Consider the following 114,623-nt stretch of genomic DNA (forward strand, 5'->3'; position numbering starts at 1 on the left):
CACCGGCCCACGGCCCTGGTCCCTCTGCGGCAATTCAACTTGTCCACTGGCTGGCGTGCAGCGTCCATTCAGGCATACACCGCGCCGAAGCGGTTGCCGAGCAACTCCGGCAAGCTGATCTGTTCCTGCCGGATGAAGCCGCGTGCGGGCAAGCGGCCTGCGCGGAACAGGTCCAGCGCCGCACAGAGGCCGGCGGCCGTGCTGGCCTGGATGGCGCTTTCGCGCCGGCCTGCACGCTCTTGCGCGACAATCTTGCGGGTGAAGACTTCCTGCATCAGCTTGCCCTCGCGCAGTCCGCTCACGGTGACGAACACCAGCACCACGTCCTGCAAGGTGGCCGGCACGCTCTTGCGCAGGATGTCCTTGAGCAAGCCCGGATCATGCCGCAGCCCGAGATCGCCCAGCAGGAATTTCATGCGCTGCTGGTGGCCGGGGTAGCGCACCGACTTGTAGTCGAGATTGCGCACCTTGCCGGCCAGGGTCTCACACAGGCTGCCCAGGCCGCCCGAGGTATTGAAGGCTTCGTACTCCACCCCTTCCAGCGAAAAGTGTTCGAGGTCGGCCAGGGGATCGACCATGACCCGCTCGCCGTCGCGCAAGGCTTCGCAGGGATGGCAGTACTCGTTGATGAGGCCGTCCACGCTCCAGGTCAGGTTGTATTTCAATTCGTTGGTCGGATACTGCGGCAGCGCACCGACGCGCATCTTGATCTCGTGCACTTCTTCAAAGCCGGCTGCCAGATGGTGCGCGGCAATCCCGATGAAGCCCGGGGCCAGCCCGCATTGCGGCATGAAGGCGCAGGGCGCATCCTCGGCCAGCGCTGCGATGGCACGGGTTGCCTGCACATCCTCGGTGAGGTCGAAGTAGTGGGTGCCGGTCTGGCGCGCGACCGTGGCCACGCTCGTGGCCATGTGATAGGGCAGGGCATTGATGACCACGTCGGCGCGCTGCAGCAGGGCCGCCAAGGCCTGTGGATCGGACGAGTCGACCACGGCCTTTTCGGCATGCACGCCCGCGATGGCCTGCAGGGCCGCCGCATCGCGGTCAGCGATGGTGACGCTGTAGTCGCGGCCCTCGCCGCATTGCGCCAGCAGGCGGGCGATGGTCTGGCCGATGTGGCCGCAGCCGAGGAGGACGGTACGCATGAGGGGCTCCTGAATGAAGGTGGATACGATGATTCATTCTAGGAAGCCGCCGTGACGGAAACCATTGCCAGATCGTCAGAAAGTAGCGCAGGTTTCGTCACTTTGTAGTGCGATTTCGTCATTTTGCAGCATGAGTCATGCAATCCGGCGAAATCCATGCGCGTTTCAGCGCGTCCTGGCCGCATCCCCACGGTCGATCTTGCGGGCCAGCACCACCGAGGTGGTGGTCTTGAGCACGCCCTCCATCTCGCCGATCTGGTCCAGGATCTTGTCCAGTTGCTCGGGCGTGTTCACGCGCAGCCAGGCCACGTAATCGTATTCGCCGCTGACTGCGCAGAGCTGGTGGACTTCCGGGATGCGGCTAAAGCGGCGGATGACGTCGCGTCCGGCGCGCGGCTGCACGGTCACGCCCACGTAGGCCTGCAGGCTGGCGTCGACCACGTCGCGCCCGAGCTTGAGCGTATAGCCGCCGATGATGCCGGTCTGTTCCAGCCGCTCGATGCGGGCTACCACGGTGGTGCGCGCCACACCGAGGCGGCGGGCGATTTCGGCCACCGGTTCGCGGGCGTTGAGCTGCAGGATGGAAAGCAGTTGACGGTCGATGTCGTCGAGTTGGTCCAGCCTGGTCATCCCGGTTCTCCTGGTCGATGCTACACAATGACGAAACAACGCTACATTTCGTCAGTGTAGACCAGCAGGCGCGCAGTGGCGGGAAGCGGCCAAGAAACGCCGCTCCCGGGTCGAATCATTCCGAGGCGGGCTTGCCCTTGGCCGGTTTGGGATAGACCTTCAGCACATCGATGGGCTGGGCGTACGGGGAACTCCAGGTCTGCTCATGCAAGGCCGCCACGCGCTGTGCCATGGCGGCGTCGTGCAGCACCACTTCGAGGTTGCGCGAGTTGTCCAGGTAGCCGCCGGCCCAGTTGCTGGTGCCGACCCAGGCCACCTTGCCATCGATGCTCATGGCCTTGGTGTGGATCACCCGGGCGAAGGGGATGAAACCGCTGCTGGCCTGCGGCAGGGTCACGATACGGATCTCCACGTTGGGCAGCAGCGCCAGGCTTTGCAGGTAGCGGATGGCCGGTGCCTCGGTGTTCCAGTTGGAGACCATCAGCTTGATCTTCACGCCCCGCGTGGCCGCTGCGCGCAGGGCATCATCGATGACGGCGTAATAGGGGCGGGTATGGTTGGGGCCGTAGGAAAGCGGCGCGTAGTCCAGCAACTGCACCCGCACTTCCTGTTGTGCCGCCCCGATCAGGCGTACCAGCTCGCTTTGCGAATCGCCCACGCCGGGCGGGTTGTAGGCATTCGGGCTGGCCACCAGGTAATTGCCGCGCGCCACATCGGCCGGGACCACGCTGCGGTTGGTCATGACCGGGGTTTGCCCGGCGGCGATGGCCGCCTGCGCCGCCCAGTCGATCTCGAAGATAGCCTGCACCTGCGCCGCCACGGCCGGATCGGTGATCTTCAATCCGGTTTCATGGATGTGCGAGAACGAGCGCCAGTCGAAGTTCTGGCTGCCCACATAGGCGCTGCGGCCATCGACGGCGAAATACTTGGCGTGGATGATGCCGTTGCCGGTCATGCGGGAATAATCGATCTGGCGGAACTCCAGGTTGGGGATGCGCTTGAGCTTCTCGATGGTGGCCGGGACCGAGGCGAACTCGCCCTTCTTTTCCATCAGGAAGCGGATCTTCACACCGCGCCGTCCGGCGGCCTCCAGGTGCGCCATGATGTCGTCCAGCGCCTCGCCGTCCTGCCCGGCTACGTAGAACTGGCCGAACACGATCTCGCGCTGTGCACTGTCGAACATCTCCTTCCACACCACGGCCGCATCGCGCAGGTCGGGCGTGGCCAGCGCGGTCTCGCGCGGGACGGTATGGACCAGCTCGAAGCCCGGGATGGCGAATTCGGCCCGGACCGGTGTGGCCAGCGAAACAACCAGCCCGAAGGCGGCGGCGAGACGAAGCAGGAGACGGCGTGGTGCGAGGATCATGATGTCGGCAAGGGAGAAGTCAGTGTTGCGCTCAGGCGATGTGCAGCTTGCCCTGCGGTTGCGGGCTGTGTTGCGGCTGCTGGTTCAGGCGGCCGACGCAGGCGCGCAGCATCAGGACCTTCAGGTGATCGTTGATGCGCTCGATGCGTTCCTGGAACAGGTTGAAGAAGAACATGCCGACCACCGCAATGCCGATGCCCAGTGCCGTCGCATAGAGCGCCGTGCCGATGCCCTGCGATACCTGGCCCGGATCGGATACGCCCGAGACCGCCAGTGCCTTGAAGGTATCGATGATGCCCAGGATCGTGCCCAGCAAGCCCAGCAGGGGCGCGGCCGTCACGATGGTATCGAGGATCCACAGGCGCTGCTGCACTTCGCCGCGTTTGGCAATGTAGACCGACTCGCTGAAATCTTCCAGGTCCTTCTCGGTATGCAGGTGATGCTTCTCGGCCAGGATGTCCGACACCAGTGCCAGCGGCAGGCTGGGGCGGGAAGTCAGCTCGGCCGGCAGTTCCTCGAGGTGCTGCACCGCGTGCGTCATGGCGCGCTCCAGGCCGGTGGCCTGGCGCATGGTGTAGCCGAAGAACAGGCCGCGTTCGGCGATGACGAAAATGGCCAGCGCCGCGCAGGCGTACATCAGGTAGAAGGCCAGTTCGTGGAGTAATTGCATGTTCATGCTTGCCTCTCTTGCAGTGAGGGGCGGCCCGTGTTGCTGGTGTGCAGGTGCGGGCCGCCCGGTTCAGGCCGCGATCAGAAATCCGCGGTCAGGGTGACGGTGAAGGTGCGCGGGGCACCGATGTAGAGCGAAGGATCGGTGCCAGGGATGCCGTTGACCGCCACTGCGTTGGTGGTGAACTGGCTGCCGCTGCCGCCGTTGAGGTTGAGGTACTGCTTGTCGAACAGGTTGTAGACGTTCAGGCGCACCGTCGGCTTCTTCAACCAGGTGGTGGACGCGAAGGTCATGCCGGCACCGGCGTTGAAGAGGGTGTAGCCACCCAGTGCATCGTCGTTGACCAGCGTGGTGTAGCGGCGACCGGTGTACTTGGCCTGGCCGAACACGTACCAGCCATCCTGCTGGTATTGCAGCGACAGGCCCGACAGCCAGTTCGGCGTATCCGGGAACTCGCGGCCGGAGGTCGGCAGGAACTGGGTCGAGCCGTTGCGCAGGTCCTGCTTCATCTTGCTCTTGATGTAGGACAGCGAACCGTACATCGACAGGTTGCGCGTGAAGGCGTAGCCGGTTTCCAGTTCCAGGCCGTGCGAGCTGGCGTCGCCGACGTTGTAGTCGGTCTTGTTGTTGGTGCTCGGGTTGTAGGCGCTGGCGATGCGGTTGTGATAATCGATGTAGAACAGCGAACCGGAGGCCATCCACTTCTCGGTGTTGTAGCGGTAGCCGAGGTCGTAGTTCCAGGAGGTTTCCTTGTCCACCGGCACTTCGCGCTGGGTGGCACCGACCAGCTGGCCGTTGACGATGGTGCCGCCCGAGAGCAGGCCGAAGTAGGAGAAGTTGCCCGGTGCCTTGAAGTTCTTGGCGGCGTTGAAGAACACCGACTGCTTCTCATCGAGCTGGAAGCGCACGCCCAGGCTGGGCAGGAAGTCGGCGTAGTTCTTCTTGACCTTGTAGAAACCGGCGCTGGAATAGCTGTTGGTGCCGCTGGTGGAGCCGGTGCTCGGGTAGTTGGTGAAGTCGCGGTCGATGGAGGAGTAGCGGCCGCCGACTTGCACGTTGAGCTTGTCGTTCATCATGCTGATGCTGTCCTGCAGGAAGATCGACTGCGCCGTGCTGACGGTCATGGTGTCGCGGTATTGCAGGAAGGAGCCATCGGCATTGCGCAGCCACAGGTCGGAGCTGTCCTGCCACAGGTCGGCGATGTTGCCGTTGTTGTCCACGCGGCTGAAGGGACCGGTTTGCTGGTGGCGTGCGCGCTCGACCCAGTAGCCGGCCAGGATGCGGTGGTTGTCCAGCTGCTGGTTGAACTTGAAGGTCACGCCCGGACGATAGGTGCGGGTGCGGCTGCCTTCGTAGGCGTAGACGGTATCGAGACGGTCGCCGTCGCCGTTGATGTCGCGTGCGCCGCCACCGAGCTGGCTGGCACCGGACACGCCGCCCTCACGCACGGTCTGCAGCTGGTTGCCGCCGGTGCCGAAGCCGTACCAGAAATAGGGATCGACATCCAGGCTGGAAGTCGGGCTCAGCTGGAAGTGCGCATTGATGGTGCCCAGCCAGTTCTCGAAGGGATTGAGGTTGTAGGCGTAGTAGGCGTTGTTGGCGATGTTGGCCGCCACGTTGGGCGCATAGGTGGTGTCGTTCTGGGCGGTACCGGCCACCGCAGGCTGGTGCTGCGGCACGGTGCTGCCGAAGTCGGCATTGCGGCCCAGCTGGGCGATCTGGGTCTTGGTCAGCGACCGGTAGTTGTTGTTGAGCTGGCGGTTGTAGAGCAGGTTGGCATTGATGAAGCTGCCCTGGCCCAGGTCGAAGTTGGTGCCGATGTCGACGTGATCCTTGATGGCGCCGCCCGGACCCTTGAACTTGTCGGCGGTGCTCTTCGAGTACGAGATGAAGAACTTGAATTTGTTGTCCAGCAGCTTGCCCGAATCGAAGCGCACATAGCGCTTCCACAGGCTGTTGGAGCCGAAGGCATTGGTCACGCGGATACGCTGCTGGTCTTCCGGTGCGCAGAAGGTCATGCCGATGTTGCCGCCGGTGGCGCCCACGTGCGGGGCTTCGGTATCGGTCGAGCCCTGGGTCACGAAGACGTTGCACAGGTTGTCGGGCTCGGTGTACTCCTGCGGATACACCGCGAAGTTGCCGGAGTCGTTGACCGGTGCGCCGTTGATGGTGAAGCCCAGCTGGTCGCTGTTGAAGCCGCGCACGCGGATGTTGCCGCCGAACAGGCCCGAGCCGTCGTTGTCGTAGGTGTTCACGCCCGGCAGCAGGTTGATCATCTGGTAGGGCGTGCCGGTGGGCGATTGCTTCTCGATGTAGTCACGGTTGACCGAGCTGCGCGCCTTGGGCGAATCCTCGGCCTGGATCAGGCCGGTGGCCGCGGCAGTACCGGCACTGGCGCTGCCGCCGCCCTGCACGGTCACGGTGCCGATGTCGGTGGTGGTTTGGGCAAAGGCAAAGGCCGGCGCGCCTGCCATGAAGAGCCCGGATATCAGCAAGGACAGCCGGGTGAGTTTGCATTGCATGTCGTGTTCCCCTGGGTTTGTTGGACTGCTGTTGAAATTGTGGCGGCCGGTGTGCGGCCCCGGTACGTTGCAGGGCGCCGCGTCAGACGGGAATGAATTCCAGGTCGGCGGTGAACCGGTGCGTGCTCTCGCCCTTGTAGCTCTCTTCCGGGAAGGGCGCGAAGGCGGCGCGGTTGATGGTCTTGCGGGCGGCATCATCGAGCAGCATGGAGTTCGATGAACTCTCGATGCCGCTGTCGACCACGCTGCCATCGCGCTTCAGCACGAACCACACGCGCACCTTGCCTTGCGGGCGCAAGGTGCTGGCCTCGCGTCCGGTCGGATAGCGCTTGATGCTGTTGAGATGCGCGCGCAGCTGGCCCACGTAGGTCTGTTCGATGTTGGCGGTGTTGGCCGGTGGCGGCGACGGTGGCGCTACCGGTGCGGATTGCACCGGAGGGGTGGCCGGGGCGCTGGGTTGCGGCGGCGTGGCTGGCAGGATCGGTGCGTTTGCCGAGGGCGGGGCCGGGTCAACCGGTGCTGGCGCCTGCTTGACCGGGGCCGGCTTGGCCACGGGCTTGGGCGCTTCCTGTTTCTTCGGCGGCTCTACGGGTTTGGGTTGCGGTTCCACTTGCGGCTTGGGCTGCGGTGGTGGTGGTGGTGGCACTTCCATCAGCGAGATCTGGACCGGCTGCGGGTCTTCCTTGCGCTGCAATTCGGTGGCCTTTTGCACGCCGGCCAGGATCAGCACGGCCAGCACCACCAGCGAGGGCAGCGTGGCCAGCGGTTCGCGCAAACGGAAGAGGGCGGGAGCGTTCATCATCACTGCTTGCGGGTGGCAATCGAGATGGAGTCGAAGCCGCCCTTCTTGAGCGTATCCATCACGTCGACCAGGCGCTGCACTTCCACGCCACGGTCACTGTTGATGATGAGGTTGAGTTTTTCGCCTTCCTTGCGCAGCTTGTCCAGGCGCGCGGTGAGCGCGTCCAGGGTGGTGTTCTCGCCATCGACCTGGATCACGTCGTCCTTGGCGACGGTGATGACGGCCTTGGTCTGGGGCTTCAGGTCCTGTGCGGTGGAGGAGCTGGGCAGCTGGGTTTTCAGGCCCAGGGCCGGAATCACGTTCAGGCTGATCAGCACGAAGAAGACCAGCAGGAACATCATCACGTCGATCATCGGGATGATCTCGACGCGGGCCTTTCGTTTCTTGGGTTCGTCCCAACTGCGCATGCCAACCTCCTCGAAGCTTCGTTATACGATTTGTAGCGCTATAGTTTTTATAGCGATGCGCAGCGTAGCGAGGAAATATGTCGGGCGTATTACACCATGCAGGTTGGTGTTAACCGGCGTGAAGAAAATGTTGCTTCAAGTGACCCGTAAGCCGGTCTCTGTCGCAGGAGCTGACGCCTGTCGGCGACAGCATGCGCCCTGCGATCAGCGGCGCGGCAGCGGCATGCGGGGTAGCAGCGACAGCAGCAGCTTGCACAGGTAGACCACGATCAGCGAGCCCGAGAGGTCGCCGATGGACATGACGATGAGGCCGCTCCAGAAATCCGGATAGACCCCGCGCATGACGAACCAGATCAGCTGGAACAGTGGATTGGAAAGCGCATAGAGCAGGATGCAGGCCATGAGCCGGGTGGTGTTGAGGTTGGCCAGGTTGCGCCCCAGGTCCATGCCGGAGAGGGTGAGGCGGTAGGCCAGGTAGGGTGCCCCGGCCGAGATCAGGCAATAGCCGGCGGCGGCGATGAGGTCATGCGGGAACAGCTGGTAAGTGGCCGCCGTGGCCAGCGAGCCGACCAGCAGCCCCACGCAGCCGGCCTCGGCAAAGAGCAGGGTGCAGATCAGGCGCACCCCGGCCGGCAGGTAGATCCAGGCGATGCCCTCGGTGAACTGGGTGCGACGGAACAGCCATTCATTGATGGAATAGAACAGGAAATAGCACAGCGCCGTGCCGGCGATGGCGGCCAGGTGGGTGCGCAGGACGGCAGGGTGGTCGGATGAGGCTGGCATGGCGGGGCGGCTGGGACATGCGGAACGGCGCGTATGTTACCCAATGCGGCGGTGCGCCGCACTTCAACAATTTTCAGCAGTGTGGCGCGCAAGCCTCGCCAATCGGCGCGCAAACGGTCGCGCCGGCGGCATTGCTGCCGGTCAAGGCGGTAAAGATTGCACTTTCAGCCGGGCCCGGCGTATGATTCGCTATCAATTCTGGAACAATGTCGCGCGCGCGTGTTACGCGCAGTACGTACCTGGCAGGTTCCGGACTTGCACCACAACAACCAACACCATCGCCATATGGGTAAAAACAAGCGGCCGGCGGATATCTACCTGAGATTTCTGCAACTGGCCGAAGCACTGCGGGGATTGCCGTCACTGGCCACGCTGGATCCGCTCGAAGACCGGATCCTGGCCTTCATCGCCCGCGCCGGCCAGGACCAGCAGCGGCTATCGGTGCGCGACCTGATGGCGCAAAGCGAATTCGGTTCGCCCGCGATGCTGCATGCACGCCTCAAATCCATGCGCGAGAAGGGCTGGATCGTGCTGGCCGATACCGAGGATCCGCGCCGCAAGCAGGTCGAACTGAGCCAGGCTGCCTGGCTGCATTTCGACAAGCTCTCCAAGTGCCTGGTCCAGGCCACGCGCGACAAGTAATCCCTCACGCCCCCTCGCTGTCATCCTGCGGAAACACCGGCCCGCTACCCTGCTCGGCCTTTGCCCCTCGCTCCGGACGGTTACGATGCGACTGCCTTCCCGTTTTCCTTCCTGCTTTTCCCTGCTGCTGGGGCTTTGGCTGGCGCTGCCAGCTTCGCCGGCCCAGGCCGCCGATCCCCACAAGCTGTGGGAAATCACCAGCCAGCAATGCGTGCCCGGCATGCAGGCTACCGGCCGTCCGCAACCTTGCGTGATGGTCGACCTGGCCCGTGGCTTCGTGGTCCTCAAGGACATCGTCGGCCCGGCGCAATACCTGCTCATGCCGACCCGGCGGCTCACCGGCATTGAAAGTCCCGCTTTGCTGGAGCCGGATGCACCCAACTACTGGGCCCATGCCTGGGAACAGCGGGGGCGTGTGGCGCAGGCCCTGGGCCGTCCGCTCACCGATGAACAGCTGGGCGTTGAAATCAATTCGGCAGCCGGCCGTTCGCAATTGCACCTGCATCTGCACATCGACTGCATGCGCCGCGATGTGGCGGCCAGCCTGGCCGATCACCGGGGTGACCCCTTGCAGCAATGGCTGCCGTGGTATTTCGAAGGGCATCGCTACTGGGTCATGCGCCTGCCTGCCGATGCCCTGGCACGGCACGATCCCTTCAAGCTCGCCGCTGCCCGCAGTGCCTATGCGGCCGACAACATGGCCTCGCAGTCACTGCTGCTGACCGGCGCGCGGTTTGCTGATGGCAGCACCGGCTTCTTCCTGGTCAACATGCCGGTCAATTTCGACCGCGAGGAGCAGGGCAGTGCCGAGGTGCTTATGGATCACGACTGCCGCTGGTAGGCCTGCGCCATCACTGGGCAAATTCGCGCACCAGCGTATCGAACACCAGCCGCAGGCGCGGCGGTACCGGGCCGCGCTGCGGGCGGTAGAGGTACATGTCCCAGGGATCGGGTTCGTGGTCGGTCATGACTGGCACAAGGCGCCCGGCCGCGATGTCGTCCTCGCACAGGAAACCGGCAATCTGGCCGATGGCCACGCCGCTTCTGACCAACAGATATTCACCCTCGGAATCATCGCAGAGAAAGCGTGCGTGATCGGCCATCCACTGCTGCTCCTGCGCGAACAGCCAGGGCCAGGGCCGGCCCGTGCCCCGGTCCAGCATGGCCGTGCAGGGCAGGGCGCGCAGGGCCTCGGTATCCTCCGGGATGCCATGGCGGCGCAGGAAGCGCGGCGTGGCCACCACATGAAAACGCACCTTGCCCAGGCGCCGCACCACGAAGCGGTTATCCGGCACGGTGCCCACGCGGATGCCGATGTCGATCTTCTCTCCCACCACGTCGGCGCGCTGATCGGTCAGGCGCAGGTCGAAACGCAAGCCGGGATGGGCCTGCGCCAATCGTTCGACGATGGGCAGCAAGCGGCTGCGTCCCAGCGCCGACGGTGCGGCCAGGCGCACCAGTCCGCTCATCTCGTCGGCCGGGCTGGCGGCCTCCGTCTCGAAGAGCCCATCCAGGTCGCGCAAGCTGGCCCGGGCGCGTTCGGCAAGCGCTTCGCCGAAGCTGGTGATGCGCACCTGCCGCGTATTGCGATGGAACAGCATCTCGCCTTGCAGGCGCTCCAGTTCCTGGATGGCACGGGTGACCGCCTGCGGTGAAATGCCGAGCCGGATGGCGGCGTCCTTGAAGCTGCCGGTATCGGCGGCAGCGCAGAAGATGCGCAGCATCTCCAGTCGGTTGAGCATGATGATTCCTGAAAATGGAATTCTGTAATCTTATCATTTCCATTGTTTGGCATAGTGGCGCCACCCATAATCCTTCCATCGACATGCAGCAACGGCAAGCCAACCCCCATCACTGGAAAGGAATTCATCATGAGCAACAACATCAAGGATAAAGTCGTCGTCATCACCGGTGCCAGCAGCGGCCTGGGCGAAACCACCGCACGCCATCTGGCTGCCCTCGGCGCCAAGCTGGTACTGGGTGCACGCCGCACCGAACGTCTGGAAAAACTGGTGGCCGAGATCACCGCCGCCGGTGGCCAGGCCATCGCCGTGACCACTGACGTGGCGCGCCGCGACGACGTGGAGGCCCTGGTCGCCAAGGGCGAGCAACACTTCGGCCGCATCGACGTGCTGGTCAACAACGCCGGCATCATGCCGCTGGCCCCGATGGCCAAGCTCAAGGTCGAGGAATGGGACCGCATGATCGACGTCAACGTCAAGGGCGTGCTCTACGGTGTGGCCGCCGCGCTGCCGCGCTTTGCCGCGCAGGGCTCGGGCCATTTCATCAACGTGTCCTCGGTGGCCGGCATCAAGGTCTTCGCCGGCATGGGTACGGTCTACAGCGCCACCAAGTTCGCGGTGCGTGCCCTCACCGAAGGGCTGCGCACCGAAGCACCGGACGGTGTGCGCACCACCATCATCTCCCCGGGGGCGGTGGATTCGGAGCTGAAGACCCACAGCAGCGACCAGGAAACCTCGGAAGCCCTGCTGGCCTGGTATGAGGCCAACCAGATTCCGTCCGATTCGGTGGCGCGCGCCATTGCCTATGCCATCGAGCAGCCGGCCAATGTGGATATCAGCGAGGTGGTGCTGCGCCCGGTGGCCCAGGAGTTTTAAGTTTTCCACAGCCGTTTTCAGCCAGTGCCATGGAGCGGCACCGCCGGGCAGCCTTGCCTGGCGGTGCCGTTTTTCGTTGGCTTGTCATCCTGCCATTGCCGAGTCGGCAATGATTTCGCGGCGGCATGTTGTTTGCTTCAAACGCCGCCATGACGCCGTGCAGACAAGCACGGTGGTTTTCTATATGATTGCCGACCCAAAAAAGAAGGAGTGATCGATGGCGAACGCGTGCGGTGTGGATTTCGGCACCTCCAATTCCACGGTCGGCTGGCTGCGTCCGCAGGCCGGGGATTCCCTGCTGCTGCCGCTGGAAGACGGCAAGGCCACGCTGCCTTCGGTGGTGTTCTTCAATGCCGACGAGAACAGCTTCAGCTATGGCCGCGCCGGCCTGGGCGAATACCTGGCCGGCTACGAAGGCCGCCTGATGCGCTCGCTGAAGAGCTTGCTCGGTTCCGGCGCCATCGATGGCCAGACGGAAGTGGGCGGCCGGGCGCTGCCCTATCGTGGCCTGCTTTCGCAGTTCATCGGTGAGCTCAAGCAGCGCGCCGAACGCGCTGCCGGTACCTCTTTTTCCAAGGTGGTGCTGGGCCGTCCGGTGCACTTCGTCGATGAGGATGCGGCCGCTGACCAGCTGGCCCAGGACACGCTGGAACAGATTGCGCGCGATGTCGGTTTCAAGGACATCGCCTTCCAGTTCGAACCGATTGCCGCCGCCTTCGATTACGAGTCGCGCATCGACAAGGAAGAATTGGTACTCATTGTCGACATCGGCGGTGGTACCTCCGACTTCTCGCTGGTACGCCTCTCGCCCGAGCGCGCTGCGCGCAGTGAGCGGCGCGAGGACATCCTGGCCAATGGCGGCGTGCATATCGGTGGCACCGACTTCGACAAGTATTTCAGCCTGGCCTGCGTGATGCCGCTGCTGGGCCTGGGCGGCCGCCTGCAGGGCAATGCCGAGATTCCCTCCAGCTATTATTTCAACCTGGCCACCTGGCACACCATCAACCAGCTCTACACCCGCAAGGCCTGGCAGCAGCTGCAGGACGTGGCGCGCGAAGTGGCCGACCGCGAGCGTTTCGCGCGCCTGCTCGATGTGGTCGAGCAGCGCTGCGGCCACTGGCTGGCGCTGCAGGTGGAGGCGGGCAAGATCGCGCTCTCCAGTGCCGAGCAGACCCTGCTGGACCTGGACCGCCTGCGCCAGCCCGAGCAGTTGCCGCTCTTGCGCAGCGATTTCAACGGTGCCGTCGACCACCTGGTGCAATCGGTGGAGCAGACCGTGCTGGCCCTGTTGCCGCAGGCCGGCCTGCGCGCCGACGATATCGACAGCGTGTTCTTCACCGGCGGCTCCAGCGGCGTGCGCCTGCTGCGTGAACGCATCAGTGCGCTGGCCCCGCAGGCGCGGCATGTGGAAGGCGACCTGTTCGGCAGCATTGGCAGCGGCCTGGCCATCGACGCTGCGCGCAAGTTCAGCTGACGCCGCAGGAGCGCCTGGCTGCTATACAATGCGGCCACCCGGTCGGGATTGCGTGGGTGTGCGGCGATATGAAGCTGTTCGCCCGCCACGGCGTCACGACCGCCCGCATCGAACTGCATTGCGGACCTGCCCCGCACCGACATGAAACCTTCTGCCGAATCCTTCGTGCGCCGCGTGCGCAGCAAACTCGACGAACTTTCCAGTACCGAACGCCAGCTGGCCGACTTCCTGCTGGAGTTTCCGGGCGAGCTGGCCAGCTATGCCGGCAATGAGCTGGCGCAACTGGCGGGGGTATCGCCGTCGACCGTGAGCCGCTTCATCCGCCGCGTCGGTTACGAGAGCTACGAGGAAGCACGCCGCCACGTGCGCGAGGAACAGGAAACCGGCTCCCCGCTGTTCCATGCCAGCAGCCCCGCTGCAGCGCGCCAGGTCCGTTCGGTGGCGGCGCACTTCCAGCAATCCCAGCAGAATTTGGCGGCGACCTTCGAGCGCCTCTCCGACGCCACCCTGGCCGAGATCGCCCGCGCCATCGTCAGTGCGCCCCAGGTGCTGATCTTCGGCAGCCGCAGCAGCCAGGCCTTTGCCCTCTACCTGCGCTGGCAGATCATCCAGGTCTTGCCGCGCGTGAGCTGCCTGCCGGGGCCGGGCGAGACCCTCGCCGAATATACCGCCGGTCTGTCCGAGCGCGATTGCGTGATCGTCTTCGGCACGCGCCGCCAGACCGGGCAGATGGAACGCTTGCTGGAGGCGGCCACGCGCGCGGGATCCTATCTGCTCTACATCAGCGACCAGGCCTCGGCCGACTATGCGCCGGCCACCTGGTCGCTGCAGGCATATTGCCGCGGTCCCGGCTCGCTGGACAATCACGTCGGCGTGATGGCGCTGTGTGATCTGTTGTCTACCCTGGTGATTGAAGCCAGCGGTGCGGCCGGCCGCAAGCGGCTGGCGGCGGTCGAGCAGGAGCACGAGGAGCTGGGCGACTTCGATTGAGTTGCTGCGGTGGAATGTTGGAGAATTGCCTTCTTTCTACATTGAAATCCTGATTTCAGAATCTCCCCTTTTTTGACTCACGATTTTCATGCGTGCTGCCCCTTGGCAGTGCGCTGACCGCGCTGCATGCCCTCTTGCGGCGCATGCCGGGCTCTTCCGGCAGGTCATTTCGTCCTGAAATCCAGATTTCATACGGGACCGATGGCTGGCACGCAGGTTGCTAGTGCTGCTGCAGGAATGAAATTCAAATTTCAATTATCAATATAAATTGAAATCATACTTTCATTTCTGGGCATGCTGGACTACAGTAGTTTCACGGCCGCAAGGTCAGGTCGCCGTGGTCTCACAGCCTCGCATCATCCGATGCACACACCGAGCAGCACTCATTGGACCTTCCAACGCAAGAGGAGCAGACCATGGCCGGACCCACACTTTCATCGCCCGACCTGCCGCACTCGCCGCGCGTGGCCGAACTGGACGGCGCGCTGGACAAGATCGGGGTGACCCGTTCGCATCACACCATCATTTTCCTGATCCTGATCGGCTGTCTGTTCGACAGCTTCGAACAGAACGCCATTGGCCTGGTCGGCCCGCTGCTCAAGCAGCAGTGGGGCCTGACGGCGACCGACATCGGCCTGCTCAATACGGTCACCTTCGCCAGCGCCGCCATCGGCCGCATCGTCTCCGGCCTGGTAGCCGACCGCTATGGCCGGCGCGTCATGCTGAGCCTGGACCTGCTGCTCTTTACGCTGGGGGCCGGCATCTGCGCGCTGGCGCCGGACCTGACCGTCATGGCCGTGGGCCGTGCCATCGTCGGTTTCGGTCTCGGTGGCGAGATCGCCATTGCCGTCACCATGCTGGCCGAATTCTGTTCCAGCAAGTTTCGCGGCACCGCCGTGGGCCTGGTCAATGTGGGTGCGGGCGGCATGGGCAATTTCCTGGCGCCGGCCTTCGGCCTGCTGGTGTTTACGCTGTTCCCGGGTGAGAACAGCTGGCGCTGGCTGTTCTTCTGCCTGATGCTGCCGGCGCTGCTGGGGGCCTTCTATCGCCGCTACATTCCGGAGACGCCGCGTTTCCTGCTCTCCCGCCACAAGATCGCCGAGGCCAACGAGGTCCTGGCGCGGCTGGCCAGCGGCAAGCTCTCCGGCCCGGCACCCCAAGGCCGGGACTGGATCAGCGACGATGGCAGCCGCCAGCAGGCCGCCCCGGCCAAGGTGCGCTCCATGGAAATCTTCCAGGGCGCGCTGGCGCGCCGCACGCTGCCGCTGTGCATCGCCATCTGGATGACCTACGGCGCGCAGATCTCGGTGCTCACGCTCATGCCGACCATCCTGGTGAGCCTGGGCTACACCATCTCCAAAAGCCTGCTGTTCACCATGGTCATGCAGAGCGGCAGCCTGCTGGGGGCGATTGCTGCCTCGGTATTCGGATTCCATCTGCCGCGCAAGCGCGTGCTGACCGTCGGTGCAATCTGTGCCTGCCTGCCTGGCGGCATTGGCCATCGGCTTCCTGGCCAAGAGCATCGTGCTGATCCTGGCGGCGGGTGCGGTGTTCCAGTTCTTCGTGCTGCTGCTCAACACCACCATCTGGATCTTCGCGCCGGAGCTGTATCCGACCCGCGTGCGCGCCTTCGGCACCGCCTTCATCCTCGCCACCGGCACGGCGGCCGGTGCCCTGATGCCGCTGGTGGCCGGACGCCTGTTCGATGCCTTCGGCCTGGCCGGCGTGTTTGGCATGATCGCCGTCATGTACGGCATCTTCACCGTGGCCATCCGCACCGTGCCCGAGACCTATGGCAAGTCGCCCGATGCACCGCTGCAGGAGACGGCGCCGGACGCCGTGGTGCAGGCGGTCGCTGCGCGTAGTTGATGTTCTTTTTCATGAGTCTGGCATGCCGCATATCCTGTTGATCAATCCCAATTCCTCCCAGGCCACCACCGAGATGATGGTGGCCATTGCCCGCAGCACGCTGCCAGCGGGATACGCGCTCAGCGGCGTGAGCGCGCGGGAGGGGCCGGGGATGATCGTCAATGCCGTGGAACTGGCCGCAGCGGGAGCGGAGGTCGAGCGCAACTGGCGAGAAGGCGGACGGCACAGCGTGGGCGCCATCATCAGCGCCTTCGGCGACCCCGGCATCGAGCGCCTGCGTGCGCTCGATGGCCGCCCCGTCGCCGGGCTGTGTGAAGCGTCGATGCTGGAGGCTGCCGAGGGCGGGCGCCGCTTCGGTGTGGCCACCGTCACGCCGGAGCTGGCTGACGTGATTGGTGAAAAGGCGCAGCAGGCGGGAGTCGCCGGGCGCTATACCGGCATCCGCCTGACCGCCGGTGATCCGCGCGTGCTGGCGGCCGACCCGCAGGCGCTGGAAGAGGCGCTGGCAGAAGCCGTGCGCGCCTGCGTGGAGCGCGATGGTGCCGAGGCGGTGGTCATTGGCGGCGGCCCCCTGGGGCAGGCGGCCTTGGCACTGGCGCAGCGTTTCCCGGTACCGGTGATTGCACCGATTCCTGCCGCCGTTCGCTACCTGCTCAAGGCCTTGCAAGCGCTGGAAGCAGCGGCCTGAGGGGCCATTGCTTCACAACATCGCCAGCGGCTGCTTGCGCCGTGGCGGTGGAAAGGCGGCATCCAGTTCGGTGAGGTCATTTTCGTTCAGGTGCAGGTCCAGGCAGGCGCGGTTGGCTTGGACGTGCGCGACATCGGCGGCCTTGGGAATAGCGATCACCCCCGGACGCCGCAACACCCACGCCAGCGCCACCTGCGCCGGTGTCACGCCGTGGCGCTGCGCGATGGCCTTCAGGGCCGGCTGCTTGAGGATGCGCCCCTGCTCGATGGGCGAATAGGCCATCACGGCGATATCGCTTTGCGTTGCCTGCGGCAGCAGGTCATATTCGATCCCCCGGCGCGAGAGGTTGTAGAGCACCTGGTTGCACAGCACCTGTTCGCCACCGGGCGCTTCGGCCAGTTCGTCCATGTCATCGGTATCGAGATTGCTCACCCCCCATCCGCCAATTTTTCCTTGCGCCATCAGCGTCTCCATACCCGCGATGGTGGCCGCCAGCGGATGCGATCCGCGCCAGTGCAGCAGGTAGAGGTCCAGGTGGTCGGTGCCCAGGCGCTTGAGGCTGGCCTCGCAGGCGGCGATGGTGCCGCGCTCGCTGGCATTGTGCGGCAACACCTTGCTGACCAGGTAGACCTGTTCGCGGCGGCCGGCGATGGCGCGGCCGACGATGCGCTCGGATTGGCCATCGGCATACATTTCTGCGGTATCGATCAGGGTCATGCCCAGGTCGATGCTGGCCTGCAGGGCGCGGACCTCGGCACCGGCTGCTGCGGCCGACTCGCCCATGTTCCAGGTGCCCTGGCCCAGGGCCGGGACTTGCGCGCCATTGCGCAGGGTGATCAGTGGGATGGGCTGCATGGAGGCTCCTTCATCAGTGGCGGAAGATCATTAGAACCCATTTTGCGCATCGATTCATGGCGCCCGCCTTGTTTGCCGTCTGTTCGGCAATGCCGTGCGGCAACATCCGGCGGCCGCGCCGATTGTAGGCACAGGCAACTGGTGGCATGATCGCAGCCAATCAAAAAGGGAATCGGGGGAAGTCCATGTTGCGTCGTTTGCGTTCCGTCTTCACCAAGTACTGGGCGCGCTGGCTGCTGGCGTTGTTGCTCATCGGGCTGGCCGAGGCGGTGGTGGTGGGGCTGCTGCCCAATCGCGTGGTCGAGCGTATGGACCTGTTCTTCTATGACTTGCGCATGCGCGTGGCCAAGCCGGCGCTGGATCCGCGCATCGTCATCGTCGACATCGATGAACGCAGCATCAACGAGCTGGGCCGCTGGCCCTGGAGCCGCGACCTGGTGGCCAAGCTGGTGGAGCAGATGACGCAGGCCTATCAGGCGCAGTCGGTCGGTTTCGACGTGGTCTTCGCCGAGCCCGACACCACCTCCGGCTATGGCCGCCTGGAAGACCTGGCGCGCGGGCCTTTGAAGGACGTGCCGCAACTGGCGCAGCAATTGCGCCTGCTCAAGCCGCAGATGGATTACGACGCACGCCTGGCCGCCGCCCTGCAGGGACAGCCGGTGGTGATGGGTTACGCCTTCTCCAACGAGACGGGTGCCGTGGTCAAGGGCCAGTTGCCGCCGCCGGCCTTCAGCGTGGCCGCGCTGGGCGGGCGCAATGTGCAGGTGGTGCGCTGGCGCGCTTATGGCGCCAACCTGCCGCAGCTGCAAGCGGCGGCGCGCGCCGGTGGGTTCTTCAATCCGGTTCCTGATGACGACGGCCTCATTCGCACGGTCTCGCTCTTGGCGCGGCATGGCGACGACTTCTACGAATCGCTGGCCCTGGCTACGGCCCGCGTGGCCGTCGATGGCAAGCGCATCAAGCCGGTCTTCCTGACCAGCGCCGATGGTCTGCTGGGGAGCCAGAAGGAAAACTACGATGCGCTGGCCGCCATCGCCGTGGAGGCGCGTCCGCAGCCGCTGATCATTCCGGTGGAGCGCGGGCTGACCACGCTGGTGACCTATCGCGGACGCGGCGGACCGCAGGGCGGTGCCTACCGCTATGTCCCGGCGGTGGACGTGATCCGTGGCACCTATCCGCACGACCAGCTCGATGGCCGCATCATGCTGGTCGGGACCACCGTGCCGGGCCTGAACGACCTGCGGGCCACGCCCGTGAGCCCCGTCTATCCGGGGGTGGAGATCCATGCCAACCTGATCGCCTCCATCATCGATGACGATTTCAAGACCCGGCCCGATTTCGCGGTCGGCTATGACGGCCTGCAGGTGGCGCTGGCCGGCCTGCTGCTGGGCCTGCTGCTGCCCGCGCTGGGGCCGCTGGTCTCGGTGCTGCTCTCGCTGGGCACGGCGGCGGCCTTGGGCGGACTCAACTACTGGCTCTATGACAGTGCCGGCCTGGTGCTGCCGCTGGCGTCCTCGCTGCTGCTGGTGGCGCTGCTGTTCATCAGCAACCTGGCGTGGGGCTACCTGTTCGAATATCGCAACCGCAAGGCCATCGTCAACCTCTTCGGCGAATACGTGGCGCCGGAACTGGTGGCCGAAATGGCGGCCAATCCGGCCAGCTACAACATGGAAGGCGAGATCCGCGACCTGACCGTGATGTTCTCCGACGTGCGCGGGTTCACCACCATCTCGGAGAGCCTGCAGCCCAACGAGCTGCGCGAATACATCAACGTGTACCTGACGGCCATGTCCGAAGACATCCGCGGCAATCGCGGCACGCTCGACAAGTACATCGGTGACGCCGTAATGGCCTTCTGGGGCGCCCCGCTGGATGTGCCCGATCATGCCGCCCGGGCAGTCGCCACGGCATTGAAGATGCAGCAGACCACGCTGCTGCTCAACGAGGAATTCACGCGCCGCAACTGGCCGCCGCTGAAGATCGGCATCGGCTTGAACAGCGGCCAGATGCGCGTGGGCGACATGGGCTCGCGCATCCGCCGCGCTTATACGGTGATGGGCGATGCGGTCAATTTGTCCTCGCGCCTGGAGTCGATCACCAAGGTCTATGGGGTAGGCGTGCTGGTCGGTGATGCCACCCGCCAGGCGGCGCCGCAGTTTGCCTACCGCGAGCTGGACCGGGTGCGGGTCAAGGGCAAGAACGAACCGGTCCCTATCTTTGAACCGCTGGCCCTGGAAGGCGAACTCGATGCCGCGCTGCGCGCCGAAGTGGAGCAATGGCATGCGGCGCTGGCACTGGTGCGTGCGCAACGCTGGGATGAGGCGCAAGCGGCGATCCTGCAATTGCAGGCTGCGCAGGCGCGTGGACTGTATGCACTTTACCTGGAGCGCATTGCCCATTATCGCCAGGCACCGCCACCGGCCGATTGGGATGGCGTGACGACTTTCGAGACCAAATAAATGGACTTGGTCAGTCCGCCGCATTTTCCTAGGGGAAATCAGCGCGGTCTGATCGCCGTGAGACGCGTTTTGCACAAACGTTCTCATCCGCTGACATTCCACGAAAATCTTTGCATGTCGAAACCGCAAATCATTTCCGAGTGGCAACCAAGTGCTGTGCAATCAGCCGCAAACGCCCGCTGGAAGCGGTTTTTCAGCGATTCTTGTCGACGAGGTCAGGACTAGTCAGTATACTTTGCAAGTATCAAGAGTGATGTTGCCTGGCAAGGCGGCGTCGCCGCCGGACGCGATTGATCCCTCCTTCAAGAAGTGGAATATCGGTGTCCGGACGTATCTGCTTCAGGGGTTCCTTTTCGTCTTGTTGTTCGCTTACGTGGTCCGGGTACTTGCGTGCCGGCCACGCATTGCGTCTGCGCGATCCATGTGCTGACGTCAGTGCAGGCGGCTGGCCGGATGGGAGGGTGGCAGTGACAGCGTGGCTTGCCGCCGCGCTGCGCAACAAGAAAACTGGGAGGGCTCGCCGGGGGGCGGGTCACAGAGACAATGAAACGATGCTTTGGGCATTCTCTGATGGGGATGGCGCTGCTGGGCAGCGCCGTCGCCGCGTGGGCGCAGCCGCAGCCGGCACCACAGGCTTCCGCCGCCGTGGCGGCGGGCAGCGCGCCAGTCCGCAACGACGAACGATTCGACATCACGCGCTTCGCCGTGGAGGGCAACACCTTGCTGTCCCAGGCCAGGGTCGACGAAGCGGTCACGCCTTTCCGCGGCCCCGGCCGCGTCTATGGCGACATCCAGCAGGCGCTGGAAGCCCTGGAGAATGCCTATCGCAGTGCCGGGTATACCGCCGTGCAGGTCAGCGTGCCGGAGCAGGAGCTGACGGGCGGCGTAGTGCGCCTGCAGGTGGTCGAGACGGTGGTGGGCAAGGTGGTGGTGAGCGACAACCGCCATTTCAGCGAGCAGAATATCCGCGCCAGCATTCCTCAGCTGGTGGAGGGCAGTGCCCCCAACCTGCGGCGCATTTCCGAATCGGTGCAACTGGCCAACGACAATCCGGCCAAGCAGGTCAACGTCACGCTCACCGCGTCCGAATCCACCAACCAGATCGATGCGGCCATCACGGTCAAGGATGACAATCCCCTGCGCGTGATGCTCAACGTCGACAACAGCGGCAACCGTGACACCGGGCAATGGCGTACCGGCGTGGCTGTGCAGCACTCCAACCTGTTCAACCGCGACCATGTGGCCACGGTGGCCTACACCACATCGCCCGACAGTCCCTCTGGTGCCAAGGTCGACCTGTATTCGCTGGGCTATCGTCTGCCCATGTATGGCCTGGGCGACAGCCTCGATTTCATCTACGGCAAATCCAACGTCACCTCGGGCCAGACGCTGGCGGTCAACTCCACGCTCAACATCACCGGCCGCGGCGAAATCTATGCGCTGCGCTGGAACCATTACTTTGCCCGCAGCGGCGAGTGGAGCAGCAAGCTGGTCTTCGGTGCCGACTACAAGAAGGTCGATTCCAGCTGCAGCATCAATGGCGGACTTCTCAATGGCGCCTCGCTCAATACCTGCCTGCCGTATTCCACATTGCCGCTGTCGGTGAGCTACAGCGCGCAGCAACAGGGCGTGGGACAGGTGCTGGACTACAACCTTGGCATCGCCCGCAACATGGCTACCGGCGAGCCGCGCCGCAACGACGCGCTGCAGGTGACGGACCGCTATTCGCTCTTCACCGGTGCGCGCCAGTCGATGGACAATTTCATCATCGTGCGGGGCGGTGCAAGCTGGTTCAAGGTCTTCCAGAATGACTGGCAGGTACGCCTGGCCAGCAGCTTGCAGGTCTCTCCCCATGCGCTGCCGCCGGTGGAACAGTTCGGTCTGGCCGGTGCCAATACCGTGCGCGGCTTCACTGAGCGCGCGGTGGCAGCCGACAGCGGTGCGGTGCTCAATGCCGAACTCTATACCCCGGATCTGCTGGCCAAGAGCGAGGCACGCGGCAACCTGCGTCTGCTCGGCTTTGTCGATGCCGCGCGCGGTGCCAACAACAACGTAACCGCGGCTTCGACGGTGCCGTCGACGCTCACGCTGGCCAGCTTCGGCGCGGGGTTGCGCTATACGTTGGGGCGTGACTTCACCTTGCGCCTGGATGTGGCGCGGGTTCTGCTCAACGGCCATTCCGTCACCGAACAGCGGGGCGATCTCAATGCCCACCTGAGTGCCATCCTGGGGTTCTGACATGACATCACCATCCACTCCCGCACCAGCCCCGGTTCCGCCGGCCATCGAACTGCTGCCCCCGTCGATCACGGTACGCGTCGGCAAGCGCCGCCTGACGCTTTCCTGGCGGGCGCGCAAGCCCTTGCCGCTGCTGCTGTCGCGTCTGTTGCAGCGTGCGTGGAAACGGGCGCTCGCGCCCGGGTTGCGGCTGTCGCTGGCCGCCGCCGCCGTGTGTGGCGCGTGGCAGGCCCCGGCGCTGGCCGCCGCGCCTGCGCCCGGTACCTTGCCCACCGGCTGGAGTGTGGCCAATGGCAATCTCAGCTTCAGCCAGAACGGCAACACGCTCAACATCAACCAGTTGTCGCCGCAGGCCATTGCCCGCTTCGCCTCGTTCAGCATCGGTGCCGATGCGGCGGTCAACGTGGCCCAGCCGAGTTCGTCCGCGGCCTTGCTGGCCAAGGTGACCGGTGCCGACATCTCGCAGATCTACGGCAAGCTCTCGGCCAATGGCACGGTGGTGCTGTACAACCCCAATGGCGTGGTGATCGGGCCCGGCGGTACGGTGGATGCCGCCCGCTTCATTGCGACCTCCCTGGCCATCAGCGACAACGACTTTCTGGCCGGCCGTCTCAATTTCATCAAGGACGGCAATGCCGGCCTGGTGGACAACCAGGGCAAGATCAGTTCGGCCACCGGCGGCAGCGTCTACCTGATCGGCGGCAGCGTCTCCAACAGCGGTGTCATCACCAGTCCGCAGGGCGAGGTCATCCTGGCCGCCGGCCAGACCGTGACGCTGGCCGATACCGCGACCCCGGGGGTGACAGTCAACGTCACCGGCAGCGCCGGCAACGTCACCAACCTGGGTACCATCACGGCCGAGGCGGGACGCATCGGCGTGGCCGCCGGCCTCATCACCAACAGCGGTGTCATCAATGCCTCCAGCGTAGTGCGCGAGGGCGGACGCATCTTCCTGCGCGCCTCGGGCAATCTGACCACCACGACCAGTTCCAGCATCAGTGCCGATGGCACCAAGGGCGGCAATGTCACGTTGTATGCCGCCAATGCCGCCTTCATCGATGGCGATGTGTCGGCAGTGGGCGCGCCAGGGCAGGGTGGATTCGTGGATACCTCCGGGTTGAAGCGGCTGGATGTGGTGAAGGTGCCGAAGGTCGGGGCGGGCGGGACGTGGCTCATCGATCCGCACGATCTGGAGGTGGTTGCCAACAACACAAACAATACGGAGTCCAGCTTTGATGGCTGTTCGTCTTACGCGGTCACCTCCACCGATAGCGGCGCGACGATTTCGGCGGCGACCATTTCCAATCAGCTCAGCAATGGCGTCAACGTCAGTCTGACCACCGGCGATAGCGATGGCGTGGGCGGCAACATCACCGTCTCCGCCAACATCACCAAGACCGGCGGCACGGACAGCACACTGACGCTCAACTCCGCCAACAACATCAGCATCCGGGCCAACATCATCAGCGAGAGCGGACGACTTGGGCTGACCCTCAACAGCGGCTATGTGCAGTCATCGCAAGAGAGCTTCTCGGAAGCCCGCATCATGGACGCGGTCAAGCCGCGCAATCTGAGTACCATCGACAATGGCGCGCGCATCGTGCTCAATGGTGGCTCGCTGAGGGTCACCGATGATTCCGTCAACGGGGATCTGCTCATCAACAATGGCACGGTCAACCTTGGCAGCGGCAACCTCTACGCCGCAGCAGTGCGCGTCAACAGCGCCGGTACGCTCACGCTCAACGGCGGAGGGGGCGATATCACCTCGCTCACCAACAACGGGACCGTCAGCGTCGCCACCAACGGTGAGGGCAGATTGTTGGTCGGTAGCGATGGCATCACCAACAACGGTACGCTCAACATCAGCGGTCGCGTCAATTCCAGTGGTGATGTGAACAACAATGCCAATGCCACGCTGGTGCTCAATGGTGACGCTGCAGTGTTGAACGTCACCGGCAATGCCAGTGTGAGCAACTACGGCACCCTGACGATGGCCGGCGGCAATGTCAGCGCCGGATACATCCGCAACGAGGCCAACGGGACCATTTCGGGCAATGGTACGTTGTCGGTCAGTGGGTCGTTTACCAATGACGGTATCCTCGCACCGGGTGCCGACGGGACCGTGGGGCGTCTGGCTTTGCGGGCAACCGGCGACCCCAGCGATGCCAGCTTCAGCCAGGGCGAGACCGGAAAAATGCTCATCGATATCGCCGGTGCCAGCAACGATAGTTATGACGTGATCGAATTGAGCGGATTCTCTTCGACCAGTCTGGACGGCAGCCTCAAGACCCGTCTGCTGAGCGGCTACTCACCCGCTGGCGAAGTGAGCATCAATGCCATCAACATCAGCGGTCCTTCGTCACCGACTGGCTACTTCCGCTCAGTGACCGGGGATATCGTCACGGCGGGCGGACAGGAGAAGATGTTCAAGGCGGTCTACGGTGACAACGGCCTGGCGAACCTCTCCCTGCGCGGTGCCGAGACCTTCACTTATCAGCAGTACGGCTATTCGGAAGGTGGCTGGGAGGACCGCTACAACTGGGTCAGCAACGCCACCGTAGGCAACGGCTCGACCTACTTGCCGACCCAGATCGATACCGTGGTCATCTCGGGCAACCAGACCGTGAGACATGACAGTGTTGACGATACCATCGCCAATCTGCAGATCGCTGCGGGCTCTCAGCTCTCCCAGCGCGGCGGTACGCTGACGGTACGCAACAGCACCAGCAACAACGGGACGATCAGCGTCAACCGCATGAGTGGCTCGAACAACAGCATCGCTGCCCTGGTGCTCAATGGCACCACCAGCGGAAACGGCGCGCTCAATATCGGCAGTACGGACTTCATCAACGGCGAGACGGTCCAGCTCAACGGAACAGTCACCTTGGCCAATGCCGCCCAGTCCGACATGACGGCGGAGCTGGTGGCCGGCAACCTGACCCTGGGCGGCGATGTACGCCTGTCCAATCTGACCGTGTCCAACGGTACCGTGACCGGCAACGTCGGCTCGCGCCTGGTCGTGGCTGATGCCTTCAGCCAGACCGGCGGCAACCTGACCCTGGCCGATGCCGCGCTGTCGCAGGCGACCGGCTCGCTGGCCATCGGCAACATTACCGCCAACAATCTGGTGCTGCAGGCTGCCAATGGCAACCTTACCCAGAGCACCGGCACCTCGATGCGGGTGAAGTCGCAATTGATCGCCTCGGCCAGCAGCGGCATCACCTTCAACAACAGCGGCAACCAGATTGCCGGCTTTGCCGCCAACAACAGCGGCACCGGCGACATCACGCTGAAGAACGCGCTCAACACCAGCGATGCCAGCGCGGTCAGCATCAACGGTGTGACCACCGCGCGCGGCAACATCAGCATCGACAACACGGGCGGTGTGGTCACTTCGGCCATCGGCACCCGCGCCAGCTTCCTCGGCAGTCTGCCCAGCAATGCCAATGGCACGGTCATCAGCACCGACAGCAAGCTGGCCACCTTGGGTATCAACAGCACCGGCCAGATCAAGAGCAGCAACGGTTCGGTCAGCGTGGTCACGCACAGCCCGCTGACCATCGGGTCGGGTGGTGTCAGCGCCACCGGAACCATTACCCTGACCGCGAGCGCCTCGTCGGGCAGCAACGACACGCTGACGATCAATGGCGTGCTGGTTTCTACCGGCGGCAATATCACGCTGTCGGCGGGCGATTCGATGACCATCAACGCCAACATCTCCACCTCGCCGCCGGGCGTGGCGCTTCTTTCGGTGGATTCCGGCCAGGTGATCGGTTACGCCCAAGGCGTCACCATCGTCGACGCCAACGGGACGCGCACGCCGGTAGCGGCCAGCTCCAGCAGCTCCAGCTCCGGCAATACCAGCAGCAGCTCGGCCAACAGCCAGACCGCGCTGGCCGTGCAGCAGCAACAAAACCAGCAGAGCCGTGACCTGCAGGCCAGTCTGAACAACGCGCAGATCACCGATACCGTGCCCGCCACCAGCGGCAATGTCGTACAGCAGACCGGGGCCGCCACCCAAACTGTGGGCGGTACGACGGACCACTTTGGCGACGAGGGCGATGACCGCAAGCAGGCCAAGAAACCGCTCCCGATGTGCACCTGATAACCGGATGATGTGATCTTCATGAATGCCTTCAAGCAAACTTCGCCGGCCTCGGTCCGGCGCACTCTGGCCGGGTTGACCCTGGCGCTGCTGCTTCTGCTGGCGGTGGCGTCTGCCTTCGCCCAGCCGCAGCCGGTGGTGGGTCAGGTCACCCATCTCTCGGGCGTGTTGAGCGTGCGCCACGCCGATGGCACGCGGGTGGTGCTGTCGGTGAAGTCGGCCATCCTGCAAGGCGACACCCTCATCACCGAGCGCGAGACCTATGCCCGCGTCAAGTTCGTCGACAACGGCGAGATCGTGCTGCGCCCGGGCTCCGAGGTGGCCGTGAGCAAATATCTCTACGACGAGAAGGAGCCGAAGAACGATGCCGTGGCCATCGGCCTGGTCAAGGGCGGGCTGCGCGCTGTGACCGGCCTGGTGGGCAAGCGCAATCATGAAGCCGTCAACTTCGATACACCCACGGCCACCATCGGTATTCGCGGCACCCACTTCGGCGCCCTGTTCTGCCAAGACGATTGCGGCGGCGTACCGACCCCGAACGGCCAGCCGCCGGCCAATGGCTTGCACGTGGATGTGGTCACCGGTGCCATCCAGGTCACCAACCCGAGCGGAACGCAGCTCTACAGTGCCGGCCAGTTCGGTTTCGTGCCCTCGCTCTTGCAGCCGCCGGTGATCGTGCCGCCGTCCCAGGGCGTGACGGTCACCATGCCGCAGGCCATCAGCAGCAACGGCAATACCGGTACCCAGAAAATCGGTGCGGCCAAGCTTGATGCCTGCGTGACCCAGTAATCGCAGGGTACCGTCATCGGCCATGAAAAAGGCGCCGGCACACAATGTGCGGCGCCTTTTTCGCTGGTACGACGGCGCTTCAGAATTCCAGGACGGTGCCTGCGGCCAGCATGTGCGGACGATGCACGCTGTCGCCGGCGGCGATCTCGGCGGCGATCTCTTCCAGTTGCCCGGGTTTGGCATGCGTGATCAAGACCTCGGGACGGCCTTGCAGGTGCTGCAGTTCTTCCAGCAGCAGGCTGGGGCACAGGTGCTTGGAGAGCAGGGCCAGTTCGCGGTCGCGGTTGGCGAAGGCGGCTTCGATGATGAGATAGCGCAACTGTGCGATGCGATTGACCGCTTCCCACAGCGGCGGGCAGATACAGGTGTCGCCGCTGAAGGCCAGCGATGCGCCGCTGGCATGATTGCGGACCGCGTAACCGACCGCTGGCACCGTATGGGCTGCCGGCAGCGGCGTGATGCTGCGCTGGCCGATCTCCACCGGCTGGCCCGGCTCAAGGGTGGCAAAGCGCAGGAAAGCTCGCTCGGGCGTGGGGATGACGCTGAAGTCGGGCCAGATGTGCCAGTTGAAGATGTGCTTGCGGATGATCTCCAGGGTGGCCTGCGTGGCGTGCATGGTCAGGGGCGTGCTGCGCATGTCGCCCACGCTGTCGATCATCAGCGGCAGGCAGGCGATATGATCCAGGTGCGCATGCGTGATGAAGACGTGATCGATCTTCGCCAGCCGCGCCAGCGGCAGGTCGCCTACGCCGGTGCCGGCGTCGATCAGGATATCGTCATCGATGAGCAGGGAAGTGGTGCGCATGCCATTGCCACCGATGCCCCCGCTGCAGCCCAAAATTTCTACACGCATTGTGATTGCCGCTCATAGGATGGAAGCTTCCGTCGCCGCCCCCGCGGTGTTGACTTGAAAGGAAGCTTGTTGCAGTCCGGAAACCCTTGTCAGGACTGGCTTTGCGGACGATGTGGCAAATCATGCAACATACCGGGATGTTAAGGGATTCGGCGCCTCCGCGCAATCGGGAGAACCCTGATCCGCTGTCCCGGCGCACTTGCCGCTGCGATTGCGCCAAGCGCAGAATTGGCGGCCAATTCCCCCCAAGTTCGCTGCAAGACAGCGTGCACTCTCGTTCTAGAATCTCGATGATGCCGAAAAAGCATCCGTAAAAAGCGCGCCGGCATTGCCTTGTCGCAATGACCATGCCGTGTTCACCCGCCAACGCTTCAGGGAGCCGCATGTTGCCAGCAGTCCATCCAGCAGCCCATACCTGCCAGACCGGCCAGTGCGCGCACTGCCGAGCCGGGGAGCGGGCAGCATGAGCGCGCCGGCCAGCAGGCATGATCTGGCGCCCACCGCCGGCGAGCACCGCGACATCGCCTATCGGCTGGAGCGGCTCACCGAGTTGTGCCGCGCGCTGGGCAGCCAGCGCGACATTCCCTTGTTGCTGGAACGCATCCTGCTGACCGCGCGCGACATCACCCGCGCCGACGGCGGCACGCTTTACCGCACCACTGAAAACGGCGAGGCGCTGTGCTTCGACATCTCGGTCAACCAGACCTTGAAAATGCACCAGGGCGGCAGCAGCGGCCAGGCGATTTCCATTCCCGACATCGCCCTGACCCTGCCCGATGGCAAGCCCAACTTGGCAGCCGTGGCGGCTTATGCGGCCAACACCGGGCATTCGGTCAACATTGCCGATGTCTACCAGGCCACCGGTTTCAATTTCAACGGCATGCGGCTCTTCGATGAGAAGTATGGCTACCGCTCCCAATCCATCCTGACCGTGCCGATGCAGGACCACGAGGGCGAGCTGGTGGGCGTGCTGCAGCTCATCAATGCCATCGACCCCGAGACCGGGCAGACCGTCCCTTTTTCCGAGACGGACCAGCATTTCATCGAGGCCTTGGCCGCGCAGGCGGCCATGGCGATGACCAACCAGCAGCTCATCGGGCGCCTGGAAAACCTGTTCGAAAGCCTCATCAAGCTCATCAACATCGGCATCGGCGAGAAGTCCCCGCACACCGGCCGCCACTGCGAGCAGGTTCCGCAGCTGGCCATGATGCTGGCCGAGGCCGCGCACAATGCCACCGAAGGTCCGCTGGCGGACTTCCGCATGACCGATGCCGACCGCCGCGAACTGTGGCTGGCCGCGCTGCTGCACGATTGCGGCAAGATCGGTACGCCCAGCCACATCGTTGAAAAAGCCACCAAGCTGGAAACCATCTTCGACCGCATCCACCTGGTCGATACCCGTTTCGAAGTCCTCAAGCGCGATGCCGAGATCCGCGTGCTGCAGGAAAAGCTGGCGCTGGGTGCGTCCCTGACGCCGGACAAGGCGGCCGAGCTGGATGCCGCCCTGGAGGCCGAACGGCTGCAGCTGGACGAGGAGCGCAACTTCCTGCGCCGGATCAACTTCGGCAACGAGGGCATGCGCCCCGAAGACCAGCAGCGTGTGCTCGACATCGCCGAGCACAGCTGGCGTGGTCCCGATGGCCAGGTCCGCAAGCTGCTCGATGACGAGGAAGCCGGCAACCTGCGCATCCGTGCCGGCACCCTCAACGATGCCGAGCGCGCCATCATCAACAACCATATCGTCATCACCATCCGCATGCTGGAGTCGTTGCCGTGGCCCAAGCAGCTGGCGCGCGTGACCGAGTTTGCCGGCGGCCACCACGAGCGCATGGACGGCAAGGGCTATCCCAAGGGATTGACGCGCGAGCAGATGTCGGTACAGGCGCGCATCATGGCGGTGGCTGACATCTTCGAGGCCGTGACTGCCGCCGACCGTCCCTACAAGCGCGGCAACACGCTCAACGAGGCAGTGGACATCCTGGCCGGATTCAAGGCACGCAACCACATCGACCCCGACCTGTTCGACCTGTTCGTGCGGGAACGCATCTATGAGAAGTACGCCGAGCAATTCATGCATCCCAGCCAGATCGACGAGGTCGACCTGTCGCGCATTCCAGGCCATGGCGGCTGAAAGCGCAACAGCCGACGCAAGCTGGGTTATGCTGATGGCTTCATAAAGTTTCCCTTCATTGCAGACGCCGTCGCACGTGCGCCGGCGCATCAAGGAAAAGCATCACGTGTCCCAGGCAGTAACCCGATTCCCCGTTCCCGCTCGCCCACCCGCCAGTTTCCTGCGCCGTCATTGGCGTGGCGATTATTCGCTCGGCCGTTCTTACTGGCTGCATACCGTCCTGCTGACCTCGCTGGTACCGGCCCTGGCCATTTCCGTGCTGGCGCGGCTGACCAACGACATGCCGGCGCGCTACGGCATGGCCGGCGTGCTGGGCATTGCGGCCTTCAGCTACCTGGCCTGGACCTGGGGCGTGTGCGGCTGCTGGCGCTCGGCCAGCAAGCACGTGGCGCGCGGCGGACGGCGCTGGGCCGAGGTGGTGGTCAAATTCCTCATCGTGTGCGGCGCCATCAGCATGGCCACCAGCACCTGGCGGGCGGCGCACTCGCTACGTGAACAACTCGACATTGCGCTGGGCAAGCAGCTGGGCCCGCCGGTGGTGTACCAGGTGCGGGTGGATGGCCGGTCGGTCTTGCTGCAAGGCGGCATGAACGATGGTGCCGCCGATGGCCTGGAGGCCGTCCTGCAGCAGCATCCGTCGGTGCGCACGGTGGTGCTGTATTCGGCCGGCGGCTGGGTGCGCGAAGGCAAGCTGGTGGGCGACGTGATCCGTCGCCACCGGCTCAATACCTATGTGGAGCAGGAGTGTTCCTCTTCCTGCACGCTGGCCTTCTTGGCCGGCCGCGACCGCGCCATGGATCCGCGCGCGCACATCGGTTTCCATACGCTCTATACCGTCGGCGGCGATGACCGCATCAACAAGAGCTTCGACCGCAAGCTGACCTTCGACACCTACGGCAAGCTGGGCTTGCCGCATGATTTCATCGAGCGCATCGCCGACACGCCGGCCGCGCAAAGCTGGTATCCCGAACTCGGCCAGCTCCTGCAGGCAGGCGTGCTGACCCGGCTGGCGCCGGGCGGCGAGACTGCCCAGCTCGCCACCATCGCCACGTCGCGCGACGTGCTGGAGGCCGAATTCAAGAAGGGCGCCCTGTTCGACATCATGGCGCGCTATCACCCTGCCGACTTCGCCCGCACCATCGACCTGGCCTGGGCCCGGGCGCAAGCCCATGCGTCGGATGCCGAGATCCTCGCTGTGGGCCGCGAGCAGGTCGGACTGTTGAGTCGGCGCCTGTTGCCCATCGCTTCTGACCAATCGCTGGCCGAGTTCCAGCAATTGCTGCTGGACGAAGCCGTGGCCCTGCGCGGCATCAGTGCGGCGGCCTGCACCGAACTGATCTACCCGCGCTCGCGCGCGGAGGCGGTGGCCGGCCGCGAAGCCCCGCAATCAGCGTTGCCGCAGGAGTTCGCCAACCGCGAGCAGGTGATGACGCAGCGCCTGCTGCGTGACGCCGACCCCGCCAATGCCGGCCGCTACAGCCTGGCCGAGCGGACCCGCGTGATGCGCAAGGCGCTCGCGCCGCTGACCCAGGAACAATTGAAACTGCTGTCGTCGCCATTGCGGCGCCAGGCCGATCCCGATGCCACTTGCGACGCCTCCATTGCCTACCTGCGCGCGGTCAACCAGTTGCCTCCGGACGAACGGCGCGTGGCGCTGCGCGTGCTGTATTCGCGGGAATGAGCCTGGAAAAGCGCACAGGGAGCCATTTTGCTGCAATGCGGTAAAATAGCGGCTTCACTCCTGCCCGCTGCAGGGCATGCCTCGCGTGAGTTGCCAGCGCGGCATCTTGCGGGCCATTCCTTGCTGTCCCGTAGCGGCCGCCTTGCCTTCTTGTGCGGCGGCTGATTTCCTGCTGATCTTGTTCATGACGACCATCGCCCCTACCACATCGCGCCTGCGCGACCTGCGCCAGAACGTGCTGGCCGGCCTCACCACCTCCTTTGCGCTGGTGCCCGAATGCATCGCCTTTGCACTGGTGGCGCAGTTGAACCCGCTGATGGGGCTCTATGGCGCTTTCTTCATCTGTACCATCACGGCCTTGTTCGGGGGCCGGCCAGGCATGATTTCCGGGGCGGCCGGCTCGATGGCCGTGGTCATCGTGGCCCTGGTGGTCCAGCACGGTGCACAGTATTTCCTGGCCACGGTGGTGCTGTCGGGCGTGATCATGCTGCTCTTCGGCGCGCTGCGGCTGGGCAAGCTGGTGCGCATGGTGCCGCACCCGGTGATGCTGGGCTTCGTCAACGGACTGGCCATCGTGATCGCGATGTCGCAGCTGGAACATTTCCGCGTCGAGTCGCCCGCCGGTCCGCAATGGTTGCAGGGCGGGGCGCTGGCCATCATGATCGGCCTGACCCTGGCCACCATGCTGATCGTGTGGCTGCTGCCGCGCGTGACCAAGGCGATTCCGCCGGCGCTGGCGGCCATTCTCGGCGTGGGCCTGGTGACCTATCTCAGCGGCCTGCACACCCGCACCCTGGCCGACATGGCGCAGATCGCCGGTGGCCTGCCGCCGCTGCACTGGCCCAGCGTGCCGATGAACCTGGAGACGCTGCGCATCATCGGTCCCTATGCGGTGCTCATGGCCATCGTCGGCCTGCTGGAAACCCTGCTGACTTTCAACCTCACCGACGAGATCACCGCCAGCCGTGGCCAACCCAACCGCGAATGCTTGGCGCTGGGCGCGGCCAACATCGTCTCGGGCCTGTTCGGCGGCATGGGCGGCTGTGCCATGATCGGCCAGACCATGATCAACCTCGGCTCGGGCGGGCGCTCGCGTCTTTCCGGTGTGGTGGCGGGCGGGATGATCCTGCTGTTCATCCTCTTCCTGTCCCCGGCCATCGAGCGCATTCCGCTGGCGGCGCTCGCGGGCGTCATGTTCGTGGTGGCGCAGGAAACCTTCGCCTGGGGTTCGCTGCGCGTGCTGGGCAAGGTGCCGCGCAGCGATGCCCTGGTCATCATCGCGGTGACCATCATCACGGTGCTGACCGATTTGGCCGTGGCCGTCCTCTGCGGCATCGTCATCACCGCGCTCAACTTCGCCTGGCAGCACGCGCGTGAAATCCGCGCTGATCGCCGCGACGAGGCCGATGGCAGCCGTACCTACCTGCCGCAGGGCACACTGTTCTTCGCCTCCACCACGCACTTCCTCGACCTCTTCGATACCGCCAACGATCCGCAGCAGGTGACCCTGGATTGCCGTCATCTGCGCCTGGCCGATCACTCCGCCATCGCAGCCGTACAGACTTTGGCCGAGCGCTACGTTCGTGCCGGCAAGACGCTGCGTGTGGTGGCCTTGTCGCAGCGTTGCAGCCAGTTGCTGGAACGCGCGGGCTTGCCGCAGGTAGCGTAAAAAAGCCCGCCGGCGCACACAGACATGTGCGCGGGGCGGGCGAAATACCACGGGAAAAAGTTTTGGGCAGCGGCCCGCATTTCAGGATGCGGGCCGCTTTCGCATGGGGCTTACAGACCCAGGAAGTCCATCTTGCCCAGCTTCACGCCCTGGTGGCGCAGGATGCCGTAGGCGGTGGTGACGTGGAACAGGAAGTTGGGCAGGCCGAACACGGTCAGGTATTCCTGGGCGGTCATGGTGCGCTCCTCGCCGCGCAGCTTCATGGTCACCGGGCGTTCTTCCTGGCCGTCAACGGCTTCGGGGGTGACCGTTTCCAGGAACAGCAGGGTCTTGTTGATGCGCGCCTGCAGTTCGTCAAAAGTGGACTCATCATCCGCAAAGGCCGGTGCGGCTACGCCTGAAAGGCGGCTGGCGGTGGCCTTGGCGGTATCGCTGGCGCGCTGGATCTGCGCCGACAGCGGGAACATGTCTTCGTACAGGCGGGCCGACAGCAATTGCTGCGCATCCAGCTGGTGTTGGCCAGCATGCTGCTCGGCCTTGTCGAGCAGCGTGGAAAGGGTGTTCAGGCCGCGGACCAGCAACGGGATGCTGGCCTCGTAAAGGGTGATGGTCATGGTGATGTCTGGTTGGCTGCGTTGAGTGGGCCGGACCTGCCGCAGGAGCACAGGTCCGGCATGGACTTACCTGGATGAGGAAAGCTGTGTCGCCGGTCCACCCCATCCGCCGCCCAGGGCACGGATCAGGTTGACTGTTGCGCGGGCACGTTCGCCATCGAGCGTGACCGAGGCGCGCCGGGTCTGCAGCACGGTCCGGTCGGCATCGATGACGCTGAAGTAGCTCACCGCACCCTCGCGGTACTGCGTGTGGGAGAGCTTGGCTGCGCGCGAGGAGGCGGCTACGGCTTCATCCTGGGCGCGGTTCTGGTCGTCCAGGATGCGCAGGTTGGCCAGGTTGTCTTCCACTTCGCGGAAGGCGTTCAGGACCGTGCCGCGATAGGTCGCCACTTGCTCTTCATAGCTGGCGCGCGCGCGATCCACACCGGCCTGGCGGCGTCCGCCATCGAACAGCGGCATCGACAGCGCGGTACCCACCAGCGGGCCCAGGAGGAAGGTGCGGCTGGACCAGTTGAACAGGTCACCCAGTTGCGCCGACTCATAGCCCAGGCCACCGGTCAGGTTCAGCGCCGGGAAAAAGGCCGACTTGGCCACGCCCACGCGGGCATTGGCGGCGGCCATGGCGCGTTCGGCGGCGGCGATGTCGGGGCGGCGCTCCAGCAGCGTCGAGGGCAGCCCGGCCGGCACCGTCACGCTCAGTCGCGTCAGCGGTTGCGGCGGCAGCGAGAACTCGGCCGGGGTGCGGCCCAGCAGGATGGCCAGGGCGTGTTCGGCGGTGGCGCGCTGGCGGGCAATGCCCAGCGCTTCCGATTGGGCCGAGGCCAGTTCGGAACGGGCGCGGGCCACGTCCACTTCGCTGATGTCGCCTTCATCGAAGCGGCGCTGCACCAGACGCAGCGATTCCTGGCGCAGTTCGACGGTGCCGCGATAGAGCTCGGCGGCAGCGTCCAGTTCACGCACCTGGAAGTATTGCTGCGCGACGTCAGCCTGCAGGGCCAGCAGCACCGAATGGAACAGCGCTTCTCTGCGCTGGGCATCGGCGGTGGCGGCATCGACGGTCGAGGCGACCCGGCCGAACAGGTCGACTTCGTAAGAAACGTTCACCTGAGCACGATAGAGAGTGAACGGTTGTGTGTTGGCATCGGCCGGCAAGCCTTGTGAGGCGGGCGACGGGCGCTGACGGGTCGCACCGACCCCGGCATCCACCTGCGGGAAGTAGCCCGAACGCGCGTCGCGGGTCAGGGCGCGCGCCTGGCCCAGGCGTGCGGCGGCCGCCTTGAGGTCCTGGTTGGCTTGCTGGGCGGTGTCTTCGAGGGCGTTCAACTTGTCGTCGCCGAAGATCTTCCACCACTGGCCACGGGCGATGTCTTCGGCCGGTTGCGCGGTCTTCCACTGGCTGCCGTTCTCGCCGGTCTGCGGCGCAGGGGCGGCTTCCTTGAAGGCGGCCGGGGTGTCCACCGCCGGACGTTCATAGGTCGGGGCCACCGAGCAGCCGGCCAATACCAGCAGTGCCGCCAGCAGGGCCGAGCTGATGCGCACGGGGCGCAGCAGGCGGCCGATCGAGAGAGATTGGTTCATCATTTTTCTTGCTCCATTCATGGGCCGATCCGCAGATCAGCGATCATCCTGTGCGCCCGGTGCAGCGTGGGCGATGTGGGTGCCGGCAGTCATCGGGGCTTCGTGGTGCGAGGCCGAATGCAATGCACGGCGGTCGATGGTACGCAGCAGGACGTAGAACACGGGCGTGAGGAACAGGCCGAAGAGGGTCACGCCCAGCATGCCGAAGAACACCGCAATACCCATCGCATGGCGCATTTCCGAACCGGCGCCGGAGGAAGTCACCAGCGGCACCACACCCATGATGAAGGCGATCGAGGTCATCAGGATCGGACGCAAGCGCAGGCGGCTGGCTTCGATGGCGGCTTGCACGGCAGTGCGGCCCTGCATCTCCAGTTCGCGGGCAAATTCCACGATCAGGATGGCGTTCTTCGCCGACAGGCCCACCAGCACCATCAGGCCGATCTGGGTGAAGATGTTGTTGTCGCCACGGGTCAGCCACACACCGGTCAGTGCTGCCAGGATGCTCATCGGCACGATCAGGATCACGGCCAGCGGCAGGGTCAGGCTTTCATACAACGCAGCCAGCACCAGGAACACCAGCAGCACGCTGATCGGGAACACCCACACGCCTGCATTGCCGGCCAGGATCTTCTGGTAGGTCAGGTCGGTCCACTCGAACTTGATGCCGCGCGGGAGGGTGGCAGCGGCCACGCGTTCAGCCGCAGCCTGTGCCTGGTCCGAGGAATAACCCGGGGCCGGACCACCGTTGATGTCGGCGGCGGTATAGCCGTTGTAGCGCACCACCATTTCCGGACCGAAGGTCTGCTTGACCTTCACCACGGAGGACAGCGGCACCATCTCGCCGGCATCGTTGCGGGCCTTCAGTTGCGCGATGTCCTCGGCCTTGGCACGGAAGGGCGCGTCAGCCTGGGCACGCACCTGGTAGACGCGGCCGAAGCGGTTGAAGTCGTTCACGTACAGCGAACCCAGGTAGATCTGCATGGTGTTGAACACGTCGGTGACCGGAATGCCCAGCTGCTTGGCCTTGACGCGATCCAGTTCCACGTCCAGCTGCGGCACGTTGATCTGGTAGCTGGAGAACATCGGGCCCAGCGCCGGTTCCTTGGCGGCAGCCTTCATGAAGGCTTGCGCGGCCTTGTCCAGTTCAGCGTAGCCCAGCGCATCGCGGTCTTCGATCTGCATCTTGAAACCACCCAGCGTACCCAGGCCCATCACCGGCGGCGGCGGGAAGACGGCGGTGAAGGCTTCCTTGATGCCGCCGAATTTCTTGTTCAGCGAGGCAGCAATGGCGTTGCCTGACAGTTCCTTGCTCTTGCGTTCCTCGAAGGGCTTCAGGCCCACGAAGACGATACCGGCCGAGGAGCTGTTGGTGAAGCCGTTGATGGACAGGCCGGGGAAGGCAATCGCACTGGCCACGCCCGGTTCCTTCAACATGATGTCGCTCATCTTGCGCATCACTTCTTCACTGCGGTCGATCGAGGCGCCATTGGGCAGCTGTGCGAAGGCGACCAGGTATTGCTTGTCCTGGCCCGGCACGAAGCCGCCGGGGACGATGTAGGACACGCCCAGCGTCGCCGCCAGCAGCACCACATACACACCCATGGTGGCACCCTTGCGCTTGATCACGCCGGTGACGCCATGACCGTAGTTGTCGGAGGCACGGTTGAAGAAGCGGTTGAAGCGGATGAAGAAGCCACCCAGGAAGCGGTCCATCTGGCGCGTCAGCCAGTCCGGCTTGTCGCCATGGCCCTTGAGCAGCAGGGCGGCCAGGGCCGGGGACAGCGTCAGGGAATTGAAGGCCGAGATGACGGTGGAGATCGCAATGGTCATCGCGAACTGCTTGTAGAACTGGCCGGTGAGGCCAGTCATGAAGGCCAGCGGCACGAACACCGCCACCAGCGTCAGGGCAATGGCGATGATGGGGCCGGAGACTTCCTGCATGGCGCGATAGGTGGCGTCGCGCGGCGAGAGGCCGGCACCGATGTTGCGTTCCACGTTTTCCACCACCACGATCGCATCATCGACCACGATACCGATGGCCAGCACCATCCCGAACAGCGACAGTGCATTGATGGTGTAGCCAAAGCCCAGCATCAGCGAGAAGGTACCGATGATGGAGACCGGCACGGCCAAGAGCGGAATGATGGAAGCGCGCCAGGTCTGCAGGAAGATGATCACCACGATCACGACCAATGCAATGGCTTCCAGCAGGGTATGCACCACCGCTTCGATGGAGGCCCGCACGAACTGGGTCGGGTCATAGACGATGCTGTAGCTGACCGAGCTGGGGAAGTCGGCCGACAATTCCTTCATCGCCGCACGCACCTGGGTCGAGACATCCAGCGCATTGGCACCGGGCGCCTGGAAGATGGGGATGGCCACGGCCGGCTTGTTGTCCAGCAGCGAGCGCAGGCCATATTCGGAGGCAGCCAGTTCCACGCGGGCGACGTCGCCCAGGCGGGTGGTGGCGCCATCGGGCGAAGCCTTCAGGATGATGTCGCGGAATTCGCCTTCAGTCTTCAAGCGACCCTGGGCGTTCACCGACAGTTGCAGCGGTGTCTCCGGCGAGCTGGGCGAGGCGCCGATCACACCGGCGGCCACCTGCACGTTCTGCTCGCGGATGGCGCGCACCACGTCGGTGGCGGTCAGGCCGCGCTGGGCCACCTTGTTGGGATCAAGCCAGACGCGCATGGCGTAGTTGCCCGAACCGAACAGGCCCACTTCACCCACGCCCTGGATACGCGCCAGGCGGTCCTTGACGTTGAGGACCGCGTAGTTGCGCAGGTAGGTGGTGTCGTAGCGGTTGTCGGGCGAGGTCAGGTGCACCACCATGGTCAGCGTGGGCGAGGATTTGAGCGTGGTCACGCCCAGTCGCTGCACGTCTTCCGGCAGGCGCGGCAGGGCTTGCGAGACGCGGTTCTGCACCAGCTGCTGGGCCTTGTCGGGATCGACGCCCAGGCGGAAGTTGACGGTGATGGTGAGGTTGCCGTCGCTGTTGGCCTGCGACTGCATGTAGAGCATGTTTTCCACGCCGTTGATCTGCTCTTCCAGCGGCGAGGCCACCGTTTCAGCGATCACCTTGGGGTTGGCGCCGGGATACTGCGCGCGCACCACCACGGAAGGCGGCACCACTTCCGGATATTCGGAAATGGGTAGCTGCAGCATGGCCAGCACGCCGCCCAGCAGCAGCAGTACCGACAGCACGCCCGCAAAGATCGGGCGGTCGATGAAGAATTTTGAGATATTCATGTGGGTTCCTTGTCAGTCGTCAGGATGCAAATGCCCTGGCAGCGGGCCTTGCAGCCCCTGCGACTTGTTCTTCCTTGAATGCGAGAGCGCTGGTGCGGATCAGGCCTTGCCGGCCGCAGGTGCCGGTGCGGCTGTCCCGTTCTGCGCCTGCATCGGTACCACCGTCGGGGTGATGGGGTCACCCGGGCGCACACGCTGCAGGCCATTGACCACGATGCGTTCACCCGGCTGCAGGCCCTTTTCGATCACCACCAGGCCGTCATGGCCAGCGCCCACCACCACCTGGCGGTAATTGGCCTTGTTGTCCTTGTCGGCCACCATGACGAAGCGCTTGTCCTGGTCGGTGCCGACGGCCTTTTCGTCAATCAGCACGGCCTGGTGCGGCTCGCCGCCACCCAGGCGCACGCGGGCATACAGGCCCGGGACCAACTGGCCATCGGCGTTGTCGAAGATGGCGCGTACGCGGATGGTGCCGGAGGCCGTGTCGAGGCGGTTGTCGACCGAACCGACGCGGCCCTTGCGGGAGTAGCCGTCTTCATTGGCCAGGCCCAGTTCCACTGGCACGGAGGTGCCGGCGGCGCGCGCCGGGTTCACGTACTTCAGGAAGCTTTGTTCATCCACGTCGAAGGAGGCATAGACCTTGGCCACCGACACCAGCGTGGTCAGCGGGGCATTGGCTGCACCCGGGTTCACCACGTTGCCCACGGTCACCTCGGCGCGCGAGATGCGGCCCGAGACCGGTGCGGTGATGCGGGTGTATTCCAGGTTCAGGCGGGCCGCGCGCAGGGCGGCGCGGGCGGCGGCGACATTGGCCGAGGCTTCGCGCGAGGCGTTCTGCTTTTCTTCGAAATCGCGCTTGGCGATGGCGTTGTCGCCCAGCAGGCGCTGGCCACGGGCCAGGTCGGAGGCGGTATAGCCGGCACGTGCCTCGGCGCCGGCCAGTTGCGCTTCGGCGCGGGCGACTTCGGCCTCATAGGGGCGCGGGTCAATGGTGAAGAGCACGTCGCCCTTCTTGACCAGGGCGCCATCCTTGAAGTGCACGGCAGTCAGGGTGCCGCCGACCAGCGGACGGACCTCGACGCGATCGACCGCTTCGATGCGGCCCGAATAGGATTGCCAGTCGATGATCTGGCGCTGGACCACCTCGGCCACATCCACCGGAGCACCGGCCGCAGCAGCGGCCGGTGCAGTGGAGGCATTGGCCGACAGGCCCACCACGGAGATGGCGCCACCGACCGAGATGGCGATGACGGCCACCACCGTGGCGGTGAGAGCGAAGCGTTTGCGCAGGGGAGCGGGAGTATTCATTTTCTTGTCCTCAGAGTGAAGTGGAGGGGTGAAGCGGATGCGGCAGGAATTCAGGGAGCGCGACATCGCGTCGCAGGGTGGCGAAGCGGCAGCGCAGGAAATTGACGATCTCGGTCAGCAAGGGCAGGTGCGTGCGCAGCGCTCCATGGGTGATGCCCACGAAGCGCGACACCTGCGTCGGTACGCCCGCGAGGATCAGGCTGGAGGCGTATTTCTCGGCCTCCGGACAAAGCACGTCGCGTTCGGCCGTGGCGATGAAGGCCGGCGGCAAGCCCGCCAGGCGGCTCACTTCCAGCGGCGCGGCGTAGGGATGCAGGCGCTGCATGGTCTGCGGCAGGTACTGGCGATAGCTGGCCGCGCAAGTCTCGGCGGTGACGTCCGATTGCAGGCGGGTGGCATCGCCCAGCAGGCGCATGCTCGGGTCCAGCATCGGGCTGATCAGTACCTGGGCGGCCAGGGGTTTGCCGCAGCGATCGCGGGTCATCATCGTCAGGCTGGCCGCCAGGCTGCCACCGGCGTCGTCACCGGCCACCACCATGCGGTCCAGGTCCACCTTCAGTTCGGCGGCGTTCTTGCAGGCCCAGGCGGCGGCCGCGAAGGCGTCTTCGGGCGCGGCCGGGAAGGGCTTGGCCGGCGCCAGCGCATAGGCGACCGACAGCACCACGGCCTGGTTGTGCTGGGCCAGGAAGCTGGCCGGGGTGTCGGCGTCATCCAGCGAACCACTGGTGAAACCGCCGCCGTGGAAGTACAGCACCAGCGGGCGTTTTTCGCCCTTGGCCAGGGCGACAGCGGGCTGGTACAGGCGCACGGGGATACGTCCCAGCGGGCCGGGAACGAAGAAATTGCGGATGTCCAGCGGAGAGGAACCTTGCATGATGAGCGCCTGGGCCGAAGCCACTTGTCCAAGAATGAGGCGGATTGTGCGCCACAGCAGGGTCTCGAATAAACACCTATAATCCAACAACACTGTTCGGTAAGTCTGAACAATCAGGACGATCAATTCGTTCACTTTGCTGATCCTTTCAGTGAAGTAAAAGCCTGGTTACAGCGCTGCCCGAAGGCGTGGGTGATGTGGGAAAATCGACCACGTTGCCCCCCTGATGCGCAAAGTTGGCTGGCTTTTGTTGTTATTTGTTTTAAATTGGGATGAGGCTGGTCTGCGTGATCGAGGTCCATCCCGTCCTTGCAAGACGGCGCGCCGGGGGCGGTGCCAGGGCTTGCATGAAACTGTCTTGGCCCCCGTTTGCCGCGCCGGTGTTTCCCAGGCGGCGGCCTCAAAGGAGAGAGCGATGGACCGTTTCCAGGCCATGCAAGTCTTTACTGCTGTGGTGGATGCCAACAGCTTCACGCGCGCTGCCGACAACCTGAACCTGCCGCGTACTACCGTGACCACCCTGATCCAGGGGCTGGAGAGCATGCTGAAGGTGCGCCTCTTGAACCGCACCACCCGCCGCATCAGCCTCACGCCCGATGGCGCGGCGTATTACGAGCGCTGCGTGCGCATCCTGGCCGACATCGACGAGACTGAACAATCCTTCCGCAACGTCACCCGCGGCCCGCAAGGCCGGCTGCGCATCGACGTGCCCGGCTCCATCGGCCGGCTCATGCTGCTGCCCAACCTGTGCGACTTCTACAGCAAGTACCCGGACATCGAACTGGTCATGGGCATGGGCGACCGTCCGGTGGACCTGGTGCAGGAGGCGGTGGACTGCGTCATCCGCGTGGGTGACCTGCAGGATTCCTCGATGGTGGCGCGTCGCATCGGTACCTTCCAGACCGTTACCTGCGCCTCGCCGACCTACCTGGAGCGCCACGGCGTGCCGCACACCATCGAAGACCTGCAGCAGCACCAGTCGGTGCATTACTTCTCCAGCCGTACCGGCCGCACCATCGATTGGGACTTCGTGGTCGATGGCATCACCCGCGAGGTGAAGATGAATGGCCGTCTCTCGGTCAACGATGCCGACGCCTACGTGGAGTGCGCGCTGCAAGGCTTTGGCATGGTGCAGGCGCCGCTCTACATGGTCACGCGTCACATCGATGAAGGCCGCTTGGTGGAGGTGCTGTCGCAATGGAAGCCGGCACCGCTGCCGATTTCCGTGGTGTACCTGCACAACCGCCATCTGTCGCCCAAGGTGCGCGCCTTCGTGGACTGGGTGGCCGAACTGTTCGCCACCTGCCCGTTGAACAAGGCCTGCACCATGGGTATGGAAGACAGCGAGTGCCACTTCGTCAACAAGCCCGAGTCCACGACGGTACGCACCGTGGTGGAGCAATACAACATCGCCGAGAGCGTGTTCTGATCGATAGATCCGGCTTGGGGTTCGGCGAGGATTATGCAGGGCGGGCCGCTGTTTTCGCGTGCCTTAAGCTGCTGATTTTTTGCCCGATTCTCTTTCCCTGCTTGCTGGAGTTTCAGGTGGAATCGCGCCGTAGCTGGAGCGATGGCGATGTCTTGCCATCGTGGCTGCGCCCAATCGTGCAAGGGCATACCTGATCCTGCAAACTTCTTGCCCGATTCTCCATGGTTCGATGGCGGAGGATCAGGCAGTTGCCAGTCCGCGCTACAGTCGCGTCTGTCTTTCAATGAGAGGAGCTTATGGACCTCGATCTGCATTCCGTCCAGGATTCCGGCCCGCTTTCCGGCCCGCTGCTGCTGCCCGGGGCGGGGGACAGTGCGCCCAGCCGGGCCCAGGATGATCCGCGTTTCCAAACCATGCAGCAGGAGCTGCTGCAGCTGCTGGAGCGGTATACGGCCGGCGTCGAAGGCATGCTGGCCACGGCCATCCCCAACCTGGAAATCTATCGCATCACCTGTCCGACCGGCCCCAAGCACGCGGTGCAGAAGCCGGTCTTTGCGGTGATTGCGCAGGGTTCCAAGCGCATCTTCGTGGGCGATGAAATCTACGAATACGATCCCATGCATTACCTGGTCGCCTCGGTGGACCTGCCGGTGGTTGGCAAGGTCATGGTGACCAGTCCCGATGAGCCCTACCTGGGTTTGCGGCTGGAACTCGATACCCAGGAAATCGGTGAGCTGATCGGCGACGAGAACCTGCCTGCATCGGCCAATCTCGGCGAGGGCGCTGCGCGCGGGCTGTACGTGAACCGGCTCGACGTCGACCTGCTCGATGCGGTGCTGCGCCTGTTGCGCCTGCATGAGACCCCGCGCGACGTGCCTATCATGGCACCGATGATCCGGCGCGAGATCCTGTATCGCCTGCTGATGAACGGGCAGGGGGCGCTGTTGCGCCAGACCGTGCTGCAGGACAGCCAGATGAATCGCGTGGCCAAGGCCATCCGCCTCATCAAGGAGGGCTATGACCGGGCCTTGCGCATCGAGGATGTCGCACGCGATGTGCATATGAGCGTTTCTTCGCTGCATCACCATTTCAAGCTGGTGACCGCCATGAGTCCGCTGCAATACCAGAAGAATTTGCGCCTGCAGGAAGCCCGCAAATTGATCCTCACCGCCGACGCCAGCGTGGCCACTGCCGCGCATCGTGTGGGTTACGAGAGTTCATCGCAGTTCAGCCGAGAATACAGTCGCCTGTTCGGCGCGCCGCCGCTGCGTGACAAGCGCCGCTGGCAGGAAGAGGAAGCGCCGGTGCTGTGAGCGTGAGCAGGCGTAGCGGGGGCTCGCTAGAATGAGGGGCTTCCCGCAGTTAAGTTATCCACATCCATTTTGATTCGGAGACAGCATGCATTATCGTCGCCTCGGCAAGAGCAACCTGAAGGTATCGGCCCTGTGTCTGGGTTCCATGATGTTCGGGGACCAGACCGACCTGCAAGAGTCCGGCCGCATCGTGGCGTCAGCGCGCGAGCATGGCATCAATTTCATCGATACGGCAGACGTCTATACCAAGGGCAAGTCCGAGGACATCGTTGGCAAGCTGCTGGCCGGGCAGCGCCATGAGTGGGTGCTGGCCAGCAAGCTGGGCAATGCCATGAGCGGCAAGCCCAATGAGTCGCACTATTCGCGCAGCTGGATCGTGCGCGAGACCGAGAACATCTTGAAGCGCCTGGATACCGATTACCTGGACATCCTCTACATGCACCGCGACTACCAGGACGAGAACCTGGAAGAGGCCGTGCAGGCGCTGGGCGACCTGATCCGTGCGGGCAAGATCCGCGGCTTTGGCGTCTCCAACTTCCGTGGCTGGCGCATTGCCGAGATCGTGCGCCTGTGCGAGAAGAACAATGTCCCGCTGCCGCTGGTGTGCCAGCCGTATTACAACCTGTTGAACCGCCAGCCTGAAGTGGAAATCCTGCCGGCCTGCGCCAACTATGGTCTGGGCGTGGTGCCCTACAGCCCGATTGCACGCGGTGTGCTGACCGGCAAGTACCAGCCCGGCCAGAAGCCGCCGCAGGACACGCGTGCCGGCCGGGGTGACAAGCGCATGATGGAGACCGAGTTCCGCGAGGAATCGCTGTTGATCGCGCAGCGGCTGCAGCAGCACTGCGAAGCGCGCGGCATCAAGCTGGGCCAGTTCGCCACCGCCTGGGTGCTGGCCAATGCTTCCATCAGCAGCGTCATCGCCGGACCGCGCACGCTGGCGCAGATGGAGGATTACTACGATGCGGTGGAGATGAAGATCAGCGCGGAGGAAGAGGCATTGGTCGACAGCCTGGTCACGCCGGGGCATGCGTCCACGCATGGGTATAACGATCCGAATTATCCGTTCTTTGGGCGGGTGGTGAGGGGCTGAACGACGTACAAGGACGCGGCTACAGGTTGATGCAAGTACTTGCATAAATATGCAAGTACTTGTATTATTTTTGCATGAAACCCCTGCGTTTTCTCGGTTCCAGTCTCTCTGACCTGCGTGATATGCCGGACGATGTGCGGCGCGCCTTGGGCGGCGAATTGGCGCGTGTTCAGTTCGGCGTCGAGCCCAGCGACTTCAAATCCATGCCCAGTGTCGGCCAGGGTGTCTATGAAATTCGCTATCGGGACAAAGCCCGTGGTGCATTTCGTGTGATGTACGTGGCCAAGTTTGCCGACGCCATCTATGTGCTGCACGCCTTCCAGAAGAAGACGCAGAAAACCGAAAAGGCAGATATCGATCTGGCAGCCCGACGTTACCGAATGATAGGAGCTTGAACATGCAAACGACCGATCCCCGCTGGAATGACGACAGCATTGTTTCCGGTAGCGGCAACGTGTTCATTGATCTCGGCTTTGAACCGGCCGAGGCTGAGGTCATGCTCATGCGCGTGAAGGTGTTGGCGCAAACCTCGCAGCGGCTGAAAGAAAAAGGATGGACCCAGGCCAAGGCCGCCGAAGAACTGGGTATCACGCAACCGCGCGTTTCCCGGCTGTTGAAAGGCAAGGTCGAGGATTTCAGCCTGGATATGCTGGTGACCTTGGCCGGCAAGCTGGGACTGAAGCCGCAAATCAGTTTTGCCGGTTGAGTGCCTGGCGAAAAGGCGGAAGGTTTTCCGCCTTTTTCTTCACCAAGTCGTCCCGACTTCAACTGGCCGGCCCCTATCGGGCGCTGCGCACTTCATCTTTCCCTTGGATCAGCGCAACGCAGCGATCCTCCGCGCCCCCTCCGCCTTGACCTGCTGGATATCCGTGCCCGGCACCACCAGGTCCATGCCGATGCCCTTCATGCGCTGCGCCATCTCCATGGTGCCGGCGAAGATCCCCACGTATTTGCCCAGCTTGCGCCCCAGCGCCAGCAGATGGTCGATGGCCTCGTTGAGCCGCGCATCGTCATAGGCGTCCGGTGCCAGGCCCAGTTCGATGGCCAGGTCGCTGGGGCCGATGAAGATGCCGTCCAGGTCAGGGGTCTGCAGGATCGCTTCGGCGTTGGCATAGCCTTCGCGGGTCTCGATCATGGCCAGCGTCAGGATGGTGGCATTGGCGTGCGCAAAGTAGTCCGCGCCGCCATACAGGAAGCCGCGCGCCGGGCCATAGCTGCGTGCGCCGCGCGGGGAATAATGGCAGGCGCGCACGAAGCGCTCGGCATCGGCCGCCGTGTTGATCAGCGGGCAGATCACGCCATAGGCACCGGCATCGAGCAGCTTGTTGATTTCGCCCAGGCTGTTTTCGGAGCAGCGCACCAGCGGCACGGCGGGGGTGCTGGAGATGGCCTGCAGCATGGGCAGTGCCGATTCGATCGAGAACGGGCCGTGCTGCAAGTCCACCGTCACCGCATCGTAGCCGCTGTGGCCCAGCACTTCGGCCAGCAGCGAATTGCCCATCGATACCCAGCCCGAGAGGGCCAGTTGTTGTTGCGCGAAGAGGGTGCGCAGCCGGTTTTCCCGCATCGTTCGTCTCCCATGGATGGGCCCGCGCCATTGCAGGCCAGCGGCCATGTTAAGTCCGAATGCGGCACCCTTGCATGAAACTTCTTCAGCCGCGGTACTGGAAGGCCGTGTCGTCGATGGCGCACCGGCGCCCGGCGATCTGGTCGGCCACCAGCGCCGCACTGCCGCAGGCCAGCGTCCAGCCCAGCGCCCCCTGGCCGATGTTGAGATGAAGATTCTCCACCGGCGAGGCGCCCACGATCGGCACGCCACTCGGGGTGGCGGGGCGGAAGCCCATCCACGGCGAGAGTGTGGCATCCTCGCCCAGCGCGCAACCCGGGAAGAGTTCGCGCAGGCCATTCTTCAGTTCTTCGATGGCGCTCGGCGGGATGCTGCGATCCTGGCCCACCAGCTCGATGCGGCCTGCCACGCGCAGGCGCTGGCCCAGGCGCGCATAGACGATCTTCCTGGCGATATCGGTGATGGAGACCTGTGGCGCGGCCGTACGGCTGGCCTCATCGTCCAGCGGTACGGTGATGCTGTAGCCCTTGAGCGGGTAGAGCGGCAGGTGCAAGTCCAGCAAGCGGGCGAACTCCACGCTCTCCGCGCCCAGCGCCAGCACGAATCGATCGGCGGCAATCCATTGGCCACCGGCCTGCACCGCGCGCAGCGCGCGGCCTTCACGGCGTACCTCGGTGACGCGGGCGCCGCCGATGAAGCGGAAGTTCGGATGCGCCTGCATCGACGCCACCAGCGCGCGGCAGAACTGCGGGCAATCGCCCGCTTCTTCGCTGGGCGTGTAGACCCCGCCGACCCAGTCGCGCTGCGAGTATCCCAGCGCCGGTTCGATACGGATGCATTCGGCAGCGCCCAGGACTTCCTGCTGGCAGCCATATTGCGACTGGAATTGCACTTGCTGCGCGGCGGCCTCCAGGGCTTGTGCATCGGTGAACATCACCAGCTTGCCGGAGCGCTGATGGTCGAAGGACAGCTGCAGGCCAGCATTCCATTGCGTGAGCTGATCACGGCTGTAGAAGGCCAGTTGCAGCAGGTCGATGGTGGTCTGGCGTACCCGCTGGGCATTGCAGCAACGCAGGAATTCCAGCAGCCAGCGGTATTGGCCAAGATCGGCGGTAGGCCTGATAGTCAGCGGCGAATCCTTGCTGAACAGGTAGTAAGCCCACTTGGTCCAGACCGAGGGATCGGCCAGTGGCGCCACATAGGAGTAGCTGAGCTGGGCGCCATTGCCCTGGCTGGTGCCCTCGCCGGGCTGTGGGCGAGCATCGATGAGGCTGACCTGATGGCCATCCTGCAGGAGACGGTAGGCAGTGGTCACGCCGATCACGCCGGCGCCCATTACGCAGATATGCATGGTGTTTCGTTGAAGTCAGTCAAGAACCGCGCGGCGCGTGGGCTGCAGCGGATCAGCAGCAGACTACCGAAGAGCCGCACGGGTGTCACATGCCGAATTGGCATGAGCTTTTGCGCCTGCGCAAAAGGGTTTTGCGACGGCCGATGCCCGATGCCGGCCGATGCTGCGCTACAATAGCGCCCGATGCAGGCCAGACAGCCGCTGGCCGCCTTCGCAAGGAGGCGGCGGGAGGAAGGTCCGGACTCCACAGAGCAGGGTGACGGTTAACGGCCGTCCGCTGAAAGCCGGCGCAAGCCGGTATAAGGCGAGGAACAGGGCCACAGAGACGAGCGTATTCAGTTACGGTGAAACGCGGTAACCTCCACCCGGAGCAATTTCAAATAGGCACGCGTTGATGTGGCTCGCGGAGCGTGCGGGTAGAAAGCTTGAGCGGCGGAGCGATCCGTCGCCTAGAGGAATGGCTGTCATAGCGGGTTTCCCGCCGTAACAGAATCCGGCCTACCGGCCTGCTTCATTGAATTCATTTCCATAAAACACACTGCGGCCCGTGGGCACTGCGGGCTCGCCAGAGACCCAGGAGACCCATGAATCAAACCGCCGCCCCCGTGGCATTCGAAGAACTGACGGCCGCCAACGGCCGTCGCATCGGCATCGCCACCCTCGCTTCCGAAAAGACCCTGCATGCCATCTCGCTGGAGATGGTCCGGCTGCTCACGCCGCAACTGCAGCAGTGGCAGGCCGATCCGGGCGTGGCCATGGTGATCCTGCAGGCGCAGGGCGAGAAAGCCTTCTGCGCCGGCGGCGACTTGCAGCAGCTCTATCGCTCCATGCGCGAGCATCACGCTTCGCCTGCGCGCGAGGACATCCGCGCCAATACCTACGCGGCTGAATTCTTCGAGCAGGAATATCGTCTGGATTATCTTGTCCACAGCTTCGCCAAGCCCATCCTGTGCTGGGGGCACGGCATCGTCATGGGCGGCGGCATTGGCCTCATGGCCGGCTGCAGCCATCGCGTGGTCACCGAAAAATCGCGCCTGGCCATGCCCGAAATCACCATCGGGCTCTATCCGGATGTGGGGGGAAGCTGGTTCCTGGCGCGCATGCCGGGCAAGACCGGCATCTTCCTGGCGCTGACCGGCGCCAACCTCAACGCCAACGATGCGCTCTTCGCCGGGCTGGCCGACTATCGCGTCGCCCATGCCGCCAAGGCCTCGGTGATCGACGCCTTGCTGATGCAGCCGTGGGGGCAGGGCAATGATGCCGAATTGCTGGACCGTGTCCTGGCAAGCGCGCAGGCCTCGTCTTCCCAGGAAGGGGCCGTAGTCTTCGCGGCGGCCAACCTGCGCACCCATTTCGACCTGATCGAATCCATCTGCCGCCGCCCCACGCTGCCCGAGATCGTGGATGGCATCCTCACCCTGCAAACCGAGGACGCCTGGCTCGCCAAGGCACAGGCGACCCTGCGCGCCGGCTCGCCCGGCTCGGCCTGGCTGGGCCATGCCTTGCAGAAGCGCGTGCGTCGGCTGTCGCTGGCGGAGGTGTTCCGGCTGGAATTCGTGGTCTCGCTGCACTGCGCGGCGCGCCCCGATTTCGTCGAGGGCATCCGCGCGCTGATCATCGAGAAGGACCAGAAACCGCAATGGAATCCGGCCTCGCTGGCCGGTGCCACGCCGCAATGGGTGGAAGGTTTCTTCGCTGACCCCTGGTCGGCGGCGGATCATCCGCTGGCCGACCTGGGGGCCTGAAGCGCGTCAGGCACTCCCCGGCCGGGCCAGCGGCCCGGCCTTAAAGACCCAGTTCGGACAGGCTTGGATGGTCGGACGGACGCGGGCCTGAGCGGTCCCAATGGAATTTGCGGTCCGCTTCCTTGATCGGCAGGTCGTTGATGGAGGCATGGCGCAGGCGCATCAGGCCATGCTCGTCGAATTCCCAGTTTTCATTCCCATAGGAGCGGAACCAGCTCCCCGAATCGTCGTGCCATTCATAGGCGAAGCGCACGGCGATGCGGTTGCCTTCGTGCGCCCAGACTTCCTTGATGAGGCGGTAGTCCAGTTCGCGTGCCCATTTGCGGGTGAGGAAAGCGACGATCTCGGCGCGTCCGTGGACGAAATCTGCACGATTGCGCCAGCGGCTGTCTTCGGTATAGGCCAGCGAGACGCGTTGCGGGTCGCAAGAGTTCCAGGCATCTTCGGCTGCACGCGCCTTCATGGCCGCGGTCTCGCGAGTGAAGGGAGGAAGTGGCGGACGCTGGGCAGGGCTATTCATCGACGGTCTCCTTGGATGGGCCGGACGGGCCGGCTGTTCATGGTGTACGACGGGACGGCAAGCGGAAGTGAAGCAATGTGCAAAAGTCGGGCCGAAAAAATTCTAGGCGCTGCGGCTGGCCTTGGCAAACGAAGCGTGTGTGGCGCCGGGACTGCTCCTGCTGTGCGTGCTGCGCCGGACGGCAACTGTGCTGGCGAGGCTGCGCAAGGATTGATGCGCGCACCATGCATTCACTGCTGGCAGTGCGCAAGCGAAGAACGATCAGGGGGGGATGGTTGAAGCGGTGGGGGACAGCGGTGGGGTACGGAGACGGCCGATCCTGTCGAACCGGCCTCGATTTGAATGCCCTGAACCTGGTTTAGGGCATTCAAATGCGCGAAGCGTGAAATTATTTCTTCTTCTTGTTCACGGCTTCCTTGAAAGCCTTGCCAGCCGAGAACTTCACGGTGGTTGCAGCGGCGATCTTGATTTCTTCGCCGGTTTGCGGGTTACGGCCGGTGCGAGCAGCGCGCTTGCCGGTCGAGAAGGAACCGAAGCCAACCAATTGCACGGTATCGCCCTTGGTCACGGCCTTGATGATGTTCTCGATGACGGAGTCCAGCGCGCGCTGGGCTGCTGCCTTGGAGATCTCGGTGTCGGCGGCGATAACGTCAACCAATTCAGATTTGTTCACTTTAAAATTCCTTTCACTGTTAAGGTGCCCAGATTTTAGCACTGGAATGAGGCGGATCCGCAAGCCCTATCTGCGTTTTCAGCCGATTTGACCTGCGCGTGACCGACCTTTGATTGGAAAAAATCGATGTGCTTTTCAACACCCGCCAACGATGCTTTTCAGCGCCATTTTTTGCGGTTCGATCTTCCCAAAGACACGGATAGTAAAAGCTGCGCGCCGCGGAAGTCAAAACAAAAACGCTTGCCGCCATTCATTTGTTGAAGAATTTGATGAAGTTTCGGGGTTGGAGCAGATTTCGCGGCAGGCTCGCCAGCCGTGCGCGCTGATCATGGCGATCCCTTCGTGATCAATTCCTCATGCACTGCGCCAAGATCGCACGAGATTTTTTTCCGCTTTTCGGCGACTTCCACTGAACTTAAGTTGCACTGCAAAATCCATGTCCCTTGGTTCGCCGCACTCGCAAATCGAGTGACGCCGGACGCCCTCGATTTTCCCTCACGGTGCCGCCCCGAAATCGGGCATGCCGGCTCGTCCATGCGGCGCAAATCCGCGCCGTTGCGCAATTCTGGCGCCAAACACATGTGTATAGCTCAGGTTGCACCTTCAATGTAAATGCTAAGTCCTTCATTTTCCTCACAAATGTTATGAAGTGCAGGTTTTAAGGAAGTGCGCTAAGTCTTTGACTTTATTAGCAAAATCACGGTTTTTCCCAGCGTATACCGCTTGACCTGCAATAGTGCATCCACTAAAGTGGGCGGCAGTGTCAAAAAGTGTTTTTTTGTGGGGCATTTGTGGTGTTATTTGCATTTGCCCGACAGGACAGGGCACCCGATCAGCAATCTCACTCGCCGCAGGCGAAGGAAAAACACAGTGTTCCAGGGCGCGTCAGCACTCAATCTCGATGCCAAAGGACGGATGACCATTCCGGCCAAGCATCGTGACGCCCTGATTGTGCAGTGCGAAGGACGCGCCACCGTGACGCGCCATCCGCATGGCTGCCTGCTGTTCTTCCCGCGCCCGACCTGGGAGACGCATCGCGAGCAGATCGCCAACTGGCCGATGTCGGCCCGTGCCTGGCAGCGCATCTTCCTGGGCAATGCCCAGGACGTGGAGCTCGACAGCGCCGGACGCATCCTGATCGCGCCTGAACTGCGCGCGGCCGTGGGCTTGCAGCGCGATGTGATGTTGCTGGGCATGGGTAGTCATTTCGAAATCTGGGATGCCGTCAAGCTGGCCGAAAGCGAAGCCGAGGCTGTGGCGGGTGGCATGCCGGATGTGTTGAGCAACTTTTCCTTCTGACGGCCGGACAAGATGAATCTGCAACCGGTGCCCGAGCTGCAGCACCGCACCGTGCTGTTGGAAGAAGCCGTGGACGCGCTGGCCATTGCGGGCGAGCGCGCCAATGGCATTTACTTGGACGGAACCTTCGGCCGCGGCGGTCATAGCCGCGCCATCCTGTCCAGGCTGGGCCCGCAAGGGCGCCTGATCGCATTTGACAAGGATCCGTTGGCCATTGCCACGGCGCAGAAGATTGACGATGCCCGCTTCGAGATCGTGCACGACAGTTTCGCGACCATGGATGAGGCGCTGGCCGCACGCGGCATTGCGCAGGTCGACGGCGTATTGATGGATTTGGGCATCTCGTCGCCGCAGGTGGATGACGCCGCGCGCGGCTTCAGTTTTCGGCTCGATGGCCCGCTGGACATGCGCATGGATACCACCCGTGGCGTGTCGGCAGCGGAATGGCTGGCAACGGCAGATGAACAGCAGATTGCAAAGGTGATACGAGATTATGGGGAAGAACGGTTTGCTCTTCAGATTGCAAAGAAGATTGTTGCTGGCCGGGCAATCGAGCCAATTTCAAGCACACGACAGCTTGCCGCGCTCGTGGCACAAGCCGTCAAAACCCGCGAGAAAGGCAAAGACCCGGCCACTCGTACCTTTCAGGCTGTACGGATTTTCGTCAATCAAGAGCTTGAAGAACTCGAAGTAGGACTGGACAAGGCATTTGCCCAGATGGCGCAGCACGGGAGATTGGTCGTGATCAGCTTTCACTCGCTGGAAGATCGCATCGTCAAGCAGTTCATGGCCTCCAAAGCCCATGCGCCGCAGCCCGACCGTCGCCTGCCGATCCGTGCCGTGGACCTGCCGCAAGCCCCGGGCCGCCTGCTGTCGCGCGTCATGCCCAGCGCCGAGGAAGTCACCGCCAACCCGCGTGCCCGCTCGGCGGTCATGCGCGGCCTGGAGCGCGTGACTCCCGTGTCTTCCACCACGAACCAAGGGGCGCCTGCATGACCGGGCGCCTGTGCATCCTGCTGACCATCATGCTGGTGGGTTGCGCGCTGTCGGTCGTGAGCGCCCAGTACAAGGCCCGCAGCCTCTTCATCGAGCTCGAGCGCGCCCAGAGCGCGGCCCGCCAGCTCGACGTCGACTGGGCGCAGCTGCAGCTGGACCAATCGACGCTGGGCAAGAACGCCCGCATCGAAGAACTGGCGCGTCGTGACCTGGGCATGGTCCCGGTCTCCGCCGCCCGGACCCAATACCTGACCGTGGGGGCGCCATGACCAAGATGCCTCCGCGTACCAACGTCGCCGGCGGCCGCGTGGCAGCCTCCAAGGGCGTGGCGTTTTCCTCCAATCCCATCCTGCAGGTCAAGCTGCCGGCCTGGCGCTCGCGCTTCGTGCTGTTCGTGCTGTTTGCCGCCTTCGTGGCGCTGGTGGTGCGGGCGCTCTGGCTGCAGGGCGTGTCCACCGATTTCCTGCAGAAGCAGGGGGCTTCGCGCTATGCGCGCACCCTGGAGTTGCCCGCCACGCGCGGCAAGATCACCGACCGCAACGGCCAGGTGCTGGCCTCGTCGGTGCCGGTCAAGGCCATCTGGGCCATCCCTGAAGACGTGCAGGCCGCTCCCAAGGACAAGCTGGCGCAGCTGGCCAAGCTCTTGGACATGAGCGATGCCGAACTGCGCAAGAAGCTTGATTCGGACCGCAGCTTCGTCTACCTGAAACGCCAGGTCGAGCAGGAGACTTCCGACAAGATCGTCAAGCTGGGCATTCCCGGCATCGAGACCCGCAAGGAATACAAGCGCTTCTACCCCGAGGGCGAGGTGATGGCGCACGTGGTCGGCTTCACCAACATTGAAGACGCCGGGCAGGACGGCATGGAACTGGCCGCCCAGAAAACCCTGGCCGGCGTGACCGGCAGCCGCCGCGTCATCAAGGATCGCCTGGGCCGCGTGGTGGAAGACATCGAATCCATCCGCGAGCCGCATGACGGCCGCGACCTGACCCTGTCCATCGACAGCAAGATCCAGTACATCGCCTTCACCCAGCTGAAGGAAGCCGTCGACAAGTTCAAGGCCAAGGCGGGCGGCATCATCGTGGTCGATGCCAAGACCGGGGAAGTGCTGGCCCTGGCCAACCTGCCGACCTACAACCCCAATGACCGTTCGGTATTGACCGGCGCGCAGCTGCGCAATCGCGTCGTGACCGATACCTTCGAGCCGGGCTCGACGCTCAAGCCCTTTACCGTTGCCCTGGCGCTGGATACCCATCGCGTCACGCCCTCGACCGTATTCCAGACCGCACCCGGCAAGATGACCATCGGCACGGCCACCATCGGCGACTCGCATGCCCACGGTCCGCTGACGGTGGCGCAGATCATCGAGAAATCCTCCAACATCGGCACCGCCAAGATCGCGCTGGGCATGCCGCCGGAAGAGATGTGGGAAATGTTCACCACAGTCGGTTTCGGCCAGCAGCCCAAGTTCGGTTTCCCGGGTGCTGTGGCCGGCCGCGTGCGTCCCTACAAGTCATGGCGCCCGATCGAGCAGGCCACCATGAGCTACGGTCACGGCATCTCGGTCTCGCTGATCCAGCTGGCGCACGCTTACCTGATCTTCGCCCGCAATGGCGACATCATCCCGCTGTCCTTCACCAAGGTCACCGATTCGCCCATCGGCCAGCGCGTCATCTCGGCCGATACTGCCCTGCAGATGCGCCGCATGCTGGAAACCGTGGTCGCCCCCGGCGGTACGGCCCCGCAGGCGCAGGTGCCGGGCTATCGCGTCGGTGGCAAGACCGGTACCGCCTACAAAATTGAGGGCGGCAAGTATGTGCGCAAGTACGTGGCCTCCTTCTCGGGCATCGCCCCGATGTCGGATCCGCGCCTGATCATCTCGGTGATGATCGACGAGCCGCAAGGCCAGCACTACGGCGGCCCGGTGGCCGGTCCGGTGTTTGCCAACGTGGCCGCCAACGCCTTGCGCGCATTGAACGTACCGCCTGATTCCAGCGTGACCAACATCATCATTCCCAAAGAACCGCTAGAGGAGAGCATGTAATGTCCCCGCGCGTTCTGAGCCTTCAAGAGATCATCGCCTGGCTGCGCCAGGCGTCGCCGTCTGCGCAACTGACCTCGGATTCCCGCCGCGTGACGCCGGGCGATGTGTTCTTCGCCTATGTGGGCGACGCCGACGGCCGCTCCTATATTGCCGATGCCGTCGAGCGCGGCGCCGCTGCCGTGCTGTATGAAGCCGATGGCTACACCTGGCCCGCCCAGATCGAAGCGCCGCACCTGGCCGTGCCCGACCTGAAGGCGCGCGCCGGCGAGATTGCCGCCGCCTGGTATGGCCAGCCCGACCAGGGCATGCTGACGGTGGCGGTCACCGGTACCAACGGCAAGACCTCCTGCGCCTACTGGCTGGGTACGGCGCTCTCCCGCCTGGCCGGTGCCAGTACTGCCGGTGTGATCGGCACGCTCGGCGTGGGCAGCTTCATCAACGGCAAGGCGCAAGGCTTCGACGTCACCGGCTACACCACGCCGGACGCCGTGCTGCTGCAACGCAGCCTGTTCAAGCTGTCGCAGGCCCGCGTGGGCGCGCTGGCCATCGAGGCGTCCTCCATCGGCTTGGCCCAGGGCCGCATGAACGGCATGCACGTCGATGTCGCCCTGCTCACCAATTTCACCCGTGATCACCTGGATTTCCACGGTGACATGCAGACCTACGAAGACGCCAAGCGCAAGCTGTTCCAGTGGCCGGGCCTGAAGCACGCCGTGGTCAACCTGGACGACGGCATGGGCCAGCGCCTGCTGCCGCTGTTGGCCGAGCGCAAGCTGCCCGTGATCGGCTACGCCATTGCCGACGAGCAGGGCGGCGACACGCACGGCGTACCTACCCTGCGCGCCAGCCAGCTGCGCAGCAGTCATACCGGCACCGCCTTCCACGTCGATTCCCCTTTCGGCAGCGGCCAGGTCAAGACCCAGCTGGTGGGACGCTTCAATGTCAGCAACGTGCTGGGCATCATGGGCGTGCTGCTCACCCAGGGCGTGGCATGGGATGCTGTGGTCGCTGCTGCCGCCGCGCTGAGCCCGGCGCCCGGCCGCATGCAGCAGTTCGGCGGACCTGATGTACCGCTGATCGTGATCGATTACGCGCATACGCCCGACGCCCTCGACAAGACCCTCTCCACCCTGCGCCAGGTCGCCACCCAGCGTGGCGGCCAGCTGTGGTGCGTGTTCGGCTGCGGCGGCGACCGCGATCCCGGCAAGCGTCCGCAGATGGGCCAGATCGCCGAGCAGGCCGACCAGGTCGTGCTGACCAGCGACAACCCGCGCACCGAAGATCCCCATGCCATCATCGAGCAGATCCGCGCCGGCATGAGCCGCGTCGAACCGACCGTGTTGCCCGATCGCGCCGGTGCCATCCTGTGGGCGATCCGCCATGCCACCAAGGCCGATGTGGTCCTGCTGGCCGGCAAGGGACATGAGCCTTACCAGGAAATCGCCGGCAAGAAATTGCCCTTCCTCGACGCCGACCATGTCGCGCTGGCGCTTGCCGCGCGCTCGACCATGATGGGGGGCGCATGATGCGATTCGATTTCCGCCAGTTGCTGGAATGGATCCGCGCCGCCGAAGAAGCCGCCTCTGCGCATACCGTGCCGGGCGTGGTCAACGCGCCTGCCGGCGTGCTCGCGCTCAATGACGTGGTCACCGACAGCTGTGCGGTCAAGCCCGGCAATGTCTTCGTCGCGCTGCGCGGCGAACGTTTCGATGCGCATGATTTCCTTGATGCGGTCGTCGCCCAGGGCGCTGCCGCCGTGGTGGTCGATCGCGTGCCGCCGGGATTGAGCGTGCCGGCCATCGTGGTGCCTGACACCCGCGCCGCCCTGGGCCAGATCGCCCATGGCTGGCGTGCGCAGCGCCAGATTCCGGTCATCGGCGTCACCGGCAGCAACGGCAAGACCACCGTCAAGGAAATGATCGCCGCCATCCTCGCGGCCGCCTTCGGTGAAGACGGCTACCTGGGTACGCGCGGCAATTTCAACAACGAGATCGGCGTGCCGCTGACGCTGTTCCGCCTGCGCGCGCAACACCAGGCGGCGGTCATCGAGATGGGCATGAACCATCCGGGCGAGATCGCCGTGCTTTCGCGCATCGCTGCGCCGACGCTGGGCCTGGTCAACAACGCCCAGCGCGAGCACCAGGAATTCATGGCCAGCGTCGAAGCGGTGGCCCGTGAAAATGGCGCCGTGATCCGTCACCTGCCCGCTGATGGCGTAGCCGTGTTCCCGGCTGATGATGATTTCACCGCGCTCTGGCGCGAAGAAGCCGGCGCCCGCCGCGTACTGACCTTCGGCCTGGATGTGCAAGCCGATGTGAGTGCCAGCTACCAGGCCACGGCCTTCGGCAGCACGCTGCAGGTCACCGTCAAGGGACTGGCCGTGCCGCCCGCGCAGTTCAAGGTGGAACTGGCCGCCGTCGGCGAGCACAACGTACGCAACGCACTGGCAGCGACTGCCTGCGCGCTCGGTGCCGGCATCCCGGTGGACGCCGTGGTGCGCGGCCTGCAGAGCTTTGCCCCGGTCAATGGCCGCCTGCAGCGCAAGCAAGCCCGCAGCGGCGCCTTGGTGATCGACGACACCTACAACGCCAATCCCGATTCCGTGCGCGCCGCCATCGACGTGCTGGCCTCCATCACCGGCCCCCGTGTGCTGGTGCTGGGCGACATGGGTGAGGTCGGCGACCAGGGTCCGCAGTTCCATGCCGAGATCGGTGCCTATGCCCGCAGCCGTGGCATCCCGCTCTTCTTGGGATTGGGCGAATTGACGAAATACGCTGTCACTTCGTATGGCCCCACGCTACAAAACGTAGCGCAGGCCATGCATTTCGACGACATCACCGCGCTCAACGCAGCGGTGGAGCAGGCCGCACCGCAGGGCGCGACCGTTTTGGTAAAAGGTTCACGCTTCATGAAGATGGAGCGAGTTGTACAGCATCTGGTCAACGTTGAATCCCTCACGCAACATCAACAGGAGACCCATTAGCATGCTGGTCTGGCTCGCACAGAATTTTCAACAGGATTTCGGCTTTCTGCGCCTGTTCAACTTCATCACCTTCCGCGCGGTGTTCGCCACGCTGACGGCGCTGCTGATCGGCATGATCGCCGGTCCCGCCGTGATCCGCATGCTCACCCGCATGAAGGTCGGCCAGGCCGTGCGCCAGGATGGTCCGCAGACCCACCTCATCAAGTCCGGCACCCCGACCATGGGCGGCGTGCTGATTCTGATCGGCATCGGCATTTCCACCCTGCTGTGGGCCGACCTCTCCAACCGCTTCGTGTGGATCGTGCTGATCGTCACGCTCGGATTCGGCGCCATCGGCTGGGTCGATGACTACCGCAAGGTGGTCTATCGCGATCCGGAAGGCATGCGCTCGCGCGAAAAATATTTCTGGCAATCGCTGATCGGCCTGGTGGCGGCGTTCTACCTGGCCTTCTCGGTGTCCGAAGTGAGCAACATGAAGGTCTTCGACCTCTTCGTGGCCTGGGTGCGTTCCGGCTTCAGCCTGGACCTGCCGCCCAAGGCCGACCTGATCGTGCCCTTCTTCAAGACCGTGACCTACCCGCTGGGTGTGTGGGGCTTCATCGCGCTGACCTATTTCGTCATCGTCGGCACCAGCAATGCGGTCAACCTGACCGACGGCCTGGACGGCCTGGCCATCATGCCGACCGTGCTGGTCGGTGCGGCCCTGGGCTTGTTCGCCTACCTGACCGGTAACGCCGCCTATGCCAAGTACCTGTTCATCCCGCACATCCCGGGCGCCGGCGAACTGCTGATCTTCTGCGGCGCCATGGGCGGCGCCGGGCTGGCCTTCCTCTGGTACAACGCCTACCCGGCGCAGGTGTTCATGGGCGACGTCGGCGCGCTGGCGCTCGGTGGTGCGCTGGGCACCATCGCCGTCATCGTGCGCCAGGAAATCGTGCTCTTCATCATGGGCGGCATCTTCGTGGTGGAGACGCTCTCGGTGATGATCCAGGTGGCCTATTTCAAGTACACCAAGAAGCGCTTCGGCACCGGCCGCCGCGTGCTGCTGATGGCGCCGCTGCACCATCACTACGAGCAGAAGGGCTGGAAGGAAACCCAGGTGGTGGTCCGCTTCTGGATCATCACCATGATGCTGGTGCTGGTCGGCCTGTCCACGCTGAAGCTGCGGTAACAGGCGAGATGAACAAAAACGGCGCCCCTTGTGAAGCATGGCAAGCGGCGCCTTTGTGGTTGGCAGGGCAGTCCCTGCATGGCAAGAAACAAGTGAAGAAGTGAGTCTGGAAACAACGATGAATTACTCGGGCAAACACGTTCTGGTGCTCGGACTCGGCGAGTCCGGCCTGGCAATGGCGCGGTGGCTGGTCTACTGCGGCGCCGGCGTGCGCGTGGCCGATACCCGTGGCGAAGCAGCCCTGGCCGAGCGCCTGGCCGCCTTGCGCGCCGACGCACCCGAGGCGCAGGCCGTGCTGGGTCAGCCCTTGTCGCCGTCCTTGCTCGATGGAATCGATTTCGTCGCCGTCAGTCCCGGCCTGGCGCCCGAGGGCGAGCTGGCGCCGCTGATGCCGGCCATTGCCGAGCGTGGCCTGCCGCTGTGGGGCGAGATCGAATTGTTTGCGCAGGCGCTGGCCGCCTTGCGCGAAGACACCCTGTATCAGCCCAAGGTACTGGCCATCACCGGCACCAACGGCAAGACCACCGTGACCCGCCTGACCGGCCTGCTGTGCCAGCGCGCCGGCCTGTCGGTGCAGGTGGCGGGCAACATCAGCCCGGCCGCCCTGGATGTGCTGCGCGAAGCCGTCATCAAGGACAAGGTATTCCTGGCCGAACTGGCCGAGCAGGATGCGATTGCTGCCGAACAGGCCGCCGCCGAAGCCGAGGCGCAAGCCGCGCAGCAGGCCGTGCTGGATGCCCAGCAGGCGGCCGAAGCCGAGAAGCACCGCCGTGCCGCCGCCAGCATCGAGGCCGCCGCTGCGATTGCGGTGCCGGTGTTGCAGGCGCAGCCTGAAGCAGAACCTGAAGCTCACCCTGAGCCAGAACCGGCGCCGCAGCTGGACTTGCTGGCGACGCCCGAAGAGGTCCAGGCAACCGGACAAGAAAGCGGCCAAGAAAGCGGCCAAGAAAGCGGACAAGAGCGCGATCACGAAGACGCACAGGATCCTGCGCAGCAAGTTGCACAGGAAGCCGGCCCGGAAACTGCACAGCCGGCAGTACAGGCGTCTGAGCAGCCTGACACCGAAGCCGTTTCCGAAAGCGATGCTGCGGCAGCGACGCTGGATGTGGCCTCGGACGTGATCCCGCAAGCCGAGATGGATGCGCCCGCCACCACCGGCGAGGCCATGAACCTTGGCGACTTCATGGAAGTCTCGCGCAAGGCCGAGGAAGATGCGCTGGTGGAAGTCCCGCCACCGCCTCCGCCCGAGCCGACCTATCGCGGCTCCATGCCGCAAGCCTGGGTGCTGGAGCTGTCCAGCTTCCAGCTGCACACCACGCACAGCCTGCAGCCGCACGCCGCCACCGTCCTGAACCTGACCCAGGATCACCTCGACTGGCACGGCAGCATGGAGCACTATGCCGCCGACAAGGCCCGCATCTTCGGCCAGGACACCGTGCGCGTGCTCAACCGCGATGACGCACTGGTGATGGAGATGAGCTCCGCCGCTGCGCCGCTGTCCACCTTCGGCCTGGACGAACCGTCCACGCCCAACAGTTTCGGCCTGGTCAACGACAACGGCATGCTGTGGCTGGCCAATGCCTTCGTGCATGAAGACGATGAAGTGCCTGAAGGCAAGCGCCGTCGCAAGCAGAAGGACATGCTGCCGCCGCCGGTGACGGTCAAGCGCCTCATGCCCGCCGATGCCCTGCGCATTCGCGGTGCCCACAACGCCATGAATGCCCTGGCCGCGCTGGCCCTGTGCCGCGCCATTGACCTGCCGATGGCCCCGCTGCTGCACGGCCTGCGCGAATACACCGGGGAGCCGCACCGTGTGGAGCTGGTCGGCGTGATCCAGGATGTGGAGTACTACGACGACAGCAAGGGCACCAACGTCGGTGCCACCGTGGCTGCGCTCAACGGCCTGGGTTTGGGTGGCCGCCCCAACCGCATCGTGCTGATCGCCGGTGGCGACGGCAAGGGCCAGGACTTTTCGCCACTGGACCTGCCGGTGCAGAAATACGCCCGCGCGGTCTTGCTGATCGGCCGTGACGGTCCTGCCGTGCGCGCCGCCCTGGCCGACAGCGGTGTCGAGCTGATCGATTGCGCCAGCCTGGAAGCCGCCGTGGAAAAGGCGGGCGAACTCGCCACCGGCGGCGACATCGTGCTGCTCTCGCCGGCTTGCGCCAGCCTGGACATGTTCCGCAACTACGCTCATCGCGCCGAAGTCTTCGTGGATGCGGTGCGTGAACTGGCGCTCTCGCGCGGTGAGGTGCTGGCATGAAACTGGGCCTGTCCTCCGTGCGCAGCTGGCTGGGTGGCTTGAAGGAAGCTGCGCCGGCGGCCGCCGGTCGTGCGCGCACGGGCCGTGGCAGCGCATCGGGCAGCATCGGCTTCGAGCAGCGTTCGCGCATGATGGAATACGACCAGCCGCTGATCTGGGTGGTGCTGCTGCTGATGCTGTTCGGCATGGTGATGGTCTACTCGGCCTCGGTGGCGCTGCCGGATTCGCCCAAGTACGCCTCCTACTCGAATTACCACTTCCTGATCCGCCAGGCGATCTTCATCGTGCTCTCCATCATCGCGGGCGCGCTGGCCTTCCGCGTGCGCATGGAGACCTGGCAGAAGTGGGCTCCCTACCTGTTCGCCATCACCCTGATCCTGCTGCTGATGGTGCTCATCCCCGGCGTGGGCAAGGGTGTGAACGGTGCCAAGCGCTGGCTCTCGCTGAAGATCATCAACCTGCAGCCTTCCGAACTGATGAAGCTGTTCATCGTGCTCTACGCCGCCGACTATACGGTGCGCAAGCAGGCGGTGATGCACAAGCTGGTCAAGGGCTTCTTCCCCATGGCGGCGGCCGTCGGCCTGGTGGGCCTGCTGCTGCTGCTGGAGCCCGACCTCGGTGCCTTCGGCGTGATCGTCTGCATCGCCATGGGCATCCTGTTCCTGGGCGGCATCAACGGCGTCTGGTTCGGTGGCATCGGCGCCACGCTGGTGGCGGTCTTCTCGCTGGTCATCGTGACTTCCCCGTGGCGGCGCGAGCGTATCTTCGCCTACCTGAATCCCTGGGAAGAAGAGAATGCGCTGGGCAAGGCCTACCAGCTGTCGCACTCGCTGATCGCTTTCGGCCGTGGCGAACTCTTCGGCGTGGGCCTGGGCAGCAGCGTGGAAAAATTGCACTACCTGCCCGAAGCGCATACCGACTTCCTGCTTGCCGTCATCGGCGAGGAGCTTGGGTTCGTCGGCGTGCTGGTCGTGGTGCTGCTGTTCTACTGGCTGGTCAAGCATGCCTTCGAGATCGGCCGCCAGGCCATCGCGCTGGACCTGACCTTTGCCGGCCTGGTGGCCAAGGGCATCGGCATCTGGCTGGGCGTGCAGGCTTTCATCAACATGGGCGTGAACCTGGGCCTGTTGCCGACCAAGGGCCTGACGCTGCCGCTGATGAGCTATGGCGGTTCGGGCGTGCTGTTGAATTGCGTCGGCCTGGCCATCTTGCTGCGCATCGACTACGAAAACCGGGTGCTCATGCGCGGAGGTCGCCTGTGAACGCGCCGCGCAAATTGCTCATCATGGCGGCCGGTACCGGCGGCCATATCTTCCCGGGCCTGGCCATCGCCGACACCATGCGTGCGCGCGGCTGGCAGGTGAGCTGGCTGGGCACCACGCACGGCATGGAGCGCGAGCTGGTGCCGCGCCATGGCGTGGAGATGGACAGCATCGTCTTCGCCGGCCTGCGCGGCAAGGGCCTGATGCATACGGTCAAGGGCGTGTGGCGCCTGGCGGCAAGCTTCTTGCATTGCCATGCCATCCTCGGCCGCCGCCGTCCCGATGTGGTGCTGGGCATGGGCGGCTACGTCACCGTGCCAGGTGGCGTCATGGCGCGCCTGCGCGGCAAGCCGCTGGTGCTGGTCAATGCGGATGCGGCCCTGCTGCTGTCGAACAAGACCCTGACGCCGATGGCCACCAAGGTGTTGTTCGGCTTCCCGGCCGATTTCGGCCGTGCCGCGGGCAAGGCTGAGGTCACCGGCAATCCGGTGCGCAAGGAAATCATCGCGCTGCCGCAGCCGGCCCAGCGTTACGCCGGCCGCAGCGGTCCGCTGAAGATCCTGGTGGTGGGCGGCAGCCTGGGCGCCAAGGTGTTGAACGACAACGTGCCGGCGGCGCTGGCCAAATTGCCCGCCGAGCTGCGTCCGCAGGTGACGCACCAGTCGGGCAAGCAGCACATCGCCGCCCTGCGTTCAGCGTATGAGGCCGCCGGCGTGCAGGCCGAAGTGGTCGATTTCATCGACGACATGCCGCGCCGCTATGCCGAGGCCGACCTGGTGATCTGCCGCGCTGGCGCGATCACCGTGTCCGAGCTGACGGCAGCGGGGGTGGCCAGCGTGCTGGTTCCGCTGGCGGTATCGACCACCTCGCACCAGATCGACAATGCCAAATGGATGGCACAGAACAAGGCGGCGATTCACCTGCCGCAACGCGAACTGACGCCGGATCACCTGGCCGGTTTGCTGCAGGAACTGGACCGCGCTGCATGCCATGCCATGGCGCAGGCGGCGTACGAACAAGGCCGGCGCGATGCCAACGAGGCAATCGCGCGCGTGCTGGAAGGACTGGTAACACCATGAAGCATCGCGTCAAGAATATCCATTTTGTCGGCATCGGCGGCTCGGGCATGAGCGGCATTGCTGAAGTGTTGCTCAACCTGGGCTACGGCGTCTCCGGCTCGGACCTGGGCAGCAACGCCGCCACCCAGCGCCTGGCGCAGCTGGGTGCCAGCATCCGCTATGGCCACGCAGCCGAGAACATCGAGGGCGCAGACGCCATCGTCACCTCCACCGCCGTCAAGGGCGACAACCCGGAAGTGCTGGCCGCGCGCAAGAAGCACATCCCCATCGTGCCGCGTGCGGTGATGCTGGGCGAACTGATGCGCCTGAAGAAGGGCATCGCCATTGCCGGTACCCACGGCAAGACCACCACCACCAGCCTGGTGGCCAGCGTGCTGGCGCAGGGCGGGCTGGACCCGACCTTCGTCATCGGCGGCCGCCTCACCAGCGCCGGCGCCAATGCCAAGCTGGGCACCGGTGAATTCATCGTGGCCGAGGCCGATGAATCCGATGCGTCCTTCCTCAACCTCACGCCCGTGATCGAAGTCATCACCAACATCGATGCCGATCACATGGAAACCTACAACCATGATTTCGCGCGCCTGAAGCAGGCCTTCGTCGAGTTCACCCAGCGCCTGCCGTTCTACGGCGTGGCCGTGCTCTGCCTGGACGACCCGCACGTGCGCGAGATCATGCCCATGGTCTCCAAGCCCATCCTCACCTATGGCTTCCATGAAGACGCCGATGTGCGCGCCATCGATGCCCGTGCGGTCGACGGCAAGATGGAATTCACCGTGATCCAGGACGGCTACGCCCCCATGCAGGTGAGCCTGAACCAGCCCGGCATGCACAACGTGCAGAACGCCTGCGCGGCCATCGCGATTGCGCGCGAACTGGACGTGGAGGATGCCGCGACCCAGAAGGCGCTGACCGAATTCAACGGCGTCGGCCGTCGCTTCACGCGTTACGGCGAAGTACCGATCACCGATGCGCAGGGCAATCCGGCCGGCCATTTCACCCTGGTCGACGATTACGGCCACCACCCGGTCGAGACCGCCGCCACCATCGCCGCCGCCCGCGGTGCCTATCCGGGCCGCCGCCTGGTGCTGGCCTTCCAGCCGCACCGCTATACGCGCACGCGCGACCTGTTCGAGGATTTCGTCAAGGTCCTGTCCTCGCCCGATGTGCTGGTGCTGGGCGAAGTGTATTCGGCCGGTGAAGCGCCCATCGTGGCCGCCGACGGCCGTTCGCTGGCGCATGCGCTGCGTGCGGCTGGCAAGGTGGAGCCGGTCTTCGTGGACGACATCGGTGACATGCCCGAGACCATCCGCAACGTGGTGCGCGATGGCGATGTGGTCATGACCATGGGCGCGGGATCGATTTCCGCCGTACCCGGCCGCCTGGTGGCGCAAGCCGGTGGCAAGAACGAACAGGGGGCCGCATGATCAGCCAGGACCAGGTCAAAGCCTTCGGCCGTGTCGGCGTGCTCTTCGGCGGCCGCTCCGCCGAGCGTGAAGTCTCGATGATGTCGGGTAACGGCGTCCTGCAGGCCTTGCGCAGCAAGGGCGTGGATGCGCATCCCTTCGACCCGGCCGAGCGCAGCCTGGGTGAATTGCAGGCCGAGAAATTCGACCGCGTCTTCATCGCCCTGCACGGCCGCTACGGCGAAGACGGCACGCTGCAAGGCGCGCTGGAACAGATGGGCCTGCCCTATACCGGCCCCGGCGTGATGGCATCGAGCATCGCCATGGACAAGATCATGACCAAGCGCATCTGGCTCTCGCACGGCCTGCCCACGCCGCGCTTCCTGAGCCTGGATGCCAAGGCCACCACGCGCGAGCAGCTGCGCGTGGTCCCTGATGAGCTGGGCCTGCCGCTGATGCTCAAGGCGCCGCATGAAGGCTCGACCATCGGCATTGCCAAGGTCAACGGTTATTCCGACATGCAGGCGGGCTTTGATCTCTGCGCGCGCTATGACAGCGTGGTGCTGGCCGAGGAGTTCATCCGCGGCCGCGAACTGACGGTGCCGGTGCTGGGCACGGGCCGTGAGGCGCGCGCGCTGCCGGTCATCGAGATCCGCGCACCGGAGGGCAATTACGACTACCAGAACAAGTATTTCACCGACGACACGAAATATTTGTGTCCGGCACCCCTTGACGAGGAACTGACGCGCCATTTGCAGGATCTGGCGGTACGTGCGTTCAATGCGCTCGGTTGCCGTGGCTGGAGCCGTGTGGACTTCATGCTGCGCGAGGCCGATGGCAAGAGCGAGCCCTTCCTGCTGGAAATCAATACCTCGCCGGGCATGACCGGCCATTCGCTGGTGCCGATGGCGGCCAAGGCCGTGGGCCTGAGCTATGAGGACCTGTGCTGCACGATCCTGCAGATGGCGTCGCTGGACATGACGCCCTCCAAGGACTGGACGCCGCAGGCGGGCCAGCCGTGATGGCCCGGGTTTAAGGAAGAACGCGTCGATGTGGCAGGACGTCAAGATGCTCAACGCCATCAGCAGTGCGCTCTTTGCGCTGGTGCTGCTGGCCCTGGTGGCATCCGGTTTATGGTGGGTTGCGCAGCGGCCGATGTTTACGCTGCACACGATACGCATCGAATCCTCCGGTGACATGCCGCTGGAGAAGGTCAATGCGTTGACGGTGCGGGCGACCGCCGTGCCGCGCATCCACGGCAATTTCTTCACCGCCGACCTGACGGCGGTGCGGGCGGCCTTCGAAGCCGTGCCCTGGGTGCGCAAGGCCATGGTGCGGCGTGAATGGCCGGACCGGCTGGTGGTGAAGATCGAGGAACACAAGGCCCTGGGCACCTGGGGCGAAGATGGCAAGCTGCTTTCGCAGAAGGGTGACGTGTTCACCGCCAACCTGGCCGAGGCCGAGGATGACGGTGACCTGCTGGAGTTCGATGGCCCGCCCGGCAGCGAGAAGCAGGTAGTGGCGCGGCTGGCGCTGTTCCGCCAGTGGTTTGCGCCCATCAAGCTGGAGCCGGAGTCGCTGGTGCTGTCCAACCGCTACGCCTGGACCGTGCGGCTGGACAACGGAATGACCGTCGAGCTGGGCCGTGACCAGGGCGATGCGGTGTTGAAGGAACGGGTGGCGCGGCTGGTGGCGGTGTATCCGCAGCTGCTCGACAGGTTGCAGGGCAAGATAGAAAGCGTCGACTTGCGCTATCCCAACGGGATGGCCTTGAAGGCAGATGGAATGGTGCTGGCGGCAATGAACGGAAAAAAGAAATAAGCGGAACGCTATGACAAAAGACGCAAAAAATCTGATCGTCGGTCTGGACATCGGCACCTCGAAAGTGGTGGCGGTGGTGGCCGAGGTGCTGCCCGATGGCCGCCATGAAGTGATCGGGCTGGGGCAGTCCGAATCCAAGGGGCTCAAGAAAGGCGTGGTGGTCAACATCGAGGCCACCGTCGAATCCATCCAGCGCGCGCTGGAAGAAGCCGAGCTGATGGCCGACTGCAAGATCCGCAACGTCTATACCGGCATTGCGGGCAGCCACATCCGCAGCTTCAATTCCAGCGGCATGGTCGCCATCAAGGACAAGGAAGTCACCGCCGCCGACGTCTCGCGCGTGATCGAGACCGCCAAGGCGGTCAACATCCCGACCGACCAGCAGCTGCTGCACACGGTCCCGCAGGAATTCATCGTCGACAACCAGGAAGACGTGCGCGAGCCCATCGGCATGAGCGGCATCCGCCTGGAAGTGAAGGTGCACATCGTCACCGGTGCGGTGTCTGCGGTGCAGAACATCGTCAAGTGCGTGCGCCGCTGCGGCCTGGAAGTGTCGGACCTGATCCTGCAGCCGATGGCCTCGGCCGATTCGGTGCTGACCACCGACGAGCGCGAGCTGGGCGTGGTGCTGGTCGATATCGGCGGCGGTACCACCGATGTGGCGGTCTTCACCGAAGGTGCGATCCGCCATACCGCCGTGATCCCGATTGCCGGCGACCAGATCACCAACGACATCGCCATGGCCCTGCGCACGCCCACGCTGGAAGCCGAAGAAATCAAGCTGCGCTACGGCGTGGCCAAGCAGATCCTGGCTGACCCGACCGAGACGCTGGAAGTGCCCGGCCTGGGTGACCGCAATCCGCGCACGCTCTCGCGCCAGGCCCTGGCCGCCGTCATCGAGCCGCGCGTGGAAGAGCTGTTCGCGCTGGTACACCAGGTGGTGCGCGAGTCGGGTTATGAAGAGGTGCTGTCCTCGGGCATCGTGCTCACCGGTGGTTCGGCAATGATGCCGGGCATGACCGAACTGGCCGAAGACATCTTCCTCAAGCCGGCCCGCCTGGGTACGCCCGAATACAGCGGGCAGCTGGCCGACGTGGTGCGCAGTCCACGCTACTCGACCGTGCTGGGCCTGCTGCAGGAAGCCAAGAAACAGTATCTGCGCGGCTACATCGTGACGCGCCAGGAAGGCTCGGTGAAGGCGGTCTGGCAGCGCATGAAGGAATGGTTCCTCGGCAATTTCTGATCCATTCCCGTCGGCTGCCACGAGCGGCCGGTGGTGAATGCATCAGGATGTAAAAGCATTGGTCGTTGCTGGCGGTTCGGTTGTACGGTTCTGGCAGTAAAAAATTGATGAGAACGGCAGCAAATTTGCAGCAGTGTTTTCTTAGAATAGCGGTAACAAGGTTTTAAGGTTTCAAGGCATCAGTCGCATCATTGGCAGCATCGGTATCAGGTATCAGGTATCAGGTATCGGGTATCAGCTATCAGATACCAGCATCAAAAAGAAACAACAGGGAATCACACATACGGACAGCAGTGATCAGTTGCTAGTCGTCACACCGCGTGATGCCTATCAACTGCCAGCTGCAGGACACATATATTTTAAGGAGTCATCATGGAAATCGATATGGTCGACAATGCGACGCTGGGTACGATCATCAAGGTCGTGGGCGTAGGCGGTGCTGGCGGCAATGCCGTGCAGCACATGATCAACAAGGGTGTGTCCGGCGTCGAATTCATCGCCGCCAATACGGATGCCCAGGCACTGAAGCAATCGAAGGCGCACAACGTCATCCAGATCGGTGATACCGGCCTGGGCGCCGGCATGCAGCCCGACGTCGGCCGCCGCCTGGCCGAGGAAACCCGTGCCCGCATCGAAGACTCCCTGCGCGGCGCGCACATGGTCTTCATCGCCGCCGGCATGGGTGGCGGTACCGGCACCGGTGCCGCTCCGGTGGTGGCGCAGGTGGCCAAGTCGCTGGGCGCACTGACGGTCGCCGTGGTCTCCAAGCCCTTCTCCTACGAAGGCCAGAAGTGCATGGACATCGCTGACGCCGGCCTGGAAGAGCTGACCCAGCACGTCGATTCGCTGATCATCATCCTCAATGAAAAGCTGGAAGAGATCTACGAAGACGACAGCATGATCGAATGGCTGTCGCACGCCGATGACGTGTTGAACAATGCGGTGGCCGGTATCGCCGAAATCATCAACGTGCCCGGCCACATCAACGTCGACTTCAACGACGTCAAGACCATCATGGGCGAGCAGGGCAAGGCCATGATGGGTACCGCCACTGCGGCCGGTGTGGACCGCGCCCGCGTGGCCGCCGAGCAGGCCGTGGCTTCGCCGCTGCTGGACGGCATCGACCTGTCCGGCGCGCGCGGCGTGCTGGTCAACGTCACTGCCAGCCGTGGCCTGAAGGGCAAGGAAATCAAGGAAGTCATGGCCACCGTGCGCGCCTTCGCGGCACCGGACGCCTCCATCGCCCAGGGCATCGCCTACGATGACAGCATGGGTGACGAGATCCGCGTGACCGTGGTGGCCACCGGCCTGGGCCGTGCCCGCAAGGCCGTGCAGCTGGTGCAGACCCCGGTCATGCGCACCGGTACCCACAACGAGCCGATGATGGCCGTCGGTGGCGTGATGCCGCAAGGCGCCGCGCAACCGGCCGGTGCCACCTTCGGCGGCCTGAAGGCCCCGGCCGTGTGGCGTCGCGAGTCGGCTTCCGACACCGTGCGCGCCCTGGAAAAGAACGGCATGGAAACCTACGACATCCCGGCCTTCCTGCGCAAGCAGGCGGACTGATCGTCGTTGGCTCGGAGCGGCGGCCAGCTTCACAGCAGGCTTGCCGGTTCCAAGGCATACTAACGCCGCGCCACGTGCGCGGCGTTTTTTCGTGCGCAGCGCGCCGGCAACTCATCTGCTGCATCGATGAATCGCGGCAGATGCATCTGTTTCACCACTTAATCATCACTTAATCAATTCACAGTCCTACAACCAGACGAGGAAACACCATGACCATCAAGATCGGCGACCGCCTGCCCGAAGGCACCCTGACCGAATTCATCGAGACCGAGACCGAAGGCTGCAGCCTGGGCCCCAACGCCTTCAAGGTGTCGGACCTGGTCAAGGGCAAGAAGATCGCGCTGTTCGCGCTGCCGGGCGCCTTCACCCCGACCTGTTCGGCCAAGCACGTGCCGGGCTACATCGCCCTGGCCGACCAGTTCAAGGCCAAGGGTGTGGATGAGATCTGGTGCATCTCGGTCAACGACGCCTTCGTCATGGGCGCCTGGGGCCGCGACCAGAAGGCCACCGGCATCGTGCGCATGCTGGGTGATGGCAGCGCCATCTTCACCAAGGCCCTGGGCATGGAATTCGACCTGACCGAACGCAACATGGGCGTGCGCTCGCAGCGCTACTCCATGCTGGTCGAAGACGGCGTGGTCAAGCAGCTGAACCTGGAAGCACCGGGCAAGTTCGAGGTCTCCAACGCTGAAACCCTGCTGGCCCAGCTGGGCTGATACAGGCCGGGACTTCCCGGCCAGCGGACAGGGAATGAACGGCATGCTGCGGCATGCCGTTTTTCCTTGGGGAAATGAATTTATCGATTCAATCGATGAATGAGTGCCTCCGGCACCTGTTTTACAGATAGGAACGATTTGCAACAAAGCCGTACCGGTCGGGGCGGGGCAGGGGCATCTTGGCTATAATGGCCGGATGTTGAAACAGCGCACAATCAAGAACCTGGTCAAGACCACGGGCGTCGGCCTGCACTCCGGCACCAAGGTCGAGCTGACCCTGCGTCCGGCCGCACCCGATACCGGCATCCTGTTCCGCCGCGTGGACCTCGATCCCGTGGTCGAGCTGCCGATGATCGCTACCAGCGTGGGCGATACCCGCATGGCCTCGACCCTGACCAAGGATGGCGCCAAGGTGTCCACCGTCGAACACCTGCTGTCGGCCTGCGCCGGGCTGGGCATCGACAATCTCATCATCGACCTGACCGCCGAAGAAATCCCCATCATGGATGGTTCGGCTTCGTCTTTCGTGTTCCTGCTGCAGCAGGCCGGCCTGCAGGAGCAGAACGCGCCCAAGAAATTCATCCGCGTGAAAAAGCCCGTGGAAGTGCGCGAAGGTACGGGCGACAAGGAAAAATGGGCGCGCCTGGAACCGTACGACGGTTTCCGCCTGAAGTTCTTCATCGAATTCAACCATCCGGCCGTGGACGGTACCGGACAGGTGGCCGAGGTCGACTTCGGCATCGACTCCTACGTCAAGGAAATCGCCCGCGCGCGCACCTTCGGCTTCATGCAGGATGTGGAAACCCTGCGCGGCATGGGCCTGGCCCGTGGCGGTTCCTTCGAGAACGCCATCGTCATGGATGAGTACCGCATCCTCAATGCCGACGGCCTGCGCTACGACAACGAGTTCGTGCGCCACAAGATCCTGGACGCCATCGGCGACCTGTACATCATCGGCCATCCGCTGCTGGCCAGCTACGATGCCCACAAGTCCGGCCATGGCCTGAACAACCTGCTGCTGCGCGAATTGCTGTCGCAGCCGGATGCCTATGAAATCGTCAGCTTTGACCAGCTCGATCAGGCACCGCAGACCTATGTGATGCAAGCCAAGCAGGAGTGGGCGCTGAACTGAAGCTTGCCCCGCTACTGATGCCTCAACGCAAAACGCCCCGGCCTGGACCGGGGCGTTTCGTTTTCAGCAGAGCCCTGCTGGCGATCTGACGAGAGATATCTTGTAAATTTTTTAGAAGGATTTCGTCATCCGGCTATTTCCGGGCTATTTTCCCTGCAGAAATGGCGGGTCTTCTCCTGCTTCCTTGGCCAATCTGCGCTGGTCGCGCCGCCGTATCATGGCATCGATGGCTTCCTTCAAGCCCTGGCTGCGCGGATCGCGGGCCAGTGTACTGCTGAGCTCGGCGAAGGAAGTCAGGGCGTTTTCGGTCAACTCCAGCACCCGTTTTGGCGGTGGCGGGGGGGCCGTCCGGCCAACTTGCACTTTGATTCGGATTGAATTAACCTGCCATCCGTCCTTCAGCAGGCGGTCCTGCAGCCTCGGGGTTTGCTGCTTCAACCGTGCCGCCAGCGCTGCATTGGGCGCGCTCATGACAAGCACGCCAGCTTCAAACTGCAAGATCTGACACGCGGCAAACATCGCCGGCAAGTTCGCGGCCACTGATTGCTGCAACGTGCCCATGCGAGCCAGGGCGGGCAACAGCGCCGCCATCGTCGAATTCGACCGCAAGAAATCCGCGGCTCCCTTCGTGCTCTTCGCCATGCGTTGGGCACTCGTGGGAGCAGGCCGATAAGGGATAAAAGTAGATGCGTACTTCATCTTTAAACCTTATCACATCCGGTGTCTGACCGGCCGGAGCCCAAGGAGCAAAGATGCAAATTATCCTGCTGCACCCCCGTTTCACCAAAGCCCGATCGGTCACGCTCGGCACCAAGCACCTCCTGCTGATGTTGCTGCTGCTGGTCGGCGTGATCGCCGGCGCCTCGCTGTCGATCACCTATTTCCTGCTCAACAAGGCCGGCGACCCGGATGCCGCACCCATGCTGCACAAGCTGGCCGTCTCGATGAGCCAGGAAGAAGATGGCCGCAACGAAAAATTCCTGAAAGAGAACCTGGCCATGATGGCCGTGAAGGTCGGCGAGATGCAGGCCCAGATGATGCGCCTGGACGCGCTGGGCGAACGCGTGCAGGGCCTGGCCGGCATCCGTCCGGAAGAATTCAATTTCAAGGAGCTGCCCGGTCGCGGCGGCGCCGAAGTCTCCAGCATCGCCGGTGCCGGCCGCGATGTCGGCATGGATGAGCTGCGCCGCATGCTCGACAACCTGGCCGTGGACGCCGGCCATCGCACCGATTACCTCAACGCGGTCGAATCCACCCTGATGGGCGACAAGATCAAGTCGCGCCTGCTGCCGACCAATCAACCGGTCAACGTGGCCTACAACTCGTCGAGCTTCGGCTGGCGGCTGGACCCCTTCAGCGGCCACAACGCCTTCCATGAAGGCCTGGACTTCCCGGCCCCGGTGGGCACCCGCATCGTCGCCGCGGCCGCCGGGGTGGTGATCGCCTCGGAATATCATTACCAGTTCGGCAACATGCTGGAAATCGACCACGGCAACAACATCATCACCCGCTACGCCCATGCCTCGCGCCTGTTCGTGAAGGTGGGAGACATCGTCAAGCGCGGCCAGCACGTGGCCGATGTGGGCTCGACCGGACGCTCGACCGGGGCGCACCTGCACTTCGAGGTCCGCATTCGCGGCATCGCCCAGGATCCGCGCAAGTTCCTGGCGCTGGGTGCTACCGGCGGCAACCAGCCCAAGCAGATGCCGGTCTTCGTCGCCGGCCGCTGAGCCCGTTCAGGCAAGTTTCGGCAATTCGAGCAGGCGCTTGCCGCCGTGGGGCGGGCGTTTGCGGCCGGGCAGGGTGGTCTGCAGGCCGCATTCCCGGCGTTTTATTGCATCTCTGGCAAGCCCGGCGTGACGATTTCTGCCAAATTCCCCTTCCCCATTGAAACCTTGCAAACACGCCCGATCTAAAGCCAATGCGGCGCATAGTCGGCGCGAAGGCGGGCCGGCGAGCCAATGCCCTCGGCCTGCGTGCTAGAATCCATGGTTTATTTTCGGGCGTTGTCGGCTGGAATCCAGCGGCCGGGAGCCCAACGTCACTCTGCCGGATCGTTCATCGGCGCTTTTATAGAATCCAAGCATGTCATTCCTGACCAAGATTTTCGGCAGCCGTAACCAGCGACTGCTCAAACAATATCAAAAAATCGTCCGCCAGATTAACGCGCTGGAGCCGTCGGTCGAGAAGCTGAGCGACGCCGAACTGCAAGCCAAGACGCCCGAATTCAAGCAACGCATCGCCGGCGGCGAAACGCTGGATGCGATCCTGCCGGAAGCCTTCGCCGTCTGCCGCGAAGCTTCCCGCCGCGTGCTCAAGATGCGCCACTTCGACGTGCAGCTGATCGGCGGCATGGCCCTGCACTTCGGCAAGATCGCCGAAATGCGCACCGGTGAAGGCAAGACCCTGATGGCGACTCTGCCGGCCTACCTCAATGCGCTCGGTGGCAAGGGCGTGCACGTGGTGACCGTCAACGACTACCTGGCGCAGCGCGATTGCGAAGACATGGGCCGCCTCTACAGCTGGCTGGGCCTGACCACCGGCGTGAACCTGTCGCAGATGGAACACGACGTCAAGCAGGAAGCCTACGCCGCCGACATCACCTACGGTACCAACAACGAATTCGGTTTCGACTACCTGCGCGACAACATGGTCTTCGATGCCGATGACCGCGTGCAGCGTGCCCTGAACTTCGCCATCGTCGATGAAGTGGACTCGATCCTGATCGACGAAGCGCGTACCCCGCTGATCATCTCCGGCCAGGCCGAGAACCACACCGAGCTGTATCACAAGATGAACGCCGTCCCGCCGCTGCTGACCCTGCAGATCGGCGAAGAAACTCCGGACGGCAAGGGCAAGATCGAAGTCCCCGGTGACTACACCAAGGACGAGAAGAGCCACCAGGTCCTGCTGACCGAAGCCGGCCACGACAAGGCCGAGGAAATCCTGACCCAGATGGGTCTGCTGCCCGAAGGCGCATCGCTCTATGATGCCGCCAACATCACCCTGATCCACCACCTGTATGCCGCCCTGCGCGCGCACACCCTGTATCACCGCGACCAGCATTACGTGGTGCAGAACGGCGAAGTGGTGATCGTCGATGAATTCACCGGCCGCCTGATGACCGGCCGCCGCTGGTCCGATGGCCTGCACCAGGCCGTCGAAGCCAAGGAAGGCGTCAAGATCCAGAACGAGAACCAGACCCTGGCCTCGATCACCTTCCAGAACTACTTCCGCATGTATGCCAAGCTGTCCGGCATGACCGGTACGGCTGATACCGAAGCCTACGAATTCCAGGAAATCTATCACCTGGAAACCGTGGTGATCCCGCCCAACCGTCCCAATGCCCGCAAGGACCGCCAGGACCAGGTCTACAAGACCGCGCAAGAGAAGTACATGGCCATGGTCAAGGACATCCAGGACTGCTACGAGCGCGGCCAGCCCGTGCTGGTGGGCACCACCTCGATCGAGAACTCGGAACTGCTTTCGGGCATCCTGACCAAGTCCAAGCTGCCGCACAATGTCTTGAACGCCAAGCAGCACGCGCGTGAAGCGGAGATCGTGGCGCAGGCCGGCCGTCCCAAGATGATCACCATTGCCACCAACATGGCCGGTCGCGGTACTGACATCGTGCTGGGCGGCAACGTGGGCAAGCAGATCCAGCTGATTGAAGCCGATGAGTCCCTGTCGGAGGCCGACAAGGCCGCCAAGTCGCAGCAGCTGCGCGATGAATGGCAGTCCCTGCACGACCACGTGGTCAATGCCGGCGGCCTGCACATCATCGGCACCGAGCGTCACGAATCGCGCCGCGTGGACAACCAGCTGCGTGGCCGTTCGGGCCGCCAGGGCGATCCGGGTTCCTCGCGCTTCTACCTGTCGCTGGACGATGCGCTGCTGCGCATCTTCGCCGGCGACCGCGTGCGCGCCATCATGGACCGCCTCAAGATGCCCGAAGGCGAACCGATCGAAGCCGGCATCGTGAGCCGCTCCATCGAGTCGGCCCAGCGCAAGGTGGAAGCCCGCAACTTCGACATCCGCAAGCAATTGCTGGAATACGACGACGTCGCCAACGACCAGCGCAAGGTCATCTACCAGCAGCGCAACGAGTTGCTGGAGTCGGCCGAGATGGCCGAGATGATCGCCTCCCTGCGTGATGGCGTCTTCACTGACCTGTTCCGCGAATACGTGCCGGCCGAGTCGATGGAAGAGCAGTGGGACATCCCCGGCCTGCAAGCCGTGCTGAAGAACGAATGGCAGCTCGACATCGACCTGGAAGCCATGCTCAAGGCCGAACCCGACCTGGCCGAAGATGAGCTGCTGGAGCGCCTGCTGACGGCCGCCAAGGACAGCTACGACGCCAAGGTGGCCGTGGTCGGCGTGGATGCCTTTGCCGGTTTCGAGCGCAGCGTCATGCTCCAGAGCATCGACAACCACTGGCGCGAACACCTGGCCGCACTGGATCACCTGCGCCAGGGTATCCACCTGCGCGGCTATGCGCAGAAGAACCCCAAGCAGGAATACAAGCGCGAAGCCTTTGAGCTGTTCGCCCAGATGCTGGACCTGATCAAGAACGAAGTCATCAAGGTCGTCATGACCGTGCGCATCCAGAGCCGCGAGGAAATCGAAGCGGCCGAGGAAAGCATGTCCGGTGGCTCGCCCATCAACGTCAACTACCAGCACGCCGACTTCGATCCCGAAGCCGCGCCGGAAGAACTGCTGGCACCGACCGCCCAGGCCGGTGGCGAAGACGACGGCTCGGAATACCCCAAGGTCGGCCGCAACGATCCCTGCCCTTGCGGCAGCGGCAAGAAGTACAAGCAGTGCCACGGCAAGCTGGCCTGAACCAGAGTATCCCCGGTTCGGCCGCAAACTGGCCCGATGTGAAGAGGCTGTCCACCCAAGCGGGTGGGCGGCCTTTTTTACATCCTGCAGGTGAAGGCTTCTGCAAAATTGTCCCGGCTCCCCTTATGATGAGCGCTCCGGCAGCCAACGCCTGCCGCCCAGGAGAACAAGAAGATGTCCCTCGCCAAGATGTTTCGTGCGTCCCGTTCCGGCTTCACTGCCACCGCCATCGCCGTCCTGCTGGCCGGCTGCGCTTCCTCGCCGCTACCGCAATGGCGCGACAGCGACAACCCGGGCTACGCGCCCATCACTCCCTCCATCCCGGTGACCAATACCGGCGTGCCCGCCGTGGCCATCAGCACGGCTGCGCCCACGCGTGCGGCACTGGTGGAAGCGGCCAAGGCCGAGTGGGATTTCTTCGGCAACCAGCAGATCGATATGCGCCATGAGCCCTTCAGCGCCCCGCGCCTGGGCTTGCTGGAAGACGAGGGCGAGGCCGTGCAGCGGGTGGCCGAATATTGGCACGCGGTCGGCAAGAACCTGACCGGTGCGGACTGCCAGCAAGCCTGGTCGGCCGCCTTCATTTCCTGGCTGATGGTGAGCACCAATGTGCCGCCGCAGGATTTCGCACCCAACGAAACCCATTTCAATTACCTGAGCTTCCTCAAGGACCGCCAGTCGCGCCCCTCGCCGCAATTCGTATTGCGTCCTGCCGAGAGCGAGCCGATTGCGCCCGGCGACCTGATCTGCGCGCCGCGCGGCAACAACATCACCTCCATCGACGAGATCCGCCCCGGCCTGGCCGGCCATTGCGACCTGGTGGTGGAGGTGCATGCCGATGATGGCTGGGCGGGCGTGATCGGCGGCAATGTCTTCAACTCCGTCTCCGAATCGCTGATCCCGGTGGATGCACAGGGCCGCGCCCAGCCGATTGCTGCGCGCCCCTGGCTGGTGGTGGTCAAGAACCTGCTGCCGTGATGGGCCGCCCATGCTGATCCTGGGAAAACTGTTGCTGGGACCGCTCTTGCTGGCGCAAGCCAAGCGCCTGCGCAAGACCGCGCTGCGCCTGCCGGAAGCGGCCGGTCCGCGCAGCGGCATGGAGTTTCCCGCCTTGCAGGGCGGCTTGGTGGCCGCGCCGCTGCGCGTGCTGGTGGTGGGCGATTCTTCGGCCGCCGGGGTCGGGGTGGAGCATCAGGAGCAAGCCCTGGCCCAGCCGCTGGCACGCCAGCTGGCCGCGCGCACCGGCCATCCGGTGGCCTGGCAGCTGGTGGCGCAGAGCGGTGTCAATTCGCTCGAAGCACTGGACCTGCTGGGGCGCCATGAGATCGGCCCGGCGACCGTCCTGGTGGTGGCCCTGGGCGTGAACGACGTCACTTCGCAGATGAGCCCGCAACGCTATGTGGCCAACCTGCGCCTGCTATGCGAGCGCCTGATGGCGCAAGCCGGGGTGGAGCACATCGTCTTCTCGGGCTTGCCACCCATGCACCTGCTGCCGGTGGCACCGCAGCCGCTGCGCTGGTATCTGGGCCGCTATGCGCGCAAGCTGGACCGCGCCCTGCGCGACTGGATCGATGCCGAGGCTGCCTTGCGCTACTGCTCGCTGCAATGGGCGCTGCCGCATGAGATGGCCATCGACCGCTTCCATCCGGGCCACGGCCAGTACGCGCAATGGGCCAGGATGAGTGCCGAGATCATCGAAAGCGAGTTCCTGCGTCATCAGCCGGTGACGGAAAGTGTTTAAAATACGCGTTCCGATTTTTACGCTGAAAGCTCGCCATGGCCGTCAATTCCCCGATCCCCGTTCCTTCTGACCTGAAAGCCGTTGCCGGCATCGAACTCGGCCATGCCGAAGCGGGCGTGCGCAAGGCCAATCGCAAGGACGTGCTGGTCATGAAGCTGGCCGAGACCGCGACGGTGGCGGGCGTCTTCACCAAGAACCGCTTCTGCGCCGCCCCGGTGCAGATCTGCCAGGCCAACCTGGCGCAGCTGAGCGCCGGCAAGCCCATCCGCGCCCTGGTGATCAACACCGGCAACGCCAATGCCGGCACCGGCGAAGAAGGCCTGCAGCGCGCCAAGTCGGTTTGCGCCGCGCTGGCCCAGCAGATGGGCGTGGAGCCGCAGCAGATCCTGCCGTTCTCCACCGGCGTGATCCTGGAGCCGCTGCCGGCCGACCGCATCATCGCCGGCCTGCCGCAAGCCATCGGCAACCTGAAGGCCGACAACTGGTTCAACGCGGCCGAGTCCATCATGACCACCGACACCCAGCCCAAGGCGGCTTCGCGTACCCTCACCATCGGTGGCAAGCAAGTGGTGATGACCGGCATCAGCAAGGGCGCTGGCATGATCAAGCCCAACATGGCCACCATGCTGGGTTTCCTGGCCTTCGACGCCAAGCTGCCGCAGGCACTGCTGAACCAGCTGGTCAAGGATGCCGCTGACCATTCCTTCAACTGCATCACCATCGATGGCGATACCTCGACCAACGATTCCTTCATCCTGATGGCCACCGGTGCCGGCGAACTGGAGATCACCAGCGGCGACAGCGAGGAATACAAGCAACTGGCCGCGGCCGTCACCGACCTGTCGCAGCACCTGGCGCACCAGATCGTGCGCGATGGCGAAGGCGCGACCAAGTTCATCGAAGTGGCCGTGGAAGACGGCAAGAGCATCGAGGAATGCCGCCAGATCGCCTACTCCATCGGCCATTCGCCGCTGGTCAAGACCGCCTTCTTCGCCTCCGATCCGAACCTGGGCCGCATCCTGGCCGCCATCGGCTATGCCGGCATCGACGACCTGGACGTGTCCAGGATCAACCTGTGGCTGGACGACGTGTGGGTCGCCAAGGATGGTGGCCGCAATCCGGATTACCGCGAAGAAGACGGCCAGCGCGTCATGAAGAAAGCCGAGATCGTGGTGCGCGTGAAGCTGGCGCGCGGTGCGGCCAAGGCCTCCATCTGGACCTGCGACCTGTCGCACGATTACGTTTCGATCAACGCCGACTACCGTTCCTGAGCGTTTTTCTTCACCTCGCGGCGTTTCGCCGCCATCGGCCCACCCATCCCCGGGCCGGTGGCGCGCCCGGGATGGCGGCGGCAACATGAATGCCCGCGCCCTCGGATCAATTTTATTCACACCGGCCGCCAGCGCCTTGCGCCACAATGGCGCGTGCATTCCCGCCCCGTTCATCCCGATTTGCGATCACCATGACCCAGCTAGACCAATTCCTGCAGCGTGCCGAAGCCTTGCTGGCGCGCGTCGAAGCCATCCTCCCCAACGCCGCCGCCCGTGAACCCGACTGGAACGCCGCCGTCGCCTTCCGCTGGCGCGGCGCGACGGCCCAGCGTCCCGGCTACCTGCAGGCGGTGGGGCAGATCTCCAAGATCGGCCTGTCGGACCTGCACAATATCGGCCCGCAAAAGGAACAGATCGACCAGAACACCCGCCAGTTCGTCGAAGGCCGCCCGGCCAACAACGTGCTGCTGACCGGCGCGCGCGGCACCGGCAAGTCCTCGCTCATCAAGGCCTGCCTGAACCAGTACGCCGACCGTGGCCTGCGCCTGATCGAGGTGGACAAGGATGACCTGCACGACCTGCAGGACATCGTCGAACTGGTGGCAGCGCGACCCGAGCGTTTCATCGTCTTCTGCGACGATCTTTCCTTCGAGGAAGGCGAGGGCGGCTACAAGGCGCTGAAGGTGGCCCTGGACGGCAGCATCGCCGCACAGTCGGACAACGTCCTGATCTATGCCACCTCCAACCGCCGCCACCTGATGCCGGAGCGCCTCTCCGACAACAATACCTATACCCACACCGAGGATGGCGACCTGCATCCCGGCGAAACGGTGGAAGAAAAGATTTCGCTCTCCGAGCGCTTTGGCCTGTGGGTGACCTTCTATCCCTTCAAGCAGGACGATTTCCTGGACATCGTGGCGCACTGGCTGCGCCACTTCGGCTGCAATGACGCACAGATCGCCGAAGCCCGCGCCGATGCCCTGCGCTGGGCGCTGCAGCGCAGCTCGCGCTCGGGCCGCGTGGCCTGGCAGTTTGCGCGCGACTATGCCGGCAAGGCGCAGGGCTGATGAGCGGCGATTCCAAGCCGGTGGCCAAGCCCATCGATGTGGCCGTGGGCATCCTGATGCAGCCCAACGGCGACGTGCTGCTGGGCCAGCGTCCGGAGGGCAAGCCCTATGCGGGGTACTGGGAATTCCCCGGCGGCAAGGTAGAGCCGGGCGAAAGCATTTTCGCGGCGCTGCAGCGGGAGTTCAAGGAAGAACTGGGGATCGAGGTGCTGGACGGCGAGCCCTGGTGCGGCGTCGAGCACGTCTATCCGCATGCCCATGTGCGCCTGCACTTCTACATCAGCCGCCAGTGGCGCGGCGAACCGCAGAGCCTGGAAGGCCAGGCCTTTGCCTGGCAAGGCAGCGTGGGCGTGGAACCGCTGCTGCCGGCCACCATCCCGCTGCTCCAGTGGCTGGATCAGCTGCGATATGGTGACAACGGGTGACGATGCCTGAAGATGCGTGGAATTAAGGTGATATGAAAGAAAAAGCCCGTCATCACTGCACGGGCTTGTCCCCTTCGTCTTCCAGCGGCAGGTTCACTGCGGGGATAGTGTACTTTTCTTCGGCCCAGGCACCCAGGTCGATTTGCTTGCAGCGTTCGGAACAGAAGGGGCGGTACTTGTTCTTCTCGCTCCACTCCACCTTGGTGCCGCAGGTCGGGCAGTCTACGATCGTTGCCATACGTTTTACTTCACTTCATCAATTCAGATTACGGATCAAAAGCCGCACAGCGCCAGTTCGAAGGGCACTTCGCCCTCGAAGGAGCGCGGCTTCTCGTCGCCATCCTGCTGGGTGAAACGCACCCACAACATGTATTTGTTGGCCGAGATCTCGGGGATGGCGCCGAGGTTGATGTCGAGCGACAGGCGCAGCATCTGGTAGACCTTGCCTTGCAGCATCTGCTGGTAACTGCCGCCTTCGGCGTTGATCTTCACGGCATGTCCGGATTCGCGCAGCAGGCGCATGACGATGGCGATGGCATCGAAGAGCGGGATCAGCGGGGCGAACCAGTTGGAGATGTCCTGGAAGCGGCGCTCGTAGGGATGCTGTTGCCAGGCGTAATAGGCCGGCAGGTCGAATTCGCAGGCGCCGCCCGGGATGATGGTGCGGCCGCGGATGCTCATGAGCCATTCATTGTCGCGGATGTTCTGGCCGGTCTTGCCCTGGGCCGCTGAGAGGGCGCTGCTGGCCTGGTCGACTTCGGCCAGGATGGCGTTGAGCATCTCGGGTTCGACATTGGGATTGGACTGGTAGGCCAGCAGGATCTGCTTTTGCCGTTCCAGCTCTTGCAGCAGGTCGGACTTGAGGTCCGCGCGTCCGGCGACCTCCAGCATTTCAAAAATGGTGGCAAGGGCGATGTGATGCTGATGCGGGCTTTCCTGGTGCAGGAAGAAGACGAATTTCTCGTAGAGGTCTTCCAGTCGCAACAGCGTGCGAATACGCTCATTGAAAGGGTATTCGTAGACGATCAAAGCATGATCCCTTTATTGGTTGAACCGGACTTGTTAGGCCGCTGACAGGCCGCGTGGGTGCAATAACCTCGTCAACATGTGCAATGTCTGTGATTCTGACCCATGCAGAAGAAAATTACAAATGCAGTCGGCATCAAATGAAGATGCTGTACCGCATCGCATTTGCCGGCTTGCGCAAGCATACTGCCGCGTTGCCACTGGCTGCACCGAAGCGCTCATGCTCCCTTGGCCAGATCCAGGTAGCGCGTATGCAGCTCGCGTACCTGATGCGGCAGGTCGGCATTGCTGCCGCCGTTGTCGATGACGTCCTGGGCCACCGCCAGTCGCGCCTGCCGGCTGGCCTGGGCGGCCATGATGGCTTCGACTTCCTCGCGCTGCAGGCCGTTGCGCTGCATGACGCGGGCGATCTGCACCTCTTCCGGACAGTCCACCACCAGGATGCGGCTGGCACGGCCGACCCAGGTGCCGGATTCCACCAGCAGGGGCACCACGAAGATGACATAGGGACCGGTGGCGGCCTCGGCCTGGCGCACGGTCTCGCTGCGGATCAGCGGATGCAGGATGGCTTCGAGCGCATGGCGCGCAGTGGGATTGCCGAACACGTGCTGGCGCATGCGGGTGCGGTCCATGGCGCCGTGCGCATCGATGAATTCGTCGCCGAAAAAATCGCGGATGGGATCGATGGCCAGGCCCTGCGGCGCGGTCAGGGCGTGGGCGATGGCGTCGGTATCGACCAGCGAAGCGCCGAGCTCGCCAAACAGGTTGGCCACCGTGGTCTTGCCGCTGCCGATGCCGCCGGTCAGGCCGATGGTGAAGCGTTCAGTCAATGAAGTCATGGGGTCAGAAGTCGTAGAGAAGTTGCGTGAGCCAGCCATGGCCCATCAGCAGGGTCAGCATGCCGGCGGTGGCCAGGCAGGGGCCGAAGGGAATGGCCTGGCCGCGCTGGTGGCGGCCCAAGCCCATCAGCGCCAGGCCCAGGACTGCGCCCAGCGCCGAGGCCAGCAGCAAGACCAGTGGCAAGGCTTGCCAGCCCAGCCAGGCCCCGAGCGCGGCCATGAGCTTGAAGTCGCCATAGCCCAGGCCTTCCTTGCCGGTGGCCAGCTTGAAGATCCAGTAGATCAGCCACAGCACGCCATAGCCGGCCATCGCGCCCAGCACGGCATCCTGCAGCGGTACCAGGCGATGCAGGATGTTGACCAGCAGGCCCAGCCACATCAAGGGCAGGGTGAGGTCGTCGGGTAGCAGCATGGTCTGGGCATCGATGACCGCCAGCGCGATCAGGAAAGCGGCACACACCATCAGCGCCACGCCGTGCAGGCCCAGGCCGAAGCGCCAGCCCAGCAGGGCGAACAGCAGTGCGGTCAGCAGCTCCACCAGCGGGTAGCGCGCGCTGATGGCATTGGCGCAGAAACCGCAGCGTCCACGCAGCAGCAGCCAGCTGAGCAAGGGGATCTTGTGATGCAACGCCAGCGGCGCGCCGCAATGCGGGCAGGCGGAGGCGGGCAGCCAGAGGTTGTAGCGCCCGGCATGCGGCAGGGCCTCGCCACGTTCCTGGGCGACGAAGTTGGCCGTCTCGCGCAGCATCATCAGGGGAACGCGATGGATCACCACATTGAGGAAGCTGCCGACCAGCAGGCCCAGCAGCGCCGCCACGCAGGCCAGCGCGGCATTGCCGGGAAGGGCCAGGGCATCCAGGAAGGACATCGTCAAGTTCAACTGGTCGGGTCGTCAAAGAAGGGAAAGACAGGCGTGCCGGCTTACACCACGGCACCCATGCGGAACACCGGCAGGTACAGCGCCACCACCAGGCCGCCGATCACCACGCCCAGCACCGCCATGATAACGGGTTCCATCAGGCTGGTGAGGGCGGCGACGGCGTCATCCACCTCGCGTTCGTTGAGGTCGGCGATCCTGGCCAGCATGGCGTCGAGTGCGCCGGCCTCTTCGCCCACGGCCGTCATCTGCACCGCCAGGTCGGGGAAGACCCCCGTGGCCTGCATGGCTGCGTGCAGCGAGGCGCCATTGCGCACCGCGTCGCGCACGGCCAGCGAGGCTTCCGCATAGACCACGTTGCCGGCCGCGCCGGAGACCGTTTCCAGCGCTTCCACCAGGGCGATGCCGGCACCGAAGAGCGTGCCGAAGGTGCGGCTCCAGCGCGCCAGCGCCGCTTGCCGCAACAGCCTGCCGAACAGCGGCAGCGACAGGCTCAAACGCTGCGCTGCCAGTCGCAGCCGGAGATGGCGCCGCCAGGCCAGGGTCGCCAGCACGCCCGCCACCAGCGTGCCCAGCAGCAGCCATGGCCCATGCTGGCCCAGCAGACGGGCCGTGGCCATGACGATGCGCGTGGGCAGCGGCAATTCGGCCCCGAACTGCTGGAACATCTGCTCGAAAGCCGGCACCACCCACAGCATGATGACCACCGTCACGATGATCGCCACCAGCACCACGGCGCAGGGATAGGCCAAAGCCGTGCGGACCTTGCCCCTGAGCGCCAGGGATTTCTCGCGATAGAGGGCGATGCGTTCCAGCATGCTCTCGAGCATCCCCGCTTCTTCGGCGGCGCGCACCAGGTTGCAGAAGAGCGCGTCGAACTGCCTGGGATGGCGCGCCAGCGCCGCATGCAGGCTCTCGCCGCGCGCCACGGCCTGGCGTACGTCGGCCAGCAGCGCGGCCAGGGCGCTCTGGCCGGCGCCGCGAATGGCGATGTCCAGCGACTGCAGCAGCGGCAATCCTGCCCGCAGCATGGTGGCCAATTGACGGGTGAAGAGGGCGATCTGTTTGGCGCTGATGCGGCCACGCGTTCTTGCTGTGGTCGGGTTTGATGGAGCTGTCTGGCCGTTGTCGAAGGCGGGTGCACCCGCCTCACGCCGCAGCCGCGCCACGCGCATCCCCTGCTGGCGCAGCCGGGCGCGGGCTTGCGCCTCATCGCTGGCCTGCACCACACCCCGCTGCGGGCGATTGTGGCGGTCCAGCCCTTCCCAGCTGAATTGGGGCGCCGATGTCATGCGATCAGGTGCAGGCAAGGATCTCTCCCATGCTGGTGTCGCCGCGCAAGACCTTCAGCAACCCCGCCCGTCGGAGGTCGATGATGCCCTCCGCTTGCGCCTGCCGGCTGAGTTCCAGCGTCCCCGCCTGGCTCAGGATGAGCGACTGCATGGCCGCGCTCACCGGCATGACCTGGTAAATGCCGGTGCGTCCGCGAAAGCCGGTCTGGTTGCAGGCCGGGCAGCCGTGCGGCACGAAGGTGGCCGGCGTGCCACCGGCCGGTCGGCGGCAGCGGCACAGCTTGCGCACCAGCCGCTGGGCCACGATCAGGTTGACCGATGCCGCGATGTTGTAGGCCGGCACGCCCATGTTGAGCAGCCGCGTGAGCGTGGCCGGGGCGTCGTTGGTATGCAGGGTGGAGAGCACCAGGTGTCCGGTCTGCGAGGCCTTGACGGCAATGTCGGCGGTCTCCAGGTCGCGGATCTCGCCCACCATCAGCACATCCGGATCCTGGCGCAGGAAGGCGCGCAGCGCCAGGGCGAAGTCCAGTCCGGCGCGCTCGTTGATGCTGACCTGGTTGATGCCGGGCAGGTTGATCTCCACCGGATCCTCGGCGGTGGCGATGTTGACGCCCGGCTGGTTCAGGCGCTGCAGGCAGGCATACAGCGAGACGGTCTTGCCGGAACCGGTCGGCCCGGTCATCAGGACCAGGCCGTGCGGCTTGCTGATGGCCTGCAGCAGGGCTTCCTGCTGGGCCGGTTCATAGCCGAGGTCGCTGATCGACAGGGCGGCCTGGGCGGTATCGAGGATGCGCAGCACGATCTTTTCGCCGAACTGCGTGGGCAGCGTCGAGACGCGGAAATCGACGCTGCGTTCGCCCAGCGCCAGGCGCATCTTGCCGTCCTGGGGCAGGCGCTTCTCGGCGATATCCAGCCGCGCCAGGATCTTCAGGCGCGTGGCCAGCTTGTCACGCAAGCTCAGCGGCGGCTGCGCCAGCTCGTGCAGCACGCCATCCAGGCGCAGGCGCACGCGGAAGAGATGTTCGAAGGGTTCAAAATGCAGGTCGGACGCGCCCATGTCGACCGCATCGGCCAGCAGCTTGTGCAGCAGGCGCACCACGGGAACATCATCATCGGCCACGGCCGTGTCGGGAGTGTGCAGCATGGGAGACCTCGCGCGCAGGGGCGCTGCCGCAGGGCAGCGCACAGGGAGGGCAAGTCTCCCACGCGCGGCGGCCGCCCGAAAAGCGGGCCGCCCGTTTGCGCGGGACAAAATCGGTGGAGTTCGATGCCGGCCCGCAAGGCGCGGCGCCGGCTCAGTCCTGTGCCTTCACTTTCGACGGCAAGGCAATGAGCTTGACCATGCGGATGGCCTGGTTCTGTACCTGCACGATCTCGATCACGCAGCCGTCGATCTTGACGGACACGGCGGCTTCGGGAATGTCCTGCAGGGTCTCCAGCAGCAGGCCGTTGATGGTCTTGGGGCCATCCAGCGGCAGCTTCAGGCCCAGGCGCTTGTTGATGTCGCGCAGGGTGGTGCTGCCTTCGAGCAGGCAGCTGCCGTCCTTGTCCCAGCCGAAGCCTTCGCCGGAGGAGCCGGGCGAGGAGGTCGTGAATTCGCCGATCATCTCTTCGATGATGTCTTCCAGCGTCACCAGCCCCTGCACCTCGCCGTATTCATCGACCACGATGCCCAGGCGTTCGTGGTTCTCCTGGAAGTACTGCAGCTGGGTGAAGACATCCGTTTCCACCGGCACGTAATACGGGGCCGAGAGCAGGGCGCGGATGTCGTCGTGGGTGATGTCGTCTTCCTGGCGGAACAGCGAGACCGTCTTGCGCACATGCAGGATGCCGACGATGTGGTTGATTTCGCCCTCGAATACCGGCAGCTTGTTGTGATAGCAGGTAGCCAGCTGGTGCAGGATCTCTTCCACCGGCGCGGCCAGGTTCAGGGCCTCGACCTGGGCGCGCGGCGTCATGACGTCTTCCACCGAAATCTTTTCCAGGTCGAACAGGTTCAGCAGGATGCTCTTGTGTTTCTGCGGAATGAAACTGCCGCCTTCGAGCACGATGGAACGCAGCTCTTCGGGGGAAATGCGCTGCTCGGCCGCGCGCGATCCGGTCTTGATGCGCAAAACCTTGAGGATGGCCGAGACGAAGATGTTGACGAACCACACCAGCGGCTTGGCGATGCGCATCAGCGGTTTCAAGATGAAGCTGGTAAAGAGCGCAATGCGTTCGGGATGGGTGGCGCCGATCACCTTGGGCACGATCTCTGCAAAGATGATCAGGAGCGCTGCCACGAAAGCGGTGGCGGCCGTGATCACGCGCTGGTGGTTGCCGAAGGCGGCAATGGCCAGGGCGGTCACCAGGGCCGTGGCCAGCGCATTGATGACGGTGTTGGCGATGAGGATCAGCGAGAGCAGCCGCTCAGTGCGGTCCAGCAGCCACAGGATGGTGATGGCGGCCCGGTTGCCCTGTTTGGCCAGGTGCCGCAGGCGATGGCGGTTGGCGGCCATCAGCGCCGTCTCGGTCATGGAAAAGAAGGCCGAGAGCAGGATGAGAATGAAGAGTGCAAGAGCTTGCACCCATATGGGTACGGTATCCAAACGTTGCCGTCAGTGGGTTGCCCTCACGCATGGGAGGGAGTCGGCGGGCCTGTTCGCTTGTCGTCATGACAGGCAAGCCAGGGCGGCCAGCGAGCGCCAAAGTCTAGACGATGGGGGCTTATCCCGCAAGCCGGGCGGCGCTGCGGTGTGGCGGCCGCGCCCGGACTTGCCCTTCAGTAACCCTTGGTGCGGTCGTAGAGATGCGGCGGCGGCAGCCCGCCCAGCATGGCGGCAATGGCCACTGCCGCCTGCCTGGCGCGCTCGCGGCGCGAGGGCGTGGCCGCTGCATGGGGGGTGACCAGCACGCGCGGATGCCGCCACACTGCCGCCTCGGCGGGCAGCGGTTCTTCATCGAACACATCCAGTACGGCGCCGGACAAGTAGCCGCTGTCGAGCGCGGCCAGCAGGTCGGGCAGGCAGACGTGGCTGCCGCGTCCGACGTTGATGACCGCGGCACCGCGCGGCAACTGGCGCAGCAGCGCGGCATCGATAAGGTGGCGGGTATCGGTGGTCTCCGGCAACAGGCAGATCAGGATATCCGTGCGGGCCAGGAAATCAGGCAGGGCGTCGGCCCCGGCAAAGCAGGCCAGGCCCTTTTCGCTGCGCGGCGAGCGCGCCCAGCCGGCCGTCTCGAAGCCGACCGCCGCATGCATGCGCGCCGCCGCCAAGCCCAGCGCGCCCAGGCCGAGCACGCCCACGCGGGTTTCGCGCGCGGTGCGGGGCGTGGCGAATTCGCGCCATTCGGCGCGCGCCTGCTGGGCGATGATGCGCGGCATGTCCTTCAACAGCATCAGGCTGCTCATGAGCGTGAATTCGGCCATGCGCTGCTGGGTCTCGGGGGTGACCATGCGCACGATGGGCAACTCCGGCAGGTGCGGATCAGCAAGGATGTGATCCACGCCGGCTGCCGCACTGATGATCGCCTTCAGGTTGGGAAACTGCGCCAGCCGTCCTGGTTCGGGCTGCCACACCAGCACGAACTGCACGCGCGCCGGATCGACTTCCGGATCATCCCAGGCGCGCACGTCAAGGCCCAGTTCAGGCGCGAATTCATGGAAGCTGGCGCGCCACTCGGCCAGCGCGGCAGCGCCGCCGGACTTGATCAGCAGCACGGGGGCAAGGGCAGGGGCGGGTGCGGTCATGCTTGTGGCTCCACGGGATTGGCCTGGTGCATGGGGCGACGCAAGGCCGGGTCGAAGGGATTGATCCGGCGCGACAGGGTGGTGGCTTCCCGCTGCAGCATCTGCACCACGGTGGGCAAGCGTTCCTCGGTCAGGCGCGAGGTCAGCGTGCCTACGCTCAAGGCACCGACGATGTTGCCGCCCGTATCGAAGAGCGGCACGGCCAGCCCGGCCATGCCATCGAGCAGGCCGGCCTGGCGCGCGGCATAGCCGGTCTCGCGGACACGCTCGATTTCCGTGCGCAGGTAGACCTCGTCATAGACCCCGAACTCGCGCAGGCGCGGCACGTTGTAGCGGATCACTTCCTCGCGTTCTTCTTCCGGCAGGAAGGCGAGGATGGCCAGCGCGCCCTGGCCCACGCCCAAGGCGACGCGCCCGCCGATGTCGCCGGTGAAGGCGCGGATCGGGAAGGGGCCATCGACACGATCCACGCACACCGCATCGAAGCGCGAGCGCAGCAGCAGGAAGACCGTGTCGCCCAGGCTGCCGCACAGCCGCAGCAGCGCCGGGCGGCACAGGCTGCGCACATCCGACGCATTGCCGGCGCGTGCGGCCAGGGCGAACAGGTCCATGCCCAGTCGATAGAGCTTGCTGCGCTCATCCTGTTCCACCACGCCTTCGCCAGCCAGCGATTGCAGCAGGCGGTGTGTGGTGCCCTGGGTCAGGCCGATGGCCTTGGCCACTTGTGTCACGCGCATGCCTTGCGGTGGTGCATCGGCCAGGGCGCGCAACACCGCGAAGGTGCGCTGGATGCCGTTGACCGGCAGGGAGGCGGGGGCGCTGGCGGCCGTGGCCTCGTCGTTGTGCTCGCTCATGAGGGGGGCTTTGTCTGCTGGGTGGAATCGGCGGCGGTTCGCTTGCCGATGCATTTCATTGAATGGAATAAATATAAAAAATTTCCCGACTGTCGAAATACGATAGCAGAATTGGCACCGAAATTGCATCAATAACGAAACAGGAGACGCGCCGCTCACATCGCTGAAGCGATGGGGTTGCGTAATTGAAAGTATGCATCGGAGCGCCCGCCGGCCGACAAGCCCGCCAGCCGTGCAGCGCCCGAACCTTGCGACAGGGAGCTTGCAATGTCATTTCTCACGCTGACCAATGTCAGTAAGTTCTATGGCGATACCCAGGCGGTATCGGGATTCAACCTCACGGTGGAGAAGGGCGAGTTCATCTCCCTGCTCGGTCCTTCGGGCTGCGGCAAGACCACCACCCTGCAGATGATCGCGGGATTCGAGGCCGTCAGCGGCGGCCGCATCGAACTCGATGGCCGCGACATCACGCACGCCAAGCCCAACACGCGCGGCCTGGGCATCGTGTTCCAGACCTATGCGCTGTTCCCGCACATGACGGTGGAGCAGAACGTGGCCTTCGGCCTGGAGATGCGCAAGTGCGGTGCCGCCGAAAAGCGCGACCGCGTGGCGCAGGCCCTCTCGCTCGTGCATCTGGAAAAACACGGCGCCCGTTACCCGCGCGAACTCTCCGGCGGCCAGCGCCAGCGCGTGGCCCTGGCGCGTGCGCTGGTGATTGCCCCGCCCGTGCTGCTGCTCGATGAGCCGCTCTCCAACCTCGACGCCAAGCTGCGTGAAGAGATGCAATTCGAGCTGCGCGACATCCAGCGCAAGGTCGGTACCACCACCATCATGGTCACGCACGACCAGAGCGAAGCCATGTCCATCAGCGACCGCGTGGTGGTGATGGAGGCCGGCCACATCACCCAGGTCGGCCGTCCCCTGAACGTCTATGAACATCCGGCCAACCGCTTCATCTCCACCTTCGTGGGCAAGGCCAACCTGCTCGAAGGCCAGGTGGTCGGTGCCGCAGGTGAACGTGCCGACATCGCCGTGGGCGGCATGATGCTGTCGCTGGAAAGCACCGATACCGGCCTGCGCGGCGGTGGTCGCGTGGTGCTGGGCCTGCGTCCGGAAAAGATCCGCTGTACTGCCCCCGGCCAGGGCCGCTGCAATGGCGAAGTGGTGCGCCGCTTCTTCCTCGGCAGCCAATGGATGTATGAAGTGGAGACACCGCTGGGCCTGCTCTCGGTGCTCTCGGCCAACGATGGCGCCGAAGCGCTGGAGCAGGGGGCTGCCGTCGGCCTGGTCTGGAGCGACTACAGCCTGCGCCTGGTTTCCACCGCCCGCAGCGATGAAGGGGTGGCGGCATGAGCGCGGCCGGCACGACTTCCGTGGCACCGCCCGTGGTGAGTGCCGCCGATGGCGCCAAGGCGCCCGGCCAGCGCAGCCTGCCCTGGCTGATGTCGGCCCCGGCCATCCTGCTGTGCACGGTGATGCTGCTGGTGCCGCTGGTGCTGACCTTCGTGCTGTCCTTCAACGCCTATGATGCCGAGACCGGCCCCAAGGCCGGTACCTTCACGCTGGAGCATTACGCGGCCGTGCTGACCGATCCGTATTACTACGGCATCTTCTGGCGCACGCTGTGGATCTCGGGCCTGGTCACGCTCATCTGCATCGTCGTCGGCGCGCCTGAGGCCTACATCCTCAATCGCATGCGCAAGCCCTGGCGCTCCATCATGCTGCTGGTGGTGCTGGCCCCGCTGATGATCTCGGTGGTAGTGCGCGCCTTCGGCTGGAGCATGCTGCTCGGTCCCGAGGGTCTCATCAACGGCACGCTGGTGGCGCTGGGTTTTGCCAAGGTCAAGCTGCTCTATACCGAGACGGCCATCGTCATTGCGCTGGTGCATGTGATGCTGCCCTTCATGGTAATTCCGGTCTGGACCTCGCTGCAGAAGCTCGATGGTGGCGTGGCCAATGCGGCGCTGTCGCTGGGCGCCTCGCCCATTACCGTACTGCGCCGTATCGTGCTGCCGCAGATCATGCCCGGCATTCTCTCGGGCAGCCTGATCGTCTTTGGCCTGTCGGCCAGCTCCTTCGCCATTCCGGGACTCCTGGGCGGACGCCGCCTGAAGATGATGGCCACCATCATCTATGACGAATACCTGCACGAACTGAACTGGCCGCTGGGCGCTGCCATCGCGCTGCTGCTGCTGGTGGCCAACCTGGTCATCATGCTGGGCTGGAACCGCATGATCGAACGCCGCTACAAGAAAGCGCTGGGCTGAACCATGAACAAGAACGGACCGATTGCATTGTGCTTCAATGCGCTGGTGATCCTCTTCACGCTGGCCCCGATCCTGGTGGTGTGCGTGATCGCCTTCACCCCCGAAAACACCCTGACCATGAACGGGCCGGAATTCTCGCTGCGCTGGTTCAAGGCGGTGTTTGAATTCCCCGATTTCGTGAGCTCCTTCTGGAACAGCCTCTGGCTGGCCCTGGCCGCGGCCACCATCTCCACGGCGCTGGCCATTCCGGCGGCCATGGCGCTGGTGCGTTATCCGCATCGCTGGTCCGGCGCCTTGCAGGGCCTGTTCCTGTCGCCGCTGATCATTCCGCACCTGGTGCTGGGCGTGGCGCTGCTGCGCCTGTTCTCGGTGGTCGGCGGCGCCGGCAGTTTCGGCTGGCTGGTGCTGGCGCATTCGCTGGTGGTGACGCCTTATACGATGCGCCTGATCATGGCCGCGCTCATCGGCTTCGACCGCAGCGCCGAGCAGGCCGCCCTGTCGCTGGGCGCCACACGCACCAAGGTATTCCTGCGCATCACGCTGCCGATGATCCTGCCGGGCATCACCGGTGGCTGGCTGCTGGCTTTCATCAACAGCTTCGATGAAGTCACCATGTCCATCTTCGTGACCTCGCCCTCGACGGTGACGCTGCCGGTGCGCATGTACATGTATGCCACCGAATCCATCGATCCCATGATGGCGGCCGTCTCGGCGCTGATGGTGGGCATCACGGCGGTGGCCATGATCATCCTGGACCGGGTCTATGGCCTGGACCGCGTACTGGTGGGGCGTTCATGAATCACACCCCAGCTCCTGCACAGGCCCAGCTGGTGCGGCTGGCCGAAGGCGATCGCGCTGCGGTCAGCTTCATCCTGGACGGCCGTCCGGCCACGGCGCTGGAAGGCGATACGGTACTGACCGCCGTGCTGACCAACACCGCCAGCCTGCGCCGCAATGAATTCAGCGGCCAGCCGCGTGCCGGTTTCTGCATGATGGGTGCCTGCCAGGATTGCTGGATCGCCACCGAAAGCGGCGAGCGCCTGCGTGCCTGCTCCACCTTCATCCGTGCCGGCATGCAATTGCGCAGCGGCCAGGAGGAACCCGCATGACGCGCGCAGCTCCCGTCATCGTCGGTGCCGGCCCGGCCGGTGTGCGTGCGGCGCAGACGCTGCTGGCCCACGGCGTGCGGCCCATCGTCATCGATGAAGCGGCGCAGGCTGGCGGCCAGATCTATCGCCAGCCGCCGCGCGGATTCCTGCGCAGCCGCAAGACGCTCTATGGTTTCGAAGCCAGCCGTGCGCAATCGGTGCACAGCACCTTCCATGCGCTGCGCGAGGCCATCGACTATCGCCCCAACACCCTGGTCTGGAATGCCCAGCCGGGTTTGCTCGACCTGATGGATGGCAGCGCGCAATCCGCGTCCACGCTGGCCTGGGAAGACATCATCGTGGCCACCGGTGCGACTGATCGCGTACTGCCTTTCCCCGGCTGGACCACGCCGGGCGTCTACACGCTGGGCGGCTCGCAGGTCGCGCTCAAGTTCCAGGGCTGCGCCATCGGACGCTCGGTGGTGTTGGCCGGCAATGGTCCGCTGCTCTATCTGGTGGCCTATCAATATGCCAAGGCCGGTGCGCGGGTGGCGGCGGTGCTCGACAGCAGCAGCCTGGCCGACCGCATCGCGGCATTGCCCGCCATGCTGGGGCAGCCGGCCCTGCTGGCCAAGGGCATTTACTACCTCGCCTGGCTCAAGCTGCACGGCGTGCCGGTGTATTCGCACGCGCGGGTGCTGCGTGTGGAAGGCGATGCGCGCGTGCAGGCGCTGGTCTGGCGCCGCGAGAACCTGGCAGGCGCGGGTGGCAAGCCCGGTCCCGAGCAGCGCATTGCATGCGATGCCGTCGGCTTCGGTTATGCACTGCGTTCTGAAACGCAACTGGCTGATCTGCTGGGTTGCCGCTTCCAGTTCGACGGCCTGCAGCGCGCGCACCTGCCGGTGCGCGACAAGAGCACCCGCAGCAGCGTGCCGGGCGTCTATCTCGCCGGCGACGGTGCCGGCATCATGGGGGCCGATGCCGCCGAGCTGGCCGGTGAACGCGCCGCGCTGGCCTTGCTGCAGGATCGCGGCATCGCCGTCGATGCGGCCCGCGTGGCGCAGATCGAAGCCGAGCTGGCGCGCATCGGCGCTTTCCGGCTCGGACTGGAGCGCGCTTTCCCGTTCCCTGAACGCTGGGCGGCGACCGCACCGGACGAGCTGGTGATCTGCCGCTGCGAGAATATCCGCGCCGGTGAATTGCGCGCCGCCGTGCGCGAGAAAGGCGCGGCCGAAATGAACCGTCTCAAGGCGCTCACGCGCGTTGGCATGGGCCGTTGCCAGGGCCGCATGTGTGGCGCAGCGGCCGCTGAGATCCTGGCACATGCCGCCGGGCTGCCGGTGCAGGAAGTCGGACGCCTGCGCGGCCAGGCTCCGATCAAGCCGATTCCATTGGGCATGCATGTGCCCCAGCCCGAGCCGGTGTCGGCGCGCGTGATCGCGCTGCATGCGCAGGAGGATGCCTCATGAAGAGCCTCAACACCGAAGTCCTCATCATCGGTGGCGGCATCGTCGGTACCTCGGCTGCCCTGGTGCTGGCCAAGGCCGGACGCCGCGTGACCCTGCTGGAACGCGACCTGTGCGGTGCGCGTTCCAGCGGCATCAACTATGGCGGCGTGCGTCGCCAGGGGCGGCCCGAAGTGCAGCTGCCGCTGTCGCAGCGGGCCCATGAGATCTGGGGCGATCTGCAGTCACTGATCGGCACCACCGGCGAATACGAACGCAGCGGCCACTTCAAGCTGGCCCGCAGCGAGGCCGACATGCAGTCGCTCATCGCCTATGCCGAACTGAGCCGTCCCTATGGCCTGGGGATCGAACTCATCAGCGGCGAACGCCTGCGCCAGCAATGTCCCTGGCTGGGGGGCGCGGCGGTCGGCGGCTCGCTGTGTCCGGAAGATGGCCAGGCCAATCCGCGCCTGGTCTCGCCGGCCTTTGCGCGCGCAGCCGCAGCGGCGGGCGCTACCCTCATCGAACGCTGCGAAGTCCTCCAGGTAGGCCACGATGGCCGCGACTTCGTGGCCGAAGCGCGGCAGGGTAGCGACACCTTGCAGGTGCGCGCGGAAGTGCTCATCAATTGCGCCGGTGCCTGGGCCAATCGGGTGGCGCAATCCTTTGGCGAGACCGTGCCCCTGACCAGCGGCCATCCCAGCATGGTGGTCACCGAACCGATTGCCCACTTCCTGCCCTGGAGCCTGGGCGTGGAGGGCGGCTCCATCTATTGCCGCCAGGTGGCGCGCGGCAACGTGGTGCTGGGCGGCGGTCGCGGCTATGAGCAGGATGAACTGCGCGCCCGCGCCTCGCACGATTCCATCCTCGGGCTGCTGCCGCAGGCGGCGGCCTTGCTGCCGGCGCTGCGCCACGTCCACATCATCCGCAGCTGGAGCGGTGTGGAAGGCTACCTGCCGGACCAGCATCCGGTGATCGGCCCCAGCACCACGCAGATGGGCCTGCTGCATGGATTCGGGTTCTGCGGAGCCGGATTCCAGATCGGACCGGCGGCCGGTGAGGCGCTGGCCGAGCTGGTGCTGCACGGCCGCAGCACCATTGCGCTGGATGCTTTCTCGATTGGCCGCTTCCTGCCGCCACGTTCTGATGCTGTCGACCTGTTGTCCTCCCACCCTGAAAGGAAGATCTCATGATGTCGCTTTCCCGCACCGCTGCCCTCGGACTGTTGCTGGCCGCTACCGCCACCCAGGTGCAGGCGCAGACCCGCACGCTGTACGTCGGCATGAATGGCGGCAACATGGAGAAGACCTTCTCCCAGGCGGTGTTCGGCCCCTTCGAGCAGAAGTACAACGTCAAGATCGCCGTGGTGCCCGGCGGCTCGGCCGACATCCTGGCCAAGGCCCAGGCCGCCAAGGACAAGCCGCAGATGCACCTGATGTTCCTGGATGATGGCGTGATGTATCGCGCCGTCGGCATGGGCCTGTGCGAGAAGCAGAAGCCCAATCCCAACCTGGCCAACCTGCTGCCGGTGGCGCACATCAAGGATGACCTGGCCACGGGCGTGACCATCAGCGTCACCGGGCTGGCTTACAACACCAAGGTCTATGCCGAGAAGGGCTGGGCGCCGCCGACCTCCTGGCTCGACCTGGCGGACCCCAAGCTCAAGGGGCGCGTGGTGTTCCAGTCGCTGCCTTCATCCACCTTCGGCCTGCACGCCTTCCTCGCTTTCAACCAGATCAAGGGCGGCACCGACGCCAATGTCGATCCCGGCTTCAAGGCCTGGCCCTCGACCATCGGGCCCAATGTGCTGGAGTACATCTCCAACTCGGCCAAGATTTCCGAGATGGCACAGACTGGCGAGGCCGCCCTGTTCCCGTATACGCCTACGCAATCCACGCTCTTGAAGAGCAAGGGCGTGCCCGTGGAATACGTGCAGCCCAAGGAAGGCGCCATCGTGCTGATGGTGGCGCAGTGCGTGATCGCCAACAACACCGAGCCGCAACTGGCCCAGGAACTGGCGGCCTATCTGCTCTCGCCGCAGGCGCAAGCCCTGGCGCTGGAGAACGGCAACTACAACCCCACCAATACCAAGGTCCAGGTCAGCGGCACGGCCGCGGCCGAGCAGGCGCGCATGAATGGCTTCGTCAAGGCCGCGCGGGCGGTGGACTGGGATGAGATCAACAAGAATCGCGCCGTGTGGAATACCCGCTGGAGCCGCACCATCGAGCGCTGAGCAATGCCGCTGCACGGCTTGCAGCACTGGATGCGTCAATGATTTATCCGGCTTTGCAGAACCTCTGGTAGTTTTTTGCGCCACCTTTGCGGTGGCGTTTTTTTTGCGCTGAAGGCGTGCGGTGCCGTTTTTTGTTTATCTGTGGCATCGATGAATCGATATCGATTGTGCAATGGGGCAGATAAGCCACAGCAGGCTGCGCTCTGGCCCGCATTGGCGGGAGGGGCAAAAATCGCGTATAATGTATGGATCGCTCAAGAACCGAGCGGAAATCCTGATCCCCACGCGCCTTGTCGTACCAGCACCCTGCAATCCGCGTGATTCGCATCTTCATCCGCTTCCCCGAGTAAAGACACTGCGCTGCCGGTCTCGCCGCCAGCGGGTTCAACTGTCCTCCGACCTTAACGCTCCCGGCCTCCCTTGGCGTGGCCAGTCGTCAAAGCCAGAGATTGCAAATCCCCGAGCCCTTCCTCCGTCGAGGTCGCGCGCTCACGCACAAGAAAGAGAAAATGGCAAAAGAAGAACTGATCGAAATGCAAGGACAAGTCTCCGAAGTCCTCCCCGACTCCCGTTTCCGGGTGGCGCTGGACAACGGCCATTCGCTGATCGCCTATACGGCCGGTCGCATGAAGAAGAATTTCATCAAGATCCTGGCGGGCGACAAGGTCACGCTGGAACTGTCTCCCTACGACCTGAACAAGGGTCGCATCATCTTCCGTCACCTGGAACAGCGCGGCCCCAGCGGCCCCCGTCCGGGTTTCCGCCGCCGCTGAGAACGCGCGGCGCGCCCTCCCACGCCTGCGGGCGTGGTGCGCCGCCTGCCATCTCGCGGCCGCCCGCCTGCGGCGACGGCCTGTGCTCACATGATCGGTTTTGCGAAAGAAAAACAATATGCAAGCTCCGGTCACTCATCGGGAGCAGTACAAGGGCTTTCACATTTCGCTGCGCTGTCATGGCGCGAGTGGTCTGTGGGAGGTTGCCGAAGTTCATATCGCCGACAGCAGCGGGCTGGAGCCGCCCTTGTTTCCGCGCCGACGTCTGCCTGGCCGGTTTGATAGCGCGGCGCTGGCCGTCGAGCGCGGCATGGGCTGGGCGCGGGCGGTGATCGACAATCTTGATCCGACGCTGGATGGGGATTGGGGCAGCTAAGTCGCGCCGCCGCATGGAGAAGGCCCCGGTTTGGCGGGAAATGGAACTTGAATGAAGCTTGCGGAAGAGGCCCGCCAGGAAACTGGCTGAGCGGGCAGGTCCGGAGATCGATGTGAATGAAAAGGCGGAATGCGCGACATCGCGGATTCCGCCTTTTTGTTGGGTGGTGGCCGGAAATGCAATCCGGAAATAAAAAAGCCCAGCATCGCTGCTGGGCTTTTTTGTCCTTGATCTACAAGGTAATTCTGGTCGGGGTGAGAGGATTCGAACCTCCGGCCTCTACGTCCCGAACGTAGCGCTCTACCAGGCTAAGCTACACCCCGTCGAGTGAGATCTAAGTCAGTGATTTCGATCTACTGCGAAAGCCGATAATTCTAACAGGGATTTTTTGAATTGGCTATCGGGAAGTGAAATAATTGCATCCGCAGCGCGCCGGGCGGCGATTTCCGCCTGTTCGCGGGTATAAGCCAGGGCGCCCGAATGGGTGATGGCCGACAGCACTTCGTCGAAATGCTGTTCGTCACCGTTCTCGATGCAGGTGCGCACCAGTTCGCGCTGTTGCGGAGTGCCATGCTGCATCAGCCAGATCAGCGGCAGCGTGGGCTTGCCTTCGCGCAGGTCGTCGCCGACGTTCTTGCCGATCTCGGCGCTGTTGCCGGAATAATCCAGCACGTCGTCGATCAGCTGGAAGGCGGTACCGATGGAGCGGCCATATTCACCGGCGGCTTCGATGCCGGCTTCGTCAGCGCCCGCAATCAGGGCGCCGATCTGGCTGGCGGCCTCGAACAGCTTGGCCGTCTTGGAGCGGATCACCTGCAGGTAGCCGGCTTCGTCCACATCCGGATTGTGCATGTTGAGCAGCTGCAACACCTCGCCTTCGGCGATGACGTTGGTGGCGTCGGCCACGATTTCCATCACCCGCGGGTTGCCCACCGCCACCATCATCTGGAAGGCCCGCGAATACAGGAAGTCGCCCACCAGCACCGAGGCGGCATTGCCGAACATGGCATTGGCGGTCTGCTTGCCACGGCGCAACGAGGACTCGTCGACCACGTCGTCATGCAGCAGGGTGGCGGTATGAATGAATTCGATCACGGCCGCCAGCGAGTGGTGATGCTCGCCCTTGTAGCCGAAGGCATTGGCGATGAGCACCACCAACACCGGGCGCAGGCGCTTGCCGCCCGCACTGATGATGTATTCGGCGACCTGGTTGACCAGCGGCACCTCCGAGTACAGCTGCCGGCGGATGACTGCGTTGACCGCCTCCATGTCGGCGACGATCGGATGCATGATAGTTTGTTGCGAAGCGTTTTGTACGGCGGCAGACAAGGCGGAACCTGTGGGAAATGGTTATTACCGGGATTATACGATGACAAGCAGGCAGCACGCCAAAGAGCATGCGGGCAGGAACTGCAGGTTTTTCATTGCCGCCGTGTTGCCGGGTGTTGTCAGGCGAGCAAGTTCGCTTGCATTGTCCTGCCGGAAACTGTGTTGTACAGAGGTCGGCCAAAGTGTCAAGCCTTTTGACCGTGCGGCTAAGTGCCTGTATAATTTGCGGTTTTCCTGTTTCGCCATGGGTTTTCGACGGGCGCGGCAAGGGAAAAATCGTTCTTATTCATTCATTCGTGAGGTTTCACATGTACGCGGTCATAAAAACCGGCGGCAAACAATACAAAGTTGCTGCTGGCGAAAAACTCAAAGTAGAACAGATACCGGCTGACATTGGCTCCGAAATCACTTTGGATCAAGTGCTCGCAGTGGGCGCAGGCGAAACCGTGAAGTTCGGTGCGCCGCTGGTCGCAGGTGCTACGGTGCTGGCTACTGTGGTAGCACAAGGTCGCCATGACAAGGTCCGCATCTTCAAGATGCGCCGTCGCAAGCACTACCAAAAGCGTCAAGGCCATCGTCAGAACTACACCGAACTGCAAATCGTCTCGATCAACGCCTAAGCGTTGACCTGAACGAACTGCTCATCCAAAGTCATCAAGGAGTTTTAAATGGCACACAAAAAAGGCGGCGGCACTACGCGCAACGGCCGTGACTCAGAATCGAAACGCCTGGGCGTCAAGGTTTATGGCGGCCAAGTGATCAACGCTGGCGGCATCATCGTCCGTCAACGCGGCACCCGCGTCCACGCTGGCGAAAACGTCGGCGTCGGCAAGGACCACACCCTGTTCGCCCTGAAGGACGGCAAGGTCAAGTTCGTTGTCAAGGGCCTGCAACAGCGTCAATACGCTACCGTCGTTACGGCGTAAGCGTTCCTGTCATCCGGGTTCGCCCGGAAACCAGGCATAAAAAAGGCTCTGCCGGTGGTGGAGCCTTTTTGATTTTTGAAGAGCCGTCAACAAAGCGCCGAGCCCAGCCTTCCGTCGGAAGCGCCGGGATGGGTCCTGACCAGGACCGAGGATGCATCGACGTTTTGTTAGCGGCTCCCATGACCCATGAGGCGTCCAAATCATGAAATTCATCGACGAAGCACGTATTGAAGTCGTGGCAGGGGATGGCGGCAACGGCGTCGCCAGCTTCTGCCGCGAGAAATTCCGCCCCTTCGGCGGTCCCGACGGCGGCGACGGCGGCAAGGGCGGCACCATCTGGGCCGTGGCCGACCGCAACGTCAACACCCTGATCGACTATCGCTACGCCAAGCTGCACCGCGCCGGTCGCGGCGAAAATGGCCGTGGCTCGGACTGCTACGGCAAGGGTGCCGATGACGTCTACCTGCGCATGCCGGTGGGCACGCTCATCGTCGACATCAACACCGGCGAACACATCGCCGACCTGACCTTCCACGGCCAGACCGTGATGCTGGCCAAGGGCGGCGAAGGCGGCTGGGGCAACATCCACTTCAAGACCTCCACCAACCGCGCCCCGCGTCAGAAGACCGAAGGCAAGGAAGGCGAGCGCCGCGAGCTGCGCCTGGAACTGAAGGTGCTGGCCGATGTGGGCCTCTTGGGCATGCCCAATGCGGGCAAGTCGACCTTCATCACGGCCGTCTCCAACGCCCGTCCGAAGATCGCCGACTATCCCTTCACCACCCTGCACCCGAACCTGGGCGTGGTGCGCGTGAGCCACGAAAAGAGCTTCGTGATCGCCGATATCCCCGGCCTCATCGAAGGTGCGGCCGATGGTGCTGGCCTTGGCGTGCAGTTCCTGCGCCACCTGCAGCGCACCGGCCTGCTGCTGCACATCGTCGACCTGGCCCCCTTCAATGATGAAGTCGATCCGGTCAAGGAAGCCAAGGCCATCGTGCAGGAACTGAAGAAGTACGACCAGTCCCTGTTCGACAAGCCGCGCTGGCTGGTCCTGAACAAGCTGGACGTGGTGCCCGAGGCCGAGCGTGCCAAGCGCGTGAAGGATTTCGTCAAGCGCTTCGGCTGGAAGGGTCCGGTCTTCGAGATTTCGGCGCTCAATCGTGATGGCTGCGAAGAGCTCATCAACGAGATCTACAAGTATCTGGAAACCAAGCGCGCCGAAGAGCACCGCTCGGAAGAAACCCAGATGACCGAGGAAGCCCGCGCCATCTCCAGCATCGATCCGGACGATCCGCGTTTCAAGGTCCTGGACTGATTCATTGCGCCGCGGCCCTGATCCTTCTTGGGGCTGCGCGCGGGGGCGGTTCGGGCTATCATCTCTGCCTGTCGGATTTTCCGACCGCTCCCAGAAGAATCAGAACCCGGAACACTATGCAATCGGTCATTCAACGCGCCAAGCGACTCATCATCAAGGTTGGCTCTTCCCTGGTCACCAATGATGGCAAGGGCCTGGACGCCAACGCCATCGCCCGCTGGGCAGAACAGATCGCGCAACTGCGCGCGCTCGGCAAGGAAGTGGTGCTGGTGAGTTCGGGCGCGGTGGCCGAAGGCATGCAGCGCCTGGGCTTCGACAAGCGCCCGACCGGCATCCATCACCTGCAGGCTTGTGCGGCTGTCGGCCAGATGGGCCTGGCGCAGATCTACGAAACCAGTTTCCGCAAGCACGACCTGCACACCGCGCAGGTGCTGCTGACCCACGCCGACCTGGCTGACCGCGAACGCTACCTCAATGCCCGCTCCACCCTGTTCGCCCTACTGCAACTGGGCGTGGTGCCGGTCATCAACGAGAACGACACGGTGGTCACCGACGAGATCAAGTTCGGCGACAACGATACCTTGGGCGCCCTGGTGGCCAACCTGATCGAAGCCGAAGCACTCATCATCCTCACCGACCAGCCGGGCCTGTTCACCGCCGATCCGCGCAAGGATCCGACGGCCACCCTCATTTCCGAAGCGCGCGCGGGCGACGCCTCGCTGGAACTCATCGCAGGCGGCACCGGTACCGGCATTGGCCGTGGCGGCATGCTGACCAAGATCCTGGCCGCCAAGCGCGCCGCCACCTCCGGCGCGCATACCGTGATCGCCTGGGGCCGTGAGGAGCAGGTCCTCACGCGCCTGGCTGCGGGAGAAGCCATCGGTACCCAGCTCAACGCCGAGACCGCGCAACTGACCGCGCGCAAGCAATGGATGGCCGATCACCTGAAGACCGCCGGCCGCGTGGTGCTCGATGCCGGCGCGGTGCAGAAGCTGAGCCTGGAAGGCAAGTCGCTGCTGCCCATCGGCGTGGTGGAGGTCTCGGGCGAGTTCGGCCGGGGCGACGTGATTACCTGCGTGGACGAGAGCGGCCGCGCCATCGCGCGCGGCATGAGCAACTACAACAGCTCGGACGCGCGCCGCATCATCCGCCATCCTTCCTCGGAGATCCAGGCCATCCTGGGATTCGTCGAGGAGCCGGAACTGGTGCATCGGGATAACCTGGTGCTGCTGTGAAGGCGATGCATCACGTTGCGCGATGGTAATGATTTATACGATATATAAGATATATAAGATATATAAGATATATAAGATATATAAGATATAAATTATTTCGTGTAGGTAACAAAAAACGCGGCCGAGGCCGCGTTTTTTATCGGGTGCTTCAGACCGGCAAACCGATCAGCGACGCACAGGATCAATACGTGTCTGCGTCTTGAGGCGATTGACGATGCTCTTGACGTTCTCATTGTCGGCAATGATCTTGCCTTCGCAGAAATAATCCTTGAACAGCGCGCCATCGATGCGATTGACGCCGATATCGCGGATCGGCTGCCACTTGTCGCGACGCGAGCGCGACCATTTGCCATCGGGATGGCCGAAGGCGTAGGTCTTCTTTTCCCAGGTCTCGCAGCGCATGCCTTCGTACATCACGTTGACCGCACCGCCTTCGGTCTTGGTGACCACGGTGTAGCGCACCACCTTGTCGGTGCCGACCGAGACCGAGTTGGTATCGACGTAGGCCTTCATGGTGGCATTCGGGCTGAGGTAGAACTCGGCCAGGTTCTGCTCCTGGGGAGTCGGCGGCAACTGCACGGCGATTTCCTGCCAGGGCTTTTCCTCGTCGTCGAATTCTTCATCGAAGCTCTGCGCCAGTGCGCCGGCGCAGGCCGCCAGCAGCGAGCAGGCCAGTACCGCGCGGCGCATGCCGCGCACGGAAAACAGGGGGCGTGGGGATTCAGGTTGCTGGAAAGAGGGCATGGAACTCACTTGGTTTCCGGCGTGCTCGCGCCGTTGCAGGGCTGGGCTTGTGCAGCCTGGCCCGGATTCTTGTGGGGATGCGCAATGCGCCCGGCTTGTTCGGCACGACGCGGGCCGTGGCCCGGACGATTCAGGAAGCGCGACAATTCCTGCAGCGCCTGCTGGTAGACCTCGCGCTTGAACTCGATGACCACATCAAGCGGCACCCAGTAGTCATGCCAGCGCCAGGCATCGAATTCCGGATGCGAGGTGCCGCGCAGGTTGACATCGCAATCGCGCCCGACCATGCGCAGCAGGAACCAGATCTGCTTCTGGCCGCGGTAATGGCCGCGCACTTCACGCTTGATGAAATGATCGGGGACTTCGTAGCGCAGCCAGTCACGGGTGCGGCCGATGATCTTGACGTGCTCGGCACGCAGGCCGATCTCTTCTTCCAGTTCCCGGAACATCGCCTGTTCGGGGGTCTCGCCGTGCTTGATGCCGCCTTGCGGGAATTGCCAGGAGTGCTCGCGTACGCGCTTGCCCCACCACACCTCGTTATTGGCGTTGAGCAGGATGATGCCGACGTTCGGGCGGAAGCCTTCTCGATCCAGCATGGTGATCCTCAAACTTTCTGCGGCTGGAAGTCCCTTTCAGGCAGGCTCATGCGACTGCGGGCGTACGCGGCAAAGCCGGTACGCCAGGCGGTCAGGAGCAATCACATCGATGCACGGATGTCATTGAAACTAGGAGCAAATCTGCAAAGAAAGGGCGCATCAGCCAGCTAATCCTTTAAAATTGGAACGATTATAACCCTCCTCTTTTTAAAAAGAACCGACCGTCATGCGCGCCTCACGTTTTTTTATTTCCACCCTGAAAGAAGCCCCGTCCGACGCTGAAATCGTGAGCCACAAGCTGATGATGCGTGCCGGCATGATCAAGCGTCTGGGGGCTGGCATCTACACTTACATGCCCATGGGTCTGCGCGTGATTCGCAAGGTCGAAGCCATCGTGCGCGAGGAAATGAACCGCGCCGGCGCCGTCGAGCTGTTGATGCCGGTCGTGCAGCCGGCCGAGCTGTGGCAGGAAACCGGCCGCTGGAACAAGATGGGCGCCGAGCTCATGCGCGTGAAAGATCGCCATGGCCGCGACTTCGCCATCCAGCCGACTTCGGAAGAAGTGGTCACCGACGTGGCCCGCACCGAGCTGCGCAGCTACAAGCAATTGCCGGTCAACTTCTATCACATCCAGACCAAGTTCCGCGACGAGCGCCGCCCGCGTTTCGGCCTCATGCGCGGCCGTGAATTCACGATGAAGGATGCCTACTCCTTCGACCGCGATGTCGATGGCTTGAAGAAGTCCTACCAGGCCATGTATGACGCCTACGTGCGCATCTTCACCCGCTTCGGCCTGGAGTTCCGCGCCGTGGCAGCCGACAACGGTGCCATCGGCGGTTCCGGTTCGCACGAATTCCACGTCATCGCCGCCACCGGTGAAGACGCGCTGGTGTATTGCCCCACCTCCGATTACGCCGCCAACATGGAAGCGGCCGAAGCGCTGCCCGTGGACAGCAGCCGCGCTGCCGCCACCCAGGCGCTGGAAAAGACCGCCACGCCCGGCAAGTCCAAGTGCGAGGCCGTGGCTGAACTGCTGGGCCTGCCGCTGGCGCGCACCGTCAAATCCATCGTGCTGGCAGTGGACAACGAAGATCCGGCCAAGAAGGAAATCTGGCTGCTGCTGCTGCGCGGCGACCATGAGCTCAACGAAGTGAAGGCCAGCAAGATCCCGGGCCTGTCCACCTACCGCTTCGCCAATGAAGCCGAAATCGTCGAGTGGTTCGGCACGCCGCCGGGCTACCTGGGCCCGATCGGGACCAAGAAGCCGGTCAAGGTGGTGGCCGACCGCACGGTGGCCAACATGGCCGATTTCGTCTGCGGTGCCAACGAAGCCGATTTCCACTTCACCGGTGCCAACTGGGGCCGCGACCTGCCCGAGCCGCTGGTGGCCGATATCCGCAACGTCGTCGAAGGCGATGCTTCCCCGGACGGCAAGGGTGTGCTGGCGATCCAGCGCGGCATCGAAGTGGGCCACGTGTTCCAACTGGGCACCACCTATTCCGAAGCCATGAAGGCAACCTACCTGGATGAGTCCGGCAAGCCGCAACCGCTGGTGATGGGCTGCTACGGCATCGGCGTGACCCGTATCCTGGGCGCGGCCATCGAACAGAATTTCGACGACCGCGGCATCATCTGGCCGACCTCGATTGCGCCCTTTGAAGTGGTGCTCTGCCCCATGGGCTATGACCGCAGCGAAGCCGTCAAGACCGAGATCGACAAGCTGTACGCGCAACTGACCGAAGCCGGTGTGGATGTGGTGCTGGATGATCGTGGCGAGCGTCCGGGCGCCATGTTCGCCGACTGGGAACTGATCGGCGTGCCGCATCGCATCGTCGTCGGTGACCGTGGCCTCAAGGATGGCAACATCGAGTACCAGGGTCGCCGCGATGCCGAAGCCACCCAGGTGCCGCTGGCCGAGGCGCTGGCCTTCATCCAGGGCAAGCTGGCTGCCTGATCTTTGCGCAGGCTGCAATGACAAAGGCGGGCGCCATGGGCGTCCGCCTTTGCTTTTGGGGAGAGCGAAATTACTTGGCCGGGACGATGGTCACGGTTTCGCGCAGGATGCCGCCCGAGGCGACGCTGCCCTCGCTGTTGCCCTGGCCGTTGACGCGCTTCTCGCAATCGATGCGGTCCGATTGCGGCAGGCCCTCACAGCGGCGCAGGGCGTTTTCCTTCAGTTGGTCGGCACCAGGATCGGTCAGCGTGCCGCGTGCAGCGGCTTGCTGGGCGGCGCCGGCTTCACGCAGGCAGGTAGCGCGGTCTTCGGTGGAGGCACCGCTCTTGCAGGCGGCGATCTGCTGCTGGTATTCCGAATTGCCGGCCTTGCCCGCAGCGAACACGTGCGATGCACCGCCCAGGGCGGCCAGGCCGATCACGAGGGCGCTGGCCGAACGCAGCAGTTGGTGACGCAGGGTGGCGGATTGGTTTGGCATGGTCATTTCCTTTCTCTTGGTCATGAGCGTCCAGGCTCATCAGTGGATGGCACAGGGATAGACCCGGTTTCCGGTTTTCGGTTCTTTTATTCAGTTCTGCCGGTGACGATGTGAGCTGGAACGCTGAAACCGGCCTTTGCGGCCGGTGCCACACCCTGCAGAACCGCCATGGTAGGCGGTGACAGGCCTGCTGGCCATCAGAGAAGCGCTGCAAGAGGCGTCAGACAAGAGGAAAGCCGGCGAGCAAGCCGGCCCGCTCTGAAACATCCGGAAACAAAAACGCCCGCATGACATCTGCGGGCGTTTTTGTTTGCAAGTCGCTTGCAAACCGCGGGCGTCGATCAACTCAGGTGAGCCGAGATCAGCTTGGTCATTTCAAACATCGTGACTTGCTTCTTGCCACCGAAGATTGCCTTGAGCTTGTCGTCGGCATCGATGTTGCGCTTGTTTTCGGCGTTTTGCAGCTTGTGCTTCTTGATGTATTCCCAGACCTTCTTGGTCACTTCCGTGCGCGGCAGCGGCTTGGCGCCGACCACTTCGCCAAGGGCAGCCGACGGCGTCAGCGGCTTCATGAAGGCGGCATTGGGAGTACGTTTTGCTGCGGGCTTGGCGGCGGGTTTTGCTGCGGCCTTCTTGGGAGCGGCTGCCTTGGGAGCTGCCTTCGGTGCGGCTTTCGGCGCTGCCTTTGCTGCAGGCTTGGCTGCTGCCTTGGGAGCGGCGGCTTTGGCGGCCGGTTTGGCGGCTGCTTTGGCGGCAGGTTTGGTTGCGGGTTTTGCTGCTGGCTTCTTTACTGCGGCTGCTGCTTTTTTTGCTGTGGCCATCGGAAAGACTCCTCACAAGAATGAGATGAATGCGTCATTTACGCACCGCTAATAGTGGTGCTCTTTGCACGGCCACGCAAGTATTTTTTAGCGGATTTTCCAGTGAAAGCGCCAGGAAACAACGAGCCGCCCCGATCCGCCGTCAAGCCGCGCCGGTAAAGGGATCGCGGCGGATCGCACAAGTCCGGAAAAGGGCTGCTTTGGCGATCTCGGAGGTGAAGGAAAAGCGATGAAAGAAGGGCATGTTTTCGTGCGCGTGACGCGGGCAGAAAACGCATCCGCAGAGACCGGAGCAGGCCTGGAAAACCGAAGGGAAAAGCGGGGGAGGGGAGTTTTCCGGCGGTTGAAGAGACCTCCGGAGGTCGTGCAGGAGGGGCGCAAAGCCTTGTCCAGCAAGGCTTTGCGGTCGATGCCGTCAGCGCATGCCGCCTGGCAGCATGCCCTTCATGCCGCGCATCATCTTCATCATGCCGCCACCCTTGAGCTTCTTCATCATCGATTGCATCTGCTCGAACTGCGAGAGCATGCGGTTGACTTCCTGCACCTGCACGCCGGCACCGGCGGCGATGCGGCGCTTGCGGGTGGCCTTGATCAGTTCCGGCTTGGCGCGTTCCTGCGGGGTCATGGAGTTGATGATGCCTTCCATGCGGCGCACCTGTTTCTCGGCCTGGTCCATGTTGGCGTTGCCGGCGGCGGCCTGCATCTGGGCCGGCAGCTTGTCCAGCAGGCTGGTGAGGCCGCCCATCTTCTTCATCTGCGACAGCTGGGCCTTGAAGTCATTGAGGTCGAACTTGCCGCCGCCCTTGATCTTGTGCGCCAGGTCCTGTGCGGCTTCCATGTCCACACCCTTGCGCGCCTCTTCCACCAGCGCCAGGATGTCGCCCATGCCGAGGATGCGGTTGGCCATGCGCGAGGGATCGAAGGCTTCCAGGCCATCGAGCTTTTCGGCCACACCGGCGAACTTGATGGGCTTGCCGGTGATGTGGCGCACCGACAGCGCAGCACCGCCGCGCGAGTCGCCGTCCAGCTTGGTGAGCACCACGCCGGTCAGCGGCAGGGCGTCGTTGAAGGCCTTGGCGGTGTTGATGGCGTCCTGGCCCAGCATGGCGTCGACCACGAACAGGGTTTCGATGGGCTTGATGGCGGCGTGCACGGCACGGATTTCATCCATCATGGCCTGGTCGATGCCCAGGCGGCCGGCAGTGTCGACGATCAGGACTTCGTGGTGGTGCTTCTTGGCGTAATCCAGTGCGGCCAGGGCGATGTCGACCGGCTTGTCGGTCGGCTGGCTGGGGAAGAAGTCGGCGCCGGCCTGGCCGGTCACGGTCTGCAACTGGCCGATGGCAGCCGGGCGGTAGACGTCGGCGGAGACGGTCAGGACCTTTTTCTTCTTGTTCTCGCGCAGGTATTTGGCGAGTTTGCCGACGGTGGTGGTTTTACCGGCACCCTGCAGGCCGGCCATCAGGATGATGGCGGGTGGCTGGGTCGCAAAGTTCAGTTGCGAGGCTTCGGCACCGAGGTCGGCCCCCATCAGGCTGGCCAGCTCGCGCTGGACCACGCCCACCAGCGCCTGGCCGGGGGTGAGCGAGCCGATGACCTCTTCGCCCATGGCTTTTTCCTTCACCTTGGCGATGAATTCGCGCACGGCGGGCAGGGCCACGTCGGCCTCCAGCAGGGCCAGGCGCACTTCGCGCAGCATCTCGGCGGTATTGGATTCGGTCAGTCGCGCCTCGCCGCGCATGGTTTTGACGACTTTGGCGAGGCGTTGGGTCAGGTTGTCTAGCATGGTGATATCTGCAAATGAATGGGGCGGAAAGGCCGCAGGGCCGCTGGCCGGGACGACGACGCACCGGGAGTGCGCAGGTGGGGCGGCGGGCAATCCTGCATTCTAACCGATCAGCCCTGCTGCGCCCCTGCCGGCGCGTGCGGCCCAGATGGGGGCGCTACGTAAAATTAACAGCTTGTATGGCTTGCGCTCTTTGTGTATACATGGGCGCTGAATTTCCAAGCGCACAGAATAATCAAGGCCCGCGCCACGCAGCACGGGCCAAACGCCATCGAGACTGCCGGGCTGCACGACTGCCGCCGGCGCGCCGTATCAACAACGATACACACAAGAGGAGAGTGGAAATGCAACAGCAAAAACCAAAACAATGGATCGCGCTGGCCCTGCTGGCCTGTGCCGGTTTCTCGGGCGCCAGCCACGCGGCCGACGATGTCATCCGCCTGGGCAACCTGAAGTTCGCCCACTATGGCGCCGTGTCCTACATCAAGGAGATCGCCCCCAAGTGTGGCATCAAGGTCGATGAAAAAGTCTTCGCCAAGGGCCCGGACGTGATGCAGGGCATCCTGGCCGGTGAGCTCGATGTGGGCACGACTGCCTCCGAAGCCGCCATTTCGGGCCGTGCCAACGGTGCGCCGATCTATGTGGTGGCCGGTTTCGCCAAGGGCGGCGCGCGCCTGGTGGCGGGCAAGGACTCGGGCATCAAGTCGGTCAAGGACTTGAAGGGCAAGAAGGTGGGGGTTACCCGTGGCGGCATCCATGAAGTGCTGCTGGATGCCGAACTGGGCCAGAACGGTCTCTCCGCCAAGGATGTCACCATCGTCTATCTCGCCTTCGCCGACCTGAACCAGGCCCTGCTGGGCAAGAACATCGACGCCATGATGCAGAGCGAGCCGCAATCCTCGCAGGCCATCAACAAGGGCTTCGGCGTGGAAGTCATGAAGCCGTATGACACCCCCATCGGCGAGCCCTACCGCACCATGGTGATGACCGAGAAGTTCTATACGGAGAAGCGTCCTCTGGCCGAGAAGTTCATGCGCTGCTTCCTGGAGGCGACCAAGACCTTCATCGACAAGCCGGAAGTGGCCGAAAAGTACGTGCGTGAAGTGATCTTCAAGAACCAGATCACCAAGGAAGACTTCTACGACGCCATCGGCAACTCGCCCTACGCCTACGACATCACGACCGAGCACATCCAGGTCACCACCGACACCATGGCCAAGTACGGCACCGGCAAGATGGCCAAGCCGCCTGTGGCCAAGGATTGGGTGAAGACCGATCTGCTTGAGCAGGCCAAGAAGAGCATGAACCTGAAGTAAGGCGGGGGAACCTCGATGGCAAAGAACAACAAGAGCAGCTTCCTGCAGGGGCTGCTGGTGCCGATCATCGTGATCGCACTGTGGGAGGGCGCCTCCCGGGCTGGCTGGATCAATCCGCAGATCCTGCCTTCGCCCTGGGCGGTCCTGAAGAAATGGGTGGAATACGCCACGCCGCTGAAACCCTATGAACCCGAGGCCGGCAGCTGGCTGGCCTGGGCCTTCTCGGGTGAACTGATCATGGATGCCATCGGCAGCCTGTACCGGGTGGTGGCCGGCTTCCTGATCGGTGCCGGGCTGGCCCTGCCGCTGGGCTTGCTGATGGGCTCCAGCCAGCGCATCTACGGCTTGATGAACCTGACGGTGCAGGTGATCCGCCCGATTCCGCCGATTGCCTATATTCCCCTGGCCATCCTCTGGTTCGGGCTGGGCAATCCGCCGGCGCTGTTCCTGATCTCGCTGGGGGCTTTCTTCCCGGTGCTGATGAATACCATCGCCGGGGTGCGCCAGGTCGACAGCATCTACCTGCGCGCGGCCCGCAACCTGGGGGCGAGCCAGTCCACGCTGTTCCTGCGGGTGATGCTGCCGGCGGCGGTGCCCTACATCCTTTCAGGCGTGCGCATCGGCATCGGCACCGCCTTCATCGTGGTGATCGTGGCCGAGATGATTGCGGTGAGCAATGGCCTGGGCTTCCGCATCATGGAAGCACGTGAATATTTCTGGTCGGACAAGATCATCGCCGGCATGATCACCATCGGCCTCTTGGGCCTGGCGATCGACCTGGGCATGAGCCGCCTCAACAATTACATGCTGCGCTGGCATCGCGGGCTGGAGAACTGAGATGAACCCGACCAATGCTTCCCCGCGCATTCGTATACAGGATGTGCACAAGGTGTTCAAAACCGATGACCGCGAGGTGGTGGCCCTGAAGGACATCCAGCTCGATATCCCGGACGGCCAGTTCGTCTGCCTGCTGGGGCCCTCCGGCTGCGGCAAGTCCACGCTCCTGAACGCCATCGCCGGGTTTGCGCTGCCGTCTTCCGGCCAGATCCTCACCGGCGACAAGGTCGTCACCGAGCCGGGACCGGATCGCGGCATGGTGTTCCAGGAATACGCGCTCTTCCCCTGGATGACGGTGGAACAGAACGTGGCCTTCGGGCTGGAGATCAAGGGAACGCCCAAGGCAGAAATCCACCAGCGGGTCACGCAATTGCTGGACAAGCTGGGCCTGATCGACTTCCGCACCCGTTTCCCCAAGGACCTCTCGGGCGGCATGCGCCAGCGGGTGGCCATCGCCCGGGTGCTGGCGCTGGATTCGCCGATCATGCTCATGGACGAGCCCTTCGGTGCCCTCGATGCGCTCACCCGCCGCAACCTGCAGGATGAGCTGCTGCGCATCTGGGACGAGTTCAGGAAGACCATCGTCTTCGTCACCCACAGCATCGAGGAGGCCATCTACCTGGCCGACCGCATCGTGGTCATGACCTACCGTCCGGGCACGGTCAAGCGCGACATGCTGGTGAACCTGCCGCGCCTGCGCGATCCGGCCGACCCCGAGTTCAATGCCTTGAAACGCGAACTGGGCCAGCTGGTGATGGAGGAGCAGCAGCGCCATCACAATGCAGAGATGAAGGCGGCGGCGGTCGACTGACGCGGCTGCGGCGCTCTGGAGTGAAGCGTGCGACACGGCAGGCAAGCCCTGCCGTGTCGCATTTGGCGGGCCCGATTCGCGCGTCGGATGACCGGGCGCAAGCAGGCCGGGGGCCGAGATAGTGTAAACTCGGGTGATGCAAACTTATTTTTTCATCCTGGCTGCGCTGCTCTATCTGGGCTGCGCCTTCATGCCCTCGGAGCGGCGCGTGCCGATTTCGGCGGGCATCGTGGCTGGCTGGGTGCTGCATGGCGGGGCGCTGCTGTCGGACATGTTCGCGCCCGACGCGCTGCGGGTGGGCTTTGCGGTCATGCTGTCGTCCACGCTGTGGATCTCGGTGGCGGCCTACTGGCTGGAAAATCGCAATTTCTCGCTCGACAGCATGCGCGTGCTCGTCTTGCCGGTGGCGGCGGTGGCGGTGGTCCTGCCCAGCGCCTTCCCCGGCAACATGGTGGCGCTGGCCGGCAAGTCCGACTGGTTCCTGGCGCACATCGCCGTCTCCATCCTGGCCTACAGCACGCTCACCATCGCCGCCTTCCATGCGGTGTTGATGGTGCTGCAGGAGTCGCGCCTGCATACCCGGCCCGGTCCGGCCGCCCAGTCGGGCTGGTTCGGGCTGGCGCTGGATCGCCTGCCGGCGCTGCTGACCATGGAAAAACTGCTGTTCCGCCTGATCGCCTTCGGCTTCACCTTGCTGACGCTGACGGTGCTGTCGGGTGTCGTCTTCTCCGAGCAGTTGTTCGGGACACCATTCAAGTGGGACCACAAGACGGTCTTCACCATGCTGTCCTGGCTGCTGTTCGGCCTGCTCCTGGCCGGCCGCCGCTGGCAGGGATGGCGGGGGCGGACCGCGCTGAGCTTCACGCTGGCCGGGTTCGCCATCCTTTTATTGGCTTATGTGGGCAGCCGGTTCGTTCTTGAAGTCGTGCTGCATCGGGTTCTGACATGAAATATCTGATTTGGCTGGTGGTCCTGCTGGCCGTGGTGGTGTGGTTCCAGCGCGCCAAGAAATCCATGCTGGCCGGCAGCGACCGTGCGGCCGACGGCAATCCGGCGGCCGGGGAGCCCGAGCCGGGCATGCCGCGTCCCAAGCCTTCGCGCTTTCGCCGCCGTGGCGACAGCAATGTCGAGACCATGGTGCAGTGCGCCCATTGCGGCATCCACTTTCCGTCTTCCGAGGCGGTGGTCCATGCCTCCGGCGCGCACTACTGCTGCGAAGAGCATCGCCGGCTGGCTTCCTTCTGACCATGGATGCGGCCTTCCCTGACGCCGGCGCCTGGATCATCGATGGCGACGGCTGGTGCGATCACGCCCGCCGCGAACCCTCGCCCAATTGCGACGAACGCCCTGAAGGCGTGGCCGCCGAGCTGCTGGTGATCCACAACATCAGCCTGCCGCCCGGTGAATTTGGCGGCCCTTATATAGCCGACCTGTTCTGCAACCGGCTCGACTTTGACGCGCATCCTTATTTCGACCAGCTGCGTCCCCTGCGCGTCTCGGCCCACTTCCTGATCCGCCGTGATGGCGAGGTGGTGCAGTTCGTGCCGGCCCATCGCCGCGCCTGGCATGCGGGCGTATCCAGCTTCGAGGGGCGCGAGCGCTGCAATGACTTTTCCATCGGCATCGAGCTGGAAGGAACCGACTTCGAACCCTTCACCGAGCCCCAGTATGCGACCTTGGCGAAGCTCTCCCAGGCCCTGGTAACGCGTTACGGATTGACCGCCGTGGCCGGTCACGAACACATCGCGCCGGTGCGCAAGACCGACCCCGGACCCTTCTTCGACTGGGCCGGCTATCACAACAAAATGGTGAAAATTGTTAACGCGGCGCAATTGCGCTTCCCTCTTGGCCTTCACAAAAGTCAAGCTTGAGCAGCATAAAAATTCTCTAAATAGCGGTTGCATCTGCCCGGACCCGCTACTAGAATTAGTCCCATTCGATGTTTTGATACTAGATGTAGTGTTCAGTTGAACTTGTTGTTGGTGTCGGGTCTTCATCCACGGCCGGCCCGTTTCAGGCAGTGCTTCAGAAGGTGCAAGACCCGCGAGGCAGTAACCAAGTACGACAACGCCCCCGGTTCTCCTTCTTTTAATTCCGTTCCACACATCAGTTTCAAGCAGTTTTGCGTCAGCATGAATGTCCACGCAAGGGACAGTCATTGTGGGACGCTTCCGCCGTTCGCGGGCCCTTTGTCGTTCCGGGCCCGGATGAAGTTATTAGCAACGCAGCTGGCAACCCCCGGCCATCTGCCCCATGTACCCCAGGAGGCTAAGTGCGCTCAACCCAAGAAATTTCCGTCAAATCGCCCGCTCCGTTTGGCACCTCTGCCGAGCTGGAAGGTTCCGCTGAAGGCCAGGCCATCGTGTCCCAGACCGCTGGCCTGGGCGAATACCGCATCATCCGCCGCAATGGCGCCGTGGTCGGTTTCGAGCCCTCCAAGATTTCCATCGCCGTGACCAAGGCCTTCCTGGCCGTCAACGGTGGCCAGGGTGCCGCCTCGGCGCGCGTGCGCGAGATGGTCGAGCAACTGACCACCAACGTGGTGTCGGCGCTGGTGCGCCGCCAGCCTACCGGTGGCACTTTCCATATTGAAGATATCCAGGACCAGGTCGAGCTGGCCCTGATGCGTTCGGGCGAGCATGACGTGGCCCGTG

The 114,623-nt window shown here is 64.1% G+C and carries 100 protein-coding genes, 1 tRNA gene, 1 other RNA gene and 1 pseudogene (1 of these 103 running past the window's edge); 66 read left to right on the top strand and 37 right to left on the bottom strand.

Going from position 1 to position 114,623, the window contains the following annotated elements:
• Positions 1-68: 68 nt before the first annotated feature.
• The 8 genes from FYB76_RS06060 to FYB76_RS06095 all read right to left on the bottom strand — a co-directional run bounded on the left by FYB76_RS06060 (position 69) and on the right by FYB76_RS06095 (position 8,325).
• Entirely contained in the window at positions 69-1,145 is a 1,077-nt protein-coding gene (locus tag FYB76_RS06060) for a saccharopine dehydrogenase family protein (protein ID WP_154133013.1), read from the bottom strand.
• 165 nt (positions 1,146-1,310) lie between these two features.
• The gene (locus FYB76_RS06065) at positions 1,311-1,775 is read right to left on the bottom strand and encodes an Lrp/AsnC family transcriptional regulator (protein ID WP_154133014.1); all 465 of its coding nucleotides are present in this window, start codon (positions 1,773-1,775) and stop codon (positions 1,311-1,313) included.
• Between the two features lie 115 nt (positions 1,776-1,890).
• Positions 1,891-3,141 carry a phospholipase D-like domain-containing protein gene (locus tag FYB76_RS06070; protein ID WP_154133015.1) on the bottom strand — a complete coding sequence of 417 codons (1,251 nt, stop codon included), beginning with the start codon at positions 3,139-3,141 and terminating at the stop codon, positions 1,891-1,893.
• A 31-nt stretch (positions 3,142-3,172) separates the two neighbouring features.
• Positions 3,173-3,817 carry a MotA/TolQ/ExbB proton channel family protein gene (locus tag FYB76_RS06075; RefSeq protein WP_154133016.1) on the bottom strand — a complete coding sequence of 215 codons (645 nt, stop codon included), beginning with the start codon at positions 3,815-3,817 and terminating at the stop codon, positions 3,173-3,175.
• A 74-nt stretch (positions 3,818-3,891) separates the two neighbouring features.
• Positions 3,892-6,333: a TonB-dependent receptor gene (locus FYB76_RS06080; protein WP_154133017.1), complete on the bottom strand. Its 2,442-nt coding sequence runs from the start codon at positions 6,331-6,333 to the stop codon at positions 3,892-3,894.
• 82 nt (positions 6,334-6,415) lie between these two features.
• Positions 6,416-7,135: an energy transducer TonB gene (locus FYB76_RS06085; protein WP_154133018.1), complete on the bottom strand. Its 720-nt coding sequence runs from the start codon at positions 7,133-7,135 to the stop codon at positions 6,416-6,418.
• Positions 7,135-7,542 carry a biopolymer transporter ExbD gene (locus FYB76_RS06090; protein WP_154133019.1) on the bottom strand — a complete coding sequence of 136 codons (408 nt, stop codon included), beginning with the start codon at positions 7,540-7,542 and terminating at the stop codon, positions 7,135-7,137. Before FYB76_RS06090 ends, FYB76_RS06085 begins: the two co-directional genes overlap by 1 nt.
• Before the next feature lie 204 nt (positions 7,543-7,746).
• Positions 7,747-8,325, bottom strand: coding sequence for a hypothetical protein (locus FYB76_RS06095; protein WP_088755825.1), 579 nt, complete (start codon positions 8,323-8,325; stop codon positions 7,747-7,749).
• A 285-nt stretch (positions 8,326-8,610) separates the two neighbouring features.
• Between FYB76_RS06095 and FYB76_RS06100 the strand changes: the two genes are divergently transcribed.
• Together FYB76_RS06100 and FYB76_RS06105 are read left to right on the top strand one after the other, a co-directional pair.
• A complete protein-coding gene (locus tag FYB76_RS06100; RefSeq protein ID WP_034330473.1) occupies positions 8,611-8,967 on the top strand; it encodes a helix-turn-helix domain-containing protein in 357 nt (118 codons plus the stop codon).
• 85 nt (positions 8,968-9,052) lie between these two features.
• Positions 9,053-9,808, top strand: coding sequence for a CDP-diacylglycerol diphosphatase (locus FYB76_RS06105; RefSeq protein WP_154133020.1), 756 nt, complete (start codon positions 9,053-9,055; stop codon positions 9,806-9,808).
• 10 nt (positions 9,809-9,818) lie between these two features.
• Here FYB76_RS06105 and FYB76_RS06110 read toward each other — a convergent pair whose 3' ends face one another.
• On the bottom strand, positions 9,819-10,709 hold the full coding sequence (locus tag FYB76_RS06110) for a LysR family transcriptional regulator (RefSeq protein ID WP_154133021.1): 891 nt from the start codon (positions 10,707-10,709) through the stop codon (positions 9,819-9,821).
• 129 nt (positions 10,710-10,838) lie between these two features.
• Between FYB76_RS06110 and FYB76_RS06115 the strand changes: the two genes are divergently transcribed.
• The 5 genes and pseudogenes from FYB76_RS06115 (at position 10,839) to FYB76_RS06135 (ending at position 16,606) form a co-directional block, all read left to right on the top strand.
• Entirely contained in the window at positions 10,839-11,585 is a 747-nt protein-coding gene (locus FYB76_RS06115) for an SDR family oxidoreductase (RefSeq protein ID WP_154133022.1), read from the top strand.
• Between the two features lie 217 nt (positions 11,586-11,802).
• The gene (locus FYB76_RS06120) at positions 11,803-13,059 is read left to right on the top strand and encodes an Hsp70 family protein (RefSeq protein ID WP_154133023.1); all 1,257 of its coding nucleotides are present in this window, start codon (positions 11,803-11,805) and stop codon (positions 13,057-13,059) included.
• Between the two features lie 141 nt (positions 13,060-13,200).
• Entirely contained in the window at positions 13,201-14,049 is an 849-nt protein-coding gene (locus FYB76_RS06125; protein ID WP_154133024.1) for a MurR/RpiR family transcriptional regulator, read from the top strand.
• 416 nt (positions 14,050-14,465) lie between these two features.
• Positions 14,466-15,918, top strand: a pseudogene (locus FYB76_RS06130) (MFS transporter).
• Between the two features lie 22 nt (positions 15,919-15,940).
• Positions 15,941-16,606: an aspartate/glutamate racemase family protein gene (locus FYB76_RS06135; protein WP_154133025.1), complete on the top strand. Its 666-nt coding sequence runs from the start codon at positions 15,941-15,943 to the stop codon at positions 16,604-16,606.
• A 12-nt stretch (positions 16,607-16,618) separates the two neighbouring features.
• Here the strand turns inward: FYB76_RS06135 and FYB76_RS06140 are convergent, their stop codons facing one another.
• Positions 16,619-17,461 carry an aldo/keto reductase gene (locus FYB76_RS06140; protein ID WP_154133026.1) on the bottom strand — a complete coding sequence of 281 codons (843 nt, stop codon included), beginning with the start codon at positions 17,459-17,461 and terminating at the stop codon, positions 16,619-16,621.
• 185 nt (positions 17,462-17,646) lie between these two features.
• On the opposite strand from FYB76_RS06140, the gene FYB76_RS06145 reads away from it, so the two are divergent.
• The 4 genes from FYB76_RS06145 (at position 17,647) to FYB76_RS06160 (ending at position 27,052) form a co-directional block, all read left to right on the top strand.
• Positions 17,647-19,920 (top strand): CHASE2 domain-containing protein, encoded by a 2,274-nt coding sequence (locus FYB76_RS06145; protein WP_154133027.1) that lies wholly within the window; start codon positions 17,647-17,649, stop codon positions 19,918-19,920.
• 570 nt (positions 19,921-20,490) lie between these two features.
• Complete coding sequence (locus tag FYB76_RS06150; RefSeq protein WP_229296900.1) at positions 20,491-22,158, top strand: ShlB/FhaC/HecB family hemolysin secretion/activation protein; 1,668 nt, start codon at positions 20,491-20,493, stop codon at positions 22,156-22,158.
• Position 22,159: 1 nt separating this feature from the next.
• Positions 22,160-26,263, top strand: coding sequence for a filamentous hemagglutinin N-terminal domain-containing protein (locus FYB76_RS06155; RefSeq protein WP_154133028.1), 4,104 nt, complete (start codon positions 22,160-22,162; stop codon positions 26,261-26,263).
• 21 nt (positions 26,264-26,284) lie between these two features.
• On the top strand, positions 26,285-27,052 hold the full coding sequence (locus FYB76_RS06160; RefSeq protein WP_154133029.1) for a FecR domain-containing protein: 768 nt from the start codon (positions 26,285-26,287) through the stop codon (positions 27,050-27,052).
• 79 nt (positions 27,053-27,131) lie between these two features.
• On the opposite strand, the gene FYB76_RS06165 is transcribed toward FYB76_RS06160, so the two are convergent.
• A complete protein-coding gene (locus FYB76_RS06165; protein WP_154133030.1) occupies positions 27,132-27,905 on the bottom strand; it encodes a 3',5'-cyclic-nucleotide phosphodiesterase in 774 nt (257 codons plus the stop codon).
• Between the two features lie 463 nt (positions 27,906-28,368).
• On the opposite strand from FYB76_RS06165, the gene FYB76_RS06170 reads away from it, so the two are divergent.
• From FYB76_RS06170 to FYB76_RS06180, 3 genes are all read left to right on the top strand, one after another.
• A complete protein-coding gene (locus tag FYB76_RS06170; protein ID WP_154133031.1) occupies positions 28,369-30,036 on the top strand; it encodes an HD domain-containing phosphohydrolase in 1,668 nt (555 codons plus the stop codon).
• 106 nt (positions 30,037-30,142) lie between these two features.
• On the top strand, positions 30,143-31,717 hold the full coding sequence (locus tag FYB76_RS06175; RefSeq protein ID WP_187697685.1) for a hypothetical protein: 1,575 nt from the start codon (positions 30,143-30,145) through the stop codon (positions 31,715-31,717).
• A 184-nt stretch (positions 31,718-31,901) separates the two neighbouring features.
• A complete protein-coding gene (locus FYB76_RS06180; protein ID WP_195724582.1) occupies positions 31,902-33,386 on the top strand; it encodes a SulP family inorganic anion transporter in 1,485 nt (494 codons plus the stop codon).
• 110 nt (positions 33,387-33,496) lie between these two features.
• On the opposite strand, the gene FYB76_RS06185 is transcribed toward FYB76_RS06180, so the two are convergent.
• The 5 genes from FYB76_RS06185 to FYB76_RS06205 form a co-directional block, all read right to left on the bottom strand.
• Positions 33,497-34,000 (bottom strand): DUF1993 family protein, encoded by a 504-nt coding sequence (locus tag FYB76_RS06185; protein ID WP_154133034.1) that lies wholly within the window; start codon positions 33,998-34,000, stop codon positions 33,497-33,499.
• A 66-nt stretch (positions 34,001-34,066) separates the two neighbouring features.
• The gene (locus tag FYB76_RS06190) at positions 34,067-35,581 is read right to left on the bottom strand and encodes an efflux transporter outer membrane subunit (RefSeq protein ID WP_154133035.1); all 1,515 of its coding nucleotides are present in this window, start codon (positions 35,579-35,581) and stop codon (positions 34,067-34,069) included.
• A gap of 33 nt (positions 35,582-35,614) precedes the next feature.
• Positions 35,615-38,830 carry an efflux RND transporter permease subunit gene (locus FYB76_RS06195; RefSeq protein WP_154133036.1) on the bottom strand — a complete coding sequence of 1,072 codons (3,216 nt, stop codon included), beginning with the start codon at positions 38,828-38,830 and terminating at the stop codon, positions 35,615-35,617.
• 99 nt (positions 38,831-38,929) lie between these two features.
• A complete protein-coding gene (locus FYB76_RS06200; protein ID WP_154133037.1) occupies positions 38,930-40,138 on the bottom strand; it encodes an efflux RND transporter periplasmic adaptor subunit in 1,209 nt (402 codons plus the stop codon).
• 10 nt (positions 40,139-40,148) lie between these two features.
• A complete protein-coding gene (locus tag FYB76_RS06205) occupies positions 40,149-41,012 on the bottom strand; it encodes an alpha/beta hydrolase fold domain-containing protein (RefSeq protein WP_195724583.1) in 864 nt (287 codons plus the stop codon).
• A 415-nt stretch (positions 41,013-41,427) separates the two neighbouring features.
• On the opposite strand from FYB76_RS06205, the gene FYB76_RS06210 reads away from it, so the two are divergent.
• The 5 genes from FYB76_RS06210 (at position 41,428) to FYB76_RS06230 (ending at position 45,553) form a co-directional block, all read left to right on the top strand.
• Positions 41,428-42,441 carry a LysR family transcriptional regulator gene (locus FYB76_RS06210; RefSeq protein WP_088755843.1) on the top strand — a complete coding sequence of 338 codons (1,014 nt, stop codon included), beginning with the start codon at positions 41,428-41,430 and terminating at the stop codon, positions 42,439-42,441.
• A gap of 296 nt (positions 42,442-42,737) precedes the next feature.
• On the top strand, positions 42,738-43,754 hold the full coding sequence (locus FYB76_RS06215; RefSeq protein WP_088755844.1) for an AraC family transcriptional regulator: 1,017 nt from the start codon (positions 42,738-42,740) through the stop codon (positions 43,752-43,754).
• Between the two features lie 85 nt (positions 43,755-43,839).
• Positions 43,840-44,847 carry an aldo/keto reductase gene (locus FYB76_RS06220; RefSeq protein ID WP_154133038.1) on the top strand — a complete coding sequence of 336 codons (1,008 nt, stop codon included), beginning with the start codon at positions 43,840-43,842 and terminating at the stop codon, positions 44,845-44,847.
• A gap of 74 nt (positions 44,848-44,921) precedes the next feature.
• A complete protein-coding gene (locus FYB76_RS06225; protein ID WP_154133039.1) occupies positions 44,922-45,242 on the top strand; it encodes a type II toxin-antitoxin system RelE/ParE family toxin in 321 nt (106 codons plus the stop codon).
• 2 nt (positions 45,243-45,244) lie between these two features.
• Entirely contained in the window at positions 45,245-45,553 is a 309-nt protein-coding gene (locus tag FYB76_RS06230; protein WP_034330433.1) for a helix-turn-helix domain-containing protein, read from the top strand.
• 108 nt (positions 45,554-45,661) lie between these two features.
• Here FYB76_RS06230 and FYB76_RS06235 read toward each other — a convergent pair whose 3' ends face one another.
• Positions 45,662-46,414, bottom strand: a complete 753-nt coding sequence (locus tag FYB76_RS06235) for an HpcH/HpaI aldolase/citrate lyase family protein (RefSeq protein WP_154133040.1) — start codon at positions 46,412-46,414, stop codon at positions 45,662-45,664.
• An 85-nt stretch (positions 46,415-46,499) separates the two neighbouring features.
• A complete protein-coding gene (locus FYB76_RS06240; protein ID WP_154133041.1) occupies positions 46,500-47,765 on the bottom strand; it encodes a D-amino acid dehydrogenase in 1,266 nt (421 codons plus the stop codon).
• Positions 47,766-47,947: 182 nt separating this feature from the next.
• On the opposite strand from FYB76_RS06240, the gene rnpB reads away from it, so the two are divergent.
• Positions 47,948-48,282, top strand: an RNA gene (rnpB, locus tag FYB76_RS06245) — RNase P RNA component class A.
• Between the two features lie 67 nt (positions 48,283-48,349).
• A complete protein-coding gene (locus tag FYB76_RS06250) occupies positions 48,350-49,510 on the top strand; it encodes an enoyl-CoA hydratase/isomerase family protein (RefSeq protein WP_154133042.1) in 1,161 nt (386 codons plus the stop codon).
• 40 nt (positions 49,511-49,550) lie between these two features.
• Here the strand turns inward: FYB76_RS06250 and FYB76_RS06255 are convergent, their stop codons facing one another.
• Both FYB76_RS06255 and FYB76_RS06260 read right to left on the bottom strand, forming a co-directional pair.
• Complete coding sequence (locus FYB76_RS06255) at positions 49,551-50,030, bottom strand: nuclear transport factor 2 family protein (protein ID WP_154133043.1); 480 nt, start codon at positions 50,028-50,030, stop codon at positions 49,551-49,553.
• Positions 50,031-50,418: 388 nt separating this feature from the next.
• Complete coding sequence (locus tag FYB76_RS06260) at positions 50,419-50,703, bottom strand: HU family DNA-binding protein (RefSeq protein ID WP_006465510.1); 285 nt, start codon at positions 50,701-50,703, stop codon at positions 50,419-50,421.
• An 870-nt stretch (positions 50,704-51,573) separates the two neighbouring features.
• On the opposite strand from FYB76_RS06260, the gene mraZ reads away from it, so the two are divergent.
• The 17 genes from mraZ (at position 51,574) to lpxC (ending at position 71,678) form a co-directional block, all read left to right on the top strand.
• Positions 51,574-52,002: a division/cell wall cluster transcriptional repressor MraZ gene (gene mraZ / locus FYB76_RS06265; RefSeq protein WP_006465511.1), complete on the top strand. Its 429-nt coding sequence runs from the start codon at positions 51,574-51,576 to the stop codon at positions 52,000-52,002.
• A 12-nt stretch (positions 52,003-52,014) separates the two neighbouring features.
• Positions 52,015-52,998 carry a 16S rRNA (cytosine(1402)-N(4))-methyltransferase RsmH gene (gene rsmH / locus FYB76_RS06270; RefSeq protein WP_154133045.1) on the top strand — a complete coding sequence of 328 codons (984 nt, stop codon included), beginning with the start codon at positions 52,015-52,017 and terminating at the stop codon, positions 52,996-52,998.
• On the top strand, positions 52,995-53,267 hold the full coding sequence (gene ftsL, locus FYB76_RS06275; RefSeq protein ID WP_088755852.1) for a cell division protein FtsL: 273 nt from the start codon (positions 52,995-52,997) through the stop codon (positions 53,265-53,267). Before rsmH ends, ftsL begins: the two co-directional genes overlap by 4 nt.
• Positions 53,264-55,042 carry a penicillin-binding protein 2 gene (locus FYB76_RS06280; protein ID WP_088755853.1) on the top strand — a complete coding sequence of 593 codons (1,779 nt, stop codon included), beginning with the start codon at positions 53,264-53,266 and terminating at the stop codon, positions 55,040-55,042. Before ftsL ends, FYB76_RS06280 begins: the two co-directional genes overlap by 4 nt.
• On the top strand, positions 55,042-56,568 hold the full coding sequence (locus FYB76_RS06285; RefSeq protein ID WP_154133046.1) for a UDP-N-acetylmuramoyl-L-alanyl-D-glutamate--2,6-diaminopimelate ligase: 1,527 nt from the start codon (positions 55,042-55,044) through the stop codon (positions 56,566-56,568). Before FYB76_RS06280 ends, FYB76_RS06285 begins: the two co-directional genes overlap by 1 nt.
• Positions 56,565-58,025: a UDP-N-acetylmuramoyl-tripeptide--D-alanyl-D-alanine ligase gene (gene murF, locus FYB76_RS06290; protein WP_154133047.1), complete on the top strand. Its 1,461-nt coding sequence runs from the start codon at positions 56,565-56,567 to the stop codon at positions 58,023-58,025. Before FYB76_RS06285 ends, murF begins: the two co-directional genes overlap by 4 nt.
• A 1-nt stretch (position 58,026) precedes the next feature.
• Entirely contained in the window at positions 58,027-59,196 is a 1,170-nt protein-coding gene (mraY, locus tag FYB76_RS06295) for a phospho-N-acetylmuramoyl-pentapeptide-transferase (RefSeq protein WP_034329301.1), read from the top strand.
• Between the two features lie 118 nt (positions 59,197-59,314).
• Positions 59,315-61,459, top strand: a complete 2,145-nt coding sequence (murD, locus tag FYB76_RS06300) for a UDP-N-acetylmuramoyl-L-alanine--D-glutamate ligase (protein ID WP_154133048.1) — start codon at positions 59,315-59,317, stop codon at positions 61,457-61,459.
• A complete protein-coding gene (gene ftsW, locus FYB76_RS06305) occupies positions 61,456-62,721 on the top strand; it encodes a putative lipid II flippase FtsW (RefSeq protein ID WP_088755857.1) in 1,266 nt (421 codons plus the stop codon). The genes murD and ftsW overlap by 4 nt, the downstream gene beginning before the upstream one ends.
• Entirely contained in the window at positions 62,718-63,800 is a 1,083-nt protein-coding gene (murG, locus tag FYB76_RS06310) for an undecaprenyldiphospho-muramoylpentapeptide beta-N-acetylglucosaminyltransferase (RefSeq protein ID WP_370516312.1), read from the top strand. Before ftsW ends, murG begins: the two co-directional genes overlap by 4 nt.
• Positions 63,797-65,224: a UDP-N-acetylmuramate--L-alanine ligase gene (gene murC, locus FYB76_RS06315; RefSeq protein ID WP_154133050.1), complete on the top strand. Its 1,428-nt coding sequence runs from the start codon at positions 63,797-63,799 to the stop codon at positions 65,222-65,224. Before murG ends, murC begins: the two co-directional genes overlap by 4 nt.
• Positions 65,221-66,225: a D-alanine--D-alanine ligase gene (locus FYB76_RS06320; RefSeq protein ID WP_145606010.1), complete on the top strand. Its 1,005-nt coding sequence runs from the start codon at positions 65,221-65,223 to the stop codon at positions 66,223-66,225. The genes murC and FYB76_RS06320 overlap by 4 nt, the downstream gene beginning before the upstream one ends.
• Positions 66,226-66,253: 28 nt before the next feature.
• A complete protein-coding gene (locus FYB76_RS06325; protein ID WP_088755861.1) occupies positions 66,254-67,024 on the top strand; it encodes a cell division protein FtsQ/DivIB in 771 nt (256 codons plus the stop codon).
• A 10-nt stretch (positions 67,025-67,034) separates the two neighbouring features.
• Positions 67,035-68,267, top strand: coding sequence for a cell division protein FtsA (ftsA, locus tag FYB76_RS06330; protein ID WP_008334543.1), 1,233 nt, complete (start codon positions 67,035-67,037; stop codon positions 68,265-68,267).
• Positions 68,268-68,639: 372 nt separating this feature from the next.
• Positions 68,640-69,830, top strand: a complete 1,191-nt coding sequence (ftsZ, locus tag FYB76_RS06335) for a cell division protein FtsZ (RefSeq protein ID WP_088755862.1) — start codon at positions 68,640-68,642, stop codon at positions 69,828-69,830.
• 209 nt (positions 69,831-70,039) lie between these two features.
• Complete coding sequence (locus tag FYB76_RS06340) at positions 70,040-70,546, top strand: peroxiredoxin (RefSeq protein WP_088755863.1); 507 nt, start codon at positions 70,040-70,042, stop codon at positions 70,544-70,546.
• A gap of 196 nt (positions 70,547-70,742) precedes the next feature.
• A complete protein-coding gene (lpxC, locus tag FYB76_RS06345; RefSeq protein WP_154133051.1) occupies positions 70,743-71,678 on the top strand; it encodes a UDP-3-O-acyl-N-acetylglucosamine deacetylase in 936 nt (311 codons plus the stop codon).
• Positions 71,679-71,822: 144 nt separating this feature from the next.
• On the opposite strand, the gene FYB76_RS06350 is transcribed toward lpxC, so the two are convergent.
• Entirely contained in the window at positions 71,823-72,377 is a 555-nt protein-coding gene (locus FYB76_RS06350; RefSeq protein ID WP_088755865.1) for a DciA family protein, read from the bottom strand.
• A 53-nt stretch (positions 72,378-72,430) separates the two neighbouring features.
• Between FYB76_RS06350 and FYB76_RS06355 the strand changes: the two genes are divergently transcribed.
• The 7 genes from FYB76_RS06355 (at position 72,431) to mutT (ending at position 81,024) form a co-directional block, all read left to right on the top strand.
• Positions 72,431-73,408, top strand: coding sequence for a M23 family metallopeptidase (locus FYB76_RS06355; RefSeq protein WP_088755866.1), 978 nt, complete (start codon positions 72,431-72,433; stop codon positions 73,406-73,408).
• Between the two features lie 355 nt (positions 73,409-73,763).
• The gene (secA, locus tag FYB76_RS06360; RefSeq protein WP_154133052.1) at positions 73,764-76,520 is read left to right on the top strand and encodes a preprotein translocase subunit SecA; all 2,757 of its coding nucleotides are present in this window, start codon (positions 73,764-73,766) and stop codon (positions 76,518-76,520) included.
• A gap of 174 nt (positions 76,521-76,694) precedes the next feature.
• Positions 76,695-77,498 carry a DUF2272 domain-containing protein gene (locus FYB76_RS06365; RefSeq protein WP_154133053.1) on the top strand — a complete coding sequence of 268 codons (804 nt, stop codon included), beginning with the start codon at positions 76,695-76,697 and terminating at the stop codon, positions 77,496-77,498.
• 10 nt (positions 77,499-77,508) lie between these two features.
• Positions 77,509-78,261 carry an SGNH/GDSL hydrolase family protein gene (locus tag FYB76_RS06370; RefSeq protein ID WP_154133054.1) on the top strand — a complete coding sequence of 251 codons (753 nt, stop codon included), beginning with the start codon at positions 77,509-77,511 and terminating at the stop codon, positions 78,259-78,261.
• 35 nt (positions 78,262-78,296) lie between these two features.
• Positions 78,297-79,532, top strand: a complete 1,236-nt coding sequence (gene argJ / locus FYB76_RS06375; RefSeq protein ID WP_154133055.1) for a bifunctional glutamate N-acetyltransferase/amino-acid acetyltransferase ArgJ — start codon at positions 78,297-78,299, stop codon at positions 79,530-79,532.
• A 191-nt stretch (positions 79,533-79,723) separates the two neighbouring features.
• Positions 79,724-80,599, top strand: coding sequence for an ATP-binding protein (locus FYB76_RS06380; protein ID WP_039790449.1), 876 nt, complete (start codon positions 79,724-79,726; stop codon positions 80,597-80,599).
• A complete protein-coding gene (gene mutT / locus FYB76_RS06385) occupies positions 80,599-81,024 on the top strand; it encodes an 8-oxo-dGTP diphosphatase MutT (RefSeq protein WP_154133056.1) in 426 nt (141 codons plus the stop codon). Before FYB76_RS06380 ends, mutT begins: the two co-directional genes overlap by 1 nt.
• A 52-nt stretch (positions 81,025-81,076) precedes the next feature.
• Here the strand turns inward: mutT and yacG are convergent, their stop codons facing one another.
• From yacG to FYB76_RS06430, 9 genes are all read right to left on the bottom strand, one after another.
• Positions 81,077-81,262: a DNA gyrase inhibitor YacG gene (gene yacG / locus FYB76_RS06390; RefSeq protein ID WP_034336666.1), complete on the bottom strand. Its 186-nt coding sequence runs from the start codon at positions 81,260-81,262 to the stop codon at positions 81,077-81,079.
• A gap of 35 nt (positions 81,263-81,297) precedes the next feature.
• Entirely contained in the window at positions 81,298-82,053 is a 756-nt protein-coding gene (zapD, locus tag FYB76_RS06395; protein WP_088755872.1) for a cell division protein ZapD, read from the bottom strand.
• 215 nt (positions 82,054-82,268) lie between these two features.
• The gene (gene coaE / locus FYB76_RS06400; protein WP_154133057.1) at positions 82,269-82,889 is read right to left on the bottom strand and encodes a dephospho-CoA kinase; all 621 of its coding nucleotides are present in this window, start codon (positions 82,887-82,889) and stop codon (positions 82,269-82,271) included.
• A 4-nt stretch (positions 82,890-82,893) separates the two neighbouring features.
• Positions 82,894-83,757 (bottom strand): A24 family peptidase, encoded by an 864-nt coding sequence (locus FYB76_RS06405; RefSeq protein WP_154133216.1) that lies wholly within the window; start codon positions 83,755-83,757, stop codon positions 82,894-82,896.
• A 53-nt stretch (positions 83,758-83,810) separates the two neighbouring features.
• A complete protein-coding gene (locus FYB76_RS06410; RefSeq protein WP_370516313.1) occupies positions 83,811-85,058 on the bottom strand; it encodes a type II secretion system F family protein in 1,248 nt (415 codons plus the stop codon).
• A 4-nt stretch (positions 85,059-85,062) separates the two neighbouring features.
• Positions 85,063-86,202 carry a GspE/PulE family protein gene (locus FYB76_RS06415; protein WP_154133059.1) on the bottom strand — a complete coding sequence of 380 codons (1,140 nt, stop codon included), beginning with the start codon at positions 86,200-86,202 and terminating at the stop codon, positions 85,063-85,065.
• A gap of 151 nt (positions 86,203-86,353) precedes the next feature.
• The gene (locus FYB76_RS06420) at positions 86,354-87,646 is read right to left on the bottom strand and encodes an HlyC/CorC family transporter (RefSeq protein ID WP_154133060.1); all 1,293 of its coding nucleotides are present in this window, start codon (positions 87,644-87,646) and stop codon (positions 86,354-86,356) included.
• A 173-nt stretch (positions 87,647-87,819) separates the two neighbouring features.
• Positions 87,820-88,788, bottom strand: coding sequence for a glyoxylate/hydroxypyruvate reductase A (locus tag FYB76_RS06425; protein WP_154133061.1), 969 nt, complete (start codon positions 88,786-88,788; stop codon positions 87,820-87,822).
• A complete protein-coding gene (locus tag FYB76_RS06430; RefSeq protein WP_154133062.1) occupies positions 88,785-89,642 on the bottom strand; it encodes an IclR family transcriptional regulator in 858 nt (285 codons plus the stop codon). The genes FYB76_RS06425 and FYB76_RS06430 overlap by 4 nt, the downstream gene beginning before the upstream one ends.
• Before the next feature lie 267 nt (positions 89,643-89,909).
• Here FYB76_RS06430 and FYB76_RS06435 point away from each other — a divergent pair, with 267 nt between their 5' ends.
• The 9 genes from FYB76_RS06435 (at position 89,910) to FYB76_RS06475 (ending at position 97,824) form a co-directional block, all read left to right on the top strand.
• On the top strand, positions 89,910-90,995 hold the full coding sequence (locus tag FYB76_RS06435; protein WP_154133063.1) for an ABC transporter ATP-binding protein: 1,086 nt from the start codon (positions 89,910-89,912) through the stop codon (positions 90,993-90,995).
• Entirely contained in the window at positions 90,992-91,909 is a 918-nt protein-coding gene (locus tag FYB76_RS06440; protein ID WP_370516314.1) for an ABC transporter permease, read from the top strand. Before FYB76_RS06435 ends, FYB76_RS06440 begins: the two co-directional genes overlap by 4 nt.
• A gap of 3 nt (positions 91,910-91,912) precedes the next feature.
• Positions 91,913-92,707: an ABC transporter permease gene (locus tag FYB76_RS06445; protein WP_154133064.1), complete on the top strand. Its 795-nt coding sequence runs from the start codon at positions 91,913-91,915 to the stop codon at positions 92,705-92,707.
• Positions 92,704-93,018 carry a (2Fe-2S)-binding protein gene (locus tag FYB76_RS06450; RefSeq protein WP_154133065.1) on the top strand — a complete coding sequence of 105 codons (315 nt, stop codon included), beginning with the start codon at positions 92,704-92,706 and terminating at the stop codon, positions 93,016-93,018. The genes FYB76_RS06445 and FYB76_RS06450 overlap by 4 nt, the downstream gene beginning before the upstream one ends.
• Complete coding sequence (locus tag FYB76_RS06455; protein ID WP_154133066.1) at positions 93,015-94,466, top strand: NAD(P)/FAD-dependent oxidoreductase; 1,452 nt, start codon at positions 93,015-93,017, stop codon at positions 94,464-94,466. Before FYB76_RS06450 ends, FYB76_RS06455 begins: the two co-directional genes overlap by 4 nt.
• Complete coding sequence (locus FYB76_RS06460) at positions 94,463-95,635, top strand: FAD-binding oxidoreductase (RefSeq protein ID WP_088755884.1); 1,173 nt, start codon at positions 94,463-94,465, stop codon at positions 95,633-95,635. Before FYB76_RS06455 ends, FYB76_RS06460 begins: the two co-directional genes overlap by 4 nt.
• Positions 95,632-96,675, top strand: coding sequence for an ABC transporter substrate-binding protein (locus FYB76_RS06465; RefSeq protein WP_154133067.1), 1,044 nt, complete (start codon positions 95,632-95,634; stop codon positions 96,673-96,675). Before FYB76_RS06460 ends, FYB76_RS06465 begins: the two co-directional genes overlap by 4 nt.
• Before the next feature lie 509 nt (positions 96,676-97,184).
• Positions 97,185-97,448: a translation initiation factor IF-1 gene (infA, locus tag FYB76_RS06470; protein ID WP_006713209.1), complete on the top strand. Its 264-nt coding sequence runs from the start codon at positions 97,185-97,187 to the stop codon at positions 97,446-97,448.
• Between the two features lie 118 nt (positions 97,449-97,566).
• The gene (locus FYB76_RS06475) at positions 97,567-97,824 is read left to right on the top strand and encodes a hypothetical protein (RefSeq protein ID WP_088755886.1); all 258 of its coding nucleotides are present in this window, start codon (positions 97,567-97,569) and stop codon (positions 97,822-97,824) included.
• 246 nt (positions 97,825-98,070) lie between these two features.
• Here FYB76_RS06475 and FYB76_RS06480 read toward each other — a convergent pair.
• Together FYB76_RS06480 and ispB are read right to left on the bottom strand one after the other, a co-directional pair.
• Positions 98,071-98,147: transfer RNA gene (locus FYB76_RS06480), tRNA-Pro, on the bottom strand.
• A gap of 16 nt (positions 98,148-98,163) precedes the next feature.
• Positions 98,164-99,114: an octaprenyl diphosphate synthase gene (ispB, locus tag FYB76_RS06485; protein ID WP_186450175.1), complete on the bottom strand. Its 951-nt coding sequence runs from the start codon at positions 99,112-99,114 to the stop codon at positions 98,164-98,166.
• Between the two features lie 347 nt (positions 99,115-99,461).
• On the opposite strand from ispB, the gene rplU reads away from it, so the two are divergent.
• The 4 genes from rplU to proB all read left to right on the top strand — a co-directional run bounded on the left by rplU (position 99,462) and on the right by proB (position 102,626).
• Positions 99,462-99,773, top strand: coding sequence for a 50S ribosomal protein L21 (gene rplU / locus FYB76_RS06490; protein WP_006713215.1), 312 nt, complete (start codon positions 99,462-99,464; stop codon positions 99,771-99,773).
• 48 nt (positions 99,774-99,821) lie between these two features.
• On the top strand, positions 99,822-100,079 hold the full coding sequence (gene rpmA / locus FYB76_RS06495; protein ID WP_006713216.1) for a 50S ribosomal protein L27: 258 nt from the start codon (positions 99,822-99,824) through the stop codon (positions 100,077-100,079).
• A gap of 202 nt (positions 100,080-100,281) precedes the next feature.
• Positions 100,282-101,391 (top strand): GTPase ObgE, encoded by a 1,110-nt coding sequence (gene obgE, locus FYB76_RS06500; RefSeq protein ID WP_008334622.1) that lies wholly within the window; start codon positions 100,282-100,284, stop codon positions 101,389-101,391.
• A gap of 116 nt (positions 101,392-101,507) precedes the next feature.
• Positions 101,508-102,626 carry a glutamate 5-kinase gene (gene proB, locus FYB76_RS06505; RefSeq protein WP_154133068.1) on the top strand — a complete coding sequence of 373 codons (1,119 nt, stop codon included), beginning with the start codon at positions 101,508-101,510 and terminating at the stop codon, positions 102,624-102,626.
• Positions 102,627-102,791: 165 nt separating this feature from the next.
• Here the strand turns inward: proB and FYB76_RS06510 are convergent, their stop codons facing one another.
• Positions 102,792-103,370, bottom strand: a complete 579-nt coding sequence (locus tag FYB76_RS06510; protein WP_154133217.1) for a CNP1-like family protein — start codon at positions 103,368-103,370, stop codon at positions 102,792-102,794.
• A 5-nt stretch (positions 103,371-103,375) separates the two neighbouring features.
• On the bottom strand, positions 103,376-103,966 hold the full coding sequence (locus FYB76_RS06515) for an RNA pyrophosphohydrolase (RefSeq protein WP_154133069.1): 591 nt from the start codon (positions 103,964-103,966) through the stop codon (positions 103,376-103,378).
• A gap of 226 nt (positions 103,967-104,192) precedes the next feature.
• Between FYB76_RS06515 and FYB76_RS06520 the strand changes: the two genes are divergently transcribed.
• Complete coding sequence (locus tag FYB76_RS06520) at positions 104,193-105,920, top strand: proline--tRNA ligase (protein WP_154133070.1); 1,728 nt, start codon at positions 104,193-104,195, stop codon at positions 105,918-105,920.
• A 70-nt stretch (positions 105,921-105,990) separates the two neighbouring features.
• On the opposite strand, the gene FYB76_RS06525 is transcribed toward FYB76_RS06520, so the two are convergent.
• The 3 genes from FYB76_RS06525 to ffh all read right to left on the bottom strand — a co-directional run bounded on the left by FYB76_RS06525 (position 105,991) and on the right by ffh (position 109,005).
• On the bottom strand, positions 105,991-106,398 hold the full coding sequence (locus FYB76_RS06525) for a hypothetical protein (protein ID WP_154133071.1): 408 nt from the start codon (positions 106,396-106,398) through the stop codon (positions 105,991-105,993).
• Between the two features lie 341 nt (positions 106,399-106,739).
• The gene (locus tag FYB76_RS06530; protein ID WP_088756262.1) at positions 106,740-107,219 is read right to left on the bottom strand and encodes an SWIB/MDM2 domain-containing protein; all 480 of its coding nucleotides are present in this window, start codon (positions 107,217-107,219) and stop codon (positions 106,740-106,742) included.
• Positions 107,220-107,634: 415 nt separating this feature from the next.
• The gene (gene ffh, locus FYB76_RS06535) at positions 107,635-109,005 is read right to left on the bottom strand and encodes a signal recognition particle protein (RefSeq protein WP_039790476.1); all 1,371 of its coding nucleotides are present in this window, start codon (positions 109,003-109,005) and stop codon (positions 107,635-107,637) included.
• A 344-nt stretch (positions 109,006-109,349) separates the two neighbouring features.
• On the opposite strand from ffh, the gene FYB76_RS06540 reads away from it, so the two are divergent.
• The 7 genes from FYB76_RS06540 to FYB76_RS06570 all read left to right on the top strand — a co-directional run.
• A complete protein-coding gene (locus tag FYB76_RS06540; RefSeq protein ID WP_154133072.1) occupies positions 109,350-110,321 on the top strand; it encodes an ABC transporter substrate-binding protein in 972 nt (323 codons plus the stop codon).
• 15 nt (positions 110,322-110,336) lie between these two features.
• The gene (locus FYB76_RS06545; protein ID WP_154133073.1) at positions 110,337-111,158 is read left to right on the top strand and encodes an ABC transporter permease; all 822 of its coding nucleotides are present in this window, start codon (positions 110,337-110,339) and stop codon (positions 111,156-111,158) included.
• 1 nt (position 111,159) lies between these two features.
• Positions 111,160-111,969 (top strand): ABC transporter ATP-binding protein, encoded by an 810-nt coding sequence (locus FYB76_RS06550; RefSeq protein ID WP_088756259.1) that lies wholly within the window; start codon positions 111,160-111,162, stop codon positions 111,967-111,969.
• A gap of 136 nt (positions 111,970-112,105) precedes the next feature.
• Positions 112,106-112,918, top strand: coding sequence for an inner membrane protein YpjD (locus tag FYB76_RS06555; protein ID WP_088756258.1), 813 nt, complete (start codon positions 112,106-112,108; stop codon positions 112,916-112,918).
• Positions 112,915-113,214, top strand: a complete 300-nt coding sequence (locus FYB76_RS06560; protein WP_088756257.1) for a PP0621 family protein — start codon at positions 112,915-112,917, stop codon at positions 113,212-113,214. The genes FYB76_RS06555 and FYB76_RS06560 overlap by 4 nt, the downstream gene beginning before the upstream one ends.
• 2 nt (positions 113,215-113,216) lie before the next feature.
• On the top strand, positions 113,217-113,840 hold the full coding sequence (gene ampD / locus FYB76_RS06565) for a 1,6-anhydro-N-acetylmuramyl-L-alanine amidase AmpD (RefSeq protein WP_154133074.1): 624 nt from the start codon (positions 113,217-113,219) through the stop codon (positions 113,838-113,840).
• Between the two features lie 401 nt (positions 113,841-114,241).
• On the top strand, positions 114,242-114,623 hold the beginning of the coding sequence (locus FYB76_RS06570; RefSeq protein ID WP_088756255.1) for a ribonucleoside-diphosphate reductase subunit alpha. It continues 2,597 nt past the right edge of the window; only the first 382 of its 2,979 coding nucleotides appear in the window; its start codon is at positions 114,242-114,244; its stop codon lies beyond the right edge, outside the window.

The organism is Herbaspirillum sp. CAH-3 (assembly GCF_009668275.1).
Lineage (GTDB): Bacteria > Pseudomonadota > Gammaproteobacteria > Burkholderiales > Burkholderiaceae_D > Herbaspirillum > Herbaspirillum aquaticum.

Coding starts and splice junctions, on each gene's coding strand:
- FYB76_RS06060 (WP_154133013.1), bottom strand. CDS start 1,145: ATGCGTACCGTCCTCCTCGGCTGCGGCCACATCGGCCAGACCATCGCC.
- FYB76_RS06065 (WP_154133014.1), bottom strand. CDS start 1,775: ATGACCAGGCTGGACCAACTCGACGACATCGACCGTCAACTGCTTTCC.
- FYB76_RS06070 (WP_154133015.1), bottom strand. CDS start 3,141: ATGATCCTCGCACCACGCCGTCTCCTGCTTCGTCTCGCCGCCGCCTTC.
- FYB76_RS06075 (WP_154133016.1), bottom strand. CDS start 3,817: ATGAACATGCAATTACTCCACGAACTGGCCTTCTACCTGATGTACGCC.
- FYB76_RS06080 (WP_154133017.1), bottom strand. CDS start 6,333: ATGCAATGCAAACTCACCCGGCTGTCCTTGCTGATATCCGGGCTCTTC.
- FYB76_RS06085 (WP_154133018.1), bottom strand. CDS start 7,135: ATGATGAACGCTCCCGCCCTCTTCCGTTTGCGCGAACCGCTGGCCACG.
- FYB76_RS06090 (WP_154133019.1), bottom strand. CDS start 7,542: ATGCGCAGTTGGGACGAACCCAAGAAACGAAAGGCCCGCGTCGAGATC.
- FYB76_RS06095 (WP_088755825.1), bottom strand. CDS start 8,325: ATGCCAGCCTCATCCGACCACCCTGCCGTCCTGCGCACCCACCTGGCC.
- FYB76_RS06100 (WP_034330473.1), top strand. CDS start 8,611: ATGGGTAAAAACAAGCGGCCGGCGGATATCTACCTGAGATTTCTGCAA.
- FYB76_RS06105 (WP_154133020.1), top strand. CDS start 9,053: ATGCGACTGCCTTCCCGTTTTCCTTCCTGCTTTTCCCTGCTGCTGGGG.
- FYB76_RS06110 (WP_154133021.1), bottom strand. CDS start 10,709: ATGCTCAACCGACTGGAGATGCTGCGCATCTTCTGCGCTGCCGCCGAT.
- FYB76_RS06115 (WP_154133022.1), top strand. CDS start 10,839: ATGAGCAACAACATCAAGGATAAAGTCGTCGTCATCACCGGTGCCAGC.
- FYB76_RS06120 (WP_154133023.1), top strand. CDS start 11,803: ATGGCGAACGCGTGCGGTGTGGATTTCGGCACCTCCAATTCCACGGTC.
- FYB76_RS06125 (WP_154133024.1), top strand. CDS start 13,201: ATGAAACCTTCTGCCGAATCCTTCGTGCGCCGCGTGCGCAGCAAACTC.
- FYB76_RS06135 (WP_154133025.1), top strand. CDS start 15,941: ATGCCGCATATCCTGTTGATCAATCCCAATTCCTCCCAGGCCACCACC.
- FYB76_RS06140 (WP_154133026.1), bottom strand. CDS start 17,461: ATGCAGCCCATCCCACTGATCACCCTGCGCAATGGCGCGCAAGTCCCG.
- FYB76_RS06145 (WP_154133027.1), top strand. CDS start 17,647: ATGTTGCGTCGTTTGCGTTCCGTCTTCACCAAGTACTGGGCGCGCTGG.
- FYB76_RS06150 (WP_229296900.1), top strand. CDS start 20,491: ATGGGGATGGCGCTGCTGGGCAGCGCCGTCGCCGCGTGGGCGCAGCCG.
- FYB76_RS06155 (WP_154133028.1), top strand. CDS start 22,160: ATGACATCACCATCCACTCCCGCACCAGCCCCGGTTCCGCCGGCCATC.
- FYB76_RS06160 (WP_154133029.1), top strand. CDS start 26,285: ATGAATGCCTTCAAGCAAACTTCGCCGGCCTCGGTCCGGCGCACTCTG.
- FYB76_RS06165 (WP_154133030.1), bottom strand. CDS start 27,905: ATGCGTGTAGAAATTTTGGGCTGCAGCGGGGGCATCGGTGGCAATGGC.
- FYB76_RS06170 (WP_154133031.1), top strand. CDS start 28,369: ATGAGCGCGCCGGCCAGCAGGCATGATCTGGCGCCCACCGCCGGCGAG.
- FYB76_RS06180 (WP_195724582.1), top strand. CDS start 31,902: ATGACGACCATCGCCCCTACCACATCGCGCCTGCGCGACCTGCGCCAG.
- FYB76_RS06185 (WP_154133034.1), bottom strand. CDS start 34,000: ATGACCATCACCCTTTACGAGGCCAGCATCCCGTTGCTGGTCCGCGGC.
- FYB76_RS06190 (WP_154133035.1), bottom strand. CDS start 35,581: ATGATGAACCAATCTCTCTCGATCGGCCGCCTGCTGCGCCCCGTGCGC.
- FYB76_RS06195 (WP_154133036.1), bottom strand. CDS start 38,830: ATGAATATCTCAAAATTCTTCATCGACCGCCCGATCTTTGCGGGCGTG.
- FYB76_RS06200 (WP_154133037.1), bottom strand. CDS start 40,138: ATGAATACTCCCGCTCCCCTGCGCAAACGCTTCGCTCTCACCGCCACG.
- FYB76_RS06205 (WP_195724583.1), bottom strand. CDS start 41,012: ATGCAAGGTTCCTCTCCGCTGGACATCCGCAATTTCTTCGTTCCCGGC.
- FYB76_RS06210 (WP_088755843.1), top strand. CDS start 41,428: ATGGACCGTTTCCAGGCCATGCAAGTCTTTACTGCTGTGGTGGATGCC.
- FYB76_RS06215 (WP_088755844.1), top strand. CDS start 42,738: ATGGACCTCGATCTGCATTCCGTCCAGGATTCCGGCCCGCTTTCCGGC.
- FYB76_RS06220 (WP_154133038.1), top strand. CDS start 43,840: ATGCATTATCGTCGCCTCGGCAAGAGCAACCTGAAGGTATCGGCCCTG.
- FYB76_RS06225 (WP_154133039.1), top strand. CDS start 44,922: ATGAAACCCCTGCGTTTTCTCGGTTCCAGTCTCTCTGACCTGCGTGAT.
- FYB76_RS06230 (WP_034330433.1), top strand. CDS start 45,245: ATGCAAACGACCGATCCCCGCTGGAATGACGACAGCATTGTTTCCGGT.
- FYB76_RS06235 (WP_154133040.1), bottom strand. CDS start 46,414: ATGCGGGAAAACCGGCTGCGCACCCTCTTCGCGCAACAACAACTGGCC.
- FYB76_RS06240 (WP_154133041.1), bottom strand. CDS start 47,765: ATGCATATCTGCGTAATGGGCGCCGGCGTGATCGGCGTGACCACTGCC.
- FYB76_RS06250 (WP_154133042.1), top strand. CDS start 48,350: ATGAATCAAACCGCCGCCCCCGTGGCATTCGAAGAACTGACGGCCGCC.
- FYB76_RS06255 (WP_154133043.1), bottom strand. CDS start 50,030: ATGAATAGCCCTGCCCAGCGTCCGCCACTTCCTCCCTTCACTCGCGAG.
- rsmH (WP_154133045.1), top strand. CDS start 52,015: ATGAATCTGCAACCGGTGCCCGAGCTGCAGCACCGCACCGTGCTGTTG.
- ftsL (WP_088755852.1), top strand. CDS start 52,995: ATGACCGGGCGCCTGTGCATCCTGCTGACCATCATGCTGGTGGGTTGC.
- FYB76_RS06280 (WP_088755853.1), top strand. CDS start 53,264: ATGACCAAGATGCCTCCGCGTACCAACGTCGCCGGCGGCCGCGTGGCA.
- FYB76_RS06285 (WP_154133046.1), top strand. CDS start 55,042: ATGTCCCCGCGCGTTCTGAGCCTTCAAGAGATCATCGCCTGGCTGCGC.
- murF (WP_154133047.1), top strand. CDS start 56,565: ATGATGCGATTCGATTTCCGCCAGTTGCTGGAATGGATCCGCGCCGCC.
- mraY (WP_034329301.1), top strand. CDS start 58,027: ATGCTGGTCTGGCTCGCACAGAATTTTCAACAGGATTTCGGCTTTCTG.
- murD (WP_154133048.1), top strand. CDS start 59,315: ATGAATTACTCGGGCAAACACGTTCTGGTGCTCGGACTCGGCGAGTCC.
- ftsW (WP_088755857.1), top strand. CDS start 61,456: ATGAAACTGGGCCTGTCCTCCGTGCGCAGCTGGCTGGGTGGCTTGAAG.
- murC (WP_154133050.1), top strand. CDS start 63,797: ATGAAGCATCGCGTCAAGAATATCCATTTTGTCGGCATCGGCGGCTCG.
- FYB76_RS06320 (WP_145606010.1), top strand. CDS start 65,221: ATGATCAGCCAGGACCAGGTCAAAGCCTTCGGCCGTGTCGGCGTGCTC.
- FYB76_RS06325 (WP_088755861.1), top strand. CDS start 66,254: ATGTGGCAGGACGTCAAGATGCTCAACGCCATCAGCAGTGCGCTCTTT.
- ftsA (WP_008334543.1), top strand. CDS start 67,035: ATGACAAAAGACGCAAAAAATCTGATCGTCGGTCTGGACATCGGCACC.
- ftsZ (WP_088755862.1), top strand. CDS start 68,640: ATGGAAATCGATATGGTCGACAATGCGACGCTGGGTACGATCATCAAG.
- FYB76_RS06340 (WP_088755863.1), top strand. CDS start 70,040: ATGACCATCAAGATCGGCGACCGCCTGCCCGAAGGCACCCTGACCGAA.
- lpxC (WP_154133051.1), top strand. CDS start 70,743: ATGTTGAAACAGCGCACAATCAAGAACCTGGTCAAGACCACGGGCGTC.
- FYB76_RS06350 (WP_088755865.1), bottom strand. CDS start 72,377: ATGAAGTACGCATCTACTTTTATCCCTTATCGGCCTGCTCCCACGAGT.
- FYB76_RS06355 (WP_088755866.1), top strand. CDS start 72,431: ATGCAAATTATCCTGCTGCACCCCCGTTTCACCAAAGCCCGATCGGTC.
- secA (WP_154133052.1), top strand. CDS start 73,764: ATGTCATTCCTGACCAAGATTTTCGGCAGCCGTAACCAGCGACTGCTC.
- FYB76_RS06365 (WP_154133053.1), top strand. CDS start 76,695: ATGTCCCTCGCCAAGATGTTTCGTGCGTCCCGTTCCGGCTTCACTGCC.
- FYB76_RS06370 (WP_154133054.1), top strand. CDS start 77,509: ATGCTGATCCTGGGAAAACTGTTGCTGGGACCGCTCTTGCTGGCGCAA.
- argJ (WP_154133055.1), top strand. CDS start 78,297: ATGGCCGTCAATTCCCCGATCCCCGTTCCTTCTGACCTGAAAGCCGTT.
- FYB76_RS06380 (WP_039790449.1), top strand. CDS start 79,724: ATGACCCAGCTAGACCAATTCCTGCAGCGTGCCGAAGCCTTGCTGGCG.
- mutT (WP_154133056.1), top strand. CDS start 80,599: ATGAGCGGCGATTCCAAGCCGGTGGCCAAGCCCATCGATGTGGCCGTG.
- yacG (WP_034336666.1), bottom strand. CDS start 81,262: ATGGCAACGATCGTAGACTGCCCGACCTGCGGCACCAAGGTGGAGTGG.
- coaE (WP_154133057.1), bottom strand. CDS start 82,889: ATGACTTCATTGACTGAACGCTTCACCATCGGCCTGACCGGCGGCATC.
- FYB76_RS06405 (WP_154133216.1), bottom strand. CDS start 83,757: ATGTCCTTCCTGGATGCCCTGGCCCTTCCCGGCAATGCCGCGCTGGCC.
- FYB76_RS06410 (WP_370516313.1), bottom strand. CDS start 85,058: ATGACATCGGCGCCCCAATTCAGCTGGGAAGGGCTGGACCGCCACAAT.
- FYB76_RS06415 (WP_154133059.1), bottom strand. CDS start 86,202: ATGCTGCACACTCCCGACACGGCCGTGGCCGATGATGATGTTCCCGTG.
- FYB76_RS06425 (WP_154133061.1), bottom strand. CDS start 88,788: ATGACCGCACCCGCCCCTGCCCTTGCCCCCGTGCTGCTGATCAAGTCC.
- FYB76_RS06430 (WP_154133062.1), bottom strand. CDS start 89,642: ATGAGCGAGCACAACGACGAGGCCACGGCCGCCAGCGCCCCCGCCTCC.
- FYB76_RS06435 (WP_154133063.1), top strand. CDS start 89,910: ATGTCATTTCTCACGCTGACCAATGTCAGTAAGTTCTATGGCGATACC.
- FYB76_RS06440 (WP_370516314.1), top strand. CDS start 90,992: ATGAGCGCGGCCGGCACGACTTCCGTGGCACCGCCCGTGGTGAGTGCC.
- FYB76_RS06445 (WP_154133064.1), top strand. CDS start 91,913: ATGAACAAGAACGGACCGATTGCATTGTGCTTCAATGCGCTGGTGATC.
- FYB76_RS06450 (WP_154133065.1), top strand. CDS start 92,704: ATGAATCACACCCCAGCTCCTGCACAGGCCCAGCTGGTGCGGCTGGCC.
- FYB76_RS06455 (WP_154133066.1), top strand. CDS start 93,015: ATGACGCGCGCAGCTCCCGTCATCGTCGGTGCCGGCCCGGCCGGTGTG.
- FYB76_RS06460 (WP_088755884.1), top strand. CDS start 94,463: ATGAAGAGCCTCAACACCGAAGTCCTCATCATCGGTGGCGGCATCGTC.
- FYB76_RS06465 (WP_154133067.1), top strand. CDS start 95,632: ATGATGTCGCTTTCCCGCACCGCTGCCCTCGGACTGTTGCTGGCCGCT.
- infA (WP_006713209.1), top strand. CDS start 97,185: ATGGCAAAAGAAGAACTGATCGAAATGCAAGGACAAGTCTCCGAAGTC.
- FYB76_RS06475 (WP_088755886.1), top strand. CDS start 97,567: ATGCAAGCTCCGGTCACTCATCGGGAGCAGTACAAGGGCTTTCACATT.
- ispB (WP_186450175.1), bottom strand. CDS start 99,114: ATGCATCCGATCGTCGCCGACATGGAGGCGGTCAACGCAGTCATCCGC.
- rplU (WP_006713215.1), top strand. CDS start 99,462: ATGTACGCGGTCATAAAAACCGGCGGCAAACAATACAAAGTTGCTGCT.
- rpmA (WP_006713216.1), top strand. CDS start 99,822: ATGGCACACAAAAAAGGCGGCGGCACTACGCGCAACGGCCGTGACTCA.
- obgE (WP_008334622.1), top strand. CDS start 100,282: ATGAAATTCATCGACGAAGCACGTATTGAAGTCGTGGCAGGGGATGGC.
- proB (WP_154133068.1), top strand. CDS start 101,508: ATGCAATCGGTCATTCAACGCGCCAAGCGACTCATCATCAAGGTTGGC.
- FYB76_RS06510 (WP_154133217.1), bottom strand. CDS start 103,370: ATGCCCTCTTTCCAGCAACCTGAATCCCCACGCCCCCTGTTTTCCGTG.
- FYB76_RS06515 (WP_154133069.1), bottom strand. CDS start 103,966: ATGCTGGATCGAGAAGGCTTCCGCCCGAACGTCGGCATCATCCTGCTC.
- FYB76_RS06520 (WP_154133070.1), top strand. CDS start 104,193: ATGCGCGCCTCACGTTTTTTTATTTCCACCCTGAAAGAAGCCCCGTCC.
- FYB76_RS06525 (WP_154133071.1), bottom strand. CDS start 106,398: ATGCCAAACCAATCCGCCACCCTGCGTCACCAACTGCTGCGTTCGGCC.
- FYB76_RS06530 (WP_088756262.1), bottom strand. CDS start 107,219: ATGGCCACAGCAAAAAAAGCAGCAGCCGCAGTAAAGAAGCCAGCAGCA.
- ffh (WP_039790476.1), bottom strand. CDS start 109,005: ATGCTAGACAACCTGACCCAACGCCTCGCCAAAGTCGTCAAAACCATG.
- FYB76_RS06540 (WP_154133072.1), top strand. CDS start 109,350: ATGCAACAGCAAAAACCAAAACAATGGATCGCGCTGGCCCTGCTGGCC.
- FYB76_RS06545 (WP_154133073.1), top strand. CDS start 110,337: ATGGCAAAGAACAACAAGAGCAGCTTCCTGCAGGGGCTGCTGGTGCCG.
- FYB76_RS06550 (WP_088756259.1), top strand. CDS start 111,160: ATGAACCCGACCAATGCTTCCCCGCGCATTCGTATACAGGATGTGCAC.
- FYB76_RS06555 (WP_088756258.1), top strand. CDS start 112,106: ATGCAAACTTATTTTTTCATCCTGGCTGCGCTGCTCTATCTGGGCTGC.
- FYB76_RS06560 (WP_088756257.1), top strand. CDS start 112,915: ATGAAATATCTGATTTGGCTGGTGGTCCTGCTGGCCGTGGTGGTGTGG.
- ampD (WP_154133074.1), top strand. CDS start 113,217: ATGGATGCGGCCTTCCCTGACGCCGGCGCCTGGATCATCGATGGCGAC.